The sequence below is a fragment of the Brevibacillus fulvus genome (genome assembly GCF_016908525.1).
GTDB lineage: Bacteria > Bacillota > Bacilli > Brevibacillales > Brevibacillaceae > Brevibacillus_G > Brevibacillus_G fulvus.
In genome coordinates, this window is the sequence record NZ_JAFBEB010000008.1 from 1 (window position 1) to 111,962 (window position 111,962).

Here is a 111,962-nt window from a genome sequence, read left to right on the forward strand (position 1 = left end):
CGGGTAATTGTTCTTTGCGCGGAACGATTCCCAGTTTACAGAAGGTGCTTTTTTCATTCAAACCCCAAATTCATTCATTACAGGAATGGCTCCTTTTTATAGATAGTAAAAAACCTACCACTGGGGTAGGCGTTTATTGATTTATTTTAAAGGTTTTTCTTTATACTCTTCCAACCAATACTGGTAATAAGGATTAGTCCATTTTGTCCCATCATAGTATTCAACTTCTTTAACACAGGCAAGCACAGTTTTGATACCGTGGTTTTCAGCAATTTCCCATCCTGATCCTTTGCCAAATGTCGCTTTCGATACGATGTTCACATTTTCAGCAGTACCAACAAATTCAAAGGAAGAGTCACCATATCGTCGTTCAATTTTTATTGGAAACCCATTCGCGTCAAAGCCCAACATTGAAACAAACATATTTTTCACAACTTTGTTAGAATTATTTCGCACGATTACTTGAATCATATCTGGATAAAGGGCTTTATACTCAGTACTTTGAATGATAATACCAGCCGATTGAACCTCTACTTCCTGTTGTGCTTTTGTTTCCTCTAATTTCTTTTTACGTTCAGCAGCGATTTTTTCTTCATTTTGCTTTTCTAACACTTTCTTTTTTGCTGCAATATCCGAGTCATTTGGAATTATGGTTAGTGCTTCGTTTAATAAAGATATTGCTTCTGGATACTTTTGTTCTGTAGCAAACTTTTCTACATCTTTTAATATTTGTGTCTTATAATCGTCAATGCTATTATCAATTAGTTCTTTTGCCTTTTGATAATTACTATCTTCTTTAATTACTTTCTTCAATTCAGCTAGAGCGTCTTTCACACGATTGTTATTTAGTAATTCCTGCCCCGTTTTAAATGCCGTTCTTGAATCATTGATTTTGTTTATTTCACTTTTTGCTGAATCAACCTCTGATTTCATCAAATTAGTTTTATATATCGTATCAAGTTCAGTAATTGCAGAATCATATTCGATTTTTTCGGAAAGATAATCATTTTTTATTTTGCTAATCTCATCTTTTAGAAGTGTTTCTAATTCTTTTTCTTTTTCGGAATTACCCTTGATTTCTTTTTCGTAAATAGCAATTGCATCGTTATACTCATTATCTTGTACAGCGTTTATGAATGCGTCAACTGGTCTATTTAGTAAAAAAACAAATGCCAATGATGCAACGACGACCAATCCAGTAATGCTGATTATTATTGTCTTTTTTGGAATATTCTTTGTTGCTTGGATACTACCTGCATCCACCTTTGTACCACATTTACTACAAAATGAACTATCGTCTGGTAAACTGTAACCGCATTTTTTGCAATTTATCAATGCAATTCCTCCTCAGAAAACATTTTTCTAGGAGGATTTTACCATATCATGTGGACTATATGAGTGATTTGTCGAAAAATTCTAGTATGTGGTCAACGCTCACCATTTAAGCAAGCGATTATTCTTCCTTAAATTGATCAATTTTTCTTGACGACTCTTCATCTAAAAATCTTTCATTGCAATTGCTGCAAACATAATATTTAATGTTGGGAATGGTATGTGCTTTTCCATCGGCGTTGTATGAGAAATTTTTGTATTCGATTCGGATTTGACCGCTACATAATGGGCATTTTTCCATGTTGGACATATACCATCCCCCTCATCAAAACCAGTATAATCCGTTTTTTTCGCGTGTGTGTAATTGGGTATGCTACAGCACCTTTTATGCCATTAGGGGTATCGAACATTCCGATGAAAACTTGATTTTATCACGTCTATTCCCGAACATTCCCCAGATTAAAACCGTTGATAAGGTAAGTTATCAACGCCTGACCACAAAACAGGCAAAAAATAGACCACTAACTCCATGAGTTAGTGGTCAACATATTAACAAATAAGCTGTCAAACTGGATCAATCAATATAAAGCAGCAGAAGGAACGTAAAATTTTTGAAATCTCACGTTCCCCTGCCCTTTATTATTATTTGTTTCACCTGATGAAACAGTAAGTATAACATGTGTGGGCGAGTGGACATTATCCCTTTCTACTCAATACCTTGAAAATACTACAATTATTTCCCAGAATTATTTCCCAAATCATCAGATTCCATACTCTCCTGACTATCATTATTTCCCGTATTATTTCCCATCTGATTATCCTTCAATCTCATCAACTCTTGACTTACATCTGTTATGTATGGACTATTCTCCAAGATAGTTTCCAAACTAATTGCTTTCATATCATTCAATGTCTTGAGATTATCAATAATGTCCTTTTCATTCTGTGGTCTAGCATACTGGAACACCACATCCAATGAATCAAACTCTTCATCACTAAACGTAATCCCTTTTAACTCCAATAGTTTTCTGATCTTTTCAAACCGTTGTTCCATTCCTGCACGCATGTACTTCTCATTAAGCCCTGCTTTCATATCGCTCAAAGAGAACAATAACTTGATGGAAACTTCGCTTAAATTTGAAATGTCTGTCTTAGACATAGACACAGCAGGAATGTTTGCAATGTCCAGTAAAGCACTTGTTAATGTCTTATAGATACTTTCAAATGCCTGATAATCAAACTTATTGGAAACAAAGTCAAATGTAGCACCATCATCTAATGCAAGACCGCCGCCAACTATATGAGTAGGTAGCCCATCGCCTTTTAACTGCTGGCCTGTAACTACTGGAATACCGATTATATGTTTATAGTAGGCATCTGTTGCTTTGCTGATTAAGTCCTCCATACTATCTAGGATGCTGATAATATCCTTTAAATCAGACCTTCCGAAACAAGGATCAAGTTCATTCTGATTGACATATGCAATCGGCAGCCCTGATAAATTCTCAAATACACCAGATAATCTCAACTGACCGCCTTTATTATTATACTTCTCTACTCTGTCCTCATAATAAACTGTGTAGTAATCAATATTGTCCACGTTGTAAAACTCAATGAATGCAATCATTTTATTCTCATGGTCATAGACAGGGTAAGAATCCTCCGGCATGATGATTTTGCTTTTAATATCCTTGTTTTCGTCCATGTAAACATATTCATAGGCATTGCCGTATTTAGTTAGTTTGTCAAGGATATCAAAGTCAATCCTGTTGTACTTCCCTTTCCTGTATACATTTTTAAACTCTTTTACAACATTCTCGTTCCCTGTAAGCGTAATGTTTTTTTGTAGTAAATATGAGGACTGAAAATTTAGGATGGTTTTAGCATATTGGAGAATAATCCTGCGGCTTTCAAATTCTTTCCCGTTAAACATTTCGTTAGGACGTTGCAGGATAGCGTGAACGCCTGACAGGTAATCTTTTATATCAAGGATTTCATTTACCCTTTGCCTATTGGCAACTGAATCACATTCCTCCACAAACCATTCTAGATTCCCGTCAAATTTTTCTAAAACGTATTGTTGAATACTCATTTACTGACCTCCTTACGCAATATCAACATAATATTTATTTTGTTTCATCGCTTGGCACGCAAGCGCAGCCGCCACGATCAAGTCATCATGATTACCTTCACCTTTTTTATTGTTCATTTTTCCGTCTACTTCTTGGAATATCTGCATCTGAGCCAATGTCTCTTTACAATGAATACTGATTAGTCCACGTTCAAAATTTTCTTTGTAGTCGCTAATCATAATTGACTTGGTTGTGTTAGTCGTTGTCCAGCCAAGTTGTAATTTCTTTTTACCTTTCTGATCGAAAATCTTAGATTTCAGTAAGTTCAAATACTCGTAATCTTTTCGTAGACGTTCAATCAACGGTAAACCAAGATTATTTCGCTCAATGGCAAGGTAAGCATAGTTACACCATTTACCAATGGCATCTACTATTTGAGCAAAAGTATAGACAGCCACTTTGTTGTGATAAAAACTAAGAATTTGCTCACCTTCATTATCAAATATAGAAATCGTGGAATAGTCCCCACCTGATCCGCTGGCGGTATCTACTCCGCCAAACATTCTGATTCCCTTTTTAGGCAACTTGTATATGTATAAACCTCTGTTAATGTATGGTTTTAAAACGTCTGGCAACTGGTTATATACTTCATTCGTTGGTAATGGCTCTGACACATAATTTAAACGTTCTAACACTTTGGATTGGTCGAAAACACTTTGACCAGTTGAGATAAATGATTCCATTGGATTGCTAGGATACTCCTGATAAAACTCCTGCAAAGTCATATCAAGCAATTTATATCTGCGCCACATCAGGAAACGTAAATTAGCCCCTTTTTCATACAGTATCTTCTCATCTGGTTCTAAATCCTTTTCTCTGAGCCGATTCCCTTTATTGTTTGCCTTAAACCATTCTTCCGCTTCGTCATGTTCTGCTCTAAACTGTTCCTTATACAAACTTGCATAAAACGGAACAAAGAACGCTTTATATTTAGAATCGCCTTTCCATGCACTCATAAACAATTTCTGATAAAAATTAAAGCCGTTACTGGTTGTTTCAATGACCAATTTACCTGTTCCTTTTGCAAGGGCTTGTTCAGCACTCAACAATTGCTTCTCTTGGTTCTGATAGAAAGCAAACTCAGACAGGTGAATCATAGAATATGTTGATCCACGCCCAACATCTTTATTTCCTGCTACAACACAAGTGATACGGCTACCATTTTCTAACAACAGTTCATTTCGATTATCCCGTTTAGTAGCAGGAAATACCTTTGTCCCATATTTCTCTCTAAACTGGTCTAAATCCCGATTCATCATTTTCAACTTCTCAAACAATGCCATTGAAGAATCTTGTTTGTAAGAGACAATCAGGATATTGCTATTCTCAAAACGAATGGCTTGCCATAAAGCCCTACCAAGTGCATATGTACTGAATCCACCCTGTCGGCTCTTGGATATAATCATATAGCGATTCTTTTCCAATAAGTCATTAAACTCTTGCTGCTGTGGATTAAGCAGGAAATTAATCTTATCGCCATTGTTGTCTACAATATATATAAAGTTCTTCGCAAACAGTTTAAAATCGTCCATTATCAACTGTAATTTTTCTTGTTTTGTCAATTGCTTTGTTTTAGCCACCGTTTCAACTCCTTTCAAGCAAAACAAAAAAGGCAGCCGAAACATCGACCGCCTTCTACCGCCGGAATAAATCGCCGGTTTAAAATTGACCCATCTTACAACTCCAAATCGTCATCCTCTTCCTCTTGTTCAACAATATTACCAAATGCCTTTAACGCTTGCTGTTTGTGCTGTTCAATCTCTTTTTGAAGAGTAAGCAATAATTTAACTGATTTCTCATCACCTTTAACCGCCTTATCCCTTACGGCTTCGTACATGTCAATTAAATCCTGTGCGGTTTTTGTCGCCAATACCATGCTGGCTATATTTTTAAATTCGTCAGTACGCTCCCATTTATGGAAACTGTTCATCGTCTTTTTGTTTACGGTTTTCAAAAACTCTTCCTCGGTCATGGTCTTGTTTGTGTCATACCAAAGGTTAAACCGATACTTTATGTATTGTTGCTTCGGAAACGGTAACTTGGCAATTACATCATATATGTTCATTGTGTGTCACCACCTTGATACTTTTCCAGCATTCTTTCTAAAGCAGCTCTAACATCATAATTAGGATCGTATTCAATCCCGTATTTCTCCATTAATCGCGTTAATGTTGCATTTACATCAATATTGGGATCATATTTGATTCCGTACTTTTCAGCCATTGCTGTAAGTTTACGGTTCGTTTCCTTTAAGCTATCTAATATCTCGTCCAATTCCTTCAAGTGTTTATTATCCATAGAGAAAATCCTCCTGAGTTTTAGTTTTAAAATAGAAAAGGTGACTACCTTGATAAATAGCCACCATGAATAACTCAATTCCCAGTATTCCTATTGGATATTAAATATGTATGTACGAAATCACTATTAATACATTATTTATTATTTTAGCAATCTTTTTGGGGAGGATTTTTGCTTTCAGGGAATGAGCATACAATTAGTTGAACATGTCATAAATTCCAACTAATAATTTTAACCAACTAAACTTTCATATTGTCGTCTAGGTAATATCTTCTTCAATTCCTTATCAGTGAAATAGAATTTCAGACAATCAGAAAAATCATTTTGCTTATTTGGTATATAATTCTCAAAATCCAAACTTGGATTGTCATTACGTTCGGCAGAATTCTGCCACACGATGTTCATTCGATATAAATTTGGCAACTTTTTCTGTAATCCTTTTCCTTTTTGTTTCCTGTTACGTTCAACTACTTCAATGACTCCAAGTTCAATTAGTTTATTTACTTGTCGCTGTACCGCTTGGTCATACAATCCAGTAACCTTCTCAATATCCTTAAACGTCATATAAAAAACGCCTTGTGCATTAGCAAAGCGTTTAGAGTGTATCAACATAGCGTATGCAATTAGTTTCTGATTCTTCTCTGGACAATGTTCGATTATCCATTTGATTTCAGTGTAGGTTACAGTTAAATCTTTAACATTGGCTGTCAAATTGTAATTTTTCTCATACATATTTTTTACTGTGCGGTCAATTTCTTTGTAACACTCTTCCAGCTTGGTTGTATATGTATCTGGATTCTGCAATTCCATCCATTTATACAATTCTACAATCGTTTGTTCCTGCTCAAGTCCCATGTACTTAAAATACAATCCGACTAGGAATATTGAATTGTTACGGCTTCCTTGTATCTGTAATCCATTGTGTAACAAGTTAATTGCCCGATCAATCGAATAATCTTCATTTGGTTCATAACTTGGTAATGGTTTATGTTGTGCAAGTGCATCCTCTGTCTGGATTATGGTTTTCTTCTTGATTTTTTCGCCACTTTCACCAATGATATCAATGATTGTTTCAGATTTCATTTTTTCAATGGATAATAGGTATTCTTGGCTTTCTTGTGCATCCATTACCCTTAAACCATCTTCAATCAAACAGAATCCGCAAAAGTTACCTGTTCTTTGGTGTATGCCAAGCGGTATTTTAACGCCTAATTTATCCGTTACCCGAAATTCTACTTTATTTGCTTCGTCAAAGTATTGTTCTATATCTGATTGAGATATGGCGTATTGGAAAAACTTCTCGGCGTAATCGACTCGGATTAAATCCTCAAAGAATAAATCAATATGATAACCCTTGTTACCGCTGTAACTTATGTAATAGTGATTGATTCCTAATCCATTTAGTGTATTGGCGACATTGTATGTAATCCATTTTGCCATTTGTTTATCTTGAAAATCTACATCAAACGTCATAAACTTACTGAAAAACTTTGCAAAAGTTCCAATTGTATATTCACCTTCAAGATGTTTTTCAAATTGCCAATCTTGAAGCGGTTTTACCTTTTTACCTTTACTGTTAATGTGTCCTGCTGTATATTGCCGATATCCAATTGGCTCTTTATATTGGATTAGATAATGCTTCCGTTGAATAAAATATAAGTCATTCAGTTTGTTAATGATTATTTTTTGGTCAATTGTCAATGTCTCATCTCCCTTGGTCTTAAAAGAAAAAGCGCAGTCATTTGACTACGCTTGTGCTTGTTTCTCTCGTTCTCGCATCTGTTTATAATCATTCAATGCCTGTGACAGTTCTTCGCTCTGTTCAAAGAGCCAAAATCGGCTTCCATTCTTGGGCTGTACGGCTTCCGTAATAAATGGAATCCCTTTAATATGTTTCAAATAACTCGCAACTGATCCGTTGTAGCAGAAAAAATATCCTTTCATAATATCCTCCTTGATTATAAAGGTGAGTTTCTTTATCGAAACCCACCTTTTTTTGATTAGTTCATTTTTTCCGTATATGAAACATGATTCTGAAAGGTTAACGCAAACGAAAACATTTTGTTCATATCGAATGACTTTCTTCCGTCTATGTCCTCGCCTTTACGCTTGTATCTTCTGACCAGTTGGAATGGCTCATTGGGTAAAGCGATCTGAAAATCAAAAAAACCTTGCAACTTTGCAAGGTTAATGTCTGTCGTCAATATTCCATTGTCGTCTATCTTTATTTTGCCGTATAGGTTGTATTCATCGACAATCTGATACATCTCTTTAATTGAATGTCGGTTAAGTACGTCTATAAGTTCCTCAAAACCAAGTTCTTTGAGATAGCTATTATGTATTGGATTAAATCGGGAATTATAATGACCTTTAAAAGCGATATCCACGGCAAGCAATATTTGCTTCCCACGCTCTGATTGTGGGAGTGGTATATCGTAGTATGACCAGATTTGTAACAAAGTTGAACCGGCATATTTGTTGCCGTAATGCCCTCTATGGTTCTTTTTGATGTTGTTGATGTTGGCCGATTGTGGATTAAAGTAATCATTGGCATGTAGCATGGTTACATGATTGTCCCATGTTTTATGATGCACTAATGCCATGTCTACGCCAATTGGCTCCTTCTTGCTTGTAAGATCAAGGCCAAACATATTGCTGAAGTCGTAAAACCATTTGATGGTGTATCCTTTTATGTGCTTGAGTAATGAGCAACTTATCAAACTGTCGGCATCGTCACCTAAAACGGTATCAAATTTTCCAAAATCATTATCTGAACACCATGCTGGATACTTTTGTTTTAATTCCTGATTCATTAGCGACTGCGAAAGATACGCAACCGCTCAAAGTACCTAACTTAATTTCCTCCCTAAATTACCTTGACTGTATCATTTTCTCTCTCTACCGATACAGGCCAGGTACAGGGAGGGTTACGTTTTAATTTCTTTCAACAGTTTTCACCTCCATAAATTTGATCGAAAGTAAAAGAGGATAGAGCAATTAGCCCCATCCTCGGTTATGTATGAAATTATGCTTTAAGAGTGTAAACTGCTACGGCTTTCTTAGAAGCGACTTTTAGTGTACCTTCTGCCACAACATGACCGCGAACACTATCGCCAATTGCTGCGAGTGGAGCAAATTGTGCTTCACGCAGAAATGCAAGAGAAAGGTAATTTGGATCGAATACGGTCAACTTGTCAGCAGAAGCATGGCGAGAGAGAATCAGATTAAGATTACCGTAGTTTGTGCGGATTGTATCAACAACCAGACCGAATACATTTTGTTGGGCAATGTAAGAATAAGAATCTTTATACAGTGCGTCAATTTGCTCTTTCATATCAGCATTTACCAATCCAAAATATTCACCAGTTGGTAGACCTTGATCCCACAATTTCTTCACAGTGGCTTTTACTTCGGCTTCCGTAATCTTTCCGATAGTAGCACCTGTAATCAGGTTAGCAGGATCAGCCCATCCTTCAAGCCCTTGCATTTTACGGATGAATGGAGTTGCAGAGCCATCATTTTTTACACCTTTTGTAACGGCTTTTTCCATGTTCACTTTTAATTCGATTAGACGGTCAGCCACTTCACTAGAAAAGATATTCCCTTGACCATTTACACTAATAGCGTTTGCAGTACCAGATACGCTAACACCCTTTTGAAAGATTTCCAATACGTTAGATAATTCTGCCCGACCTGATTGATAGAAGGTTACACTTTCGTTGCCCTCTGGTACGCTAATGTCGGCTGTTTGATCAAGTGAACGTTCTCTCCAAGTGTGAACAGTTGAATTTGTCTTTTCAGTTAAACCTTTGGACATAAGCAAGGAAACAAGTGGTGTATCCTGTACACCAATTTTCGTAATTTCCTTTGCCAAAGAAATAGATTCACTTGCAGTTAGATTGTTAGATTTAAACATCAAAAATCATCTCCTTAAAATATTTTTAATAAAATGAAAAGTAGCCATACATTAGTTGACTACTTGAACAAACTCGCCAATTTGGATTCGATCATTCCAACGACATTTCCACTCTTTTCATATTGAGAGTATTTGTCGGTTGATTTATGGTCATTTGGCTTGTATGAGTTATCAATCTTCATACCGTTAATTATTTCTTTTAGCTTCTTAACCTTCGCAGTAAGTTCATCAGTATCTTTGACTTGAAAGAAATCGGCAAATGCTTCAAGGCCTTCTGACTTAAGCGTTAATTGAATTTCCTTTTGCCACAACTCGGCTTGTTTTTGTTCTAATGCCTTTTCAGCATCAGATTTCTCGGCTGGCTTATACTTTGCCAATTCAGTTTGAATCGGATTCAATACTTCTGACTCCCATTTGGATTTTTCTTGTTGTAGTAATTCATTTACTTGCTCTTGTGTAAAAGTTTGATTCTCTTCCATTCAAATAACCTCCTTATGTTTTCGTTAAAGCAGAAACTTGTTTCTCCAATCGTTCAATCGCCTGAACAATTCTGTCCTGTGCCTGATTCTGCTTGTCAATTTGCTCAAGCAATCTTGATTCTCTATCCTTGGACTCTCTACGTGTATCAATAAAGAGCCAGACGAACAGGACTGCAAAGATACCTTGTGAGACAATCATTTCAATAGGTAGACCGCCTACATCCATTTGATCAATCACCTCCTTTTAATGTTAAAAAATTTTAATAAAAAAAGAAAAAGATCGGGGATGACCTTTCTCTTCTTAAAAGGGGAGAGTATTAGATATATTGAAAACTGAAATTGGAAGGGAGTAGCCCTTCATTCATCGTCTACACTTGGTAGGCAATCAATGAAATTTACTCCATAGATATTACCTATTCTGATAAATACCAAGTTTTTCGCTACTATTCTTCCCATAATAGAAAAATCAAGGCAAATCGCTGAAACCCATGTGGCTGTAGGAGAGAAGGCACTACTAAAAACTTCTAGCGTCTATATTTTTGCTTATTTTCATGCCATACGCGTCTTTTTATTTCTTTTTCGTTTTTCTTCCAGCATTCACGGCACATCTTATGGTTTTTTCCAGTATTACCTATTCTGATAAATAAACTTCTATTGGTGGTTATTTTTTCCCTTATAGACGATTAACTCAGTAGCAAAAAGTCCAGTAATATCAAGGCATTAAAAAAATAAGGTATGTTCGTTTTCGCTAGTTCCCTTATAGGCGATTATCTATAATAAATATGACATGTTGTAAACGTTGATATATCAACATTCTTTGTAAATCACTTAAAATCACATATGTTTATTTTCGTTCAACTTTTTATTTTCTCTAAATGGTATAATTAAACGGTATACAATATTAGTATTCATAATTAGTTGCCCATATTTTTTGACAAGATTTAACGACAATATTTTTTGACATACAATATTAGTATTCATAATTAGTGGTTATATTTTATGGTACTATTTTGTGGTACACAATATTAGTATTCATAATTAGCAAGAATTTTTTTACCAGTATTACCTATACTGATAAATACCATTCTAATTGGTAAAGTTTTCACCTCTTCCCTTAAAGACAATTATCTACAATTTGAAATAAGTGCTACAAATGTTGATATATCAATGATTGTTGAAAAATACCGTGTTTTCAGTATGTTCGTTCGGTCGTTATTTTTCTTTTATATCCATAATAGAAAAATCAATATGGAACGCTGAAACCCTTGGGGCTGTAGGGGAGAAGGCGGTTTTAAAAATGATTAGAATTGTTTTTTTTGCTTGTCATACCAGCGCTTGAAATTTTCTCTATTTTGTTCTTTTCTATGTTCCTTCCAACACTCACGACACATTTTATGATTCTTGCCAGTGGGCTTTATTCTTTTAGAGCAAACTTTGAATATTGTTTCTATGCTTCCCTTAGAGACCATCCTGTTTTAAATGGTCTTTTGCACAAGTGTTGATTTATCAACGTTTTTCAGGTATGTTGTATTTTTATTTATTAAACTAGTTGCTCGAAAATCCTTATGTATCAATGGTTTTCAAGATTTTTTCTATTTTCCTAAGATGATAATAATATTTATTTTGCTCGTTTTTAATTTTCTTAGCACAAACATTGCAATACTTATTTTTGTTATTTTTTAATCTTATTCTATCACCGCAACCATCACACTGTATATTCTTTTCACCATATTTTCTTTGAAGATTTCTCTTTAGATTCTCAACTAGAATATCACCAAAACTTGACCATAATGTTGTTTTGTAATTGCTTTTTTTATAGTTATATAAATATTTAACTAGCACATCAACTAATTTATAAATATCAGGTTCGATATTTATGTGTTGGAAGTAATGATACCTGTTGTACCCCATTTCGTACAAACAAAAATAATAAATAATGTATTAATAGTGATTTCGTACAAACGCTCTCAGACCGTCTATATCGCCGTTTAAGGCGTTTTATATTTAGGTTAGATAAAATATACCTACTTTATATAAAAATTGCTGTATCGGGCTTATAGAGCGTCTGGTGACGTGTTTAACATCAATTCTATTTCAAAATTTCACACAGTAATTAATAAATTTTTGACATGTCGTGTTGGGCGGGCATGGTTAGAGTGGGCAAGGGGAAAGGGGAAAAATTTATTATCCTGACAATGAAAAAGAAGCGGATTGACCGCTCCTTTGAATGTGCTATTCTGCTTGTCTATATACTTGATTCATTGCTTTAGCGTACCGTTCAAACTCATCCGTCATCAACCATTCTTCATACATCTGGATTTCTTTTTCTTGATCCATTACGCAGCTACCTCCTGAATCAATTGATAACCAGCCGAATCAATTTCCCCATCTTCATCATAATCAATGACGTACTTGCAAAGCCCTTCTTCAACTTTGATAATCCCGTCAATTGGATTATCACCCAAGCATACTGCATCTTTCAGATCATCAATTGTCGCCAGATAATGTTCATATTGTTTCGCTTCCTCTTCATCTACTGTGACGAACCAATTCTCCATTGTTGGGCAGTAGAAAATGAACGCTTTTTTGATTTCAGTTTTTTGCATGGGTTTAATTCCTCCCTTAGTTTTTGTTAAGAATTTCATTTCGTTTCTGCCGCAATGCTTCAATTTCTTGCATGATTGCTTGGCGGCGTTCAGTTGTCGTGGCTTTCTCGGAAAACTCTTTCGCCAAAGAAATATGACGAAAAGTAATGGACTGTAATTCCTCATGTAAAGCGTCATCTTGCCATAGACGTAATGCAATCGACATTATTTCACCCCCTTTGGCTTTAGGGCTGTGAAATAAAGGATGTGAAGTGTGTTCAGGTCTGGTTTGACTGGTACACGATGATTGGCATATTTAATGTGTAATCCTTGGCTATCTTCATGCAAAACACGTTGATAGAATCTACTAGCCATTAGCACTTTAACTTTTTTCCCGATAAGCGATTGTAAATCGGATTGTTGAAGTGGTGTCATAGCATTGTCCTCTCCTCATATCTCTAAGGAGTTTAAAGGATTAAATTTTTCATTTTGAGAAGCCAAAGCAACACCCCAAATTGCCAAATACCTTTGAGTCATAGCAATATTCGAATGCCTAAGCATTTTTTGCAATGTGAAAACATCACAACCGTTCATCAACATCCGATGGGCAAACGTGTGTCTAAAGGTATGAGCTGATAAGCGGCAATCAGGGAAATTCATGATTTCCTTCAACCGTTTAAAAACACATTTAACTGCATTGTCCGTAAGTTTTTTACCTTCTACATCAGTAAAAACATATTGAGGAACTTCACCAAACGTCTGCTCACAATATACCCTGTACTCACACAGTTCTTTGATTAACTTTTCCGTAATCGGAATGGAACTTTGTTGACGTTTCTTTCCGAAGACGATGATAGTGCCATTCTTCAAATTAATTTCATTCCAAGACAGATTGACCATTTCACCTAGACGAACACCTGTCCCAAGCAAGAACACAATCATTGTATAGTCCCTATAAGCAAAGAATGATTTTTCACGCTGCTTCAATCTTCTGTAATAACCTAGCATTTGTTGAATATGCCGATCCTGAAACACTTCAATCTTAATGTCCTCTCTGCCGTAACCAATTTTCTTGGCTGGATTCTGTTTCTGTGTAATGACCTCGATCTCTTCAAGATAGTTAAAGAATATCTTGAGGACATGCAACTTACTGTTTCTGGTTGTGGCATTGTTGTTTCTTTCCTTTTGGCAGTAGATAAGATAATTCTTAACTGTGTTCGGAGTCACATCACTAACATCGACAATTTCTTGTTTACCGCAAAAATCCTGAAATTCATTGAGGGCAGACATGTACGATTCGATTGTTTTAGGCGACAAGTTTTTAAATTCCCGATCCTCCTTGAAATCTTTAATGGCGAACTTTAATAACACGAAAAAGCACACTCCCTTCCAGTTTTCTGATACTGAAAGAAAGTGTGCTTCCTATTTGAAAGCGTGTTTGTATGCGACCACTTATTTTTCAAAGTGTTAAAAAGTCGCTCAAACCCTTGATATATCAATTATGGTGATCCGGACTGGGTTCGAACCAGCGACCCCCACCCTGTCAATTTGATGTCTGACGTTTCTTTCTATTTCTGACCTTATCAAAAATGGCTTTATTATGCTGATTTCAACAAATTAATTCTAAGTATTATTTCCTTATTAATCCGTTCATTTCTGCATTTGCGTGGTCAAAAATGTGGTCAACTTGCCTACCCCCTGAGCACCTTACTGTCAACAAGAAGTCCTGCATTTCCTTCCTTTTCTGAATGATGCAAAGCGCTTCCTCTTATGCGGTTTCTTATCTTATATATCGCCTTAACACTTCTTTTCATTTCCGCCTTTTGCAAACAGCGCGTTTGCAGTTTTGTTTGCAAAGACATCAGTTATTTCTTCTGATCCTGATAAACCTCCATTAGGAACCTAGCCAGGGTTACCCCAGCATTGACTACCAATCGAGCATGATACGGTTTGAGTCCACTCTCATTCTTTACTTTCCCATGCCCAGTTCCATAAGCATTGCGTAGTTCTGTGATACCTATAACTATTTGTCCTAAATTATTTAGAGTACGTTTAACCGTGTCTGTGGCTTTATTTGCCTGCGCTACATCGTCAGGAATAAGCTTCAGGTGGCTTTGTACTAATTTTATTAATTCTGGCATCTCGAGTTTATCCAAATTTTCAGCCTTACCACTAAGTATTGTTTTCAGTACTGTTTCAATCATCTCTTTTGTTGTACCAAGTGCGAGTTCAGGGTCTTCTTCAAGTGAGTTATATATTCTGCTAATTTGTTTTGTTACATCAAAGGAATCAGTATCCAGTGGATTTTCATCTAAAATATGACTTGGTTCACTATCATCAAAAAGTTCTTTGTAAAGATCTGGTCTTCTTGCTTGAAGCCATCCCTCCAGATTAACTTTTTCAGCAATAAAAACTAATTTCTCAGTATTTCTTCCAATTCGTTTGAGTACTTCAATAACATTTTGCGTATAATCAGGATCTCCCCAATTTAGACTTCGTATCAGTCTATTATGTCCCTCGATTGCATCAACTTCGTCTATCTCATAAGCTAGCTTCGTCCAATCACTCGCATCAAATTTAGCCTCGATAATAAGTGAAAGCGCATAAATTAATCGATTTTTATTTTCTGTTTTTAGCATTTTTTGTTCCCCTTATCACCATAGTCGCTTAAGTTAAACTGCTTTTGTATTTCTGCATTTTGGATAACTGGAGCATCCGTAAAATTCACCTTTCGCACCTTTTCGCAAAATCATTTTTTCTCCACATCTTTCACAGAGCATTTCCTTCTGAGGTAATTGTGCTATTACTTGTTTAGGATTTGGCTTAGTAGTGGGGTTCATTTGCAGAATCATCTCAATGAGCTTATCGCGGTTTATGAGTCTCACGCTATTTGATGATGCAAGATTACGTGCAGCATCAGTATAATCACGATTACTTACAACCCATGCTTCGTGAGCTTTATAGTGAGCAATCGATGCCTGCGCCTGTTGAACAGCTTCGATGCCAACATTCTTACTATATCGTTTCGCCTGAACTACAATTTTCTTGCCGTCTTTTTGAATAATCAGATCGGCCCCATAATCACCTGCCGCTCTGGTTACTTCTACCTTATATCCTTGGTTCCTAAATAATAGTCCTAGATAGTGTTCAAACTGTCTCCCATCCATTTGGTCAATATCTTTTATTCCGGAACGTTTAAGTCTCTCCTGCGCTTTGGCGTCAAGGATGAACCTTATCCCCATTGCTACCCCTAGCAACACTCCAAATGTTACCCCTGCCATTATTAGTGATCCAGTCTCTAAATAAATATAGCCCGAAAGTGCAATTACGAGCAGAGCTGCTAAATTAATCAATGAATCTTCTAAGCTGTTTGCCTTTTTTCTTCTTCGTGCCATTTCTCCTACCTCCTAATTATTCAAATTAAAGGATATAGGACAAATTGCACCCAAACAAGGGTAACCTAATGACACAATTCGACAAAAACCCACCTCCTAAGAAGTGGGGAGTATTCGCTTATAGCTACCCGTACATATTCGGGAGATAATTTTAGAATGGGAAATCAAAATCATCATTCTTTTCTCTTAATTCAGCTGGTTCATAAATAAAGATACTGGGCTTACCTATCTTTTCTAAGCTATTATTATCCCATTCGAATAAAACAACATTGGCGCCATAAGCGCGGGTTGAATTGTAGCAAATACCACTATAACCAGCTAGCCTTGCACAATCGGCAATAAACTTTGTTATAAAGTATTGCGGCTTCCATGTGCTTTTTCGATCTGGAACCTTTTGTTCTAACAATCCTGATGATAATATGGCAGCCAATACTGCACTTGTTGATGAAGGACCTATATAATCAAAATCGCTCCTTAAATCAAGCAAGTTTTCTATCTCCTTCACTTTAAACTTTTGAGTCCAGATTAGCTGAGACTTATTTTCCTCAAGCACAACTTCATTAACTGCAGTTTCCTCACTTTTGGCCAAATAAAGAACACTTTGTCCGGTATGATGATATCTGCCATCTCCCGCTATTCCCGTTCCAGGTGCATCAAGGTCGGAACTGTCAAACACTCTATTATCTTTTACACTTCGTGCTCTATACCATTCGCCATATATTTTTGTTGATGGTACTTTCTTTGATAAAATTTCTTTATGTAATTTCTTTCCCAATGTCTTGGTGAGAGCCAGTGAAGGGTATAATTGGAGGTGTTCTTGCAACTCAGTGATTTGATTTCCATACTTTTTTATCGCTGTTTTAAGGTGATGCTTGGTTTGGATTACGTATCGATCTTCAGTCCCAATTGTGTCATACCGATCAAAACCGGAACATCCGCAGTTGGGACAGGTGATATGTTCAGAAATGGCATCCCTATATCTTTCTGGCACATTTAAATTTTCATAAATTTCCTCAAGAGTGGTTTTTTCGCCTAAAATCCAAACGTAACTTCCTCCATCATAAGGCTGACATGTTGGACAATATTTTACTTTCGCTTGTGTACGAACCCTGTGTCGTTCTGCCGTTTTGTTTAAATCGGGAAGAAAATCATAGTAATCCATCGAAATGCCTCCAAATTTAGTTAATTTTCTCTATTATAAATTAAAAAATCCCCGCTCTAACCAAAGGAAGAGGGGAATTTTATATTATGCCTTAACATCAGTAATTTTATCTATATCAATCCATTCAACACTTTCGTCGTTTGCGATCTTAATCCGGCGTGTATTCTGATCAATCCACTTGATCATACCCCATAAGCTGCAAAAGGTACCGAGGTTCGCCTTGACAGGTTTCCACCATGTGACTGTTACAGCATAATCCTCTCGCGCCGAGTCTTTAATAAGATACTGGAAGTTCGCCAGCTCATCTTCTTCAAGTGTTGGCTGCTCCGAAAGCTTCTGGTCCTCCTTGAGCTGCAGGTACAATTCCCTTTGCTCAGGCAAAACGAATCGACTCGCGGCAAAGATGTTTTCTATTCTGCTTGCCATCTGAATGTATCCTTCCTTTCCCATGCCTCCAGGAGTGTTATGTCATCCGGTCGCATGCGATCCCATTCAATGTATTCTTCTCGGGCGAGTACGTCTAAGACTTCCATAACGCCCCCGCGGGATCGCCCCGTTTTCACACATAGTTCATCTATAGTCGGCAACCGCCGGCGACCAGCTGAAAAATTCGCGATTATACGGAGAACTTTCCTCTCGATATCAGACAGCAACGTCCTCATCCTCCACAACCTTGATGGTTCGTGGAAAAGACGGCTCCCAGGTGATCAAGCCAAGCAGCTTTAGGTTTTCCAGGTGCCGGTGCATCGTACTGGATGATCTGAGGCCGACCATCTCGCACAGCTCACGAATGCTTGGTGCATATTTATTTTTTTCGGTATACTCCATGATCGCGGACAAAATCGATTGTTGTCTTTCAGTGACTCGTGGCATGGCTTATGCCCCCTTCTTTTCAGCTGCAGGATATATAGCAAGAATGTTTTCAATCGCAAAAACACGGGGAGCACTGCGTGACAAGCAAAAGACTTTTACTAGATTTCCATCGATTGCCCGCAAGCGTAGCGTTCGCCTACTCGTCTGTCCGTAGCGATCTAGATAGATGACATCAACGAGCTGACCCGCCTCTAAATACCTCTGTAATTCACGCAGCATGTTGCTCACCCTTTCACAAACAGGAACATTTGTTCTCTTATTATATGCGAACAGCATGCGAACATGCAAATAAAAAACCACTTCCATTTAAGGAAGTGGTGGTAAAAGTCCTATTACTTTTGCGACTGTGACACCAGCTGCAGAAGTTCGAAGCGTTTCTGAGAAGAGTTTAAATATCCCCTTAGCTCGTTCCCAGTTGCTTTTTTTCACTGCTTCTTGAAGGTTCTGAAAATCAGATATCGCATCTGTTTTTTCTTGGCCTTCGGGTAATTTTTTAATTTCTGACAAAAAAGCTGCTAATGCTTCTTCAGAAATACCATTTGTCTCAGTATATTTTTGTTCCACCTGGTCACCTTGTGCGTTTAGGTTCCCACGGAATTCGGAGTTATTAAAGCTATTGGAGATATTTCTCTGATCCAAATTTAATTCTCCTCCAGTTATGATGATTTGTTGCACCAGTATTGTAGCCAGCTTCTCAGGTGTTAACCCAGCCCTTGCAAGATCATCAAGGGTAGTTCCCACCACCCCTTCTATTGCGTTTGGAGCGGAAGATTGGGTTGTCCTTTCAGCTTTTTTTTTAGGTGTTCCACATATGGTGGAAGAAAGTCAAACGCAATCCATACTTTTTCCGGACTGGGTATATAATTAATGCCGCAAATATGGCACTGTCTTTGTTCCTGAACAATGTCCAAAGGGGAATCAACTGCGTAATCACTGTCACCCTCAGGGCATTCAACTTCAAAATATACTCGCAGTTTTCTTCCAACATGTGTAAGCATATGTTCAGTGACGAATTTCAGATCTGCTATTCCTGATCGTGCACATACATAGTGAGGTGAAAAATGCTTCTTGCCTTCTAACGCCATTTCTTCTAATACATCATCAATAAGAAATGTAGACATGCATGATCACCTCACTTCAGAATTCATTATTCACTAGTTTCAACTACAAGTTCTTCTTCGTCAAGCCCCTGATCACTTTCCACGTCTGTCTGTGGAAATTTGATAAGGAGTATTTCATGTAGAACATGCTCGATTACTTCTTCCCCGACTTTGGTTCGGAACCAGAGGCCTTCATCGGTTATCACGTATGAAATGTCCTCTTCAAAACCAAAGGAATACTTAAATCGAAAAACTAATGTTTTCTTTTTCATCGGAGTACCAGTAAATTCCTTCTTATACTCCTCAGTTTGTTCTAAATCTTCAACTTGGGTGTTTGCAGTTACCTCTTTGGTAGCATATACCCCTTCAGTCATTTTATGCTTAGCAGCACGAAGTTTTGCTCCTAATCTTCGGGCCAATTCGTTCGCTTGAAGATCGTTTAACTTTGTAATCTTGTCCCAAATAACCTCGCCTTGAATATCCATTACCTGAAGAACTGCTTGTTTAAACACTTCATTTTGTGATTGGCTCGCTCGGATTTCAAAAGCAAATGGTGAGAAATGAATAACTACGTACTCCAAAATCTGTGGCGAACGGACTACAATTTCAAAGTCCTCAAGAAATCTTCGAGGACTCCCCAACAACGAGAAGGCAAGAACCATTTTGTTACCGAGTTCGTAAGCCCTGATAAGCTGTGGTTTCTCGTTTAGCTGTGGCCGAATTCCTCGAGTAAAAATGGTGCTACCATATTTTTGAATTAGGTGATCCCTGAAGAAATCCTTGTTATGCCATTCAGCTGGGATACCGCTCATCATAACGTGAATATTTACTGCAGTAGCTCCAGCGAATTGGAACTGATCAGCCAAAGCCTGTCCTACGTCAGGAACCTTGTCGGATATTTCTTCGGCCATTTCATCTATTGAATTTTTTCTAGCATCCAGTTCTCGTTCAGAAATTATTTGTTTGAGTGCACCTGATGGCACTTCCATTATAAGGATATCCTTCAAAGCCATCCGCTAATCAACCCCCGTACAAAAGACCTAGAAACAAATTTACCACTGATGTATTTTTTTGACAATCGAAAAAATGTGAATAAAATAAAAAAACTCCCTGATGGAAACCATCCATCAGAGAGAGTATTGTTATTCTTCCGTGTTACCATGCACCTTCTTAATTCTACTGCGTAGATAACGATACAGCCATGTCACCAGCCACGCCCACGCTATCTTCCCACCAAAAACTTTGAATCCATAGTGGATTCGAGCAGGCAGATACTCGTACCGATCGATGAGTTCTTGTTCCTTTGTCAGCACGTACAACTCGAATCCGGGATAGTGGCTCTCGATTTGAGCAATAAAACCGAAGATGCGCGGGAAAAGATCGGCTGCCATAAAGAGCAAAATAAATAGGAGTAAAGCGATCAGCGCGCCCCACTCCTGCACGAATGGAATGACATGATCAAGTATCAATTGCAGACACATCCTTTCGATAATTTCACGGTTTTGGTCGTCCCGTCCCATTCCACCTGCAGACCGAGAGCCTCAGCAAGTTCACGAGCCGGGGCATAGGAGACGCCAGATTCTATCGACTCCGTCAAATCGTGACAGTTGACCGTCACCTGTTTGGTGGCGGCATCGTATACCGGCTCCACCCCCAGCGCCTCTGACACCGCTCTGACCGGGAGCATGGAAACCCCGTCCTTCAGGTAGCCATCAGCTTTTAAGTGGACGCCGTTGATCTCAATGGAAACCTTATCCACAGGTTTTGGGGTTGGTTGTGGATTTGGTGTGAGTAAATTCTGCACATCCGCTTTGAACTTTCCCCAAGCCTGCGCCGCTGTCAGACAGGTAAATCGGCGGGCGAATTCATCAGAAACGAAATAGGCTGGGCAGTTTTTTCCTGTGATGTCAAAATGCCTCCACAGTCGATCCACTCCCCAGCCATACCGCTTCAGGATATCAGCTGCCAGCTCAACCGTTCGCTGATACATCGATTTAAAATCTCCGTCCGAGTTGACGCACATCTCGATCCCGATCGTGCAGTTGTTCGGGTAGGAACTGAGCAGTTTGAGTGCTTCAGGCTTGTACGACTTGGCACCTACGTGGTAGCCCATCTCAGTTTCCGGAAGGCAGCGTACAATTTGCTTGTCATCAACAATATAGTGGGCGCTAGCTTCGGTAGTAGGTTTATTGAAGTAGTTGCGGTTGGCCACGGCGTTGGCTCCTTTTCCTTCATTGGCCGTCCAGTGAATAACAAGGCCCCGGGGAGTGATTCTGGTCCCGGGGCGCGCATTTCTATTGGTCAAAAGCATATCCGTAATTTGCATGTTACTTCCCTTCCTTCTGCTTAATTGCACGATCAGACTTGGCCTTGATCTCGGTAGCCACCATATTGACAATAGCCTTTGGCACCGGCCATCCTGCTCGATGAGCATTTGCCGTCAGGCTGTTCCATGTATGATAAATTAGCCCGAACGTGACACCGTAAAAGAGGAACCCAGGAGTCGCCATCACCCGATCAAGCAAATTGGCGACCGCTGGAAGGACCAAGAGAAACAATGTCCGAGGAATTCGACTCAGCCCATATTCGGATGAATAGGTTTTGTCCTTTTTCTTTGCCGCTTGGATACCTGTGATCCAATCCAATGCGATACATAGCAGAAGCACAACCATGATATCTGTTCGGCCAGTGCCGTAAAAATATTGAAAAATAGGTGCCAGCACCGCCCCCATAGCTGCCGCTATACCGTTCGCTGGGGTCACTACATTCTCTAGGCTCTGGATAAATTTCATATACTCATCTTCCTCCTCACCCCCTCGGGGCAAAAAATAAGCTCCGATCGGTTCGGGGCGGGCTTTCAGTCATGATGAAGAGGGGCGCGCCCCCTATGCAATCTTGGAAAGCTTCTCTGATGAAGCCAGCAGACCAGGCGGCAGGAAATCTTTTGGTCTATCCGGAAGCAACTCGATCCACGCGGTCTGATACATCTTGTAAGCCGACTCGCAGCAGTTCATCTTGTTTGCTGCATCCATGACATGGATTCTGCCTTGCGAAAGAATAAACAAGCCATTGCTGAGCGATTGCCTCAGGTCGTATGGTGTGCGCAAATGCTCGTTGATAAATTGCTGCATCCGATGTTTTTGTAAATCAGATAAGGTCTCCTTGAGACGGAAAACATCGTATTCATCTGGCCGGTATTCCAAATGACGGATCTGAAAGGGATACCGCCAATCGGTTTCCGCGAGGTGGAGCTCGTCCAGGACGATAGCAACATGAGAATAAGGGGAGTCCGTGACCCCCCTGATGATCTTTCCTATCCATGAATCCCCCTTGTAAAAAAGGAGGTCGAAGCGTCTAAGTCCCACACGCCTCGCCTCCTACCAGTTGATGGAGTCCACTTCTTCTTTGGTTGTTGCAGCTTCAACCTGCGCCTTCAGCGTCCAATACTTGCCGATCTGTTGCTGTTTGTGCTGACCAGCTTCAAATACCACTTCGATGAATTGATCGCGGGTCAGGGTAACGATCCCTGCATCCTCCGTTTTCCATTGCGTTTCAGCGAGATCTGGCTTCAAAAGGAACAGGGTGCTTTGCTGATTAAAGTTTGCTTGGTCCTCCTCGTTGAACCGGAAAGTGTGACCGGTGGATGCAGAGATAAACCCTGCATAGATCGCTTTGAAGCATTCGTTATTCAGGAAGTCAATTTTCGCTGTCTTTACCTGTTCCAGAGGTGCGGTTGGAGGTGTCAGGTCCCAGATGATGGTTTGGTTGTCTGGATCGACTCGATACCGATATTGAGCAAACTTGTCCGAGTCTTGTCCATATTCAAGCTGCAAGCATCCTACTGTATCAGGATTGCGTTCATCTAACGCCGTGTATGTTTTGAAATCCTGTTCCTGTGTGGTTTCTACGACAAAACCTGCTCGTTCGCCTGTATCAATAAGTACGTTCCCTGTGAGCTTGTCGAAATATATCTTTCGTCCGATTGTGATCATGTTATCTCCTCCTATTCGTAAGCAAACCAATAAATTGGGTTGGGGAAGCTAATGCTTGAAGCATCTGTTTTAAGAGTAAATCCGTTTGTGTCAAGTAACGTAACCTCAAACGGGCCGCCGATGGCATTTGCGAATGTTGATTCGGTGGCATCTTGGAATAGTGCGCGCACAGAATACCTGTTTCCGTTAGAACTGACCGTACTGGCTATAACCACCCTTGGTTTAAACCCGAGGCCAGTTACGACAGTAGAGTTTGCCTGCCTCATGAGGTTTCCGTTTGCCGATCTCTTTACAGGAATTGCAGCGACTTTACCAGCCAATGAAGAAAGGCTCTCGCTACCGTTTGCTGTGTTCAGACCTTGTGTATTGATATTTGTTGCAAGAGTATTTTTAGCGTTCTGCAATTTCGTAATAATCGTTGCAACGTCATCCGTACTTACTGCCGGACTTCCAACCACTGCTGCAAGATCAGCTTTTTGGTTGACTGCTTCCATAGTTTGAAGCGCTGCAATAATGTCTTTTATTGTTGCTGTGCTTGGTAATTGAGCCATGTCTGCCCCTCCTTTCTACTCAAATGCATACCATCGAGCGTACATGGTATATGAAGATGAGAATGCCTGTGTAACCACAAAGCTGTTACCAGTAGGTTTTGCTGCAGGCAGGGTTTTTGTAGACATCCCTGCTACTGATTGCTTCCATGTCGTTGTTGACCCGCCGTACGTTTTCGCCTGAAGGGCGACATCTATAGTGGCCGTTGGGTCATCAGAGGTAGTAGCATAATGGAGCAAAATCATGGAAGGAACAAAACCTAATCCTGTGACAGTATAGCTAGATGATGTTCCTGGCAAAGAAAAAGTACCCATTGCCCACTTTTTTCCGATGTATATTGATGGGATCGCTGCGATAATATCGGCAAAGGTGGACGCGTTTGAGAGTGGGAGATTGGCGTCTTTTGCTAATAGCGCGTTGATGATGTTCGTTTTTACTGTACTTTGATTCGTATCAGCTGCATTCACTGCATCGATCAACGCTTTTTTGTCCGCACCATTAAGTCCTTTCCCCAAGCCGTGATCCCGAAGAATTTCGCTCATCATGCGCTTGGCACCTCACTTATCACGTCACCGTCAGCATCGTAGGTGATGGTGACGGTGACAGTGTAATCCACTGTGACACCATCCGTTTTGTAATACACCCTAGTGTCGGTCTGGTAGTTACCTTTGGCATCCGGATTCGAAAAGGTCGATTTCATGTAAAGAGTGTTGTCAGCAATTCTTCGATATTCGACTACGGTGAAAATTCCGTTTGCATCCTTGCCACTTTTCGTTTTCTTGTAGTTGGTCAGTTGATCAGCAATGAGTCGACCGACTGCATCCCTCTTTGGGATGTTATTCGCAGCTGTACCAACATGGTAGCCGTCGACCATATCAGCACTAAGGTTTGTGACTGTAGTTGTGCTCGACACGGATAAAGGAGCCGTTCCTGTCGCCACACTAGACTTCAATTGACGAGCTGAGAGATCACCGCTTGCATCACGGAGAGCAACTGTATCGGCTGTGCTGTTTGCGCTTAACGACTTCCCGCCGACTGTCGCAGCATCACCGGTGATACTAAAAGCTCCCTTCCCCTGAGCGTCAAGACGAGGAATCTTATTCACTCCACTGGTGGCAACATCCGTTTGCTTAACAAAAGTATCTTTGGATACGATGTTACGGTTATCGGTTGAAGTAATGACTGAAGTTGCATCAGTAGCGAAGTACCAAAGTTTACATTTGGCATCCGCGGTTGCCTGAGCAGTGGTGTTTTTGACCATTCCGTCTGAGTCCAGGTAGATGAACTGTCCTTGAGTCGCATTCAACTGGATGCTTCCAGCAGCTACATCAAATTTCACTCCGTTCACATACGCGGAACCGGCAGAATAGTTGGCCGTCAGCCCATTCGCTGTGAACGCTAGCCCCGAGATGACGGAGCTGCCCAGAATATTTTGAGCCAACCCTTCAACCAACTGATGGGCTTTTTCAATTCCAGTTTCAATATTATTTGCCCGGGTGGCTGTAAACTTGGTCCCTTGTTGAACGATTTCTCCGGTACCAGGATCTACAATGTGATCAACCCACGTGTTTTTTTGGTAGCTCAAGATGTGCCCACCTCCACTTTCACCTCAAATTCAAAGGCGATCAGCAGGCCGCTATCGCCCTTTGTTATGCTTAATGGCTTTACTGCCAATGCATTGCCGCCGCTGTCAACCAATGATGCAGCCTGAATCTGTCCCTGGGATTGCACGTCGTCCAGATAGATATACTTGGTGACCTTCATGCCGCTGATGCTTGTCTTAAAGATTGGATAAGGCTTCAGTTGACCATCGACATTGATCAGCGCATTCGCAACATGATTGCTAAGGTCGTCTCGTAGAAGCTCCAACAGCCTATTTTGAACAATAGCCAATGCTCTCACCCCCTATTCAGGAACAGAGTAGAACGTATTGGTCAGAGGGTGGTCCACGGAATTGGTCCGGGCTGCTTCTCCCACCATTACGCTCTCTTTATAAATGCGTCCTTCCAGGTCATCCTCGGCATAAAACAACCCACAAATCGGATACTCAACCTCGAAGGAACGAGATGAAACTGACACCGTGATCGCTTCCGGCTTTGTCTTAGCCAAAACTGAGAAACTCAAATGTTTTGGCCGCATTTCGAAAACAGACTCAGCAAGTCGTTCATAATCGAGAAGATCGTCGATATCAACGACCACCTCGAAACGCTTCTCACGTCCATACTCCACAACATTTGCCTGCTTTGATTTCGTGAATTCCCCAGCTATCTTCTCCATTTCCTTTGGGGTGATAAGGGGAGGTATATTCAGCCGAGACAAAACCCTTGCCCGCCTGGTCTCAATGGCAGTTCCCTCTGGCACCGGCGGGAGTTTTAACTGCCTCTCCCATTCCGTCAGCCCCCACGTTGCAAGAATGGGATTTCCTTGCTTGATGACGTCCAGCGCAAAGTCAACACGGCGATCCGATTCACTCTCGATTGCCCCCAAAATGCCATTGGTTATTTTCGACTTCCTGTAATAAGGCGGTATGAGGAAAATAAGCCGCTGACTCATGCCATCACCTCAAGCGTCACGGAACCAAGAACAGGCACCTCATCGGGTCCGAAAGTGCTGTTTCCTGCCACTCCATTGATGGTCAACCCGCCGTAGTCATCGACACCCTTAATTCCCAAGAGGAGAGCGCCTGCTTTTGTCCAAACGACCGGACGAATTGTTTCCTCGGCATCTGTCGATTCCAGAAGGTCCAACAGGTATTCGGCCAGTGTTGCCTCATAAGCCGTTGTCACGGTGGCAAGATCGAAATTCTTTGCCAACTTGGCCTTGGCGTAGAAATTGAATATTTTTGGCGTTGCAGCAACGACAAATATTCCATCATCACCAGGACCAAGCGGACGATTCGCTTGGATATGTGCCCGGGCTGCTTCCACAATCGTTGCGTCCGGCGAGGTACCATTCTGACCGAGCAGCACCACGCGAACGGTGTTTGGTCCATCAAGGTTTTCAAAAACCCTAGCGCCGGCAACCCCCGGGACCTCCAAAGCCCATTCAATGTAGTGAGCCGCATTCCCAGATGTCGCTCGGCGCCGCACTTTTTGCCAGTATCGGCTCCTAAGGTCCGGATCGGACTCGTCATCCGCACCACCTTCCAAATCTGCGAGAAGCTCAATCGTTTGTAATCCGTTAATGTTTTGAACAGGCAATAGCTTCATTCCAGCCTTCAGATTACCTTTCTGGCCTGTTTCCTCTGCCTGCAGCAACCCCATTCCTACACCCGAACCATCCAGATTTATATCCTCTGGGACAACAAAAAATAGAGGAGCAGCCCCCTCTGTCATGAAACGAGACCCGGAAGAAATCTTATCTCCGGGAATGCCCGTCAATTTTAATTGTGGTGTGGGGAGCCTGGCCTTTGTTGCCATCTTCCGTGTAATCCCCTGCGTGCTTACAGCAAGGTCAAGGTTCTCACCCTCTGCATATTCCACCCACAGGGCGTAATAAAGCGCCAAAATATATCGATAACCTTCGGCGTGTTCCATGGCGTCTACTTTGAGGAAGTCATACGGGATGCTTCCTTCCTCCACATTCATTGGCCCAGTGATAGACAGGTACTTTGCCACTAGCCTGTTAAAAATTTCGTCTTCGGTTGGAATCGTCATCATTCAACTATCACCTCCTGCGGGATCGCCCCCTGATCTGTGACAAGCAAATAGCTTATTTTGAGGCCGGCTCCAATCCATGCAAATGAGAAGCCCTCACATCGATCGATACCATACAGAAACTCCACTGCTTCCCGAACAAGGCGCTTTGCTTCTGCCTGTTTCCATTCCCGAGTACCTTCGCCCCTGATCAGCTCCTTTAATTCATGGCCGTAAGCAGAAGTATAAATAGGGTAGGTGTAGCGATCCGTGCTCAACGCCTTCTGTGCATTTTGCTGGAGAGCCTCTACTCCATCGATAATGATCGGTATCCCGTTCGGGTGTAAGAGAAATTCTCCCTGCTCAATGTCAAATGCGTAAGTTCGTAGAGAGGGTTGCTGCTGCTCTTCTGTTGCTTGTGATTGTTCAACCTGATCAATAATTTCAGGGAAAATGCTCATGGCCGCACCACCCTATCGATGATGTAATAACGCGAACCGACTGAAGCAACAAGGACCCTGTCCCCTTTTTTGAGGACATCCTCATACTTCAACTCCACAAAGTTGTAGGAGAATTTTGTGAGCTCAGGTGATGGCGAATCGTCATCCGTATCCAGAAGGTCCTTTTCTGTCTTGTCCCCCAGATTACGCTCTTTCTGCTCTTCATGAGCGATGGTGACGATCCGCGAATGCCTTGTAAGGTGCTCCGCGATCATAAGAAAATCCTTACCGAATGGTTTGTTTATGCCATCGATAAGGATTGATAGGTTGGGGGGCGGGGTCTGCACGGTAGCCAATTCAAGGCGCATTTCTTTCGGGACTGAATTTGCATCTGACTTATTCGGCCCTCCAAGCACATGGGCAAGTTTTTGAAACCCGTTCACGCACCGCTCACCTCCATCTGCAACTGTAACTTCATTTCATGATAGCCAGGACGAATCGTATGACTATCTCCCCAAACTGTATAAATCCCGTTCAGCTCCGTGATTTCCTCAAATACCTCGATCTTTGTACCGGAAATGATATCATCGATACCCAGTGAGCTGACGGAGGCTTCGTCTTTTACCTTGTTCAGGTTGCTCAGTTCCTGCTTTGCAAGAGACGATGCTGTCCCCTTTTTCTCATCTTGGACCTCGATTACTTTGACCATTTTGCCGTATCGTTTGGCGTTGGTCTGATCCAACTGCTCGTGCAGAATCGCGCTGCTTTCGTTGTCGCTACCAATCACCCTGACCGCCGTCCTCATTTCGCTGATCGAGCGTTTGCGGCTCGCATCGAGTAGGCTGGTGCCCTGACTGATCTTCCACTGCTTTGTTTGGCCCCTTTGGGTTCCCACGAACACTTTCCCTTGCTCAAGCCAACACCAGTATCGAATGCCGCTGCTGCGATACACCTGATTTAAGATGTCCACCACCGCATCCCAAAGGCTTTTCCGGATAACCTGTTTCTCAACGTATGGCATCGGGCCGATTTGTCCGATTGGGATGCCCACTTGCTGGAACATCCTTGTCAGCAGCGCATCGGATCTCTCCCCTGTTGTGACCTCCACCACGTCGTTATTAAGAAGGTAAAAGCCGAGATCATACGCGACGGGATTGATATCTCCCTTTGATGTTTTCCCGAGATCAACAATCATGCCGGCAAATAGAGAGCGAGGCGCACCAGTAAAATAGGAGATCATCTCCATCAAGTCGCCTTCTTCAACATCAATCTTCGGCCAAAACTTATCCCGTCCCCTATTTGTTTTCACCGCCAATGTCCGCTTTGCTTCTTGCCGACTGCCCGACCATGTGGCTTCCGTGAAAGGAATTCGTTGAGCCGTTTTACCGGGCTTTTGAATGCGAATCTCGTATCGATAATTGGGCTGCATGGCGGACACCTCACTTCTTCAGCTTTGGTTTCCCGCGGGAAAGGTATTGGTCAACCAAGCTCTCTTTCTCTTTATCCTTTGTGGAAGATACCTTCGCTGAGCGAGTATCGGGGCGTATTTTCCCGCCATTCACTGTCTGGAAGGAAATATTCACGTTGGTGCTTTCCAACGTAATAAAGCGGTATTCCTTCAATGTCAGACTGAATTCTATGTCAAACCCATCCCACTCGTGAGAAAAGTCTCGTATGGTGGCCGGAGTGTTAATGGAGCTGCCGGTGACTGTAAAGCGGATCGGATAGCCTGAGTTCTTCCATCGTTTGATCGTCTCGACAAACTCCTCTGGGGAAGGGAATCCCTCATAGTCACAAATCCCAGGGTCATATGTTTCCGGCCAGATGGTAGAGAAAGAATACTCGTCCAGCTGCGGGTCGCCGATGATAGTCGCTTCCCCTACCGCGACCAGCTCAATGTCGGTATAGGAGTGACCAATCTTCACGGATATCTTTGGCGGCAGGACGGGCAAGCGGAGCCTCTCTGCGTTATTGTTCCAGGTCAACCAGAACTCAAGATGTTTGGATTTCATCTCACCTACCCCCAATAGAAAGAGACGCCCGATCTATTTGAAAGGGCGCCTCTATTACACTTGTTTTATTTCATTTCAAAAATATATTCTTCAATACTTTTGGTTCCGACAGCGGCCATCCCAATTTTTGAGTTGCCAAATCTCGCTGCAGCTTTTAAGATGCCGTACCCAAATCCGTTCGGGTTGTTGTCTGGCTCATGAATATACAACCATACCGCCTCATCGGTTTGATATTTATTTCGGATGTCTAAAACAATTTTTCTCAAATCCTCTTCCGATGATGCACTTGTTGTAACTCTAATATTCTTGTGAGTTTTGTTGCTTTCCTGATCAGCAATTGAATACTTGGGAACGTCTTTCACTTCATAAAGATTTTCCTTTTGCTGTACCGTTTCTTTGGCGGAATTTGCATCTGAAATAACACCGATAAACGCTAATACCATTGAAACCAGTGCAATCAGAAAGTTTCGTTTGGCTTTTCCATTTTTTCTAATTGCACTAATGATTCCAATGATTATAAAAACCAGGAAAGCCAATATACCCAAAATGCCCAATGCCTTCCACATCCAAGAAGCCTCCTTTGTAGTTTGTAGGGGATATTCTCTATTTTTACAAAGAATACCTCTTCACTCAAGGACAAGCGTTCCTTTTCCTGCCAAAACATGTTGTAATTTGTCGGCAAGAGTATCAGCAATCTTTTCGGATAGACTGTCCAGATCCTCTTTGCTGTTTACGCTATTGCTCTGGAGTGTCAGTTGGATAGTTGGTCGGAAATCAACGTATGTTGATCCAGCAGTTTGTTCCCCAACTGCTGCCTGAGCAACCCCTGTATTGGCGAGGGAAGGTGTATAGCTTGGCACCTTGCTAAATGAATCTTCCATAGCCGTCGCAAGAGAATCACCCGAAGCCTCAACACCGATCGCCATTGTCTCAGGAATAGCCATACCGCTGTCTGTGAGTCGGGAGAACGGCCCCAAATCTGCGTCTGAGTGGGGCAAGAATTGATCCGCCCATTCAAAAACGCTCGAAAGTGCGTCAGCAACCTTATCCTTCACAGACAATATACCATCGACAATCGTGGTGATAATTTTCTGTCCGCTCTCAAATAACCCGCTGATCCACCCGCCAAACCAACCATCGATAGTCGTGAATGCGTTCAAGAAGGTATTCTTGATGGTCTCCCATGCACCTGACCAGTCACCAGTGATGAACTGAGTGAAGGCTGTGAAGATGCCCTTCCAAAAAGCAATAACGGTATTGAGATAGGCAGAGATTCCTTCCCACACTGCTATTCCTGCGTTCTTTACCCATTCCCACGCGGCTACCAGATAGGCACTCACCATATCCCAATTCTCGTATAGCCACCAGCCAGCAGCAATAAGTGCGATTACGGCGGCTATCACCAAGAGGATCGGCCATAGAGCTGAAAGTGAAGCTATTCCGAACCCACCCATAGCAGCGGACATGGCTGCAAATCCTGTTGTTACCGGCATCCAAATCCCAGCAAGAAACACAAGTGGAGCGACCAGCAATAAGAGTGCAGCTACGACCATTAAGAAGGCAACTGCAATTTTAGTAATCAGAGGATGATCTTTAGCAAACTCACCAATTCCTTTTGTAATATCTGCGATGAAACCAACGATTGGTTTAACTACATCCAGCACCGCGTCACCAACTGGTTCAAAGGCGAGTTGCATCTCATTGGACATCGCCTGCCAATCACTTGCTACTTGGTCAGCTATTTCTCCGGCCTTTCCCCCGAATTCTTCAAGAGGTTTTGCGTTCATCATGGCCTTTACTGCAGCTCGTCCAGCATCCTCGAACTGGGTGCCGAAAACTTTGGACATAACATCGTCCTGCACGCTAGCATCTTTGATTGATGCAATACCCGTTGTAATTGCCATGATCGCCTGTTCTGCCTCTTTGCCCCCGGCCTTGATTTGATCGAGTATCTTGAACAGTTTATCCTTACCGAATATTCCCTCAAGCGCTCCCAATGCGTTTTCGTCCAGGGCCTTATTCAAGCGGATGCCAAACGATTCCTTGAAAGCATCCCCTAACTTGTCAAAGTTGAAAGCACCGGACTCTGCTCCCGCCACGAACATACCCATCATTTTTTCAGCGCTGATTCCGGCCTCTTTGAATTGCGGAGAGTATTCCCAAATGGTATCAAGCAAATCATCCGCTTTATCTCCGACTCGTTGATACGCAGCGGAAATCATATCAAGTCCTTTGACTGGCTCTGTTCCCCACTGTCCTTGCATCATGTCCAGGGCCTTAGCAATACTGTCCTGATCGAGATCGCCAAGAGAAACCTTCTCCAGAGCAATGGCACCCTCAGCGACTTTCCGAATCTCTTCATCAGTACCCTCAAGGAGATGTCTGAATCTCCCGAATGACTCCGCAGCTTCCTGGGGAGCTTCGACCAGACCGGACGTGAATAATTTTTTTACTGAGTCTGACATTGACACCATTTCCGAATCTGTTGCACCCACACGAGCTTGCAGCAAGTCAAGGGAATGGTCCATGTTGTATGCTGATACTGCCGCGGCAGACAAACCAGCGGTAACCACCGCACCACCTGCAGCAGCAACACCCGCAATTTCTTCCATATGCCCGGCTGCTTTATCAACATACTCGAGTGATTCTGCCGCCTCATCCCCGGCCTTGGAAGCAGCCCGAAGTGCTCTTTCCAATCGTGTGATATGTTTATCATCGACCGAATCCGCTTCGTGATCCACATCGGCAATTTCGCGGGCCAGCTTTGTAGCTTGGCGATGGGCGTCATCCATAGCATTATCCAGTTGGGTTATTCCAGCGTGGTCTATGCTATCCAACGCATTTTCCATTTCGGTTGCGGCATCTTCAACATCATCGAAAATGTCCAGAACATCACCAAGGTGCTTCAGAAGGGAGGAGAGCTGCTTGGACATCTTCTCTTGAAACGCAAGCGTTGTCGTTAAAGCCATTACCTATCTCCCCCTTCCTCTTCGCCTGCGGCTTTTCATTCGCTCCATTTTCTTTGCCTGCTCGGATTTGCGCTCCATCTCCATAACGGTAGAAACCAGGACGAATTGCTTTTCCCGCTCAGGGAGAGTTAGGATTTCCGAAGGCAGGCGGTTTTTTTCTTGCCAGATATAAGAATAGAGAGCCAGTTCCGGGCTCTCCTTGATTAGTTTTTTACCTCTTCCTCTGCCTCCTCATCGTCTGCAAAATCACTTATTTCAGCGATCGCATCATACAGGTCATCCAGCTCTTTCGGCGATGGGAAGATGCAGGGAACAACTTCATAGGCAGCCAGCTTTCCATACTTCGCCAGCGCCTGCTGCGAGTCAATCCGGAAGTTTGTGCGATCGGTATCGATGCCGGCGATGATGATCTCAGCCTTGAAGCGCAGATCATCGAATTCAACTTTCCGCTCTGCCTTGCTCTTTTTACCTGTGACGGATACCTTAAGCGCTGCTTTACGGGCTTTGTAATACACGTCACCAGGTACAGCACGGATAGGGAGCTTCACGCCTTTCCGTTTCCACTCCCATTCCCCTTTTGCATCGACCTGGGTGTTCATCCCCAGAAATTCTTCCATCGTGAGAAATTCACTCATGTAAAACGCCTCCTTGTCTTATTGGAATTAATCGATCGGATCGTAATCGTCCACAGTTCCTTCAAGCGATGTATCTTCGTCCAGCTCGCCGTGACTCCACTTGGCAATAGACAACGAGTCGGGGGAGAATCCGATAACCGCAACGCGGTATTTACCGGCGATCGGGTCATCAAGCTCGCCAATGAAGTTCACTTTCCCCTCAGGGTTTTTGGCGAGCTCCATGATGAGTTTCTGGACATTCGATGTCCGTTCAAATGTGGCCGTCATGCTCACGGATGACGAAACGACACGGTGCCCCTTTCGAAGCTTACCGGCTCGCTTGCTTTCGGCCTTGTCAAACTCCTCGGTCAATTCAAAACCAATGCACTCGGTCAATTCGTTACCGTTCTGGTCGTAGAAATGCCCGTGCGTACCGGAGTAGGTTTGAGCGTCCTTTGACATTATCAGTCACCTCATTTCGCTTTGTTGTAGGTGTAAATCTTCTCGAGTGCATCCTGATGACGGAAGCCAGCGATGAAGTGCCCTGCGTTTCTTGCTGGCGTGTAAATCGGATCTGGTCCGTGGTATTCAGGGTCTTCGATGTATTCATAGTCAGCAGCAATAACCTCCAGCGCTGCAAGTGGACGGAATACTTCCCGCTTGATCATCTGGCAGAACGCGGCGCGGCGCGCCGGACTGTTGCTGTTCGGTTGCTGGCGTACCCACTCCTTGCCCGCCTCTTCTTCCGCATACATGATCGAATGGAAGGTATCTACCACACGGATTTTCCCGAAGTCCTTGGATTGATCGGGTCCCGGAGTTGTGAGCGTATTTACCGGTTCCTGAATGATTACCTTGCCATTGTCCATGTTGAGCATCAGCGTGCCGGATTGTACCAGTTCGATCAGATCGGTTTCGTCCCACTCTTTGGTGAGTGCTTCGAACTTGGTCACGTAGAGGGCCATTGTATAGTTCAGAGGCATGGCAGCCATCAGCGAGCCAATAAACACCGCTGTTTTGGCGCTTGAATAGGTTTTGCCCTTCCACTTGAAGCCGCTACCGACGTTCACCACAACCATGTTGTTTGCATCAGTGGACGACTTTTTGATCGCCGCTTTATCCTGATCACGCGTGGAGTCCCCACCGAAAATAAACTTGATGTAATTCCCGAGGACGTTTTGCTGATCCGCCCAATCCTGAGCGGATGCGTTCAATGCCGCATCAGAAATCCCCAATGTGAAGACGCCAAACTTCCCTTTTTGGGTAGCCAGAGCGTTTTGATAGGCGGTATATTTGGTGGCTTCTACACTCTTCCCGCTGTCTCCGCCGGTTAAATTCGTCCCCGCGGTGGAATCGGGCAGCTGATCTGCCAGTTTAGTCAGAACGATGTAATCGCTGAAAGCATACGCAGCGACCAACTCATCCACTGTACCGCCTGTCTGACTGTCAACCAGTTCCGCATCTTTATAAACCAGCAAATCACGCTTGGTGTTGTCCAAAAGGTTCGGTTGAACAACGACTTTCAGACTGTTACCAAGCACGCCTTTATACTTCGCCTCGATTTTCAGTACGTCAGTCGCACCGCTTTTCAATGTAGCACTCGCAACCTTCGCGCTTTCTCCTGCCACACGATAAAGCAGCACCTCAGTCGGCTGTGGGTCTGCCGCCCATACCAAGTCAAAGTCATCGACCTGGCCGAATTTCTTCTCTGCGGCCGTTTTATTGCGGACCGTGATAAACTCTCCGATCGGGCCCCAATCGGCAACGATCGGCAGCGCGAATTTTCCACGCAGCCCTGCTGTGGTCTGCTCTTCAATAAACGATTTGAGGAAAGAGTAGGCGCCGGAAAGCACCTTCTCTTCCCCCGGTTGGTATTTACCAGACATCTATTCCACCGTCCTTTCCTTGAACTTCGTAACGAACTCTTCCGCCTCCTCGACGGTCATTTCGTCAGGGGCATCAAAAAAGGCAGTGATTGCTTCCGTCCGGTTCAAGCCGAACTTCTGCTCCGCTACCTGCATGATTTGGTGTTTTGCGTACTTCACTGTGCCGACACTGTCGCTGTCATTTCTTTCTTCTTGCGCTAATTGAGCAGCAGCTTCATCCGTCGATGCTTCTGCAGTCGGTTGTTCTGCATTAACTTTTGTAGTTTCTTCGATGTCCGTTTCCGTTTTTTTACGTACCACTTGGTTTCCCTCCTTTCTTCAAGGTAGGATCATATCGGTTATGAATCACTTCTAGCGGGTCGTATTCGATCGGCGTGTACGGGATATAAACCAGATATTTCAGCTCCATCGATTGATCGAGGCCATCCGGTTTACTAAAAGTCAGCCGGCACTCCCTGATGTATCCAACCTGCTGGCGATTCGTATCGTAAAGCGGAAGAATCCAACGTCGATCAGCAAGGTCTTGCCTCACTCGTTGCACAATATCCTTCCGTTGGCCGACATCCTTTGCCAGAAATACCGCATTCAGCGTGACTCTTTCACGGTATGCATCGGGCCTTCTTGGATCCGGAACTCGCATTGGTTCTTCCACAAACCATGTTGGCCGTGTAAAGTCCTTGGGCTTCGGCAGTTCCTCTGCACCGATGTTGGTCAAGGAATACAGCCAGCGCCGAATGGAAAGTACATCATCAGCCATCGGGGAACAACCTCCTTGCCAACTCGTCAAGCTCTTCTTGCACCAGTTCATCCATGATGGATTCAACCTCGGCTTCCGAACGAGCCAAATAGTGAACGCCGGGAATGCGTTTGCCTGTTAAGATCATGCCGTAATCCCAGATGTTCGGGTTCTTGCCTGCCGCCTGATCATAAAGAAACTGCACATAGGCTTTCGGGTCATAGATGAATTTTTCATCATCCCAATGCCCAGGCACGAATTGCCCCTTCCGCTGTGTGAATCCTTCCTCCACATATCGGGCGTATTCAAGATGTGTCCCGACAGTGATTTCCGCTTTCGTCCCCCGAAGAATCAGGTCGAAGATGTTATCTGGATTCCCGATCATGAGCGATTCCTGAAGGACGCCGTCTCGAACCGGAGCACGATCCTGCGCGCCTCTCAGAATTTGAAACCCTGCCTTTCTGGCTACCCGATCCATTGCGGCTTCGACTTCCCGTTTGCTTTGCTTTTTCAGGCGGCGATACTGTCGCTCCAAGTCCTTTTTGTTGACGGTAGCCATTAGATTTCAGGCTCCTCTCCCGTTGCTGCATCGATCAGGCTGATCACAACCTCGTAGTGATGCAGGCCAGCGTCTCCGTAAACGGGATAAGGCAATCCAACTTGATAGACAAGCCCGGAAAACTCAGGCTGTTCAAGTTGAATTCGCATGCCAGCTTTCATCCCGCCATGAAGGGTATGCAGAAGGAAGTCCTGAGACGTTGCCTGCCGCCCTGTAAGCTGCTGAATACGACCGGGGGAACCAGATACCCTGCAAGGCACGTTCTGGGCTACTGTGCGCCATTCTGAGCTGTCTTTACCTCCTGTGAAGGGGTCAGTCTCCCCTCCGACATCCAGAAGGGTAAATGAGTGGCACAGAAGCCGTTTGTAATTGGTCAAATCATCCACAGCTTCTGCCCCCGTTTCTTACTGTATTTCAAGAGAATATCCTGCACCTTCGGATCGTTTGACGAGTAGGATATTGACTCCTGATAGTCCCCTTGCTTCACGCTGGTTACACGCTTTTCCTGCGCCATATCCTTCGCAACCATGGCCGTAGCCAATCGCAATTCTTCAGGCACCGGGTCAGGAAGATTCACCTGACCCAGCACATAGATGTTTGCATTCAGAACGACTGAGCTCAGCTTGTCAGGCGACAAAGAAGCCAGTTCAGGAAAATGAGCCAGCAGCTGCTCGTTACTGAGGATTGTCATCGGTCGTCACAGCCTGACTGCCGCCTTCGTCATCCCCGGATGGGTCTTCCACAACCTTGTATTCATGCTGGGAGTAGATGACCTCATAAGCTTTGCGACTGACTTTCAGTTTTTCTTTACCCTTGCTGATCACAAGGATGTCATTTGGCTTTTTCATTGTGGGGAACTCCTTTCTCACTGAATTGATTAACCTACGAAGCCTGCAGGACGCAGCACGCCAAACGCGGCTTCTTTGACTACCAGGAATGCCACTTGGAACGTAGCTTTCAGCGCAACCATGTCCTGTTCAGCAAGAGAAAGAGGCTTACCATCTGCTGCATTAACGCTTTGCAAGGTAGCCTCTTTCAGGATTTCGTATTCGATTTGTTGCAGAATGCCGACCTTAGACTTTTTGTAGTCGCCAGCAATGAGATCCGCTTTTGTTTTGTCCCATGCTCCATTGCGGCAGTATTCGATCGGGAGAGCGTACAGGGAGTCTTCCGCAACCCCTTCACGAACGGAAGTCAGATAGAGCGGATCACCCTGGCTGTTTTTCAGACCGCGCAGAGAGGACTTCAAGCCAAAGTGGGCAGCGAATGCGCGTGGTTCTTGATCATCAGCTTCAATCAACGCCATAACGCTGTTCACGTCATCCGCGAGATTTTGCCCTGCGACCGATCCGCGGGTAAAGGTGTTGCCGGAGTTTACCGCAGCGGTCAGTATGTTGGTTGCAAACGGCGACTCCGTACCGATGAAGGCAGCTGCATCCAACTTGGTGTAGAATGCTTCCGCGATGTAAGGCTTCAATTCCTCGAAAACGTCAATACGCGGGCGGTTGAGTGCTTCCTTCGACATCGGAATGATGACACCCAATTTTTTCGCCTGCAGCGTTACCTGTGCCCAGGTTGCCTTTGATGTTTTGATTCGCTCTCCCTCACCGACCCAGTAGGCGCCCGGACCATCAAGCAGGACGGGAATCTTCTTTGTGGCCGTGGTCATCGGTTCCAAATCGGCAAGCTTCATGATCGCTGAGCCGCGAACCACGTCCTTGACGATGTCCGTTGCGGTTTCATCTGGAATCAAGCCAGTCAGTTCCGTGCTGAGGGTAGCACCTTCTGCAAATTTTTGAATGTCAAACGAAAAGGTTGCGGCCATAGCCATTACCGGCAATACGCTTATTTGTTTTTTCATCATGGATAAGTTCCTCCTTAGATACGCTGCATTTTTCGCAGGTCAGTAATGTTTGGAATGGTTGATTTTTGTTGCGTTGGCGGTTTGGACTGTGGCGTGGTGCCACGCGGAGTACCATCTGATTTGAGCCAAGGTTTCGATGTGATCAACTCGGACACGTGCTTGTCGATGTTCTTGATCTTCCCGCTGTCGGTGACTTCGACTTTGGTCAGCTCAGCCAACCGAATCGCATCAGCCAGTTTGTCAGGATCAACCCCTTGTTTAATGGCTTCCACGATAAAGGCATTTTCAATGCGGAGGGATTGAATGGTCCCATTAGCAGTCTTCAGATCGGTTTCCCGCTCTGCCAGCTTTTGCTCCGCCGTTTTTTGCGCTTCCTGCTGCTGTTTATGGGCATCGACAATCCCCTTCAGATCGTCAGCTTTCTCAATGCCCAAGCCTTTAAGGAAATCGCTGACTGCTCCTTGCAGCGCGGAGTCATATTCCTCTTTTGAGGAAAAGGCTACCGCAGGTTTACTCCCTTCCCCTCCCTTATCGCCTCCTGCAGCTGCTTGACCGCCTCCTCCATTGGCAGCAGCTGCTGCTCCGGTACCACCACCGCCATTGTTCCCGGCCTGTCCACCCTGACCACCTCCATTCCCGCCGTCACCGCCGCCGGCAGCACCACCTCCTTCGTTGAATCGTTGCACTTTAAAGCTCCATTGCCACTTTTTCATTTTGACTTTCTCCTTCCTCAGATTGAATTTCCATAGAAACGTATTCGGGGTATTGCTGTGCAACAGCTTGGATACCAAGTAGAGCTGTCTGCATAATGGTGGAGATTGCGGCACAAACAATGTCTTTCCCATGCTCTGCATAACCCGCATGCCCCACCGCATGAATCTTCATTTCGCCATTATCCAGGTACGCTTTGATCTTGATCACATCGATGCCCCCTCCCTTCCAGGCAATAAAAAAACACCTTGATAAAAAGGTGAGATTACGTTGCTATGCCTTTTGCTTTTGCCCATTCTTCATAGTTGCGAGCTGACGTATAGCCGCGCTCTTCCTTGCCGATACGATAAGATCGCTCACGCTGCAGCCTGTCAAGCACAGCCGACTTGATAACGGGTCTCCAGTACGACCGGCAGTTTGGATGATTTGGGATGCGCTCGCCCTCACGCCCGGGATTCTCTGGCGTGTCATAATCAAGCGGATACCTTTTCCCGTCAGCCTTTCGACATTGGGAGGAAGTCCGCTTATCCAGCGTGGCACAAAATTCTTTCTCGCCAATGATGTCTGAATTCGCTTGATAGGCGGTGGACTGCCCCTGTGCTGCCGCTCTATTCAACTCGGTACGTGCCAGCCGGAGCGCGTTTGACCAACTCTCTGAAGTCCGTAGCGTGATTTCTTTGGCTGCCCTGGTAACACCCCATCCCTGAACCGCAGCTTGCGTGATGACATCTTCCATCGATGCCGCCAACAAATCAGTGCGCAACCGAATCCGCTTCGAGAAGTGCCTTCCCTCCCACGGCTTTTCGATGGCCGCAAGGATCATTGGGAAGTTCACTTGCGGAAGTGCCACACCGATTTCAAAATCTTGTTCAAGAAAATACAGGTGGTGGTATACGCTTCGCTTGTATTCTTCCCCCCACACGATGCGAAGCTGCTGCTCCTCTTCGTCGCGGAGGCTGTACAGAATGGTGCGGATGCTGTCCATAATTTGATCCAGCCGCGAGGCATTGTAAATCAACGAGACGAGATCCTGTCCGCTTTCGTTATAGCGGGCATACAAGTCTGTAATCTCTTTGACGATACTGGTGTTCGCTTTCCCAAACAGCTTTTTGAGCCGCATGCCATGCTTTGCGATCCGCGCTTCTAGCTCCTCTTGGTAGCGTTCCTCTCTGCTCATGCAGCATCACCCGGCGGGTCATTCCCGCCATCATCATTCTCATTTCCCTCATCACCGTCAGGGTTATCCCCTTCATCTACAGCCATAGGATCAAGCAACGCCATACGACGCTTGGACTCTTCTTCCTGTTCGGCCAGAACTTTGTCACGCGAAGCTTTCGGATCATCAATGAATGGCAGGAGGGCCAAGCGCTCTTCATGCGACACCTGACCGACAAGCTTGGTCACGATATCTACCATCTCTACCAGATTGACAGGCAGGTTTTTGCTGAACCGGATATCGATGTCTTGATAGTCCCATTGCTTTTTGTACTTGGCATTCAGCATGCCCGTCAGGATACGGATACGGTTTCTAAACCCTTTTCCGTACTGACGCATTTTCAAGCCAGCTTTGATGTCCGCATGGTAGAAGATGATCTTCAAGGCAATGCCAGAAGGCGCGGAGCCCACTTGATCAGGCCGCAGATGGGGCGTTCCCGATTGATCGAGAAGGGATTCAATCAGCCGGTTGATGGTGTTTTCCTCGTGGGTATCTTGAAGGTCCCACGTGATTGGCACCGCCTTACCTCCGATGAGGATTTGAGAGGTTGCCCACATTTTCGCAAGATACTGCTTTTTCCTCTCCGTGTCGGTGATCAGATTCCCCTCTTCGTCATAAAGCAGTAACTCGTCCAAATCGAGGTCTTCAAACAGCACCTTCGGATTTTTGAAGTATTCCTGGACGTTCACCTTTCCGGTTACCGCTTTATTAATCGCATCCATGAGGTTTTTCAGATCAGCCAGATCACCCATGCCTTCAATTAATCCATCGTCTCGGTATTGCTGATGTTTACGCCTGCGGTTCACGTAATGTGTCCAGGGCACAACTGGTTTCTGCTGGAGCTTGCCGTCTTGGTCCTTTGTTAATACAGTCACCTGATGTGCGACCGGATTGACCTCTCTACTCGTATCCAGTACGAGCACGGCGCCCTCCTGCCGAAGATAGGTAATTTCGTTTTCGTCGTACACCTCGACGATCAGCGATTTTTCATTCCGCTGCATGTCGGTCAGAGAATAATAGCGGATGACAGCGATCAGCTTGGCCTTCACTGTTGTGTCATATACAGCAATGCACTCATCCGCTTTGAACTCGGTCATGCAAATCTGGCCGTCTTCGTCAAAATAATAGTATTCAAAGACCTCTCCATCGATAGAGCCATCCTCTATCAATTCGTAGGACAAACTTTCTTCATCGTTGTCCACCAGAACCGCCTGCAGCTTTTCCGTATACTCATCGATGCCATCTTCTTCGACGTTGGCCGTATAACGGATCGGGTTGCTGGCGATGTAGGCAGTCCCAAAGTCGATGATCTTGCGGGCGAAGTTTACCACGATTCGGTTATTTGGCTTGCCCTTTTCCTCTTGCTGCTTCAGGATGTCATGATCACCATCCACGTACTTCCGCATCAGGGAGTAGTCTTTTTGCTTGTGTTTGGAAATCAGATCGGATACCCAGCGCCAAGTATTGTTGGCTTTGTTCTCCTCGTAAAACTGCTCAAGCAGCGTTGTTTGCATGCTTTTTCACCCCCTTTACGCCGCATCGTCGGCAACTTTCCACGGAATCACTTTGAACCGGGCTATCAGTAACTGATGGAATGTCTTGCTGTTCCAAACAAGGTACCGCAGCGCGTCCATAGAGTGATCATTTTCCTTGAGCGGAATCTCCGCTTTTTCTCCGGAAGCTCCTTCTGGATACCGGTAGTTTGTCAGCTCCTGAATCACATCTTTCAGGTGATCGCTGATAAAGATGTTTGGCCGCCCGTTGTCCGATTTCACTGTGAACAGCGATGCAACGGCACGAATACTAGGCTTTAGATGCTTCTTGGCCGCTTTTGCCGGCAGGCCGTTTGTCTGATAGGTCTTGATGTTACTCGGGTCTTCCTCGTCACACCAAAACAGTCTGATCTTCCACTTTTTCATCAGCTCTTTATCCTGAGCCACCCAGCAATTCGGATCACCCGGAATGAGGATTTCCATCTGACGCTTATAGATGGCATCGACGATCCACAGTTCCCCATTGGCTGTCATGGCACCAACCAATGTCACACCGGGATTTGTAAAGCCCCAGTCTTTACCGGCTTCAACCAAAACAAAGTCGCCGTTTTCAAACTTCTGACGGCAGAGGGATTGCGGGACAACGTGAACAGAGCGGTCAAATTCTTCATACACCTGCCCAAAAAACACATCAAACCGGGCAAAAATCTCCCGGTCAACATATCGCTTCGGCATGGTCTCGATCATGCGCTGTATATTCCTCTGCAGCTCAGGCAGTGGATTATCCTTGCTGGTCCAGTAGAAGTTTCGCCACTCTGGATCGTTTCGGTATTCTTCCAAATGCCCTCCAGCTGGCGTGTGTTGGCCGTTCAAGACGATTTCATGATAGAACCAGTTCATTCCTTCAGGCGTGGTCGTCCAAACGCTCCAGCCGCCTTTATCAGCGAGAGCATAGGAGAGATAACCACTCCATGTATCGGCCTTCATTTTCGATGCCTCATCCAGCCACACCCCACTCAAACCTTTACCAACGAGCGTTTTCGGCCTGTCAGCGGACTTGAACTGAATGAGAATGTACCCTTTCAGCCAGATACGGTTTTTTGACGCGTCCCAGTTCTCAATCATCTCTTCCGGGATTACCGCTGCCAGCTCTTCCTGCTGAATTTCCGACATGGAGTAGGTCGGCGATACGCACCAGTATTCCAGCCGCGGCTTCGGCTTTTTCATGACCTTCAAGTTTCGCGGGGGCTTATACGGCAGGCCCTTTCCTGCCTCAATGTCGGCCAGGATGTTATCAAAGAATTTTCGGGCCCCTACGTTGGTTTTGCCACCACGACGACCGCAGTTCATGACCACATTTCGAGCGTCGCACTCCATGACCTCAATCTGTTTTGCATGAGGAGTCCAATCCGTGAAAGGATCAAGCATTAGGCTTGTCACGTGACCACCTCCGCACGATGATTTCCTTCTCAGGACCACCGCCGTTGTTGACCAGCTGCGCCTTCAATTGAATGGCCTTCAATTTTTTGTCCTGGACGCGGGTCAGAGCTTCTTCCAAAGCGAGAATATCCTCAATTGCTCGGTACTCAGTCTCCTCTATCTCCGTTGTGACCAGCTCGTCGCGGGAACGGATGAAGGTTTTCGTTTCCCCGGATTTCTCATCATGAATTTGCACCGGCTCTTTGATGGTCAATCTCTCCTGCAGGACACGCCGTTGCTTCTCGGTTAACCCTTCGGTCAGTTTGCGAATGCGCATCATCATTTCCCGTTCGCGCCAAGCCAGCAAACGAATTTCATCATCTGCTTGGCTGACAGGATCAAGGTCGATGCGATCAAGCACTTCCGCCTGCTCAGGAGTCAGAGCGTCCATCCAGATTGATTGATGTTCCCCTGTCCTCACAGCATTGGTGTTTCGTGGCGGTGCCCCGCCGCTGTTCCCGACAGCATTTCTGTTCCCAGGGGGAGCGCCCCCGCCGTTGCCTACGGCGTTCTTGTTACCTTTCGGCGCGCCCCGTTTTTTTGTTGTACAACTTTCATCAGGCGATTGTTGTACAACATTCCATTTGTCGCGCTGCTTCCACACAGCAATGACCTTTTCATTCTCTCCAAGCATTTCCGCGATCTGGCGATTTGTTATGTCTCCATTGTGTTCAAGCCATATCTTGTATGCTTTATCACGATTGGGATTTCTCTCCCTCGGCATTACATCTCACCCCACCTCCGGACTCGGTTTTGTGTTGTGTTGTTTTTCAACGCCAGCATGCCGGAAAAAGTTTCTACCGGATTCACCTCTTTATGAAAGGAGGTGGTTCTTGTGATTCGATTCATCATCAGCTTGCTCGGAATCGTTTTGGTTTGCAGCCATATCGATGATCACCCAGTGGAGACTTTGATTGCATTGGGCGCAATGTTTTATGTCTGGCAAAAGGGCAACTAAAGCTCATCTTTCTGCAACTCGATGTCCAGCTCGATCAGCTTTTTCAGATCATCCACCGTTTTGATTTCGATGTGGCCGGATTGAAAGTCTTTCACCCATTTGCCGATTGCTGCTTTGACGACTTTCCTGTACTGCGCCTTTGACTCCAAGATGCCTTCCAACACTTCAATTTCATGCTGCAGCAAAAGGTCGTCAGGAGCAGAAGGAGAACATTCGTTTGTATTTTTCATTGAGACACCCTCAGCTTTCCTGTAAAATGGAAAACGAGATAGCGAGTTCAGGAATCTGCGGCCGCAGGGTTTCGCTATCTCTGCCGGGGGTGTCCCGGTGGATCTGGGAGGGCGTTGGAGCGTCCTCCCTTTTCATTTATGCTGCGTCGTGTTTTCTGCTGACAAGCACAGGTTCTATACCGGTGCTCTCATAGAAACGTCGCTTAATGACATCGCAGAATTTCGGATCAAGCTCCATCGTTCTGCATTCACGCCCCATCTGTTCACAGGTCATCAGTGTTGCACCGCTACCACCAAAGAAGTCAGCTGCAATATCCCCTTTCTGGCTGCTGTTACCGATCGGGATTGCAAGAAGATCCAGTGGTTTTTGTGTTGGATGGACATACTTACTGACGTCCCCGCGGGATACCTCCCATACTGTCTCTGGTTCCTGCTGTTCATCAGGTAATCCAGCCCGCCAAACAGTGGTTTGCTTTCGATCACCGTACCAAGCTGGTGCCTTGCCCTTCAAATGAGCATAAAACACAGGTTCATGCTTGTATTTGTACTGAGCAAACCCGAAGGTTGCCGCATTTTTCACCCACACACATTGCGTTCTGACCACGATGCCGGCTTTATTCATGGCATTTTCAAATTCACGCTGATACAGTGACGGATGGAAAACATAGATCGCAGCCTTTGGGTCCATGACAGTTGCATAGTTTAGGAAAACCTTGTCCAGAAATTCAACGAACTGCTCCATTGGCATATCATCGTTGAGGATGCTTTCCCGCCCATCTGCTGCAAGCTCAGCTGACTCGCTTTCAAATGCGACGTTGTATGGAGGGTCCGTTACGACCAGGGCAGCCTTCTTACCATTCATCAACTGCAGGACGTCATCCAGATTTGTGGAGTCGCCGCACATCAGAAAATGCCTTCCCAGCTGCCAAACGTCTCCATACATCGTCTCCGGCTCTTTGATATCATCAAGCGCTTTTCCGACGTCGAAATTATCGTCTACCACCGGCTCGTCGACTGCAATGTCCTGGTACTGTACAAGCAGCGAGTTGATCTCCTCTTCTCCGAAACCGGTCAAACTGATATCAATGTCTGTCTGCTGCAGATCCGAGAGAACCTGAGCCAGCTTCTCCTCGTCCCAGCCCCCGCTGATTTTATTCAGGGCCAAATTGAGAGCCTTCTCTCTGCTATCGTCCAGGTCCACAACGGAAACCTCTACCTCGACGGCCCCCTGCTCGTTGACGAGGATTTTATACCGCTGATGCCCCCCAACGAGATTTCCGCTTCGCTCATTCCAAACAAGCGGCTCGACGTAACCGAATTCTTCAATCGATCGTTTCAGCTTTTCGTAATCGGGATCACCAGGCTGCAGATCAATTCTTGGATTGTACGGAGCTGGGTTGATCAAAGAGACAGGTATTTTTCGTATGTCCATGCTTTTCTGCTCCTTCTGGCAATAGTAGTAAGAATAAAGAATATTGCCAGCCCGAAAACGGCTGAATGCCTTGAGAGGCAAGGGCTGACATCGTTTTTTTGAGCGCTACAAAGTAACTACTTTTCGAGCGGAAAAGTATACGTTTTGTATCACTGCCAAAATCTATGGTCGTGCTTAGAGCGACAAGGCTTCTGAGCCTATGTGATTCCGGCGACCCCCTATTCGGAATTCGGGTCTTCCCCGGCCTCCGTGATCTCCTGTCTAAATAGCTGCAGGAGAGATGTTTCCGCTGCCTTCCCGTTAAGCGAGAACAGCGGGTTTATTGCCAGGGCTGTCCTTCCATCGGTTTCGACGCGCCGGAGAATCCGCTGCTCAATAAATGATTTGACGATCTTTCTGGCCTGCGGATAGGAGCAGTCGGCAACTCTGGCAAGGTCCTTGACAGTGAGCGGTATGCCTTTCTGGCCGCGCTCATTGTCTCCTTCAAGAAGATTCGTCCCCTCGCTGGCATACGGAGTGATCTTCAATAAAAAACCAGCCTCAGCGAGTGACAGCTTCCTGAGCCGTCGCTTTGCCTTCTGGCTGGCTTTGATCTTTACGAATTTTGCGCTGCGCCCTGCTGGACGGAAAACCTTGACGATCTCATCCGGGCGCCGGAGGATTTGCTCCTCATAGAAAACCTCTCCGGTCTCTGGGTCAACGAATTGACGCACTACATGATCACCACCACCTGCCATAATTACGCATAAAAAAGGGAGTCACGACTTCTGCCGCACTCCCTTTAGTGTTTTGCCTATACAACTGTAATTCCAGCCTGGCGTAGATATTCATCAAAGCTGTAACCGTGAATAGAATTTACGATTTGACCAAGCTTATACTGTTCCTCTGTGATAGTCATGCCGTCCAACTTAGGATAAGGGATATAGGAACGGTGGCCATCAACAGCAACTGTAAAAAACTGCTCAATAATGCTGTCATTGAACTGCAAAAAGTATATTTTTCTTCTTGCATTCTTATCAGGGAAACTTCTTGCCCAATCCTCGTAAAAACCGTCATCCCCTACTGGTTCAGAACGATCTGATAGAATTGAGATTCTGATGTCCCCTTTGAAAATAAACTTACCTAGTTCGTCGTCGTAAAGCCAATCCTCTTCATCGGAATTGGTAATCAACGACTTAAAATCATCATATCTCACAGACAATTCACCTCCTCTTGTCATTCTTCGACATTTAGGAGGATTTTCCTGTAACATTTTTACTATTCCCCCACTTCCTTCGGCAGGGGGAGCTCCGCCGCGAGCCAATCCTTATGCCTGCTGCGGTCACAGACTGTAGGAGGTGGTGCAGCTGGGCCTGCAAACCCAAACCAGCAAGCATTTGCCCCTTACTTGCTGCAAATGACACGTCCACTGCACTCTTAGGGAGGATCGGCGTATCGAATATGAGAGGTACTGGACAAGGGGCGAGGGGCCGGAGCCGTAGGTCTCGCATGTAATCCCCTGTCCGGTATATCCCAGATGTATACTGTCGCTCTCAGCGTTCACCCAGGCAGATGGGAGTCATGTGAATCGTGATCGCGACGGACACAGACACAAAGATCAAACAGAAATCTTGTTCCTCCGTAGCGCCCGCCGCACCTAACACCCCAATAAGGAATGTGCATGCTCTCATCGTCATGCGCGCAAATAGGACTCCAGCTGCTCTGCCTGTTCGACTGCAACGCTCATCGCCCCTACGTATCGCCCCGAGTACCGCCGTTGATAAGGGAGGATACGGTATCTCCCAAGAGCAAAACTCTTAACTCAAGGGTACCGATCCGGCCAAATAAAAACGTCCAGCATTTTGTCCTCATTTTTTTCCATATTTTTCTCCGGGTTTTGTCCTACTTTTTGTCGGACTTTTTTCGAGAAATTGAAAAACGGCACTCAAATGATCCGGAGTGCCGTCGCGAGCTGGAATATCGCCTCTCGCTTTTTGATGTAGTATTGGTCTTTCGTCAGACCCAGTTCCAGATACACATTGATATCGTTCACTCTGGCCGGGCTGAGATATTTCTCCTCGATGATCTTCCTTTCTATTTCATCCAGTGAGTATTGGAGTGCCCGCTCGATCTGTCTGGCTTTCAGGTCGTTTTTTGTCTCTGACTGATGCAACCTTGGAAAAAGCTGATCAATTCCCTTCTCGGCCTGCTCTTGTTTGTTTTGTACGGCGACACGGAGGGCTTTGTATGCCTTCAGCTCTTTTACAACAGCCTTACGGACCTCTCTTTCGTTCACTGGTTGCAGAAAGGATAATTGCTCTGGAGCGCTCATCTTCCATTCCCCCTTGTCCGGTTCCAATGGTATAATTTTCTTGGCTGAAATACCTTGGGCTCCCGGATAGGGGGCTATTTTTGTTTACTGTTTTTTCAAGAGCAACTCACTGCCCGATGCTTTCACAAGCTTTGTCACCTCGTCCACGTCTCTTTTTATGCGCTCTATAGCTCGTTTCATATCAGGATGGATACCCTGCCCGATCATTTCCACGACATCCCTCGGCCACCATGAGTACCGGACGTTTATTCCTGCTTTTTCGGCAGCTTCTTTGATTAGAGCTAGCTGTTCACCCTTATTTCCGCCGTATCTCAGCTCATCTTCCAGCTCCTTCACCTTTTTCCTCAATGCACTGATCTCATCGAATAACCGTCCCTTAAATTCCTGGCCGATACGCAGACGTGCTTCTTTTTGCGAGAGGTATGATTCGATCATCTCCCGTCGATCACTGAAAAACGGATGGCGGTCAGAGTCAGTCCGAGACAGAAGGATGTAATACAACAGGTCAGCTGGCATCTCGATTAGGCGATATTTTGCTGGGCGCTTTGTCACCAACGCACCAGAATCTGGGTAGTACCAGATCAGCCCTACTTCGGTTGTTAGTTCCTCTGGTGCTATCAATCCTTTTGGGCAAACAAAGCTGAAACAATGGCAATGCTGCAGGTATCCAGGCCACTTTTCGTCTTTGAGGAAGTCACTACGGCTTACCTTTACTTCGTATCCTGTCAGGCGCGGCTTTGCCCAGCTTTTCTTTATCGCAAATGCATCGAACTTCAACAACTCATTGCTTCCCCATGTCGCTCCGGTCTTTACCTCTGTAAGGAAAACATCGTCAGTGTGCCGCTTAGCCAACGCGCGTTTAATCTCGTCCGCCTTGACGTTTGTCTTTTTGGTCACGTTCTTCCCTCCCGACTAGTTTTTTTCTAAAACTGACGATATGCCTTAGCTGCCTCCTCTTCCGTTTTCATATCCATCATGTAAAGCATGGAGCCCTCGATCTCTCTGATCTGCTCCTCGCTGTACCCCTTCCGCTGCATCGCCAGAATCATATAACCAATTGCAGCTTGATTCGTCATAATAAACATCATCCTTTTCTTTTTTTGTCCCAACTGAAAGGGTTATGCTCTACCAAAAGGAGCGTGATTCTATGAACAAGTCTTTCTATTACCTCATCCCCTGGAGCCGACAGAAGGATATCAAGCGCAAACTCATGGGGTTGAGGGTACCCTTCACATTTGAAACTGCTGACGGAGAGTGTGCCGTCGTCTTTCCGGATCTCCCCGTCAGGCAATATGCAGAAGTTAGAAAGCTGTTCAATGGTGACGGTGCGCCTTATCCAAACTAAGTGCCATATTCAAAAAGGCTTTGTTCCATCGGCTTGTAATTCATAAGGAGAAGCTCGGTTGCATCTGGCCGTGTGTAGCCTTCGCCAGAAACAACCGTATTTTTCTTGGCCTTGATCTCCTTTCGATACCATCCTGGATACAATTCGCGGACCAAATCGCAATCGTAATAGGAGAGAATCACCTTTCCCTTGGCTTTATTCAACAGTTTGGCAAGATCCCGATGGTCATTCTCATCAAAATCTCCTGGGTAACGGTGTTCGCTGCCTACATAAGGCGGATCAACGTAATGCAGCGTTCTCGGGGTATCGTACGTCTTGATGTTGTCCCGGAAATCATGACGTTCGATGATCACCAGCCGCATGCGATCTGCAAACTCATGAATTCTTTCACATACCCCCTGGTAAGATTTCGGAGAATTGTGCTTCGGGCTGTGCTTAAATCCTGACTTATGATTCAGTCCGCCGCCGTTAATTCCTAGCCGATTCACATAAAAGAATCGTACAGCACGGTCGAAATTGCTGATGTAACCACCGCGGCGCCGGTAGTGAAACAACTCTTCTTGCCACTGTTCGAACAAGGATCTCGAGTACGGCAGTTTTTTCACCGCCTGATAGAATCTTTCCGGATCCTCGTTGACGACCATCAGAAAGTTAACTGCATCGTCATTGATATCGTTGTACACGTCGACCTTGCCGGGCGGCTTTTCTGCAATGACCCGAGCAGAGCCACCAAACGGCTCATTATAGGTATCGTGGTCAACCTGCTCGATCAGTTCTAAAATGTGCCCGAGAATAGTCGCCTTTCCTCCGAACCAGATGAGTGGTGATTTCGCTCCCATCAGTGGATCACCGCCAGTTCCCCTTTTGATTCCTCTTCTTTGACCCATATCTCTTCCCAGCTGAGCTCAAACCCGATACCGGCTTCCGCTTTAGCTGCGGCCAATAGAATCACATTCCCCATTGCCTCTGCCGCTGCCGGTGGCACTGCATTTCCGATGTACTCCCGCGCCTTGGCATCACTGCATCCCTCAAGTTGGAATGGACGTCCGTCTGGCAAATGAGTATCAAATCCCTGCAGCATCGCCAACTCGTACGTCGTGAGCGGCCTGTGCCATGTCCCATCCTCGGCAATAATGATCCAGATACCTCGATCGGAATCAGTCGGGAATGGTCGTGGATCAGCCACGGCGGACGTACCGGAATGCACATCGCTGCTGCCGGTTACTGTCGGAGCTGGCTGTTCCCAATCAGCCACGCCCATCGTTCCTGATCGAGGGCTGCATGTCATTCGGACATCTGCGACGAGCTGCGCACCGCTCTGTACATCCGTAACGCCAGTAACGGTTGCTGCCGGTTCATTCATTGGCTGCATGCGAAACTTATCAGTGTACCGACCTGGTCGATCGGAGATACGCGGATCGCTGATGCTCGCCGCGGATTGCATGATTCGAGAAGCAGAGCGTACCGTTTTGGATGACCCATGCCACTCCTGTACGCCATAGCTGTCTGGATGCAACTTGGTCAAAACTTTCGGGTCAGCCACGGCGATGGCGCCACTGCCAAACCTTGTTCCTGTTACGCACGGAGATGTTTCGTCGGGCCCCACAATCCGGTACACGCCCGGGTGCCGCCCTTCCCGTTCCGTGAGCTTTGGATCAGAGATGCAAGCCGCCCCATTCGATGGGCCAACTGCTCCCGTTACGCAGTCCGCGGCTTGGTTGTAGGGCTGCACATGATACAGATTTGCTTTGCCGTCGCCGCTGATAGCGAGACGCGGATCGGATAGCGCGGTCGAACTGTTGCTTCTCCCCGGTCCTGCAGCGCTTGTAACTGTCTTCCCTGGCTTGTTCCAATCCTCAACTCCCCATGCCCCACTGCGTGGCTCGTGAATGATTCTGTACTGCTCATATGGGATGTTCTGGAGGTCCCGCCAATCGCCGCCCGCTCGGATCAGTGCGAGGCGTACCCACGTTTTCCACTCCAGACGTGGCAACCGGTGCAACGGTCCTCCTGCTTCGGTATCACCCGGCATGGGCAGAGGACCAATGACATCCCCAATCGTCAGAAGTGGCTTTTTCGGCGGAATGTAAACAAAATTCGGGACCTGAATTTCGTCTCTGGCTAAAATTAGGAACCTGACACGGTTCTGACCCAGCCCACCGATCTCCCCAAGGTTGTGATCAGCTCGCATATTCACCGCGTATCCGAATTTTTTAAGCAATTTCTCGATTTTCTTCAAAAGGGCCTTGCCCCGTGTCTGGATGCGGGGCACGTTCTCCAGTTGAATGAATGCCGGCTGCCCCCCACCATATTCCTGGCATGCACGAAGCGCCAAATCGATTCCCCTCAATGTAAGCTGGTTCAACGCTTGATATTTTTTCGACTCCGCGGATTCTTTAGGGAGAAGAGCACTCAGACCTTTGCATGGGGGCGAAGTAAACAAGAAGTACGGGATCTGATAGCCAAACGCCACCCACATATCCCAAGGCGTAACTTCCCGCCACTCTGGAGGAGGCTCATGCCCATGCCAGTCAATGTATTGCTCACGTGTGAATAAATCCATGACCACCGCTGTGTTTTCGCCTGTTATGGCGTCGTGATTCAGGCATGCTACAGGGTCATAGTCAATCGAGCAGAGAAGCTTCAGTTTGTGGATTCTCCCGCCGTACTCGATCTTGGAGCGCATGTATCCTGCGGAAGCTCCGCCGATGCCGCCAAAAAGGATTGCTGCCGTTCTTTCGATCATCCTTACTTCCTCCCGTTCCAAGGCTGCATGCCGCCACCAATCTTGTAGTTATTCACCCAAGGGTTGGTGCCTGATTGCTTGATAAATTCGTTCACATCCCGCCTGAGAATGCATGACCGTCTCCAGGGATGGTTTGGTTTCGGTTTTACCGCTGGCATACATTTCCCCGCCTTTCAGGAAGGGAGCAGCATTACGCTGCCCCTTGTTCCCCGTCATTGTTGGATTTTGCCATATGCTCAGCAACCAGCTTTTTGTATTTGGACCAGGCGCTCTGCATTTTCGTTGACGACTCACCGATCGAGTTCGCGATCTGCATCCATGTTTCTCCGGCCAACTTTCGTTTTAACAGGCTAGGGAAGTCGAAGGGGATATCTGCAAAAACAGGTGCTTGTCCGCTCAAAATAAACTGCTCAAGTGCCTCTTTATCAACGGTAGCAGCAGTCTCTTCGGAACCTGTGGTTTGTGAATTGTCGTCCTGTTCAGATTCGCCGTCGTTTTCCTGCTTCGCTTCGGGTTCAGGATTGTCACCATCTGCCTTGTCTTTTCCATTTTGAGGATCTGCTTTGTCTTTTCCTTGTCTCCACTCATTCCATTTCATTGCAAGTGGGGCGACACGCTTCCGGTACTCATCGACCAGCTCGACGATCTTCCCGCTGGAGATACCAAGCTCACTTGCCATCTTCATGTAGGTTTCGCCATCGTATTTGCGCTTGATGATGCTTTGGAAGTCATATGGCAGGTCATCATAGCTAGGCGACATACCGCTCGTGATGAACTCATCGATCACTTCCAATTCGGCTTGCTCAGTTTGTTCTTTGGTAGGTACTTTTTCTGGGGGCAGACCTAAGTCTGCTTCAATTTGTTCCCCTTGTGGCTTCACTTCCGAGACCACGCCCTTATCATCCACTTTGTATGTTTTCAGGGGCTCATTTGTCTTCGCATTAATCGTCACGTTGTAGTTAACAATCAGGGATTCCATCGACACGTCAACTTTGCAATCGATCATCTCGGAAAGGCTGTCGAGCTTCCCATCCAAACCGTTATCCGATACCTCCAACACGATTTCTTTCTTGCCACCTGGTTTCAAATTGACTTTCTTCACAACGGATTTGAAATCAATGTACGGCATTCTATTTTCCTCCCTAATTTGGAATGGTGAGGGGGGACAGCTCATCTTCCACACCCTCCCTTGGGTTTATAAATCCAAGGCCATCTGTTTTTTGGTTGAATTTTTATTCCGTTTTGGCTTGTCTTTAATGATCGGACCGCCAATTATCGGCTCAATCTCAATGCGCGGGTTTACCCGGTCAATTTCAAAATCCTGATACTGGATGAGGGCCTGACTATCGTCTTCGTAGATAATTCCTTCCAGAGCATCAGCCCACGCCTTATCAGTGTTGTGGCAGTCCTTGTCCTTCCCGTCGTTCCAGTAAATCCATGTCCGGAGTATGACTTTCCTACCTTCAACCGATACCCAGTCATTATCCATAGCCCATTCGAACGCAGCATCAGCTACTCGCTGTTTGTATAGCTCCCCCCACTTCCCGAGCGTAGGCCTGTTGTTGACGATCACGTAAAGGTGATTCCATGTCGGCACGACCCAAATGTTCTCCATGTTCCTAGTCGTTGGGTTTCTCCGGCGTTTTTCCATCAGCAAGGGGATCACGAGTCGAGGTGGCAACATCAGCCCTTCACCCTAAGCCGTTTGTTTTGGATTGCGCTGCAATTCAAACCGATGCCATTCGTCTTGCAATTCATCGAGTGATGCTTCTTCAACCGGTTTGCCGCAAGCCTCTGTAATGCCGTGTTTGATCAGATTGGCAAGCAGCACTTCACGTAGTAATTTCATGCTTCATCTCCCCTATCTCCATGTTCTATCCTTTTCATCATCATCTGCCGGCTTGTCCGCAGTTGTTTGCCTTTCGTACCGGTGATCGATGCTGACGAACTTGTTATGCTCTTTCAGGAATGCGAGCTCGACTGTGCCAGTCGGGCCGTTCCGTTGCTTGGCAATGATGACCTCGACGACGTTCTTGTTGGCAGATTCCTTGTCGTAATAGTCGTCACGATACAGGAAGGCAACGATGTCCGCGTCCTGCTCAATGGATCCCGATTCACGGATATCGGACATCATTGGGCGTTTGTCTTGACGCTGCTCGACCGAGCGACTGAGCTGTGACAGTGCGATCACGGGCACATCCAATTCCCGGGCAATTGCTTTAAGCATGCGGGAGACCTCGGAGACTTGCTCTTGTCTGTTCCCCTTAGAAACGCAGTGAACTAGCTGCAGGTAATCGATCAAGATCATTCCGAGTCCATGCTGCTGTTTGAGCTTTCTCGCCTTTCTCCGAATCTCCTGAACCGTCAGACCAGGGGAGTCATCGATGAAAATTTTCGCTTTCGCCAAGTTTCCGATTGCTCTGGTCATTCGCTCCCAATCGTCACCCTCAAAGCCGCCATTCCGCATCTTGGAAGCATCGATGTTTCCTTCCGCACATATCATCCGCTTGACCAGCTGCAGTGTGCTCATCTCAAGTGAGAAGATGGCAACCGTTTCCCCGGTCTTGATTCCTACGCTTTGGGCAATATTCAATGCAAAAGCGGTTTTCCCAACCGAAGGCCGCGCAGCAAGGATGATCAAATCTGATCGCTGGAACCCGCCAGTCATCGCGTCCAAATCGGGATATCCGGAAGGTACGCCTGTGATCTCTGTCTTGCGGGTACTGAGGCGGTCGATCTCCTCATAGGCATCCATCATGGCATCCTTGATGGGAACAAAGTCTGAGCTGCTCTTTCGTTGTTCGCCCAGGCTCATGGTAATGCGGTCTTGCTCTGCGATTAATTCCTCAACCGTTTCGCTCTCAAAAGCTAAGGTAATTTCTCTGGTTTTTGCTTCGATCACACGCCGACGGTAAGCTTTTTCCGCCACGATCTCCGCGTAATATCCCACGTTCGCTGCGGTTGGCACCGAGCTGGCCAAATTGGTCAGGTAAGCGATCCCTCCAACTTCATCAAGCAGCTTTTTGTCTTGCAGCTCGGCAGTCACGGTAACCAGGTCGATAGGCTTGTCCGCATCGTAGAGCTCCAGCATGACACTGAATATTCGCTGATGATTGGCCGGATAGAAATCCTCGACAGTCAGCCGTTCAGATGCCGTTTCCATCGCTTGCTTGCTGAGGAAGATGGCGCCCAGGACGGACTGCTCTGCCTCAATGTTCTGAGGTGGTAATCGATCGAACATGGCTCCTATGCCCTCCCTTCCAAGCGATAGTTCAAACCTTCGCCACGCAGGGTCACGTTGTAGTCTCTAGTCATCTCGTAAATCCGGGAGCCAATTGCATCGTCGATATCCGATATCTCGTCAATGTCTCGCTCCGAGGATACGAGCATCGGCAGATTGTTCAAGTACCGGAAATTGACGATTGCGAATAGTTGCTCGAGCTGGAACGCAGTAGGAGTCGTTCGGCCTTTGAAAAGATCATCGATGTAGAGCACATCGACCTGCTGCAGCTTCGTCACCTTCTCATCCAGCCTGTCCAGGTCGTCCTTGATGTTGTTGAACCCTTCCACCCACGGGAAGTACATCACAGGGATTCGCTGCTTGATGAGGTTGTTTGCGATTGCCATCAGCAAATGTGTTTTTCCGCTGCCGACAGCCCCCAGAAGTGCGATGCTGTTTTGTCTTGTCTTCCGGATCTCGTGAAATGCCTTGTAATAATCCGTTGCTGCCACGTAAGCATCCAGTACCACTTGTGGCCGATCCAAATCAAAGTTTTTGAATCCCATATGCTGAAAGCCGGGAGTGATTTGGCTTGCGCGGAACAATCGCTCAATTTTCGCTTGCTCCTGGCACTCGCAAACCCGCCACACCTCATGGCCGTCAGATGACGTCGTCAGGAAGCCACCCTTGTCCATGCACTTGGAGCATGCGCTCGTTGTAGTTGTCCGGCTTGTTGAGGCGTCCTGCTTCGCCTTTTGTGATAGGTTTTGGAACATCTGTATGAGTTCTTCTGCGCTGATTGACTGCACCAGCGTCCCCCCCTCTAATTGGCGTTACCTTTGCCAGTTTGGCTTGTTCATGATCGGCTTTCTTTTGGCGCATTTCCTCCAGGGTCTTAACATTCTCCTGCAGACAGCGACGAAGAACCCGGTCAATGTAAGCCCATGATCTCTTCTCATGGATGGCAGCCTCTTTTATGGCCTCGACGAGAATCGATTTTGGCTCTTCAAAATAGCCACCATCGAGCCAATCAATCATGTTGTCCTTGATTGTCTCCGTGAACTTACCGATTTCTTGCTGATAGATCAGAAATGGGTCATCATCACTTCGCGCATGCGTAGCAGGTAGAAGATTAATTGGTTTAGTATTGTTTTGTTTAAATAATGCGGAAGCATTGCCGGAAACACTGTCGGAAGAACTGTCGGAAAGATTGTAGGAAAAACTGTCGGCATTTATTGCCGACAAACTGATCATTTTGTACATTGCTGATTTGTTGCCTTTACGCGACTGGAAGTCGATAAAACCTTTTTGTTTCAACTCATGCCTTGCGTTGGTGATGGTTCGCTCAGAGAGGCCGGTCTTAATGCTTAACACAGATACAGCTACAGCAAACGTATCTATCCATCCAGCTTTATTGTTTATGTGCATTAACGCATGCCATAAAGCAATTGCAGATGTCGATAGTGGGCTTGTTTCGAGCCGATCGTAGAAGGCATTAAGCTCACGTATGTAGTTCAACCATCATCACCTCCGCTTTTTTCGATTTTGTTTTGATCAAGACACTTTCCGTGTTTTCTCCATCAAGGTGAGGAAAGTCATTGGGACATCCCAAGGCTTTTTCCTCTTGGTAAGGCACTTTAGCCTTGCCCATTGTTCCCCATTGCGCCAGAAGGTTTTTGCAACCTCCCAGCGCATAAAACGAAACTCATAAACGTCTCCAACCATCGCGACCTCCTCATTGTTATGAGGCTCTTAATTCAACGACCTTTACCTTGCCTGATTCTTTATGCTCCAAAAGCCAAGCAGTTGGAAGCTTCTTAATGATCAACCAGTTGTCCGGTTGCAAATTCGGTGCGAGTTGTTTGAGTAGAATCTTTTCTTTCAGCTGCAAGCTCCGCCGTTTCACAGTCCCACCTCCTCCACCGCGGGCATGAGGCCCATTTCCCTGATGAACTGGCTGGGACCAGGCTGGAAGAACTTTTTGCCGTATAAAGCGATCTCACGTGGCCGAGTGAGAATGAGCCTTCTCTTTGCCCGCGTGACTGCGACATACATCAGGCGCCGTTCTTCCTCCATGTCGACTGTCCGTTTGGAAGGAAATGTGCCTTGATTCATCCCGACCAGGATCACCGTGTCGAATTCAAGACCTTTGGAACCGTGAACGGTGAGCAGTTGAACCGCGTCTTCATCTTTGCGAAAGTAGTCCTGTATGTCTCGGATTCGCAGCCATTTCAGAAATGCTTCGATGTTATTCCGCTCGCCGGCAGCCTCTTGCTGAATGCACCAACGCTTCACGTATCGAAGAGCTGCCAGCATATCGTCGATGCGGTTCTGCAGACCCTTCTCTTCGTAATAAGCTTTCAAGCCGATCGCGTACCCAGCTTGTCTCATCGCCTCGTAAGCATCGATGTCAAAGAACTGGATCTCATCAAAGTTTCGTAATGTATCAACGATTCGGGCGAAATCCTGCACCTTTGGGCTTCCTTCCGCCCGCAATACATCCAATGGTCGCTCGCTTGACCAACTTGGTTTCGAGAGCAAAGTCGCCCGTTCAAGGTCCGTCATCCGGTTTGCTGGGAAGTTGATGCAGGACCAGAGCGCCTTTTCATCCTTTGGGTTGACCACCAGGGACATGAAGCTGATTAGTTTTTTGATGTCCGTCCGTTTAAGCGGATCAGCGTCCTTGTTCACGACCAGCGCTGCCATCTTTGCCTCGGCAAGCTTGTCCTTTATGATTTCAAGCTGTCCATTCGTCCGCGCCAGCACTGCGATATCCGAGAGCTTCCCTCCATTCTGGACATGGAAGTAAGATGTTGCCACCACGTAATGCGCCTCTTCCTCAACCGTCAGCGGAGCTTCAACCAGCTCGATCGGAAGGCCGTCCCGTTCGTTCACAAGCTTTTTATCCGTTCGATTCTCGTTATGTCTGATCAAAGTGTTGGCGGCTTCCACAATGGGCGCCGATGATCGATAATTCCGTTCCAGCTTGATCACTTCACAATTGGGATACTGTTTTGGGAAGTCCAGTATGTTCTGCACATTCGCACCGCGAAATCCGTAAATCGCTTGATAATCGTCACCCACAACGAACAGATTCTCTGGAGCCATTGCCCGAATAATGTCCATCTGCACATTGTCGGTGTCCTGAAACTCGTCCACATATACGTACTTGTACTGATTTCGATAGTATGTAGCGATGTCGTCTTGTCTCATCAGTTCCAAGGTTTTGGTAAGCAAATCATCCAAGCTAATGGCATTGCTCTGTTTTAACCGAAAGAGATATTCCCGTGCTGCTTGCTCCGATTCGTAAGAGCGGAAATTCCCTTCTCCGCCACGAGCCAGCAGGGCAATATCGTCCAATACTTGCCGCACCTTCGCATCGTACCTGAACTCATCGAGGATGGCCGCAATGATCGCCTCTTGGTCCTCTTGGTCATAAATTGAGAAGTTGGGTTCCAGTCCAACCCGATGGCCCCATTCACGCAGCACGCTGACGCAGAAGGAATGAAAGGTATTGCAGAATAGTTTCTTGGCCTGTTCTTCACCGATAAGGTGAGCGATCCGTTCCTTCATTTCCAGCCCTGCCAGGCGGGTGAAGGTGAGTGCCAGCATATTGCTGGTCCCCACCCTCTTTTCCTCATGCAGATAGGAAATGCGCGTCGTGAGCGTCTTTGTCTTACCTGTACCGGCACCAGCCAAACATAGAATGACCGGCTCCTTCGATGTGACAGCAGCTGCTTGTTCCTCGTTTAATCCCTGAAGAAGGTTAAGCGACATCTTCTGCTGCCTCCTTCAAGCCGATGGGATGCACCCTCCACCCGACTGGGACAATATCATGCGGGTCAACCACGCCAGCAATCAGGATGTTGTCCAGTTTGTCGGAGAGCTTGTCCAAACCGTGCAGGACGTTTCTCAGGTTCGTTTCATCGAGGTTCTCGATGTTATCCAACGCAAGCACCTTGATCGGAGGTTTCGCCCGATCCAACACAGCCACCAGGAAAGCGATCAGGAAGATCATCTGCTGACCGGTAGAGAGCGCATCGAAATTACGACGCTGGCTGCTGTCCTCCCAGCCAAACTGGAAGATTTCCTGCCCGGTGTCCGATTCCGTTTGGAAGAAAACAGGGTAATTGATCCCCAACACTCGCAGATTGGCCTCAATATCTTCCCTCATTGGCTCCAGCATTGTCTTGACAATCTCTCCCTGAATCCCTTTTGCTCCAAGCGCTTGATCCAGCATTTTGAAAGCCTCTGATTTGAATTCCGCCTCTTTGTTCGCCAGCATGGAGGTGCGGAGAGTAGCCATCTGATTCCGTACCTTTTCCTGCTCCTCAACCTTTGCCTGCAGTTGAGTGATTTGGTCACGCAGACCGTTCCGACGGGTCTCCAACAAATCAAGGGGAGCAATGGCTTCGACTGGCTCATTTTGCAGCTTGTCCCGTTCTTCCTGGGCACTCTTCAGGTCATCAAGTCGTTTTTGCTCCGCGCCCAGTATGGCCGATTTCTGTGCTTGCAGGTTTTTGATGGATTTGGCTCGTTCCGCATTTTCCTGCTGATATCGGTTAGTCTGCTGCATAATGAGTGACAACCGCTGCTCGATCTCCATAATCCGTTCACGCCGTTGCTGAATGGCTTTCTCAGCGGTGTTCAAGTATTCATGATGCCTGTTTATCGCTTCGTCTTTTTGGGCAATCTCCGAAGCAGCGTATTGGATGTATGCTGAAAAATCTTTGTTGCAAGCGATCTGACTCTGAATCACGCAGACCCCTTTTGTTTTGTTGATGGTATCCAATGTTTGCTGTATGGAGGCTTTTTCCGCGGTAAGGCGGGCAATATCCTGATTCAATTGAGTGATTTCGTGTTGCTGAATATTGTTGACTTCTTTTTGCAGGTTGGCTCTTTCTATGGAAAGGGCATCGAATTCGGTAGTGTCGGCAATATGAGTCATCTGAGCTTCCAACGCCTCGATTTGCTGATCAATCCAGTCTGTAGATTCTGGCGTCTGAGAAGATAGGCGTTCAATCAGCGTTGCCAGTTCTTGCAGTCTGGAGAGCCTGCGATCAATTGCCTTTTTCTTCTCCGTATCCCTTGCCAACTGAGCTTCAACTTGCACCAGCTGCTCACGAATCTCGGCCAGCTCCTGCTTGTTTGCCTCAATGTTCCGATCCGTCTCCGCCATCTTATTTTTTTGCTCAGCCAGCTGCTTAATGGCGCCTTCTGCATTCTTGGCCTTCTCTTTCCACGTGGACCATTCCCGGGAAACATACCCGCGCATTGCGAGCAGACCCTCATCAATCGACATGCCGTCCTTGTATTCGGACAAGACTGCGGCGATGGTTTCCGTTAATGCCTGATGAAGATCAGGAGAATTGACCTCAATCTCCATCGTCAGCAGCCGTTCCTCCAGATACTGCGCCACTCGTTCTTTGTTCCATCCACCTTCGATGCCGGCACTCAGGCCATAGATGAAATCACGGCGTTTGGCATCGGAAAGGGTGAGAAATTCGTTGAAATCCAACATCACCGGGAAGTTTCCAACCTCTGCGGAAACTCGAGCCTTTCGGTCAGTTTCAGTCCGTTCCCCGCGTGCTGGCGAGACGGTAATCGATTCGGAAATGGTTACGTTCGGTATGCCCTTTGTAAGCTTCGTGGTTCGTTCAAATGTTCGCGTGAACTTGAATCCCTCGAGCTCCAGCCCTACACTCATCACGTTGTCATCAGAAGAGAATTTGTAATTGTCCAGTGCTCTCTTTCCGTTCCCTGGCACATAACCGAGCATGGACATTTGCAACGCTTGGAGGCGGGTGGTCTTACCCGATCCGTTCCGGCCGATGAAGATGTCTTTTCCGGTCAGCGGCTGCTTGGCCGTGGTTCCTTTGAGATTCTGCATGGTGATCGCTTGGATTTTGCTCATCAGAACTTCACCTCGCCTTCACCAGCGGAAGCAGCGCGGCTGAACAGATCGCCCTGATTCCCAGAGGATACGGAAAACTCATCTTCTTCCTGATCGATGATCATATCTTCGGTAGTGGCTTCGGCAGTAGTTTCGATGATCTCAGCACGTTGGCCGTTCACCTTGATTTCTTCTCCGCGCTCAGCCTGGGCGGATATTTCCAAAAGCTGTTTACGGTCAAACTCGTTCACATAGCCGACCACGGTAACAGCTGCTACACGATTTTTTTCAGGGCCACTTACTTCCACGTATGGATAAGCCAATGCAGGATGCTTGGACATAACCAAGCGCTCGCAAATGGTTTGAGCATTCCGCTCAGCAAATTGCTTTTTATTAATGAAGGTATCTACTGCTTTGAGAATTTCTTTGTGGGTGAAATCCACGTATACACCAAGAGGGCCTTGGATTTTGTAGAATCCGCCACTTCTCTTTTCTTCTTCTGTCAGCATGGCCTCCATGCAAACCCGACCAGCGTCTTTGTTATATTTGACCTTGTTGGTTAGGTCTTGAATGAAATACATGTTTACGTCGTAGAGAAGTGTTGCAGATGTAATCACGAGGTTCCCAATAGGGCTGAAGCCGATCGCAAGTTTTTTGACCCAGACCTTGCTGATCGTTCCACTCTCGGGATCAATGATCGGATACGGATTGACCACCGTGTGCCCTTCAGGAAGCGTTAGTTTTTCGGGGGTTACAATGGAAAGGCCAGCTATTTGATTCAGTTTGTTAAATCCCTTTGCCGTTACCATCCCTTTGTCTTGAATCACTGCGATTTCGCCTTGCTTTTCGGAAAGGGCCATTCTGCCTTTAACAGAGCGAATTTGCCCTCCATCCGTTTTCTTGACAAAAACATTGCCATCACCGAGGCTTGTAATTACCGCCAGCTCATTACTCATTTACGTACCTCCCACTTGTTTTTTGGAGGCGAACACGCTAGGCTAGAAATAACCGGATTCTAACAGCGTTTCACCTGAAGGCTCAGCGTTCCAGCGCTGGGTCTTTTTCGATTGCTATACTTGTGATGACCATCGTCCCTGTACCGACATCGCGTAGATTATCTGATTGGCAATCAGGACAAACAATGTGGCTCTGGTCCGCAGTTGCTTCAACAGCAAAACCGAGGCAGCAATCTTGGCATTCATAAACGTGATACTCCAATTTCCCCCTCCTCTCGTTTAGTCACGAGGTCGCCACCATCCCAACCTCTACGGCGGCCGTTGTAGTTCCTTGCCTACTCCCGTTGTGACCTCGCTATGTATGACCTGTCTCATCAGGCAGGGATGGTCATTCCCCTGCGACTGAGGCGGAAAGCCCCAGTTTCGACTCTTTAACCGGCGAGAAAATCTCGCTGGCTTAATCCGTGGTACCCAAGTGGATTTTTCCGATATGCCACGGAATCCTGATACATTTCACGAACGGTTTCCTCTGCTTCGGTAAACACAGAATGGTCCAGCTTCTCCCGCACGTAATCGCGGATATATTCGCGGCTGTAAACCTGATCGTGATATTCAAAGAGGTCCAGCAATTCCTCTGTCTCCTGGGCAAAGAGGTCATCCTGCTGCAGATCAATTGTTCCATCCTCTTCAACGAACCGCTCAGGATTGCTGCTATACACGTTTTCCAAGCGATCTCTGACCAACTTTGCCAAAATGGTCACCAACTCCAGAATGTTATCGCCGATGGACATGTCCAAATGGTTCACCTTGTTTTGCACATCGATTTGTTTTTTTGCCAGCTGCTCCAACTGCTGCTCCGTATCGTGCAACGCCTGCTTTTCTTCGTTGAGAAGCGCTGTCAGGTTAGTGGTCTCCGTAATCAGTGAGCGAGCTCTAGTGATGTTGCTCAGCGTGCTGCTTTTCATATGGGTTGCCCTCCCTTTAAGGAATGTGGTATTCTTCCGGTATCGAATATTTTCATTAGGCCGTCTGTTGCGAGCAGGCGGTTTTTTCTTTGTCTTGGATTTGTTCGGTCAGTTCCCGTGTGATCTGCTTGTAGACTTCATGAGCAACCAAGTCTCCTGCCGTTTTGGCAATGATCATCATCCGTTGATAAAAGTGGAGCTGCATCCGCAGTGTTTGGATATTCACGCTGTTCCCTCCCTCGCTTCAACTTGTTTCCTAAATTCGGTCAACCGCTCAGCATACAGCTGATTTTGCCTTTCCCCATCTTGAACAAAGAGAGCCATCAACTTTGCGTCATATGGATAGGTCTGCTCCAGAACTTCCAGCACCCGGCGATTCCATTCTTGGGCTTTTGTCATTTCACCCCACCTCCCCCGGTCACCATTTTTAGAAATCCGCGTTTGGCAAGCTTGGCTTTATGGGATGTCCACTGATAGACCCATGAAAGCTTGACCTCCCTGCAAATTACTGCCGTCATGTTGGTGGTTGAGGTGATCACATCGAGGGTTTCCTGAATCAATTGCTCCAGCTGCTGGCGTTCTTGCGTCGTGAGGCTCTTCGGCGGCTTAATTAGAATTGCTTGGGCCTTCTTGATCGCATCCAGGAGCTCTTCTACTTCCTCGACCGTCTTGGCAACTGCCGTGTGCCGGTTGAGTTCTACGTTGTCACCGTCGAGAATGACAGGGCTTGTCCCGGCTGTAGATTCGTGCGCGGCAGCCATTGCCAGGAACGCATTATCTGTAAGAAGAATCGATTTTGATTTCACATCCGGCGGCGCTACGGCTCGTCCATTTTTGTAAGCAGAAACCGCTTCTCTGCTCACATGTGCTTCAAACCCAAATGACATTTGCGTCATATTGGCTTCCATCAGCGCATTTCCCAATTGATGACCGAATTCATTTGCGCTCATTTGTTCGTTCACTCCTTACCGTCGATATGTAGTTGTATGAGGTATAATGAAGTTGCTCATCTTCCAGACTCTCCCTCGGCACCCACCGAGGGTTTTTTGTCAAGTTGCCGCAACAGGTTGAATATCTCCACATCCTGTTTCAGTACGTTGAACATCATCTTTTCGACCTGTTCCGATAGTTCCGGTGCTACCATCTTCACCTCGTGAACACAGTTGACGAGCGCCGCTTTCAATTCGTCTGCTGCGGTGACATAGCGCTTGTGGTTCATGATCATCTGGCTTACTCCTTTCTTGTTAAGCTGAAATTTCGGATGGTTTGTCACCCGGCATCTCGATTCCAGCCCAGCGACAGAAAGCATCGCGCGGTATCCTGATGCTCTTCCCTAAGACGATCTTCGGGAATGTGGGATCTTGGGCCAGTTCGTACGCTCGGCGCAATGCAATGTCCATTACGTTGGCAACATCGCGCATTTTCATCATCAGAGGCAGTTGCTCAACATCAGTGATCCGTTGTTTTGCCATATTATTCACTCCTTCTCATCAAGCTGGCTTCTCTCTGTCACACTCATGAGACACCTGATCCAAAAAAAAGATGTCTTCAAAGGTGTGAGACGAAAAAGCGTTGAGGATTTTAGCAATAAAATCTTGTCCTAATGAAAAGCGTTTATCATGTGGTGGTAACTTAGCTCGCCACAGTTGGCTCCTAGAAACACCAACGAATTCAGCAAATTCTTGATCTGTAAGTTTCATTTCAATCTGCAAATTATCAAGCACACCGGGTATTAGTAGGACTCTCACCTCCACCCCTCCTTTCGTGTCTCACGCTTGTTACAAATATAAAATAACACATCTGTAACACGCATGCAACAAAAAATTTCATGTATGATACAAAATTTGTTTCACGCATGCAACAGATGTCTGTTATGATAATTATGGGTGATGAAATGATGAACCTTAAGGAATTCGGCATTTATTTCGCTGAATTAAGAGAAAAAAGTGGATACCGAAGTCAGCGTGAACTTGCCGATAAATCTGGGGTCAGTCATTCAACTATTAACAGAATTGAGGCAGGAACTCATAAAGCAAAACCGGAAACCTTAAAAGCGGTCGCTCCTTTCCTAAAAGGAGTTGATTATGAGGAGTTGTTGGAGAAGGCTGGTATTCTAAATGAGGATCAGTCAAATGTCTCCACTAAGAAAGACGATCTAGCTGAGTTACATAAAGCCATCAGCAGGGCCTTCCATGACTTTGACTCTTTACCTGAAGATGAAAAGAATTTCTTGTTAGAGGAAATACCCGAGACGGTACAATGGAAGCTAAATGAATTTCGCAAGGCTAAAGCGAAATTTTTAGAGCAAAAAAACAACAAAAATAAATAACCCTGATAACCAGGGTTTTTATTTTAAACACAAAACCGAACATACGTTTGTTGTTTAAGGAGGTTACTATGCTGAATTTTTACGAACCAACAGTCTTGGAAGAATGGGTTGAGAAATTTTACATCAAGCACAACATCAGAACCCCCTCAAATTTAAGCATTGAAAATATGTCTGCTATTTTGGGAATCGGTGTCACATTCGCACCTGGCGTTGATGATGAAGTGTTATTTGATGAAGAATATACCCACGTCTTCATCAATTCACTGCACTCTCGGCAGCGTCAATGGGAAGTGTTCTGCCACGAAATATGTCATCCGCTAAGACATCTCGGGAATCAGATTATGCTTCCTGATGAATTCCGAAAAATGCAGGAGATCGAGGCAAATGCTTTTCAGTATTATGCCGCTATCCCCTTCTTTATGGTACGTGATATGAAATTGCCCGATCATCAAAATGAAATCATTGACTTACTTGCTAGAGAATTTGGAGTAACACATGAATTTGCAAAAAAGCGATGGGATCAAATCCTTCGCAGGATCGCACGTGGCCGATCACATCATGAATTTATTACAGCTCTTGCAAACCAATACAAAAGAGCTGATCCTGCTAACTGGTCACATGAAACAAAAAAGCTGTTTAGTTTAGCAATCCAAAGAAAACTTCAAAAAGGACAAGGAGTTGTTATCCGATGAAAATCACTGTTTATTACGACTATATGGAAGAAAAACTGGCACCCATTTGGTACGTGGTTGGGTTCCGTAAGGGTGAGTTTGACTGGTCAAAAAATACTCTATACATCCCTGTAGATGCACCCTTTCAAAGACAAGGTGCAGAAGATTTTCACTCCGATACATTGGGCCTCTCTGTAACAGTTGGCGACTTAACACTGAACCATGAAAAGCCAGGGAAGTTCGGCATACATCTTCCATCATTGCGGCAAAGAGCTGCCACGGCTAACGTCGACTATTGGGACGTTGAACAATTAATCATACAAGTTTGCGACATTGAAGAATTGCTGCAGATGAATGTATTCAGTGAACGAATAGCGTAAATTTACCAGACGCCCTTTTTGGGCTTTACTTTTGACCTCAAATCAGAACGTACATTCCTATACTGTTTGCCATTGTAATTAATAAGTGCCGTTAACATTGAGTGAATGAGGAAAGTCAATTAGGAGGTTAAGCGGAGTGAAAGGCTATTTTAGGAAGCGAGGAAATTCATGGTCGTATACAGTAGACTTAGGAAAGGATGAAATAACCGGGAAAAGAAAACAAAAAACAAAGAACGGATTCAAAACAAAAAAAGACGCTGAAAAAGCTTGTAATGAACTAATTAATCAACTTAACAAGGGGACGTATATTGAGCCCAGCGAAAAAACAATCAAGGAATACATCATGGAATGGATGGACATCAACGCTAAACAAATTCTCCGTCCCTCTTCATATGACAACCATTTGATTGTTATCGAAAAGCACATTATTCCAGAGTTAGGCAGCCTGAAACTCAGCCAGTTAACCCCAAGCCATATTCAAAAATTCTATAATCAACTATCAACTGAAGGATTGTCACCTGATTATATTCGCTACATGCATTCAATTTTAAGAAAATCGATTGGACAAGCAGTAAAGTGGCAGTTGGTAGCAAGAAATGTTGTTGAATTGGTTGAACCACCAAGATTAGCTGATAAAGATATTGTTACCTGGTCTTTGGAGGAAGCTACAGAGTTTTTAGATTATGTTGAAGCACACGGAAAGAGATTTTTTGTTGCATATGTCCTTGCTATATATACTGGAATGAGGCGAGGAGAGATTTTGGGATTAAGGTGGAAAGACATCAATTGGGAACATGGTAAATTAAGCGTTAGACAGACTGTTTATAGAACTAGGCAAGGGCTGCTCTTTCAAGAACCGAAGACAAAGAATTCAAAACGTCAGATCTCACTACCAGAATATGTTTTGTCCTCGTTAAGACGTCATCGATCCGATCAAAATAAACAGAAACTTCTTCTTGGTGGATTATACAATGACCATGATCTTGTAATATGTACTGATGAAGGGAAACCTATTGAACCCAGGAACCTTGTAAGGCACTTTGATCGAATGATTCAAGAGACAGGGCTCCAAAAGATTCGTTTTCACGATTTACGTCATACTCATGCGACAATTCTCCTCCAGCTTGGGGAACACCCAAAAGTTGTATCCGAACGATTAGGACATAGTCGTGTAGGTGTTACTTTAGATACTTACAGCCATGTATTACCTGATATGCAGAAAGATGCTGCCAATAACTTTGAACAAGCAATGAATGAGAAAAAAGCAAAGAAATCACTTTAGTTAAGTAAAGGTGGTCAAAATGTGGTCAAACGGGCTAATCAGCAACTTTTGTGGTCAACTGGTTAGCTCGTAATAAAATAAAAACCCTTGATTTATCAAGGGTTACAACGTCTTATGTATGGTGATCCGGACTGGGTTCGAACCAGCGACCCCCACCCTGTCAAGATGGTGCTCTCCCAACTGAGCTACCGGATCATATGATCATTACCGCTACTGCTTTTTTAATATAGCATCCTTCTTTATAAAAATCAAGCTTGTTTTGCTTGTTTTTTTATGGTGGGCCCTGTAGGACTCGAACCTACGACCAATCGGTTATGAGCCGACCGCTCTGACCAACTGAGCTAAGGGCCCGATAAATAGCTCAAACATGACAAAAATAACTATAACTCATCTGGCGCTATTTTTCAAGAGTAAATTTTCGCCAATTGCTCCTCAATAAAAGTTCCAGCATTTTGCGAATCCACAGCAAACGACCAAAAATGCGAAAGCTGTCCGAGCTGGAGCGAAACACCCCACTCCCCCATAAGACATAAGACAACTAGCCCGTTCAGCAAATTCGTCTGCTGCACGGGCTGATCTTCTTTTTTGTCGTGAATCATCATTTGGAAACATTCGACTATCATTATATTATATCAACCGGTTTGCTTGTTTTTTTGCTCGTTGAGTTGCAGTTCCACTTTCGCCGCTTCGGCCTCCTGTTCGTCGCGCAGGCGATGGGCCATGCGACTGGAGGCATTGGCCGCGATGCTGGCGACCAGGTCGTCAAGAAACGTATGAATGCGGCCTGAAGTTTTCGTGTCCAATCGTTTGATGATCCCGATTTTGTGCTTATCCAGATGGCCAAAGGTGGTGACGGCGATGCTGCCGTAGCCAAACACGGAACCAAGCGCCAATGTTTCATCACAGCCGAACAGTCCTTCGTCGGAGGCGATCAAGGATTGCAGTGGTTCGGAAAGCTGGCCTTTTTCCGCCAACATATCCAGTTCCACGCCAACCAGGATGGCATGCTGCATTTCCCGCTTTTGCAAAACGGCATGAACGCTTTCTACGCATGGCTCAATCGTCAAGTTGGGGTGATAGGGCGATTGCATCTCATACACAATCTCCGCGATATCTTCCACCGTGACGCCTCGCTCGGCGAGACGCCGTAATGCAGCTTCTTTTACTTCGCTGCTATGCACTTGTTTGCCCATACAGAGGACCCCTTTCACTGCAAAGTGAAGTGATGCTTCTATATAGTATCACAATCGTGGACGAATTGAGACAATTTTTCGAAATTGCCGGAAATAGCAGAATGCGGTACCATAAGAGCAATCATCCTTCTTTTGGGCTGTGTGCCATTCATTTTGGAAAAGTTGGCTTGCCGCCGATCTCGGGGAACGACATGAGGAGGGATTTGCATGTATCAGAAGCAAACGGCAAGAGGTTCGTTGCAGGAAGTTTGTCTGAACAGCCGATATTTGAACAGCGCAGAACGGCTCGTGGTTTATACCCCGCCGAGCTATTCGCCGCTTTATTCGTATCCGGTCATCTATATTCAGGACGGAGAGGACTATTTGTCCATGGGCCGTTGTGCCTCCCAGCTCGATCAGTTTTTCGCCGAGCGAGGTCACGAGGAGGCGATTGCCGTGTTTCTTCCCGTGGAGAAGCGACTGCGGCAAGCGCGCTACTATCCCGAAGGAGCAGCGTACGCAGGCTACAAACGGTTTGTCGCCGATGAAGTCGTGCCTTATATCGACAGCCACTTTGCCACCAACCCGCTGGCCTACGGACGAACGCTGCTGGGGGAATCTTTGGGCGGAGTCGTCTCGCTGTTTCTCGCGTTTACTTATCCGCATACGTTTGGTCAGATCGCGTGCCAATCGGCGGCGGTCGATGAGCGACTGCTCGATCAGCTCGCTGCCTTGCCTGGTCGCTATCCGCTTTCCGTTTATCTGGAAGTGGGCAAGGAGGAGACGGCCGTCGCCACGCAACGCGGTTCCTTGAATCTGCTGAAAGCCAACGACCAACTCGCTGCCGTACTGAGCGGTTTGGGCTGCGATGTCTCGCTGCACCATTTTGCCGGCGGCCATGACTGGGGGGCCTGGCAAGCAAACTTGTCCCGCATTTTCCGCCATTTCTTGGGGTAAACTGTATGCTGGTCATTCTTCCGGTTTTGGATCTTCTTTCTTGGGAGGAACGATCATCTCTTCAAATTCTACCTTGCGGATCATCGTTAGTAAGGTAAAAGAAAGAAAAGAGAGCAACAGCAATACCAGGAACGTAAATGTGATCATCATCGCCAATTTCATCTTTGCACCTCCCGTCTTCCTTTCAGTCTTTCCCAGGCCGATCGGAATATACGGGGGCGACCATAAAATTATACAAATGGCGAATTTTCTGTTAAAATAGGACAAAAGACTGGTGACGCGCCGCGTTTTTACCACGGCAAGGAGGGATTCCAATGAGATATAGTATTGTGGTGTTTCCATCAAGCAAGGTTCAAGAGGCTGCGAATTCGTATCGCAAGCGCTTTGATCCCGCTTACGCATTGATTCCGCCCTATATCCGGATCAAAGAACCGTTTGAATGGGCGGAAGCGGATCTTCCGGAGCTGGTCAACCATTTGGAAGAGGTGGCTCAATCCACCGAGCGCTTCGCCACTCGCTTCCACCGGGTATCCAGCTTTCATCCAACCACCAATGTCCTTTATTTCGCCATCCAAAATAAAGAGCCATTTGAAAAGCTTCATGAAAAAATTGCGCAAAAATGCGTCAACCAAAAAGAGACGTACGCTTACGTGCCGCATCTTACCATCGGGCGCGACTTGTCCGATGACGAGCTTCGCGATTTAACCGGCCAGCTCAGCATGGCAAAAATTGATCTGGAAACAGAAGTCGACCGCTTCTCTCTCGTGTATGAGCTGGAGGACGGCATCTGGAGCGTTTACCAAACGTTTTTGCTGAAGTAAATGGGCAGATCGAGACTCTTCCAGCCGGAAGGGTCTTTTCCATAAGAAAGGAGAAGCAGGCCATGACCGAAAATACCTACACGGTCCAACTCGTCCTGACCGAGCCGCAAAAACGGGATGCGTTGGCTGTCCGCCGCGCTGTTTTCATTGAGGAACAGCAAGTTCCCGAACAGATCGAGATGGACCAGCATGACGAGCCGCAAGCCGACACGTTGCATTTTGTCGCTTACAATGGAGCCAGTCCGATCGGCGCCGGCCGGCTGCGAACCTATGCACAAGGAGTCGGCAAAGTCGAGCGGATCGCCGTGCAAGCGACGGAACGCGGCAGCGGGATCGGGCGGAGGCTGATGCTGCAGATTGAGGAAACGGCTCGCCAGCATGGCTACCACAAGCTGAAATTGAATGCCCAGACACACGCGAGGCGATTTTACGAAAAACTGGGGTATCTCCCGGTTGGCGAACTGTTTTTCGAAGCCGGCATTGAACATATCGCGATGGAAAAGGAACTGTAAAAAGACCCCGCTGCGCATCTTTTACGACGCCAAGCGGGGTCTGCTGTTCAGCGGAGCTGACGGCGCTGTTCCGCGATGTCGCGCAACTGCTGCACCGTCTCGGCCGGCGCGTTGGACGAGCCGAGCTCACCGTGGTACGGTTCGTCTCCCCGCCAACCGTGAAAGTCTGAACCGCCCGTCTTCAGCAAGCCATAACGGTTGGCCAACTCCGCATACCGCTGCCGGTCTTCCTCTGTATGATCGGGATGCCACACTTCTATGCCGTCCAAGCCGAACACGGCCAGTTCTTCGACCAGCTGGTCATCGTGGTAAATTCCCGGATGCGCCAGCACGGCCACGCCTCCTGCCTGTTTGATCAACTGGATTGCCTGTTTCGGGTGAATCCGCGGCGGATTGACATAGGCCTGCGCCCCGGTCGCCAAATACTTTGCAAACGCCTCTTCCATGGTGGCGACTGCTCCCAACTCGATCAACTCCTCGGCGATATGCGGCCGGCCAATGCTTTTCCCTTCCCCTGCCTTCCGCTTGTACACATTTTCCAGGGTGATCGGTATTCCCAACTGCTGCAATCGTTCAATGATCAGCCGGTTGCGTTCATGCCGCGTCTCCCGCAGCTTTTCCAGCTCCGCTTCAAATGCCGGATCTTCATACGGTATAAAATAACCCAGCACGTGAATATCCTGTCCATCGGCCACGGAGCTGATTTCCAGGCCGGGCACTACGTCTACGCCGTATCGCTGCCCGGCTTCCACCGCTTCCGCCACACCGGCTATCGTATCATGATCGCAGATGCCGATTGCCGCCAATCCGGCTTCTTTTGCCAATCTGACATTTTCCGTTGGCGTACATGTCCCGTCGGAAGCTTTGGTGTGAGTATGCAGATCGGCCTGTTGCGCCATGCTGATCCCTCCTTGTTCGTTTTTTATTCTTCATTCTGAAAATGGTTTCATGCTCATACCATAGGAAAAAACGCACACCCACGAAGGAGGATGTCCATGCAACTGAGAAACAAAGCGTTAAGCGGTGTTGTTCAACCTCTCACCTATGTTGATCGGATGATGCGGCAACAAGGCTTTCAGCTCACCTGGGCGGATGGTATTCCGAGTTATGGCATGCGTATTTACGATTCGGCAACCAACACATCGTATTTCCTGCGGATGTGCATTCACTATACCCGTCATGTCAACCGCAACGGGGAACAAATTGTCAAACTGGGCGCTCCCTCTTTGGAAGCCAATGTTTCCGCAAACAAGCGGCAAATCGAACGATCCGCCATTCCTTTGCCGATTCGCCAGGCAGTCGAACATAAACTGGCGGAGGTCGCCGACTATTTACGCTGACTTGGCGCGGCTCAAAGCGCTTTCCACAACAGTTGATTGCGGTCAAACCGGTACGCAATCTGTTCTTCGCGCAACAAACCGGTCAGATAACCCATCAGGGCGGTGCGATACAAGGCGTAGGAACTCATCGTGGCAATGTTCAGCTCCAACTCCTCCGCCAATGCGGCAAGCAGCTCCTCCATATTTTGTTCCCGCCGCAGCAGCGCTTTGATCCGGCTGATAATTTGCTGGTGCAGCTCGATATTTTTGCCGATGACCGCGTCGGGACTGGTCACAAACGAACCATGCCCGGGCAAGTAGCCGGCATAAACGGTTGCTTGCAAAAGCTGCAAACTTTGCAACGTGTCGTGGACATCGACGAGAAACGGCAGTTTATGCTTGCTTAACGTCTCCTCGCCAAAAAAGCTGTCCGCGGCAAAACAGATCTGCTCACAAACTATCCCGACCTGCTGCCAGCTGTGTCCCGGCAAGGGGAGCACGGTAATCGTTACCCCGTCGACTTGCAGCTCTCCTTCTTCCGGCAACAGCCGGTCTACGCGGGAAGCGGGCGCTTCTAAAAATTTATTCCGCAGCTCCTTGACCGGTGTCGCTCCCATGCCAAGATAAATCGGCTCCAGCACCGGATAGCGAATGATCGCTTCTTCCAGCGGCGGCGCGTAGACCAGCGCCTGCGGAAAGACCGTCAGCAAATGCGCATTGCCGCCAAAGTGGTCGGCATGAGCGTGAGTTTGGATAATCGCGACCAAGGGTTGGCCAATTTGCTCCAACCCTCTTTTTAACCGTTTTGCCGTTTGTGTATCCAGTCCCGAGTCGATCAAAATCGCGCCGCTTTCCCCAAGAATCAGTCCGACATTGACGCTTCCCGGAAAATACCCAATCCGTGACGTAATCATTTCAATTGTGACCTGATCAGCCATAGCGTTCCCCGCTTTCTGCTGTTTTTCCATTATTTTCTCCAAAGAGAGGCAGATCCCTTCCCGAGCGGTCCAATAATTTGATATGGGGCGTAATAACTGTTCTGGACGAACCGGCAAACGAGATGGGTGCTGATCGCTACCGCAGCAATCGTCACCAGCGAATATACGAACTTGTATGGCCCGGCAAGTTCAAACGAACAGCCGACGATCACGCCATCGATCAGAAAAATCAGGAGCGCAACCGGTATCTCATATCGTCTTGCCAAAAATTGGGCGAGCAAATCGGTTCCGCCGGTATTCGTCCCATATCCGAGCATCCACCCTACTCCGCTGCCGATCAAGCCTCCGCCCAGAATAGCGGAAGCCGGGACAGCGAGCGGATTGTATTCACGCAAAGGCGACAGAAAGTCAATAAAAAACGAAGAAAGCAACATTCCGTGGAAACTGTGATAAAACAATGGGCGATCAATCAGGAAGATCAGCAAATAGATCGGCAGACTGGCGCACATCACAACCACGCCGGGAGAAAGACCCAAATAATAGTTGGCCAACAAACCAATCCCGATCATGCCGCCTTCGATCAGCTGATGCGGGACGAGAAAAAAATTGACTCCCGTGCCGATCAATATGCTGCCCAACAGGACCGCGATCATTTTGCGGAAGAAGTACATGTTTCTCCCTCCTCTGGAATAGCGGCAAGTCCGTGTCATTTCTCCATTTTCTATCCTATGTGGGACAAAAGGCCGGTATGTCCGCTGCTGAACATTGCGCGGCTGATGGTCATTGGGTATAATCTTGAACACGATTGCCAGTATTTTCAAGAAACTCGCATGTTTTTGACTGTTTGCTGCTCCAACTGTTATACTAGAGGTTACAAAGCGATTGCGAACAGCAATCGTTTTGCAACTGCGGTGAATTTTTTGAAGCGCTTGGCATGGTAAGAAAGAGGTGAATGGCCGATGGTAGATATACCGTCGGAAGCAGGGATGGTCTTGCGTTCCCGTTCCGCACGGTCTACATCATCTTCTGATTGCAAGTGATTTCCGCGGCCCAAACCACGAAATCATCTTTGCATAAACACAATTGACGATTAATAAATAACATAAAAACACGTGGAGGTGAATTCTCCTCCTTTTCGAAGGTCGAAAGGGATGGAGACATATGGATATTCCTATAGGTCCGATAGGGGAGATTTTGTTAAATCTGCTGCTCGTCTTTTTTCTTGTTCTACTAAACGGTTTTTTCGTAGCAGCGGAATTTGCATTGGTAAAGGTCCGCCAAAGCCGTCTGACACAGCTTGCAAGCGAAGGAAACAAAAGAGCCAAGTATGCCCAAGCCGTCACACATAAACTCGATGCTTATCTGTCGGCTTGCCAATTGGGGATCACACTTGCTTCGCTGGGGCTTGGATGGGTAGGTGAACCAGCAATCGCCCACTTTGTCGAACCAGTATTAATTTCCATGCATTTGCCAACCTATTTGGTGCATCCGATTTCGATTGCGATCGCATTCTGCATTATGACATTCTTGCACATCACCTTTGGTGAGTTGGCGCCAAAATCAATGGCTATTCAAAAATCAGAAGCGATTTCGCTTTGGACGGCGGCTCCGTTGATGTTCTTTCACAAAATCGCCTACCCCGCGATTTATATCTTGAACGGAACGGCCAACTTCTTTATTAAACGGTTGGGGATTGAACCGGCCACGGAAGAAGACTCCGCCCATACCGAAGAGGAAATCCGGATTCTGGTAAATGAAAGCCATAAAAGCGGATTTATTGACCAGACCGAGCTGGTTCTCGTCGACAATGTCTTTGAATTCTCTGACCGCTTGGCCCGGGAGATCATGATTCCCCGGATCGACATGGTTTGTTTATATGATGACAGTACCTATGAAGAAAACCTGGAAATTATGCGCAATTCGCGCCACTCGCGCTTCCCGGTCGCGCATGAAGACAAGGACAATTTGATCGGCTTCGTGCATACCACCGATTTTTATTTGGCTGCCTTGTCTGATCGTTCTACCGATTTGAAAGATTTTCTCCGTCCGTTGCTGACTGTTCCCGAATCGATGGAAGTCAGCCAGGTGTTGCGTCTGATGCAAAAGCGCCGCTCGCAGATGGCGATCGTCATTGACGAGTACGGCGGTACGGCCGGACTGATCACCATGGAAGACATTTTGGAAGAAATCGTCGGCGATATTCAAGACGAGTTTGACGAGAACGAACGGCCCGAAGTCGAAAATGTAAATAACGCGTTGTCCGTTTCCGGCAAAACGTTGCTGACAGAAATTAATGATTACATTCCGATTGAAATCCATTCGGACGATGTCGATACGATTGCCGGCTGGATCTACAGCCAACTCAACGAAGATATCGCGGTTGGCAAATCGGTTAAGTATGAAAACTATTTGTTTACCATTACTGAATTGGACAATCACCGAATCACCCGGGTGGGCATAACCCAGATTGAGGATGATGCAAATCCTCCAGATGAATCGGACGTATTGGTGCAAGCTCAGTAAACCAGATGACAGGTGTCCCCGCAGTCAGGGGACACTTATTATTTGCCTTCGATGTTTACATAGCGAAAAAAACCCCCACCCGCTCGACCTGGACAGACGACCCGAGCCGGGAATTTGCATGGAGGTGGAGCATGAAATTCGCATTGCTGGATGACGAGCTGATTTTTTTGCAGGAAAGTACATATTCGCGCATCCCCTCCTGGCGAATGCGTGCGGTGCGCGGTGATCTTCGCTGTCCCGGATGCGGCGCTGCCCTTCGGTTGGTCGCGGGCATCAGCTTCGAACCGTTGTTTTCGCATACGGCCGAACCATGCCCGCTGCAAGGATTGGAGCAACCGCCTGAACATCTCCTGGTACATCGTTCGGGCGAAGAGACTGCGGCGACAGTTGCGGCGTTGCCCGCTTCCGATCAGCGCACATTTGGTTCTTACCGGCTGCCGACGGGAAAACCGATTGGCAACACCGCCGGTTCCGGTGAACGGCCGAAGAGCGAAGCCGCTTTTCGGAAAAAGTTGCGGCCTCGCCACGCCATTCCGCATCTGGCGGAGCGGCCCCCTGATCCGCTTCATCCGGAGCAAAAGCGAGCGGTCTTGAGCACCGAGGGCCCACTGCTGATTCTCGCCGGGGCGGGCAGCGGCAAAACTAGAGTCATGTCAGCGCGGGCAGCCCATCTTGTCCAGGACAAAGGGGTAGATCCCCGCTCGATTATGATTGTCACCTTCACCGCCAAGGCAGCAGAAGAAATGAAACGGCGCCTGTCCAATCAGTTGACGGCACAGCAAACCAGCCGCTTGATCTGCGGGACGTTTCACAGCATCTTTTACCGGATGCTGCTCTTTCATCAGCCGGAGCGCTGGCAGCAAGAACGGCTGCTCAAATTTGATTGGCAAAAGCGCCGGTTGCTGCAGGAAAGCGGACAACTGCACGATGCCGAGCTGGCGGGACGAAAAGATGCCGAAATTGACGGCGCGCTCGGCGTGATCAGCCGTTGGAAAAATGCTTTTATCACGCCGGACGCGCTGGAACAACTCGACTGTGCCAATGAGGAAGAAAAGCTGGCCAAACAGTTGTACCCGGTTTATGAAACGGCGAAGCAAGCGTATCGTTACTTTGATTTTGATGACATGCTGCTCGGCTGTTACCAGCTTTTGCAAAGCGAGCCAGCGATTCTCGCACGCTACCAGGAACGAATCCATTACGTCATGATCGACGAGTTTCAAGACATTAACCGTCTGCAATACGAAACGGTGCGGATGTTGGCCGCACCGCAAAACAATCTCTGTGTGATCGGCGACGATGATCAATCGATCTACGCCTTCCGCGGCAGCGATCCGCGTTTTATTCTCGGCTTTACCAAAGACTATCCGGCGGCGCAAACGATCACGCTGGAGGTCAATTATCGCTCGCACGCCTCCATCGTTGGGCTTGGCTATTCCCTGATCGGCAATAACCGCATTCGCTGGAAAAAAGAGTTTAAAACTTATCATCAGGAAGAAGGAGAAAGCTACCTGTTTTATCCCGAGGATGAAGAGGAACAGGCTGCCCGGATCGTCGACGAGATTCGGCAACAACTGGCGGAAGGGGCTTCCCCCGGCCAATTTGCCGTTCTTTTTCGGACATATGAGTCAACCCGTCCGATTATCGAACAGTTTATCCAGGCGGCGCTTCCGTTTCAATTCACCCATGAACAGGAACTGTTTTATGATAAGCAAGTGGTCAAGTGGGCGCTTGGCTATTTGCGGCTGGCACTCGATCCGGACGACAGCTCCGCCTTGCGCGAAATTTTGTCGACGCTCTACATCTCCCATGAGCAATGGAATGCCATTCGCAGCCAGGCGATCTTAGACGATTGTTCGTTGCTGGAAGTGTTGCCGAAACTGCCCAACTGGAAATCTTACCAGCGCCAGCATTTGCAAAAAGTGGTCGAGATCCTGCGGGCACTGCCGACCTGCTCTCCCCGTCAGGCATTGGAACTCGTGTACGAAGATGGCAAACTGCGGGATTATGTCAGAAAACGGATGAAGGAAAGCCATTCAGCCAGTCAAACCAGTTGGCAGGATGATCTTCAGCAGTTGCTGACTGCCGCCAAACGGCACGATAGTTTGCCGCAATTTCTCGCCCATCTCGCCGACATGAATCACCAGGCCAAAACCTTGCGAAAACAATACGCTGCGGCGAGCGAGGCGATTCAGGTGCTGAGTATCCATCGGGCCAAAGGTCTGGAATTTGACACCGTCTTTTTGCTGGACCTGGTAGAAGGAGCTTTGCCGCATGAATATGCCTTGGACGAGTTGCGCAAACAGCAGTCCCATGCCCTGGAAGAAGAAAGACGACTGCTCTATGTGGCCATTACCCGTGCCAAACGGAAGCTGTGCATCGGAATCCCGCTCGAACGGTTTGGCCGAAAAACCAAAGTTTCCCGCTTCATCGCCGAGATGGAAAAATAAAAAGACCAAAGCCGGAACCCGTTTCCGCTTTGGTCTTTTTTGTCAGTCAGGAGAAGCGCGCCAGCTGTTTCATTTCAATCGCCATTTCCTGCAAACTTTGCAGCGCTGCGTTGATTTGCTGAATACTGGAGGCCATCTCCTGAGTGGCCGCCGATTCCTCTTCCATTTCGCGCATCACCTGTACGACTTTTTCTTTCATGCTGCTCATGCTTTTCAAGATGCTCTCCGAAGATTTCCGTGATTGTTCGGCCAGGTTGCGAATTTCGCTGGCCACCACGCCGAACGTTCGTCCATACTCTCCAGCCTGCGCCGCTTGAATGGCGGCATTCAGTCCCAGCAGATTGCTGCGGTTGGCCATATCCTTCACCACATCGACCACTTTGGCATTTTCCTCCACCGACTGCATCACATCGCGACAGTTGTGCGAAATATCGGTGATCGAGCTGGCCAATTGCGCCGCTCCGCTGGCGACGTGTTCGGCCCACTGATTCATTTGCGTAACAGAACTGGCCAATTCTTCGGAAACGAGCGAGATTTTTTCTTCCTTTTCCCGGGAAAAGATGAGGGTAAGTGCCCCCTCGAGTTTTTTTGCTTCCCCGTAGATGGGAACGCTGATGACATTAAAAGCGATCCCAAAGCGGGATTGTTCCCGGGTCACCGACTGCCTGATCGTTTCTCCGCTTTCCATCGTTTTATATGTGATCGACTGTTTGTTCACCTCGTTGCCAACTACCAGTCCGAGTTTGATGTCGCCTTCTTGATAGTAAAGAATCTTCTCTGTGTCAGATAGCGCAAGAGTAGCAGTGGGGTACATCAAACTTAATGTTGGCATCGTTGCCAATACATGTTCAATCATCAGCCTACCCTCTCTTGTTTTCGTAAATTTTAGGCGCCTACCTTGTTTAATTCAGGAGAAGGACTCACTTTGGCAGCCGCTTTCTCATGCACCAGCAGAATCAGCAAGGCGGCCAGAATCGGCCCGATCGCCAAGGTGAGGAAAGCGTAGAAGTAACTGCCGGTTGCATCAAGCACAGCTCCCACTGCGATCGGAGAGATCAGCGAGCCGAGCTGCCAGATCGTATTGACGAACCCGGTGGCCGTTCCGACCAGACGCTGATCCACCAATTCACCGATAAACGTGTTCATGACCGGACTGTAAATAAAAGCGGCAATCCCCAAGATCGCACCAGCCACATACAGCATGGATACGCTGGTGGTTGTTCCGAACCAGAGCAAAACCGGTCCAAAGATAATCAACACAATAAACAGCAGCGTTTTGCGGCGAACTTTCAACACATCGGCCAAAATTCCGATAATCGGTTTGCAGAGCAAAGCGGTCAAACCGTACACCGACATAATCACGCCTGCTTCTACCAGCGAAATTTTCAAATCATCTTTCATATAGCTGTTCGCCCATGTGGCCACGCCCCAGGTTGCCCACATCGCGCAAAAACCGGAAAAACCGGTGATCATCAAGTTGCGGTTTTTAAACAGACCAGCGACATCCTTCCAGAACCGGGAGGCGTTTTCCGCGTTTTGCGAGCGCTGTACCGTAGATGGCGTCTTTTCTTTTAAAATGAAGAAGCCCAAGACCAGACCAATGATCGGCAGCAAACCCGCTACCAGGAAAGAAGCCTGCCATCCGCTCGCTTCCGCCACAGTTGGCACAAACAAGTTCACCACCGAAACCCCAAGGGAAGAGGCGGTCATGAAGAAGCCCATCGCCGTGCTGCGCCCTTTTCCCGGGAACCAGTCGAAAATGGCCCGAACACACGCGGAGAACACCGCTCCGGAACCCAAACCGGCCAATACCCGCAGCGCAATCCCCATTTCATAGCTATGCACCGTGCTCATCAATGCGGTGAAAACACCCATCACAAAAAATGAGCCAAGCACAACTTTTCTGTAACCGAAGCGGTCGGTCAACAGACCTCCCGGCAACTGTGTAATGACATAGCCGATGTAAAACGCTGTCATAAAGCTTCCTGCCTGTGTCTTCGTCAAGCCCAGATCCTTCATTGCCAGCGGCATGATCGGTGTCCAGGACAAACGATCGACAAAGGAGAAAAGGAACGCCATCCATGCAATGATGACAACGCCAATCGCCAATTTTTTTGAGTTCATCAGTTTCCACTCCTTATTTGATTTGAAAAAATGGATCTCGTTATGAGGTCATGACACGCAGTTGCTGTTCAAAAAACAACATCTCGCTGGTTTTGCCTGTTTTTTTATATAATCGGCATAAAATGCGGATTGCTTTAATTTTTTGCTTCCTGCTTAACTCAACATGGCGTGTGCTTAAACCGTACTGCAAGTAATGAATCGCCCCGTGCCAATCCCGGAGGAGAAGAAACAATCGAATCAGTTCGGGCAAAGCTTTTCCTTCCAGGGACGACCAGGAATGCTGCCGATAGACGTCCAATGCGAGCAGCAAAGCTGACACAGCGGCTTCCCGCTGTCCGAGCCGATCGAGACAACGGGAATACAGATGCCAAACTTGTCCATACAAAATCGGAAACAAGTCGGGCCGAAGCTGTTTGAGGATACGATGAAACAAACCGGCGCTTTCCTCATACCGCCCTTGTTGCAAAGCCTGCCAGGCTGACAACACCTGCTGCAAATAGAAGTCGCCTTCCGCTTCCTTTGGCAAGCTCTCCAGCGAAAACTGTGCTTGACCGTCGATGAGAAAGATCAGGTTTTGGATAATCTGTCGAACCGATTTGTCGTGGTTATGCGTCAACCGATATTGATGATTTCGCCCCATCCCAGAAATTTCCTCCTTCCCTTCTCATCAAAAAGCAAACGTTAAATAATGGCCTCTTGACGGAGCAGTTCCGCCCTGACGGCTTGGGCATCGGCTTGACCGGACGAGGATGTCAACGCCGCCGCCACTCCGGCAGCATGTCCGGTGGCAAAAGCTGTCCCCATGACACGGGCAGAGGCAAAGGCGATCGGATCGCAGTCGATCGTTCTGCCGGCAGCCCAGAGATTGTCCACGCCGTTCACTTTGAGCGATCGCAGCGGGATGTCATAGAAGGACTGATCCTTGATCTGATGCCATACATTCGGGGCGCCTGGTTCCGGATGCAATTCTACCGGCCATCCTCCCCGGGCAATCGCATCGGAGAAGCGCCGCGCTTCCAGGACATCCTCTCCCTTCAGGCAATATTCTCCGACAACATGCCGCGTCTCGCGAATGCCGATTTGCGGTCCTGTCTGTACCAGATAAGCGTTTTCAAAACCGGGTAAGAATCGCTTGAAAGCTTCCAGATAGGCCCATGCCTGATTGCGGGCAGAGATTTCGGCACGCGTCAAACTGGCCGCTTCCAGGCCGTTTACTTCTTCATCGCAAAGGATGGCCAGCACATCGCCGCAGCCAGGCATGCGGACAACCGTGCCCAGTTCCTTGGTCAAGCCGACGATGCCGGCTGCTTTGCCCTTCTGCACCGCCTCCTCCACTTTCAACGGATGGGCGTCTGCTTCCGCCAGCACGCCACCAATCCGGATCATCAGCGTTGCCGATTGCAAATGTCCTTGATCGTCTCCAAACACGACTCCTCCGCCGGCAAGCGAGGTGAGATTCGCTTCGCCGCTGGCATCGACAAATGCGCCCGCTTCAATGACAAACGGCCCGGCATGGTCAATGCATTGAATCGCCCGAATCCGTCCCTGCTGCACTTCGGCGGCGATTACCTGCGCGTGAAGCAGCGGTTCCACCTTCGACTCCATAATGCACCGATCCAGCGCCACTTTTGTCACTTCGGGGTCAAGCGGGACAATGACGGTACGTGTGCGTGCGGTTCGCCGCGGCCCGTTATACATCCCCATCTTGGCCAGCTGGTTCAGTACTTGCTGACCAACACCGCCGACGATTTGCTCGTACGGTTCCCCTTGGGTAAAAAAACCACAATAAGTCAATACGGAACTATGGGTCGCCGCTCCGCCAAAGTATGGATTTTTTTCGACAAGCAGCGTTCTTGCTCCTGTTTGCGCTGCACCAACCGCCGCGCCGATCCCGGCAGCACCACCTCCCACCACAACTACATCGTAACTGTATTTTCTCTCCATGTGCCCTCTCCTTGCAGTTATTGCATTTTTCTAAAATTTACTGTTATTTTGCTATTGGGTGCAATCGCTCTTTCCGATATGATTAATAACTGGAAATGATTAATCTGGAGTGTGGATAAATGGAAATTCATCAACTGGAATATGTCCTGGCCGTTGATAAATATCGACATTTTTCCAAAGCAGCAGAGGAGATTTGTCTGTCGCAGTCAACCCTTTCCCAACAAATTCGCAAACTGGAGGAAGAGCTGGGCATACAAATCTTCGAACGCAACACCAGAAATGTTCAGCCCACCCCTGCTGGCAGCGAATTTATTTTGTATGCCAAACGGATCATGAACGAAATTGAACGGGCGAAGATTGCGATGGAACAGTACAGCTCGCTGGGCCGGGGCAAAATTGTGATTGGGGCGATACCGATTCTCGGCTACTTGGGGATAAGCTCGGTCATTGCCCGTTTTCAGGAAACGTATCCGGGCATCACGCTGGAGATTCGGGAGGCGGGCAGCGATATTTTGCTGAAGTGGATTCAGGAAATGGAAATTGATGCGGCGTTGGTCACGTATCTTGCCAATCCCCAATTCGAGCAAGCGTTTGACATTTATCCGCTGCTGGAAGATGAGATTGTGCTGGTTGCGGAGCAGTCCCATCCTCTGGCCAAACGCAAGAAGATTGACTTGATCGAAGCGCAAAACGAAAAGTTCGTGTCCATCAAATCGAGCACACCGATGCGATCTTTATGCGAACAAGCTTGCATGGCTGCCGGTTTCCAGCCGAAGATCATCTTTGAAAGCACGCAGGTAGAGACGATCTGCAGCATGGTGGAAGCGGGACTGGGGGTTGCTTTATTGACGAGAAGGGTGGCCAAATTTGCCAATCATCCCAAACTGGCGATCATTCGCCTGTCGCAACCGCTGAAACGAACGACAGCGATCGTTTTTCCTCGTCAAGAGTCGCTCAGACCTTCGCTGAACGCTTTTAAAGAGTTTCTTTTGCAGCATTTTCCGCCTGCTTCAAACGAGAAGTCTTCCTGATAAACAACAGCTCCATCCGTGGCTTGTAAAACGGCCGGGATGGAGCTGTTTTTCATCACCTTGATTGGTCACCTTGCTGCATGGCTTGCGTGAGGTGGTCATCGGGAGCAGCTGCCAGATTCTCGTCAAAATGCCAGTCTTCTTCCAGCGGATTTAGGGAAGTGCCCTCTGCCGGGTACTCTGTCTGTGCATGAATCGGTTGCGCCGGATTCTCTTTCTCGCTGTGAGAATACTGGTTCATCCTCCCCCGCTCCTTTCAAAATGAGTTGGAATACGTATAGCGTGGAATAGCAGTTGGTATTTTATGCAGGATGCAGCAAGTTTTTTTGCACAAGCAGAGAAAAAAGCATGTAGCCAAGCATGCCCGCGAAAAAATAAAAGCCCAGCTGCTGTCTTTGCTTTTGCAAGATATGGGGGACGAGATGACTGGCCGCCACAAACAGAAAAACACCGGTTGTGATAGAGATCACGATTTCTGACCAGATCGCCGGCAACCACTGATCAAGCCAATAAACGCTCAATATCCCCAGCAAAGTGGTTCCGCCCAAGGTGACCGCGCCCAAAAATGCAAAACACCGATTTTTGTTCGAGGCGTACAGCAGCGTAGCCACCGTCACACCATCGGGAATTTTGTGCAGGAGCAAGGCGATGATCAAGGAATAGCCCAGATGGGCGTTCACTTGAAAGCTGGCCATCAGCGACACGCCTTCGACGAACGCATGAATCAAAAAACCGAGATAGACTCCGCTGACGCTCCGTTTGTTGGCCGGATGCGTGGCCTCCTTTCCCGCCAGTTCGATGACAAACAGCAGACTGAACCCTACGAGCACAAAGGGAATCAGCCTCGGCTCATGGGCGGCATGGGGAATCATATCGAGGATCGTGAGCGATAACAGGATGCCGCCGCCTGCGCTGACCATCGCTTCCAACGCGTAATCAGACCAAGCTCTGCGCAAAAAAATGATCATTCCGCCCAGCACACTGGCCAGAGCGGAAGCGCAAACAAGCAGAAAGAACGTGGATGGAAGTAGCTGCACCAACTTAAGCCCTCTTTCCCATCATGTTTTTGGACTGCCCTGCACCATTCTACGCCCGGTACTGCTTGTTTATGAATGCTTGGCTGGCGCGCGCTCCTTGCTCTCCCCGCCTGGGCAGCAAATACCGGTTCGCGGCACATCATTGCCGACTGTCTGTGCCGGAGGTAACCTCAAGAAGCAGCTTCGGTCTGCTTTCGAGGTGGTCAAACGTCCGAGATGCAAAAGAGCACCCTCCTTGTGGTGCTCTCTTTGCTTTTCTATTGGGAAGCAGGCGCATTGCGCGGAGTGTCCGCATTGCCGAGACATCAGGCAGCGACTGTTCTTTTCCGTGCTATGATTCCGTGGAGACATGTCCGGCGCGCGTGAACCAGCGCAACGGGTTAAGCGACCAGCGGGATGGCTGGCGCTCAAAGCGCTGCCTGCGCCGGGTCAAGCGCTGATGCATCAAATCCATCTCAAAAGTGACGCGGCGCATCTCCAGACGGATCGACTCTTGCCTTTCCTCGATATCGGCAATTTTTTGCAAAATCGTTGTCTGCATTTGATTGAGGGAAGATAGCTGGTTTAACTCCTGCTGAAACTGAAACAACGTTTCCTGGACGGTTTGTTCCACCTCATGAAAAGCCGATTGCAAATAGACCGTTTCCGGCACGTTTGCGCCGGCGTCAAATTCGGCGTCTTCTGAAGAGAGCATGTCCGCTGACAATTTCCCTTCGTCGATCATTTGCCGCTGAATTTCCCGCAGCGAGTAGTTTCCGGCGTCTTTTCGGGCTTTTACCTCCTTGAGCAGAGCAAAACCGGTTTCACTGATCAAATAATGGCCTTGCGGGTTCTTTTGCCGCTCATGCAGCGGGACAAACATGTCCAGCCAGTTTCGCAGCGTGCGCACATGAACGTTCAGCCGATCGGCCACTTCTTTTGAAGCCATCCAAACTTGCACTTCCATCCCAATCACTCCTTCGCGATTCACGGGAATATCCGGTTATCTTACGGACATTATAGCACCGATTTTTCCCGGCAAAAGAGAATCGACAAAGGTTCTGAAAACTAGTGGTTTTTCGGCTATTTTGGACAGCTCGTCCATTTTCTGTCGCTCTCCCGCATTCTGCTCGCTCGACCGACCGGTCTTGGGGTGCGCTTGGCTCGGAATAACAGCCTTTTTAAGCAGAAACGGGTTTGTTCACAAGCAAAGAGCACCCCGAGGGGTGCTCTTTGTTTTACAGAGCGTCAAACGTTTTAGGAACCGCTTGCCAGTTTGTCCTCGTTCGTAAGACGCGCTCTTTCCTCTTTGCGTTTTTCCGCTTTCTTGCCTTGCCAGTAGCCCGCAGCCAGCACAGCGGCCACGATCAGAACTTTTAACACCGTTTCCAGCCAAACCATCTCGGCAAAGAAACCGGCAATCACTTTTTCCTCAAAGATCATTTTGGCCGCGGCCCAAGCAAGTACCGCTGAACCAATATATAATATCCAAGGGAAGCGCTCCATTGCTTTCAAAATCAGCTGGCTGCCCCAAATCATGATCGGAATGCTGATGACCAGACCGAGGATGATCAATGTCAGATTTCCGCCTGCCGCACCGGCAATGGCCAAAATATTGTCAAGCCCCATCATAATGTCGGCAATGACAATGGTGCGAACAGCTTCCATCAGGCTTTCGCCGGACTGGATTTTCCCTTCGTCATCGTCATCCAACAGCAGTTTATAGCTGATATAGACAAGTACCAAACCGCCCAGCAAGTACAGGAACGGAATTTTAAACAGGTAGGATGCCAAAACAGTTGCTACTACACGCACGATGATCGCAAGAAACGTTCCCCACAATATCGCCTTTTTCCGATTCTTCTGCGAAAGTTTTCGACAAGCAATCGCGATTACCACAGCGTTATCTCCGCTCAGGACGATATTGATCATAATGATCATCAATAAAGCTGAGAAAAAGCCTGCATCAAACAACAACGACGCCCCCTCTTTGTTTTATCCACGCACAAGCCAGAAAAGCATTAATGGATTAATTCCGGAAAACAAAGGACCCCTACCCTTTCAGGCAAAGGTCCTGTCAACAACAAAATGCATGCTGTCAACAATTCTTCCATGTTACCTCTATCGTAAGCCCGTCCAGGGTTGTTGTCAACTGTGCATTCCGTTATCATGTTGTACGAGGAGGGTTGTCTCTAATGTCCAAACAGTTTGTGATAGAAGCTGTCATGCTGGCGATTTACGGTGAATTAACGCAACCCGGTCAACCCGTGGAATACTTGATTCCCGTTTCTTCCCTGTATGAACTGGAAGAACTCGTACATAATCCCGAACCGCTCATGCCTGATCCGGACGATGAACAGCACGTCCGCAAGATGATGGCCCAGCTGGTGCAATTTTTTCACGACCCTTTTAATCGAAAGCGGATGGAGAAGGCATTGGTCGCTCCATGGTCAAGGCTGTCTTTTCCGTTTCCCAACGATGTGACGATCACGGTTGTGCAAACAGAGGACACCGCTTTGTGGGGAGAATTGTTTGACCCGATTGAAACGGTGTTGCTGTTGACCGCGATCCATTTTCAAGTCCCGCTGTTAACCGATCAGATCGAATGGCAGGATCGTATCCTGGAATATGTGATACCCGTGCAATTTTACGATATTGAAGACTATGAGTTCGCTCTCGAGCAAGTTGACCCGTAACCGCCAAGTGTGAATGCGGAGCAGTTTTTCCGCCTTCCGCTTGGCTTTTTTTCATAGCGGAATTGGCTCTTTTAAAATCGAACGATAACCCGTATATTGAGGAGATAGCAAATGTAACAAAAGAGGCGACAATATGGGAAGAAAACCGATATACAACAAAGTATACAACCAGCTGCGCTACCAAATTTTAAGCGGCGAACTCCCAATTGGCTCCTTATTGCCCCCGGAACGAAAACTGGCAGAACAAATGGGAGTCAGCCGCAATACGATCGTTCGCGCTTACAGTGAACTGGAAGCGGAAGGCTTCATTTCCAGCCGCAGAGGCAGCGGGCGCTTTGTCGAGCCTTTGCCGCCTGTCTCGACCTTTTCCCGCTTCAACTGGAACGACACCTATCACAGCAGCATGCTCAACGCCTATCCCTCTCACATGGCAGATTTGCTGTCGGTGGGCATTTCCCAGCCGCAGATGGTCAATTTTGCCCACGGCCACGGCGGAAAGCATACGCTGGCCGAGTCGGGATTTGCCGAATACGTTCGTTCAACCGCCGCGCAACTAAATTCTTACTATCTTACGGCGGTGGAAGGAGATCCGGCCTTGCGGGAACAATTGGTCAGCTGGATGGGCATGGAACAAATCTCTTCCCCGGAACAGGTGCTGATCACCAGCGGTTCTCAAGAAGCGCTCTATATGTTGACGACCTTGCTGGCTCGCCCCGGCGATGCGATTATTACGGAAATGCCCACATATTTTGGCTCCCTGCAGTTATTTCAATCGCTGGGGATGAAAATCTTGCCGGTTCCCGTTGATCAGCAAGGGATGCGCATTGACGTGCTGGAAGGTCTGCTGGCGAGATACCGGGCGCGCTTTCTCTATACCGTTCCGACCTTCCACAATCCGACCGGATATACGCTGTCGCTCGAGCGCCGCCGCAGGTTGCTGGCGTTAAGCGAAAAATATCAGCTTCCGATTATCGAAGATGACGCCTACCGCCATCTCCATTTAGAGCATGAACCGCCGCCTTCGCTGAAATCGCTGGATTTGAGCGGCAACGTCATCTATGTAAACACATTCTCCAAACTGCTGTTTCCCGGGTTGCGGATCGGCTGGATTGCCGGAAGCCGACAAGTGATCCAGTTGCTGAGCAAAATAAAGGAACTGTCGATCTCTACCAATTCCCTTGGCCAACGAGCCGTAGCCGCTTTTATGAGCGACCAGGCGCTGGCCCCTCATTTGCGACATACGCGGCGGTTATACCGGGAACAGGCCGAGACGATGGGTCATTATTTGGAAAAATTGAAACGTTTGGGCTTTTCCTACGAAAAGCCGGCGGGAGGGTTTTATTATTGGATAGCGCTGCCGGAAGAAATTGACGCGCGCCAGCTGATGCTCGTTTGCCGCCGGCATGGCGTCTCGTTTACGTGCGGTGACATGTTTTTGCTGCGGGAAGCGGAACAGCGGTTTATTCGGCTTTGTTACACCCATGAACCGCAAGAGCAGATCGAACGCGGCATGTCCATTCTCGCCGACGTCCTGCAAGCAAGAAAGGAGTTTTCGCTTTGAAATCGTCAGAATCGACCATTCAGTCTTTGCGGAACGGATTTATTGATGCCTTGCCCGTGACCGCCAGTTATATTGTGTTTGCCGCCATCTTCGGCATGTTGTCCCTGCAAACCGGTCTCAGCCCTTGGCAAAGCATCGCGATGTCGATTATCGTTTACGCCGGTTCAGCCCAGTTTACAGCCCTGTCGATGCTGGCGGAGCAAGCCAGCCCTTGGGCGATCATTTTTGCCACCTTTTTGCTCAACTCGCGCCATCTCCTGATGGGACTGTCGCTGTCTCCCTACTACCAGGGCTATTCCCGCCTGCAGCTCAACAGCGTGGCCTTTCTGCTGACGGATGAATCTTATGCGATCAGTCTCAATCGGCTTCGCGAACAACCAAAAATCAATGTGAGCTATGTCGTCGGTGTCTCGCTCTCCCTGTACCTGGCCTGGATCGGCGGTACCTGGCTCGGCACCATGGCCGGGCAATGGATTCCCGATCCGGCCTCGCTTGGTCTGGGCTTCAGCTTTACCGCGATGTTTCTGGCACTGGCCTACTATCAACTGGGCTCGCTCGTCCGCATCCTCACTTTCGTCGCCTGCGGTTTGGTCGCCACCTGGCTGGCGTTGTTTTTGCCAAACGGACTGCACTTGCTCATCGCGGGCCTTCTCGCCTTTGTGGTCGGTTTCTCGCTTCCGCTGAAACAAGCCGCCCAGACATCAGAAGACGCACGACAGGAGGTGGAACCAGCATGAGTGCCAGCACGACTCTGTTGCTTTATTTGGCAATGTCGGCCGTGACCTATTTCAGTCGACGGCTGTTTTTGCGCGTACCCAGCAAATATTTTTCTCCGCGGCTGATCAACGGCCTGACCTTTATTCCCGTTGGCATTTTTGCCGGCCTGATTTTTCCGTCTTTGTTTGTCAGCGGCCAGCAACTGGTCTTTCAGCCGGTCTTTCTGATCGCCAGCGCCATCTGTCTATTGGTGATGGCGCTCAGCCGCAACGTGTTTCTCAGCTTTGGCATCGGACTGGCTTTTGTCATTGTCGCTTCGCTTGAGCTGTTTTAAGCACAGGTCTTGTTCACCGGCCTCCGCTCTTTTTGCAAAAATTTGGCGAAAAGTGGCCAGTTTTTTGTTTGCCCGTGATAGAATACGGGTATTAAGTATCTCATAGCCTTTTCATAGGAGGAACGGACAATGAGCAGCGAACTGCACAACTATCAGCTCCAGGACGGAACCGAAGACGAAAGCATTCAATGCATACTCTTTCGAATGGGAAATGAATATTACGGTCTGCCCATTAGTTCCGTGAAAGAAATCATCAAGCCGCTTCCGATTACACGGTTCCCCAAATCCCCCCCGTTTGTCGAAGGGGTGATCGATCTGCGCGGTCATATCCTGCCAATCGTCAACCTGCCGAAAATGTTTGGACTGGAACCGCTCCCGCTGAATGAAGAGAGCCGTTTTGTCGACATTCAGATGGAAGGATTAAACCTGGGCATTGTCGTCGATGCCGTGTCGGAGGTCATCCAAATCCCGCTCAAGCAAATTGAAGCGGCACCCGCGATTGTCGCCGGCGTCGAAGGAAAATATCTCAACGGGATTGCCCGTCTGGAAGACAGATTGATTTTGCTTTTGGATCTGGAACAAACGTTTGGCCAATGGCGAAAACAGGGACAATAATAAGGCAAAACGCGCAAATCGAGAGCTGTGCTTGCTTTCTCGACTGCGCGTTTTTTTACGCTTCTCGCCCGCCGCTGGCCAAATAGGCAAAGTTGACCCAAACCATCTCTTCGATGCCGAGAATCTCTTTAAACAGATCGACAGAGTCGTACAAAAGCGAGCTGCCCGTTTCTTCGTCATAGTCTGTCAACAGGTTGATGTCAAACAAGGCGCATAACTGCTGCAGCTGTTTCGGCTCAAGCATATGGGCGAAACAGTGCGGACGGAACCGGCTGATTCCCTTTAGCACTTCCCGGCGAAACTGCTCGGAACGGACCACCTTCTCTAACAGTTCTTCATAGAAATTGCGCAGTTCGTCGTCTTCAAATGTTTCCTCGTACAAATCAATGTGTGGATACCGCTGCAGAAACGCTGCTTCTGCCAGTTCAACATCGAGCGAATAACTGATCGTGGCCGCAGACACTTCTTGGCCGCCGTCGAACAACCGATAGCCCCAACCGCTGTCTTCCGCATCATGGAACCAAAGCAACGGAAGTGAATGGGCAGAGAGGTTGAGCAGGAACTGCAGCGTTTCCGTTCGTTCGATCGATTCGTCTTTCAGGAAAAACGCATTCCAATCCTCGTTTACGTGCTTGTGAAAGTAAGGCTGGCGCGATGACGGCAACTCGTGCAACACTTTCTCTTCATATTGGCGCGGATATAAAATCCCGGTAGTAAACTCATTCATCGTTTTCCCACCGCTTTCCGAAGAAATGTTGTGGTAATCTGATTACCCGTATGGTTTGAAAACGAAACATTTCTACCAGTTTATTCAGTTGTTGCTCGTTTTTTGCCGCCAACTTTTGCACCAGGTCCTGTTCAACAGGCGAACAACGCGCTTCACTTGTCTTCCCCTGAAAGAGTTGCGGAATGAAGAATGGTATGCACGGCTCCTTCCGGCCTCAGTTCCGATTGAAACAAATGGACCTGCCGTACTTCCCAGTGCGGCAGCGTCGCCTCGCCCAGCAAACGCTGGTTCCACTCAGCCAGCGGCAGTTTCTCTCCGTCCGTCCGGGGCCCCCGCGCCAAAGTGATATGCGGCTGATACGTCCTTCGATCAAACGAAACCTCTTGATGGAGCTCAAATCGTTTGCCCAGCAGCGTATGCAGCTGTTCCAGCGCGCGCAAGTAACCGCGCAGCCCGATCCACAACACACGCGGCCGCTCCGCGTGCGGAAAAGCTCCGAGGTGGCCAACCTGCAACGAAAACGGCTTGATGATGGCACTGACCAAGTCCAAATCGTGAATCAGTTCGGGCAGCAGCGTTTCGTCGACCTCTCCGAGAAAATGCAAGGTCAGGTGAAGATTATGCAGCGGCTGCCAGCGCTGGGCGCGAATCTCCTGCTTTACCTGTTGCTGGATGCCGGCGATAAAAGCGACGGCGGACTCCGGAATATCCAATGCTACAAAGAGACGCACGTTTCACTCCACCCTTCTGAACGAAATCAAAAGTGATGCCTGATGAAAAAAAGGCCCACCCATACGGGGAGCCAGCCGGTAACTATGCGGCTAATGTCTTTCCTGTTATAATGCACATCATCATTTTGGCGTATTCAAACAACATATCGCGATGCGTCTGATACAAAAAATGGACCGTTCCTTCAAAATGGTCATTCAGTCCGAGCGGCATCACATTCCAGATTAGCTCGGCCTCCTGCCCCATGTATTCTTCGATCCGCATTCTTTTGCTTTCCAGGTCCGTGCCTGGTTCCACCGTCAGGGAAAAACGGATGGTTGCCGGAAAAGCGCTGAGCGGCTCCTCTCCTGCTCCGTTTCCCAGAGGAAGCAGCCCCTTTACGACCACGAGACCTTGCTCGTGCCAAAGCATATACTCCAACTGTGCCCGCATACGCCCCTGCCCTTGCAGCGAGAGATCGGACGTATGGATATTTAGGGAGAACAGCCGGGCGAGTCGCTCCACCTCCTCGTGAAAGCTGGCCACTTCACAGGCAAATTGCTCGGGATCAGCTTGCATCATGAACATGGGATCACCTCTTTTTCATACTCCCTGTCCCTAATTCACGGCCCAGCTTGTCGTTTCCTTTGTTGAACGTTGACTAGTTTTCGCCAAAACAAAAAAACCGTTTGGCAAAAGTTGCGAATTCGCAGCAAACGGTCGAACGAGCGATTTTATTCGGTTTTGCTGTCTGTTTTTTCGTATTTTGTCTATTGCTGGCCCGATCGCCAGTTTTTGATCACAGACCAGTCGTTCACAGTTTCCAGCAGCGCCTTATCGGTAGCATCGATATGAATCGGCGTAACGGTGATGTACCCCTCTTGCAGCAAGCGGTAATCTTCGCGCTCCTGTTGACCGAGATGCTCCGGATATTCCCGCTGCAACCAATAGCCTTCTTCCTCCCGTTTATACACATCCTGATAATGATCCATTGCCAAAACAGCCGGAGCGACCCCTTGAATGTCCTGACTGGAGCGATGCGGAATGTTAATATTCCAAAATACGTCAGTCGGCAATTGCTTCCGGCTTTGTTGCTGCAAAAACTCCGCAAGCAACGGTTGAACAATCGTGACAATTTCCCCGTAATTTTCCTGGTCGTACCAATTGTCATAGGAGAGAGCAACTGCCGGAACACCCAAAATGACAGCCTCCCGTGCCGCACTGCATGTTCCCGAATAGTAAACGTCACGCCCCAGATTGCTGCCGACATTGATCCCGGAAAAAACGAGATCGGGCTTGACCCCTTCCTGGAATAAAAGATGGAATGCCGCTTTTACGCAATCGGCGGGATTGCCATTGACTGCCCAAGCTTTAACCGGGTAACCGTAAAAAGGATGCGCTTCAGGCAACACGGCGGAACGATAAGTTAACCCGTGCCCGACTCCGCTTCGCTCCTCGCTCGGGGCGACCACGTAAATGTCCAGATCGGCTTGTGTCATCAACGCTTCAACCAGTTTGCGGATTCCTTGTGCATTGATCCCGTCATCATTGGTTACCAATACTCTCGTCATCGTTTCTTCCTCCTCGCTTCGATTTTTTTATTGTACCAAAAAATGCAAACCGGTAGAACTCCGCGGAAAAACTGCTGTCCGAGCGAAAACGTAAAAAACAGAGGCGCTTTCCTTTGGGGAAAACGCCTCCGTTTGCGGAAAAACATTTTTTGTGGCCAAAGAGACGTCTCTTCCAAGGCGGCGACCCGGACGATCCACACCTGCGCGCGGCCTGTGGCGCGGCGCAGCTAGCGCTTGGCCGACAGTTGTTTGCGCAAGGATCGCACAGATTGCCGCCTTTTTTGCGAGAGCATCAACGCGTACAAACCGGAAACATGGGCAGCCGCCATGGAAGTTCCATCCAGCACCTTGTATTCATTGTTCAACCAGGTCGATTTGATGCCGACCCCCGGGGCCAGGACATCGAGACCTTTCCCGCGGGAACTGAACTCGGCGAGGCTATTTTTTCGGTCAACGGCGCCAACCGCCACCACTCCTTTGTAAGCAGCGGGATATTCCAATTTTCCGCCGTTGTTGCCTGCCGAGGCGACCAGCACAATCCCCGCCCTATGCGCCTGCTGGATGGCATGGCGCAATGCATAGTTGTCTTCTGTTGTCCCGAAACTCATGTTGACGATATCCATCTTGTTTTCAACCGCCCAGTTGAGCCCCTCCACGATATCGGCTGTCGATGCTGTTCCGTCGGGCGCAAATACGCGGACATCATACAATTCGACTGCCGGGGCAACGCCGACGATGCCCTTTTGGTTGGCGACCGCGGCGATTGTTCCCGCTACATGCGTGCCATGGCCGTCGATTTGTTTGTAGCCGCGACCGTTGTTGGCAAAAATGACGCGGCCTTTTACCTGTCCTTGCAAATCGGGGTGCGTGCGGGAAATGCCCGTATCAATGACCGCCACTTTCACCCCTTGCCCTTTGGTCGTGCTCCAATATTTCGGAGCGCCGATGCTTTCCACTCCCCAAGGGATTTCCTCGGCCATATGCAGCCGGATTCGCACGTTGTCGGACACGACGTGTTTCTGCTTGCCAAACATTTTGCACAGTGTCTCGACGTGCTCCTCCGGCACGACCAAGGTGCGAAGGGAGCCAAAAACCTTGGCCTTCTGTTTCACCGCCGCCTCTTTTTCCAGGCATGACAAACAAAAATGGTACGCTTTTCTTGTCGGTAACGTGATGAGTTTGTGCACGCACATATCCCTCCAGAGAATCTCGATTTCCCTTCATCTTATGTGCATGACAAAAGCGGAGAATAGACTGCCGCCTACTCTCCGCCAATTTTCAGGTAATCCTCTTGCCGATTACTGGACAATTCCTTGTTCGTGCAAATACTGCACGATCCGTTCGGCCGATTCTCTCACCGACAACTCGCCGCTGTCGATAACCAATTCCGGTGACAGCGGTTCCTCATATGGAGCGGAAATTCCGGTAAAGTCCGCAATTTCACCGTTCCGCGCCTTCTGATACAAACCTTTTGGATCGCGCTTCTCGCAAAGTTCCAGCGGACATTTGACATAAATTTCGATAAACTCTCCCTGATCCAACAACCCGCGGGCCAATGCCCGATCTTCGCGATAGGGAGAAATAAACGCAGTCAAGGTGATCACACCGGCATCAACGAATAATTTCGCCACTTCGGCAATCCGGCGAATATTTTCCCTGCGGTCTTCCGGGCCAAACCCCAAACCGCGGTTCAAACCGTGGCGGATATTGTCGCCGTCCAAAACGTAGGTGCGGAATCCTCTTTCATGCAGCAAACTCTCGACGGCATTGGCCAGCGTTGATTTACCCGCTCCGGAAAGCCCGGTAAACCACAGCACACAGCTTTTGTGTCCGCTTTTGTCTTGCCGGTCTTTTTTCGTGACGGTCGTCGGATGCCAGACGATGTGTGGGGCGACTGTCGCTTCCTTCGCCATCTGCACTCGCTCCTCTCTGTTATCCTGGAATTTTTTGCAGGCCGGCGATCAATACCTGCGCCACTTCGGGTCTGCTGAATTCCGGTGGCGGCGCTACTCCTTTGGACAGCATTTCGCGAACTTTCGTCCCCGAGAGAGAGACATGATCTTCAGCCGGATGCGGACAAGTTTTGCTCGAGGCCATATTCCCGCAAGCCCTGCAGAAAAAGCTGTTTTCAAAAAAGAGCGGTGTGATGCCCAGCTCCTCACTGGTGAAGTTTTGGAAGATCCGTTGGGCGTCATACGTTCCGTAGTAATTGCCTACGCCTGCGTGATCTCTTCCGACAATAAAATGGGTACAGCCAAAGTTTTTGCGCACCAGCGCGTGAAAGATCGCTTCACGCGGTCCCGCGTAGCGCATCGCTGCCGGAAAAACGGCCAGTTGCACCCGTTCTTTCGGGTAATATTGGCGAAGCAGCACCTGATAGCTTTCCATGCGCACTTCAGCCGGAATGTCATCCGCTTTGGTCTCCCCGACAAGCGGATTTAAAAACAAGCCATCGACGATTTCCAGCGCGGATTTTTGAATATATTCGTGAGCGCGGTGAACCGGATTGCGGGTCTGAAAGCCGACAACCGTTTTCCAGCCTTTTTCAGCGAACAGCCGGCGAGTTTCGGCAGGGTCAAAAGAAAAGGCGGCAAACTTTCCTTTCTCCCGCCGTCGGACAACGGTTACCGGCCCGCCCAGATAGACATTCGGACGATCGAACATCTTTTTGACACCGGGATGGGCGATATCTTCCGTGCCATAGACGCACCGGGCCTCTTTCCGTTTGTCAGGGCGATACAGATCGGTGATCTTCAGCAAGCCATAGACGACTCCCTGAAAAGTCAATCGGACCGTTTCGCCCACTTGCAGCATCCGGGCGGTCTCCTCTGTCACCGGCAAGGTGATGGGAATGCTCCACACCTGGCCGTCAGCGAGCCGCATCTGTTCGACGACGCTGTGATAATCTGCTTCATTCATAAATCCTTCAAGTGGACTGTATGCGCCATTGGCCAACAAATCCAGGTCGGAAAGAGCAAAGCCATCCAGTTCCACATCATGGATAGCCTGTGCAACATCTGCAGAAGGATCAAAACGATTGATTAATACACCACCATGTGGTTGACTCAGGCTCATATGGGCAACTCCTTTACGAGAAAATCTGCTACATCGACAGGGAATTGGAAGACGGCGGAGGCAGATGCAGTCCGCATTCGGTCTTGCCGCTTTCGGACCACCGCCCCGCCCGCAAATCCTCGCCGGCCGCAACCGCTTTGGTGCACGGCGCACAGCCGATACTGGGGTACTGTCGATCATGCAAAGGATTGTAGGGCAATTCAAACATGCGGATGTATTGCCATATTTCATCCCATTTCCAATGAATCAATGGACAGATTTTGACCGAGCGAAACCGCTCGTCACGGTTGACAAATTGTACATTGGCCCGGGTTGGCGATTGTTCCCGCCGCAAGCCCGACATCCAGGCAGTCGCGCCAGTCAAGACGCGCTCCAGCGGCCGAACTTTTCGCAATTGGCAACACATATCCGGTTGACGTTTCCATAATTCGTCCCCGTAAGCAGCCGCTTGTTCCGCAAGCGACAACTCCGGTTGGACCATGGCAATTTGCAGCGAGGGATAGCGCGAACGCACTCGTTCAATCAATTCGTACGTTTCCGGAAAATGCAGGTCTGTATCAAGGAAGAAGATGCGGGCATCTTTTTTCACCTGGCTGATCAAATCCAGCAAAACGACGCCTTCCGCGCCAAAGCTGCAGGCGTAAACCAGCTCATCGCCATACGTTTTGTACGCCCATTTGATTACATCCAACGTGTCTCCCTTGCCCAATTGTTGATTAACCGCAGCAAGACGTTCGTCTGACAAGGTATCGTATTTCCAGCTCATATGCCTCCTCCTTGATCGTTTATCGAACTCTTTTCACTTCGTACCAACCGCATCAGGACGACTGAACCTAAGGTTGCGACAAAGACGCTCAGCAAGACGATCACCATATAGACGTCCGAGCGTAGCACCAGATAAACCAAACCGTAGGAAATCACAAGGGAGGAGACGGGTGAAACGATCCAAACCATCACAATTTGCTTGATGATGCTTTTTTGCCACAGCATAAAGCCGTTTTCCGCAGTACCTACTCCCAAAATCGCGCATGTGGTGGCCTGAGTCAGCGGGACAGGAATACCGAACAAAGAAGCGGCGATCACCAGGGTGCCCCCGGTAAACGAAACTGCGCTTCCTTGCAACAAGGAAAGTGACGTGATCTTTTTTCCGTTCGTCTCCAAAACACGTCCGCCAAGCAGCAAACATCCGGCGGCGACGGCCAAACCTCCCAGGGAAATTCCGGTTGTCTCACTCATAATTCCGGCGCCAACTAGCGGCCCGACCGCATTGGCAACATTGTTCATCCCAGCGGAGTATGCTTCATACACCCCGCAGACGACCAGCAGCCGGCGCAGCCATTTTTCCCCCGGAGAGCCCGCCTGTTGCAGAGCGGGCCTAGCTCGCTCTACCCGACAGATCAGCTTTCCCAGGATATAGCCCCCGATAAATGCGATCAGGGGAACCGCAATCCAAAACGAAAGGATGACAAGCAGTTGCTTGACATAAACTTCGTGAAAAGCCAATCCGACGCCAACGATGGCACCCACCGTCACCTCGCTGGTGGATAAGGGAATTCCCAACAGATTGGCAAAAAACAGCGTGAACGTGGATGCTGCCAGCACAATGACGACCGTTTCCACAACCATCAGCGAAGACGGAATGATCCCCCCGCCGATGGTTTTGACCACCTCACCTCCACCGATGATGGCCCCCAACAGAGCTCCTACCGCGACCAGTACCATGGCTGCCCGCTTGCTGCGAACAGCACCGCTCCCGTATGCTGCCCCCATGGAGGCAGCCGTTCCGCTCGCCCCGATGTTCATGGCGAAAAACAATGCAATCGTGATCGCGACATAGCTCCAAAACAAGGGTATGACGACCTCCTACCATGCAAATTAAAAACAGTGCTTGTCGTACAGGGGGATAAGCGTTATTCAGGATCGATCGTATTTCAAACCTTCAACTGCTCCGCATTTTGCTTCGACCATCCCATCGTACTGGTGCGCCGATTGGCGCGAGACAAGGATCTCACTCCAACACTCCTACAGTTACGGTATGCCGAGTTAACCCCTTTAGGTGAATGTCTAAGGTAAGAATGTCGAAATCGTTTTTTTGATTATGTTAAAAATGGGCGGTTTCGATCACATAGCCTACGCCGTGCCGCCCCAGCGGTTTCTTCTCCACCAGGCTGAGTTCCTTGATTTGCGGCGGTTTGACCGTATGGCGAAGGATATTGTTTTCCGCTGTCTGAAACGCTTTTTCGTCCGACGTCGCCAAAACGACCACCGTCAACAGGCGCTCTTCCTCCAAGACCGCTTCCAATTTGTACAAGTAAGTTTCCGGCTGTTGTTCTGCCATCGTTTGCTTCGCTCCTCGCCTTTTAAGCCGTTTGTAATATCTCGTTCACCTGCTGCTGAATGTGCTCGACGCCAACCCGTTCGACATAGCGCCAATACGGTTCGTCCGCCCGTTTTTCCGCCTTGTAGAGCGTGATCAATTGGGCGAGAAACGGTCCGAGCCGGTCAGACGTGACCCGGGCGCTCAGCTTTTGATTAAAGCGGGGATCTTCCAAAGTCCCGCCGACATACACATCAAACGCTTCCACCATGCCGGATGCGGTTTTCACCAAAGCTCCCTGCAGACCGATATCGGCAATTTGCCGCTGACCGCAGGAATTGGGGCAACCGACCATATGGATGCGCAGCGGCGTATCAAGCTGAACGGTCTGATCGAGATACTCGGCAAGGGAACGCATCCGTTCTTTTGTTTCCACGATCGCCAGGTTGCAATACTCGATGCCGGTGCAAGATACCGCATAGCCGACAAAAGTGTTCGGCTTCAGTTTGAAGCGGGAGACGACAATCGGCTCGCTGCGGAAAGCATCGACCTTTTCCGCGGGAATGTTGCGGATCAGCACATTTTGGGTGTTGCAGGTTCCGATCGTGCCATCGCCGTATTCGTCGGCCAGGCGCGCCAATTCGCTTAATTCGTCGGCATTCATCCGTCCAACGGGCACAGACAAGCCGGCATAAAAATAACCCGCTTGCCGCTGCTCATGCAGTCCGTAGAAATAACCGGCATTCCAGCCTTGCAGCAGATCTTCGCCGCGTTCCGGCAGTGCTCCGGTCAAATTCAGCAATTCTTCCTTGAATTTTTCCGCTCCCCAGTCCGCTACCAAAAACTTCAGGCGGGCGTGGGTCCGCTTTTGCCGATAGCCAAAGTCGCGGAATAAGGTTGTCACTCCTGCCGCTACCTCGACAACCTGTTCGGGCCGGACAAACACATCGAGTTGTTGAGCCAGATACGGCTTTGCCGACAATCCGCCCCCCACCCAGACATGAAAACCAAGCACTTCTTCGTTACCGATCATCTTCTTGGCCGGAGTAAAGGCCAAATCATTGATTTGCGCGTGTGCCGCGTTATAAATATTGGCCGACACGGAAATTTTGTATTTGCGCGGCAGATTGGAAAATTCGCGATTAAGCAAAAAAAAGTTTTCCAATTGCCGAATAATCGGTCGAGTATCCAAAATCTCATGGGGATCAATTCCGGCCAGCGGATTTCCCACGATCGTCCGCGGGCAGTCCCCGCACGCTTCAAAAGAAGAGAGACCGACCGAAGAAAGGCGATTAAAAATATCGGCCAACGATTCAACGGTAAGCCAGTGAAACTGCACAGCCTGACGTGTTGTCACATCGACCAGATCGCGGCCATAATCTGCGGCGATTCCAGCCAGCACCCGCGCTTGTTCACTGGTCAAAATTCCCCCCGGGATGCGAACGCGCATCATAAAGTGGCCGTCTTTCGGGCGCTGCTGATATACCCCGGCCCATTTGAACCGGTCCATATCCGCCTCATCGATAGATTGGTATCCTTCTTTGGAATAGCGATTGACGATCGTTTCAATCACATCCAGGCCATCTTTCTCCAGCTTGGTCAATTCCATTTTGTTCAATGAAGGATCATCGGCCCATTTCCACTTTTTTTGTTCAGCCATGAATCATCCACTCCTTTTCCGCATAAAGCTCATTTGCATAACAAAACCGTTGATGCTTGTTTCCGCTTAAACCAATATGTTTAGTTGGAATTATAAATCGATCGCCTATTTTCTGTCAATTATTTTTCTTTTCATAAAAAACAGGCTGCCACTCGGGCAACCTGTTTGCGTCACTGCTGTCGCTTATTCGCAATCTGCTAAAATTTCTTCCCAACGAGCCTTCCATTTCAATCCTTCGTATACCCACTCTTCCACTTGGCGCTGCTTCTCTTCAGAGATGCCGAGCAGCTGCGATATTTTGCGGATTTCCTGTTCTTCCGCTTTGTTAAGCTTGCGGTCGATAATTGCCATATTGTAAAGCTTGCGCAACAGCGTCAACTTTTCGGTCAACGTCAGCGTGATCGCCTCGGCCAGGATCGATTCCGGGCTTTTCGGCTCATCGATATCATTCATCAAAATCTGCCGATCGCGCAAGGAAAACGGTTCGTTTCCCACCACTTGATAGATTCTGGAGATCTCTTTTTCTCCGACATATCCATCTGCATGGCCGACACAGATCATCAGACGGATGGATAAAAACAGCAATTGTTGTTCTTTTTCTTTCTCTTGTTTCGATTGCAACCGCTCTTCCTCCTTTGGCTTCCTTTCCCGATCGACGAGACAAAAAGAAAGCGGTTTCATTTTTTAACCCAGCTGGAACCGCCATTTTTGTCAAACATCCTGTCTTTTTCTTTCGCTGTCATTTTAGCGGGCTGTTCGGCGGATAGATTGGCAATCACGCCGATTCCCCCTCATTGTAACAGCATTTTGCCGAAAGTCGAAGTTAATTTTTAATGAAGTAACAACATTGCCATTTTTACGTTTCAACGTCAAAAGGTTAGTTGGTTGGCTCGCCCGGCTGCGTCTGGGGCACTTTTTTGACCAGGACACGCGTAATTCGGAAATGATCCACTTCCCCGACGACAAATTCATAGTCCCCCATGACCACCGTATCGCCCACTTTTGGCGGATGGTCAATCTGCATATAAATCCAGCCAGCCAGCGTATCCACTTCACTGTCATCCAGCGAGAGGTTTAAATAGTCGTTTACTTCTTCCAGCAACAATCGCCCGTCCAGCGACAAAAAGTTATCCTTCTTCTCGATTTCCGGACGTTCATTATCAAACTCGTCCTGTATATCGCCAACGATCTCCTCCATAATATCTTCAACCGTAACCAGTCCGGCCGTTCCGCCGTACTCGTCGATCAGAATTGCGATCTGACTGCGCTGTTTTTGCAGCATGGTCAGCAGGCGGCTGATCGAAATCGTTTCCGGAACGGTCAGGATGGGCCGCATAATTTCTTGCAACGAGCGCTCGCCGTGTTGCAGAAGGTTCGTCAGCAAATCCTTGATGTGCAAACTTCCCACAATATGATCCTTGTCACCGTCAACAACCGGATAACGGGTAAACCGTCCATGTTCAACCAGTCTCACATTGTCCTCAAACGTATCACGCAGGTTTAACACCACCATATCCGTTCGCGGGACCATAATTTCGCGGGCCATCGTTTCCGAAAAGTCGAAAATATTGTCGACCAGCATCAGTTCGGTTTGGTCGATCAGGCCGCTTTTGTGACTTTCGTTGACCAGAATGCGAATTTCTTCTTCTGTATGAGCTTCCTGATGGGGCTCCATACTGATCCCAAACAAGCGCAAAACGGTGGAAGCCGACCAGTTGAGCATGATGATAAACGGATACATCAATTTGTAAAACAATTGAATTGGCTTGGCGACCAACAAGGATATGGACTCCGTCTTCTGGATCGCCAATGATTTGGGCGCCAATTCTCCCAATACGATATGTAAAAAGGAAATCAATAAAAATCCGACAATCACCGAAATGGTTTCAGTAGCGGTTTCCCCTACGCCGGCATATGCCAGTAATGGGTGAATCAACCGGGAGACGGCCGGTTCCCCCAACCAGCCCAACGCCAGGGACGCAAGGGTAATGCCCAATTGCGTGGCAGAGAGATAGGCATCCAGGTTGTTCAACAACACTTCCACATTGCGCGCGCCTTTGTTGCCTTCCGCGACCAGCTGGGCAATGCGCGACTCCCTCATTCTGACGACGGCAAACTCCGTTGCGACAAAAAATCCATTAAGAAAGACAAGAATCCAGACGATCAGCAAATGAAACGCGGCACTCCACATGTCCATCGTGTTTCATTCGAGCCTCCTTTCGTCAACTTCGGTTAGTTTACCCTAACTGCCCAAGAAATATGGTTGGTAGTTCACCTTCGCCTAAACCTTGCCGTTATTTGTCAAACGCCTATGATTTTTTTCCTTCCCTTTCGACTTATGGTAGGATGAAACTACTATAATCGGTTAAGAGGTGACATTGGTTCATGTCTTTCCAACCCGAGAAGCCCCTGATTGTGCAAAGTGACCGCAGCATTTTGCTGGAAGTGGAAAATCCGTTCTTTTCCGAGGCAAGACAAGCACTGAACCTTTTTGGTGAATTGGTGAAAAGTCCCGAGTATATTCATACATACCGGATCACCCCGCTTTCCTTGTGGAACGCAGCGGCCAGCGGTCTGTCCGCCCAACAGGTGATTGATACCCTTCAGGCGTACAGCAAATACGGCGTTCCGCCTACGCTGGTCAAAGAGATTGACGAGTGGATGGGCAGGTACGGCCTGCTTCGCCTGGAACAGGCAGAAAACCAATTGCTTTTGCTTTGTGATGATCCGCTGACACTGGAGGAAATCATTGGCTTTCGCCAAATTCAGCCGCATCTGGACAAGCGGATCACGCCAACGAGCGTGCTGATCAAACCTGACAGCCGCGGTTTGATCAAACAGGAATTGATCAAGCTCGGATTTCCCGTGGACGATCGAGCAGGGTACCTGCAAGGCGAGCATCTTGCCATTTCATTAAAATCTCGAACTGCTAAAGGAGCTTCCTTTGCTTTGCGCGAATATCAAATACAGGCGATCGACAGTTTTCACGCCGGAGGGGCGTCCAGCGGCGGAAGCGGTGTGCTGGTGCTGCCGTGCGGTGCCGGCAAAACGGTCATCGGCATCGGAGCGATTGCCAGACTGCAGACCGCTACGCTGATCCTGACCACCAATGCCACTTCGGTCAAACAGTGGATCAGCGAACTGCTGGACAAAACCGACATCGCTCCCGAATTGATCGGCGAGTACAGCGGGCAGAAAAAAGAGGTAAAACCGATCACGGTCGCTACCTACCAAATTTTGACGCATCGGCGAAAGACAACGGATGAGTATGTGCATATGCCGCTCTTTTCCAAACGCGACTGGGGGCTGATCATTTATGACGAAGTTCACCTGCTCCCTGCTCCGGTTTTTCGCATGACCGCAGGCATACAGGCGAGAAGACGGCTGGGGCTGACCGCTACGCTTGTCCGGGAAGACGGCTGCGAGGAAGAAGTTTTCTCCTTGATCGGCCCCAAACGTTTTGACTTGCCGTGGAAAGTTCTCGAACGGAATGGCTGGATCGCGCAGGCGCACTGTCAGGAAATCCGCCTGCCGTTTGAACCGCGGCTGCGGCAACAATACAGCGGCGCCACTTCCCAGCAGAAATACCGGATTGCCGCGGAAAACCCGCGAAAGTTGGATGTCATCAAACGCTTGCTCAACCGTCATCAAGACGGCCGAATTTTGATCATCGGGCAGTATGTCGAGCAATTGACGCAAATTGCGGCTGAATTGGGCGTCCCCTGCATCACCGGTCGTATGGCGGAACGCGACCGCGAGCGGCTCTTTCAGCAATTCAAAAACGGTGAAATCCATTGCCTGGTCGTCTCCAAAGTAGCCAATTTCGCCGTCGATCTGCCCGATGCCAATGTCGCCATTCAAATTTCCGGGACGTTTGGCTCGCGACAGGAGGAAGCGCAACGGCTTGGCCGGATTTTGCGGCCCAAATCGCAAGAAAATGAAGCCTATTTTTATACGCTGATTACCCGGGATACAAGCGAACAGGAATATGCCCGTCAGCGGCAAATTTTTCTTGTCGAGCAAGGATATCGTTATGAAATCATTGATCTTGAACAGCTGTCATGAAACATTAGAAACAATATATCGTCTTACAAAGGGAAGGGAGGCCGGAGATCAATGCATTCCGACGCCGAAATCATCCAGCGGATTATCCAAGGCGACATCGAGGCATACCGCGAGTTAATCCAACGCTATCAGCATATGATCTTTGTTTTTATCTATAAAATGGTGAACAATCGTACCGATGCGGAAGATTTAACCCAGGAAGTTTTTGTGAAAGCATATGAAAAGCTGTCTACCTACCGTGGTGAGAGCCAATTCAGCACTTGGTTGCATACGCTGGCCCGCAATAAAACCATTGATTTTCTGCGAAGGCGAAAGGTACATGACTCCGACGAACAATTAAAATACGTTCCTGCCCAGACGCGTGAAGAATCACCGCAAGAATCACTGCTGGGCAAAGAACGCCGCAAGGAAATCGAGGCGGCATTTTCCATGTTGTCAGAACCATACCGCGAAGTGATCGTCCTGCGTTGCACACATGAGTATCCCTTCGACAAGATTGCGAATTTGCTGGGAGTTGCTGAATCAACGGCCCGTGTTCGCTATCTTCGTGCCCGTCAAGAATTTGCCAAAATCCTAACTCGTTTGGAAGGAGGGCTCGTACATGAACTGCCATGAATTTCGGGAAAAGTGGATGGAACAAACGGATGAGGAAGCGCTGTCGCTTTTGGCCGAATGCGATGAATGTCTGAGCTGGATTGAAGCAAATTCGATCAGCGACGAGGAGGAACAGTTTATGAAAGAGTATCCTCATCCTTCCGTTCAATTGGAAGATCGCATCATGCAGGCCATATACCAACAACAGGCTTCACCCGATTTCCCTCCGCTTTCAGCAGCAGGACAACCGTTAGGCGAGTCATCCTTGGCAAAAAAAGTCAGACGCCGTTATCCCGCTGCGGCGTGGATCAGCGCTGCCGGCATCCTGCTCGCAGTCGGTCTGATCAGTTTCAAAGGGATGAGCGGTTCCTTCGATTCTGCAAGCAATGTCGAAAAGCAGATGGCAACAAATATGCAGACCAAAGATTCCCCAGGCGAATCGGACGCCAATCCGTCGGGGACAAATCCGGGAAACACATCAACCGAGATCGCCGCTGCTCTCAAGAAACCGGCGGCAGCACCCGTCCCAAGCAGCCAGCCGGCAGAAGTTGAACCAAGTGCCGCCCAACAGACCGTTTCTGCTCCGGCAGCGGTTTCGGACAGCGCGCCGCAAGCGGATGAGGGAACGAAGGAAATCCAGACAGAAACACCGGCAAATCCTTCGCGGGAAATCGCCATCGCCAACACTGCACCGGTGCTTGATCAATCGCTGGTCAGCGAACCGCTGCAGCAACAAGCGGCAGCACAAGCGCAGACGGAAACAGCCGCCTCGTTGCAAGCTCCCGCTCATCCGTCGATACCAGCGCGGAACAAACCGGCAGCGGCAAAAGCACCTGTTTCGGAGCAAGCGGAAGCATCCGCAAACGCAGCCGCAGCAACGCAACAGTCAACATTCGCCGCCTTGTCTGCTCCGCAACCGGAAAGCGGTGCACAGATGTCAATCGCTGCCCTGCCCGCCACTGAAGCGGAAGATGAGGCGGAAGATGCGGCGCAAGCGGGAGCGAAACAAGCGGATGGAGCAAACGCGGCCAGCGAAGCTGCCTTGATCGGCCCGCCTGCTCTAAAGGAACTGCCCGAGCAGCCTTTAACGGTTTCTACTTTTACGGATGTCGCTGCCGCGGCGCAAGTGTCGGATTTGCCAGTTCCTTCAGCAAACGCATTGCCGGAAGGTTTTACCTTGCATTCTGTCGCTTTGCAATATGAATCGGAGACAAGCAAGAACGTCACCGAAATTGTCGCGGAATACAGCCGAAACCAGGATTTGGTGCAAATCGAAGTGACCCGCAATTTGCAAGGAAAAAGAAGTCTCTCCATCCCCGGTACGTTCAGTGAGACTCGGCTGTTTACGGTCGATACCGAACAAGCCATCGGAGTCACCTATACTGACCCGGCCGGACAGGAAGCGCAAATGCAGCATGCCGTTTACTTCAATACTTTAAAATTAAACCAATCGCTCTATGTCGTTATTAAAGGACGAGGCGTTGCCCTGAATGATGTGATCGAATTGGCCGGACATTTGCAATGGAATTGAGCATACGAAAACGCAGCCTTTCTTCATCGGGAAAGGCTGCGTTTTTTAGCGTGAGAGGACCTAATCGGCGGAGGGCCAACCGAGGCAGACAATATCATGTCGTCACATCGCGGCGAATAAAGACAACAAAGGCGATCATCAGCGAAACGATGGCCCAAACCGACAATACCGCCAGCGAAAAGGACAGCGTCATCCCGCGAATCGGCGGCAGCACTCCTGCCAAATAATCAGTTAAGCCGAGATTGACGTTGAACAAGTACTTCGCCGATTCCCAGGTCGAAGCCATTTGGGTCAAAATCGTTCCGCTGATCAGCGCTGCCATCATGATCCCCATACCGGCCGCGGCGCTGCGCACCAACACGGAAACCATGAAGGTGATCGTACCGACGACAACCGACACAAACCAGCCCAGACCGTATTGCATCAGCAAGTATTGCCATTGCGGCAGGACAAACACCCGCGATGTATCCAGTTCGCTGCCGACCACTTGAAAGCCGGTCAACACAGGCAAATCCCAGCCGCTGTAACCAAAGACAATTCCGGAGATCAGGGAGGCAAGCATCAGCGTAGCGATGATGACCAATGAAACAAACAACAACAAAGTCAAGTACTTGCTTGCCAGCACTTGCCAGCGGCGAATCGGCCGGGTCAACAGCAGTTTGATCGTCCCTTCGCTAAATTCCGCTGAAACGAGATCAACCGCCAACACGACGATAATCATCGGCAAGAAAAGGGAGATCGCCTGGTCCATAAATCCCCGGGCAAACGTCGGGGCTCCCGGCGCCATCGGGTTGATATTGTGATCGAGGTAGTATTGCTGCTGCTGGATGCGCACTTTGAGAAACTCTTGCCACTCTGCGGGCATTCTGCTGGAAGCCAACCGATTTTGCGTATCGACGATTTGCTGCTGGAGCAGAGCCCGCCAATCGCTTGTCCCCATCCGCTCTTGTGCGGTCAGAACCGATTTGTATTGAGCATAGGTGAAAATCGGGATCAAGATCGCGAGAATCAGCAGCACGACGAGGAACCGCCGACGACGCAACAATTTTAACGTCTCATTATGTATCAAAGCGATCATGCCGTCGCTTCCCCTCCCGTCGTTAACGAAAGGAACAAGTCCTCCAACGTAACCGTTTTGGTGGCAATGCCAAGGATCGGGATATCTGCCTGGACGAGCGCCTTGTTCGCCTCGGCGATCTTGTCCGTCTCCATGCGGCACTTCACCCGCTGTTCCGCCGTCAGCCAAGCCTCTTTGACAAAAGGAAGCGAGCGCAGCAGCTCCATGCCGGCATCCAGTTTGTCCTGGGCAAACGTCCATTCCACCTGGTCGGCGAATTGCTCCATCAAGGAAGCAACCGAACCAACGGAAATCACTTTCCCCTGGTTAATGATCGCCACCCGGTCGCACATCATTTCAATTTCGCTCAGCATGTGGCTGGACACAAAAACAGCCAGCTGCTCCTCTTCCGCCAGCCTGCGGATAAACAACCTCATTTCCCTGATGCCGGCCGGGTCCAAGCCGTTGGTCGGTTCATCGAGGATCAACAGGCGCGGGCGATGCAGCAAAGCTTGAGCAATGCCCAGCCGTTGGCGCATACCCAACGAATATGTTTTTACCTTGTCATCGAGCGCATGAGCCAAATCAACGAGCCGTACCACCTCGTCGATGCGCTCAGCGGAGATGTTTCCGCTCATTCGCGCAAAATGCTCCAGATTTTCCCGTCCGCTCATAAACTTGTATAATTCCGGGTTTTCAACGATACAGCCAACCTGGCTGATTGCCCGGGTAAAATCATCGCGCAAAGAATAACCGCCAATTTTAATGTCGCCGCCATCGTAAGCGGCCAAGCCGACCAGCATGCGAATCGTCGTTGTTTTGCCGGCCCCGTTTGGCCCGAGAAAACCGAATACTTCGCCGCGGTACACCTCAAACGTAATGTCGCGAATAATTGGTTTGCGTCTGATTGCTTTTTGCAGATGCGTAACCGAAAGAATTACTTCTGCCGACAAATCCACAGTCCCCTCTCCTGCAAACATGCCAAACCGTCTTTTACAAACTGACGAAGGCTGTTCGCTTGTGTTACACTACAAAATAATTAAAAATCATTATACCACGAAAGACAAGCAACCATTTCAACAGGAGGTACGCATATGCGCGTTTCCCGTGAACGTCTCTTATGGCGCTCGACCGGTCTTGCAGCGCTTTTGGCATTCTTGCTTTGCCTGGTCGGGTTTGCTCTCGCCCTCAATCCATTTGTTTTGGCACCCGCCAACTCCGCTCTTCCTGCGCAGAAGCAGCCAGCTACGGCCACGCCCCCTTTGGCCAACAACGGCGGAGCGCTGCAAATTGTCACCTTGGGCGACTCGTTGACCCGCGGAACCGGCGATACGAACGGCCGAGGTTATGTGGGCATATTGCGCGATGCTTTGGCCAAACAGAACGGAACGAAACCGGTCATCAACAATTTGGCCATCAGCGGGCAACAATCGCCGGCCTTGCTGGAGCAGCTGGCCCAACCGCAAGTCAAGAAGCTGATCGCGCAAGCCAACCTGATCGTATTTACGATCGGCGGCAACGACTTGTTCCAACAAAGCGGCGGGCTGTATGAGCTGGATAAAGAAAAATTGGCACAGGCGAACGAACAGCTCGCGGCCAATTTTGAGCAGATTCTGAAACAACTGCGGCAGTTAAATGCAACAGCGACCATTATTTATCCTTCGCTGTACAATCCTTTCGGCGACACGGAAGCGGCCGCCGAGACCGCTCCCCCGGTTCTCGACTGGAACAGTACCGCCTCGGCCATTGCCGCCAAATATCCCAGGGTGATTGTCGTTCCCACCTACGATCTGTTTGTGCAAAAAGAGCAAGCGTATTTGTACAGCGATCATTTTCATCCGAACAGTGCCGGTTACATTCGCATCGCCGAACGCATTTTACAGGCATTGCAGTAACCCGGCCGCCCCATGATCAGGTGCTGCCGACATAGCGCAGCGCCTTTCCTGTTTTCCGCAAATATACTTTTTGCCCAAGCCAATAAAATAGCGTACTGACGACGGAAACAGCGGCGACCAGCAGAAACAGTTCCATCCCCCCAAACCGGGACAGCATGACACCGCCAAGTGTCGGGCCGACAAACTGCCCGAGATTAGTAAAGCTTTTCGCTCCGAAATATGCGCCTCGCATGCCCTCCGGTGCCAGCCGATCGATAAAGACATCAGAGGAAGTATGGGTAAGAATTTCCCCAAACGTGAACACTACCATCGAGATCATAAAGACCAGCCAACTATGGGCGAAGGCATAACCGATATCGCCCAATGCGTAAAACAGATTGCCCACAAAAATGCTTTGGATCGGAGAACGCTTCTCGGCCAGCCGTGTGAGCGGCACCTGCATCGCCACTACGACGATCGCATTGACAGTCATCAGGATCGCAAACAACTCGTAGCCGTTTGGCACAGACATTTCCACATATTTGGAAAGCGTGCTGGACATTTGCGAATACCCGATCGCGCCGAGAATACCGCCGAGAATGTAAAAACGGAAAGCTTTGTCGCGGGTCAAAACGGCAACTGAATTTTTAAACGTAACCGACTCCCGCTTTTGCCCTTCGATTTGTTTGATGCCGAACGCGGCCAGCAAAATTTGCAACAGAATCACATAGATGAGATAGACAATTCCGGTCACGATAAACGGCAGCGCGCCTCCCTGAAAGGCGAGCAACGTCCCGAGCAGCGGTCCACAAGCCACCCCCACGTTAATCGCCGTATAGCGCGTGGCAAACACGCGAAAGCGTTTTTCCGGTGCGGTCAGATCGGCCATTAAAGCCTGGGAAACCGGTTCATAAAACGAACGGCACAACCCGCTTAAAATATTGAGCAACAGAAAAAACCAGGTGCTGTGTCCAAAGGCAAATCCGATAAACACAAACGTCCAGACATATAAGGCCGCCAGCATCACCCGGCGGCGGCCAAACATGTCGGACAAGGTTCCGCCGATAAATCCTCCCACCGTGCCGGCCAATGAACCCGCCCCGATGACAAGACCGATGGTTGCCATGTCCATCTTTGTATGATTGGACAAATAAATAAACAAAAAAGGCATGCTCATTGAACTGGCTGCCCTGACCAAAACAGTGCCCAGCAGCAGCGACTGCACGATCGGATGGTACGCGCCAAACAGCTCTTTTACTTTTCCCATAGTCCGCTCCCTTGAATGGTCCTCTATTCACATACAATTTCTGTAAATATTTTCTCATTGTAGTCAGAGCGCGGTATAACGTCAATAGGCAGACAAAAATATTTTTTAGTACCAGATACTAATATCAAGTGTTATAATTAGATCATAATTTATCACAATGAGGTGAATTCTCCATGTATAAAGCGGTTATCAGCGGAGTCGGTTCTTACCTGCCCGAGCGAATACTGACCAATCAAGATCTGGAACGAATGGTGGAGACGAATGATGAATGGATTACGACACGTACCGGCATTTCCGAACGGCGCATTGCTGCCGAGACAGAAGCGACCTCTGATCTGGCCTACCAGGCGGCGGTAGCGGCTTTGCAGGATGCGGGATTGACAGCCACAGACCTTGACATGTTGATCGTAGCGACTTCGACGCCTGATTATCAGTTGCCTCCTGTGGCCAGCTTGTTGCAACACAGACTCGGCTGCCGTCCCATTTCCGCCTTCGATGTCTCGGTGACGTGCATTGGTTTTATCTCGGCGATGGAGACGGCCAGCCAGTACATTCAGACGGGCAAACACAAACACATATTGGTGGTCGGCGCCGATGCGCTGTCCCGTATTACCGATTATGCCGATCGCACAACATGCATCTTG

136 protein-coding genes and 2 tRNA genes (1 of these 138 running past the window's edge) are annotated in these 111,962 nt (G+C 47.9%); 23 read left to right on the forward strand and 115 right to left on the reverse strand.

The genetic code is table 11. The annotated features are described in order from the left end of the window. Positions 1-141 precede the first annotated feature (141 nt). The 57 genes from JOD01_RS12055 to terS all read right to left on the reverse strand — a co-directional run bounded on the left by JOD01_RS12055 (position 142) and on the right by terS (position 44,151). Complete coding sequence (locus JOD01_RS12055; RefSeq protein ID WP_239565422.1) at positions 142-1,335, reverse strand: DUF5780 domain-containing protein; 1,194 nt, start codon at positions 1,333-1,335, stop codon at positions 142-144. 118 nt (positions 1,336-1,453) lie between these two features. Further along, on the reverse strand, positions 1,454-1,642 hold the full coding sequence (locus JOD01_RS20045; RefSeq protein ID WP_204518591.1) for a YgiT-type zinc finger protein: 189 nt from the start codon (positions 1,640-1,642) through the stop codon (positions 1,454-1,456). Between the two features lie 423 nt (positions 1,643-2,065). Beyond that, positions 2,066-3,424 (reverse strand): phage portal protein, encoded by a 1,359-nt coding sequence (locus tag JOD01_RS12065; RefSeq protein ID WP_204518592.1) that lies wholly within the window; start codon positions 3,422-3,424, stop codon positions 2,066-2,068. Between the two features lie 12 nt (positions 3,425-3,436). Continuing rightward, positions 3,437-4,996, reverse strand: coding sequence for a terminase large subunit domain-containing protein (locus JOD01_RS12070; protein ID WP_239565432.1), 1,560 nt, complete (start codon positions 4,994-4,996; stop codon positions 3,437-3,439). A 143-nt stretch (positions 4,997-5,139) separates the two neighbouring features. Beyond that, positions 5,140-5,529: a hypothetical protein gene (locus JOD01_RS12075; RefSeq protein WP_204518594.1), complete on the reverse strand. Its 390-nt coding sequence runs from the start codon at positions 5,527-5,529 to the stop codon at positions 5,140-5,142. After that, a complete protein-coding gene (locus JOD01_RS12080) occupies positions 5,526-5,762 on the reverse strand; it encodes a hypothetical protein (RefSeq protein ID WP_122953034.1) in 237 nt (78 codons plus the stop codon). Before JOD01_RS12080 ends, JOD01_RS12075 begins: the two co-directional genes overlap by 4 nt. A 231-nt stretch (positions 5,763-5,993) precedes the next feature. Continuing rightward, positions 5,994-7,463 (reverse strand): TOTE conflict system archaeo-eukaryotic primase domain-containing protein, encoded by a 1,470-nt coding sequence (locus JOD01_RS12085; protein ID WP_204518595.1) that lies wholly within the window; start codon positions 7,461-7,463, stop codon positions 5,994-5,996. 45 nt (positions 7,464-7,508) lie between these two features. Further along, positions 7,509-7,706, reverse strand: a complete 198-nt coding sequence (locus JOD01_RS12090; protein ID WP_204518596.1) for a DUF5659 domain-containing protein — start codon at positions 7,704-7,706, stop codon at positions 7,509-7,511. A 56-nt stretch (positions 7,707-7,762) separates the two neighbouring features. Further along, positions 7,763-8,575, reverse strand: coding sequence for a hypothetical protein (locus JOD01_RS12095; RefSeq protein ID WP_204518597.1), 813 nt, complete (start codon positions 8,573-8,575; stop codon positions 7,763-7,765). Positions 8,576-8,787: 212 nt separating this feature from the next. Continuing rightward, the gene (locus JOD01_RS12100) at positions 8,788-9,678 is read right to left on the reverse strand and encodes an SU10 major capsid protein (protein WP_204518598.1); all 891 of its coding nucleotides are present in this window, start codon (positions 9,676-9,678) and stop codon (positions 8,788-8,790) included. Between the two features lie 59 nt (positions 9,679-9,737). Beyond that, positions 9,738-10,157 carry a hypothetical protein gene (locus JOD01_RS12105; protein WP_204518599.1) on the reverse strand — a complete coding sequence of 140 codons (420 nt, stop codon included), beginning with the start codon at positions 10,155-10,157 and terminating at the stop codon, positions 9,738-9,740. Between the two features lie 13 nt (positions 10,158-10,170). Next, a complete protein-coding gene (locus JOD01_RS12110; protein WP_204518600.1) occupies positions 10,171-10,383 on the reverse strand; it encodes a BhlA/UviB family holin-like peptide in 213 nt (70 codons plus the stop codon). A gap of 2,110 nt (positions 10,384-12,493) precedes the next feature. Then, positions 12,494-12,763, reverse strand: coding sequence for a hypothetical protein (locus JOD01_RS12115; RefSeq protein ID WP_204518601.1), 270 nt, complete (start codon positions 12,761-12,763; stop codon positions 12,494-12,496). 16 nt (positions 12,764-12,779) lie between these two features. Beyond that, positions 12,780-12,968, reverse strand: a complete 189-nt coding sequence (locus JOD01_RS12120; RefSeq protein WP_204518602.1) for a hypothetical protein — start codon at positions 12,966-12,968, stop codon at positions 12,780-12,782. Continuing rightward, positions 12,968-13,177 carry a hypothetical protein gene (locus tag JOD01_RS12125; protein WP_204518603.1) on the reverse strand — a complete coding sequence of 70 codons (210 nt, stop codon included), beginning with the start codon at positions 13,175-13,177 and terminating at the stop codon, positions 12,968-12,970. Before JOD01_RS12125 ends, JOD01_RS12120 begins: the two co-directional genes overlap by 1 nt. Positions 13,178-13,192: 15 nt before the next feature. Further along, a complete protein-coding gene (locus JOD01_RS12130) occupies positions 13,193-14,113 on the reverse strand; it encodes a tyrosine-type recombinase/integrase (RefSeq protein ID WP_204518604.1) in 921 nt (306 codons plus the stop codon). 494 nt (positions 14,114-14,607) lie between these two features. Then, the gene (locus tag JOD01_RS12135) at positions 14,608-15,381 is read right to left on the reverse strand and encodes an abortive infection family protein (RefSeq protein WP_204518605.1); all 774 of its coding nucleotides are present in this window, start codon (positions 15,379-15,381) and stop codon (positions 14,608-14,610) included. Between the two features lie 33 nt (positions 15,382-15,414). Further along, positions 15,415-16,137, reverse strand: a complete 723-nt coding sequence (locus JOD01_RS12140; protein ID WP_204518606.1) for a restriction endonuclease — start codon at positions 16,135-16,137, stop codon at positions 15,415-15,417. A 151-nt stretch (positions 16,138-16,288) separates the two neighbouring features. Further along, on the reverse strand, positions 16,289-17,299 hold the full coding sequence (locus tag JOD01_RS12145) for an RES family NAD+ phosphorylase (RefSeq protein ID WP_204518607.1): 1,011 nt from the start codon (positions 17,297-17,299) through the stop codon (positions 16,289-16,291). Between the two features lie 84 nt (positions 17,300-17,383). Continuing rightward, positions 17,384-17,725 (reverse strand): YolD-like family protein, encoded by a 342-nt coding sequence (locus tag JOD01_RS12150; RefSeq protein ID WP_204518608.1) that lies wholly within the window; start codon positions 17,723-17,725, stop codon positions 17,384-17,386. A 216-nt stretch (positions 17,726-17,941) separates the two neighbouring features. Further along, positions 17,942-18,172, reverse strand: a complete 231-nt coding sequence (locus tag JOD01_RS12155) for a LexA family protein (protein WP_204518609.1) — start codon at positions 18,170-18,172, stop codon at positions 17,942-17,944. 306 nt (positions 18,173-18,478) lie between these two features. Beyond that, positions 18,479-18,913, reverse strand: a complete 435-nt coding sequence (locus JOD01_RS12160; protein ID WP_204518610.1) for a hypothetical protein — start codon at positions 18,911-18,913, stop codon at positions 18,479-18,481. Between the two features lie 8 nt (positions 18,914-18,921). Continuing rightward, positions 18,922-19,293, reverse strand: a complete 372-nt coding sequence (locus JOD01_RS12165; RefSeq protein WP_204518611.1) for a hypothetical protein — start codon at positions 19,291-19,293, stop codon at positions 18,922-18,924. A 26-nt stretch (positions 19,294-19,319) separates the two neighbouring features. Next, complete coding sequence (locus JOD01_RS12170) at positions 19,320-20,285, reverse strand: hypothetical protein (protein ID WP_204518612.1); 966 nt, start codon at positions 20,283-20,285, stop codon at positions 19,320-19,322. Between the two features lie 129 nt (positions 20,286-20,414). Further along, a complete protein-coding gene (locus tag JOD01_RS12175; RefSeq protein WP_239565423.1) occupies positions 20,415-20,741 on the reverse strand; it encodes a hypothetical protein in 327 nt (108 codons plus the stop codon). Next, on the reverse strand, positions 20,738-21,598 hold the full coding sequence (locus JOD01_RS12180; RefSeq protein ID WP_204518613.1) for an N-acetylmuramoyl-L-alanine amidase: 861 nt from the start codon (positions 21,596-21,598) through the stop codon (positions 20,738-20,740). Before JOD01_RS12180 ends, JOD01_RS12175 begins: the two co-directional genes overlap by 4 nt. Before the next feature lies 1 nt (position 21,599). Further along, complete coding sequence (locus JOD01_RS12185) at positions 21,600-22,064, reverse strand: phage holin family protein (RefSeq protein ID WP_204518614.1); 465 nt, start codon at positions 22,062-22,064, stop codon at positions 21,600-21,602. Between the two features lie 93 nt (positions 22,065-22,157). Then, on the reverse strand, positions 22,158-22,637 hold the full coding sequence (locus JOD01_RS12190; RefSeq protein ID WP_204518615.1) for a C40 family peptidase: 480 nt from the start codon (positions 22,635-22,637) through the stop codon (positions 22,158-22,160). Between the two features lie 12 nt (positions 22,638-22,649). Further along, positions 22,650-23,264 (reverse strand): DUF4376 domain-containing protein, encoded by a 615-nt coding sequence (locus JOD01_RS12195; protein WP_204518616.1) that lies wholly within the window; start codon positions 23,262-23,264, stop codon positions 22,650-22,652. Between the two features lie 11 nt (positions 23,265-23,275). Then, a complete protein-coding gene (locus JOD01_RS12200; protein WP_204518617.1) occupies positions 23,276-23,815 on the reverse strand; it encodes a hypothetical protein in 540 nt (179 codons plus the stop codon). A 15-nt stretch (positions 23,816-23,830) separates the two neighbouring features. Then, complete coding sequence (locus JOD01_RS12205; protein WP_204518618.1) at positions 23,831-24,358, reverse strand: hypothetical protein; 528 nt, start codon at positions 24,356-24,358, stop codon at positions 23,831-23,833. Further along, on the reverse strand, positions 24,355-25,398 hold the full coding sequence (locus JOD01_RS12210; protein WP_204518619.1) for a hypothetical protein: 1,044 nt from the start codon (positions 25,396-25,398) through the stop codon (positions 24,355-24,357). The genes JOD01_RS12205 and JOD01_RS12210 overlap by 4 nt, the downstream gene beginning before the upstream one ends. Beyond that, positions 25,395-25,706 carry a hypothetical protein gene (locus JOD01_RS12215; protein ID WP_204518620.1) on the reverse strand — a complete coding sequence of 104 codons (312 nt, stop codon included), beginning with the start codon at positions 25,704-25,706 and terminating at the stop codon, positions 25,395-25,397. Before JOD01_RS12215 ends, JOD01_RS12210 begins: the two co-directional genes overlap by 4 nt. Positions 25,707-25,718: 12 nt before the next feature. Further along, positions 25,719-26,366 carry a putative phage tail protein gene (locus JOD01_RS12220; RefSeq protein ID WP_204518621.1) on the reverse strand — a complete coding sequence of 216 codons (648 nt, stop codon included), beginning with the start codon at positions 26,364-26,366 and terminating at the stop codon, positions 25,719-25,721. Beyond that, on the reverse strand, positions 26,363-27,472 hold the full coding sequence (locus tag JOD01_RS12225) for a baseplate J/gp47 family protein (protein ID WP_204518622.1): 1,110 nt from the start codon (positions 27,470-27,472) through the stop codon (positions 26,363-26,365). Before JOD01_RS12225 ends, JOD01_RS12220 begins: the two co-directional genes overlap by 4 nt. Further along, positions 27,469-27,909 (reverse strand): DUF2634 domain-containing protein, encoded by a 441-nt coding sequence (locus JOD01_RS12230; protein WP_204518623.1) that lies wholly within the window; start codon positions 27,907-27,909, stop codon positions 27,469-27,471. The genes JOD01_RS12225 and JOD01_RS12230 overlap by 4 nt, the downstream gene beginning before the upstream one ends. Further along, positions 27,906-28,331, reverse strand: coding sequence for a DUF2577 family protein (locus JOD01_RS12235; protein WP_204518624.1), 426 nt, complete (start codon positions 28,329-28,331; stop codon positions 27,906-27,908). The genes JOD01_RS12230 and JOD01_RS12235 overlap by 4 nt, the downstream gene beginning before the upstream one ends. Beyond that, a complete protein-coding gene (locus JOD01_RS12240; RefSeq protein WP_204518625.1) occupies positions 28,328-29,317 on the reverse strand; it encodes an XkdQ/YqbQ family protein in 990 nt (329 codons plus the stop codon). Before JOD01_RS12240 ends, JOD01_RS12235 begins: the two co-directional genes overlap by 4 nt. A 10-nt stretch (positions 29,318-29,327) precedes the next feature. Further along, positions 29,328-29,900, reverse strand: coding sequence for a cupin domain-containing protein (locus JOD01_RS12245; RefSeq protein WP_204518626.1), 573 nt, complete (start codon positions 29,898-29,900; stop codon positions 29,328-29,330). Between the two features lie 65 nt (positions 29,901-29,965). After that, the gene (locus JOD01_RS12250; protein ID WP_204518627.1) at positions 29,966-30,466 is read right to left on the reverse strand and encodes a hypothetical protein; all 501 of its coding nucleotides are present in this window, start codon (positions 30,464-30,466) and stop codon (positions 29,966-29,968) included. A gap of 60 nt (positions 30,467-30,526) precedes the next feature. Further along, the gene (locus tag JOD01_RS12255) at positions 30,527-32,869 is read right to left on the reverse strand and encodes a phage tail tape measure protein (RefSeq protein WP_204518628.1); all 2,343 of its coding nucleotides are present in this window, start codon (positions 32,867-32,869) and stop codon (positions 30,527-30,529) included. Between the two features lie 203 nt (positions 32,870-33,072). Beyond that, positions 33,073-33,504: a phage tail assembly chaperone gene (locus JOD01_RS12260; RefSeq protein ID WP_204518629.1), complete on the reverse strand. Its 432-nt coding sequence runs from the start codon at positions 33,502-33,504 to the stop codon at positions 33,073-33,075. Positions 33,505-33,531: 27 nt separating this feature from the next. Further along, a complete protein-coding gene (locus JOD01_RS12265; RefSeq protein ID WP_005836779.1) occupies positions 33,532-33,945 on the reverse strand; it encodes a phage tail tube protein in 414 nt (137 codons plus the stop codon). An 11-nt stretch (positions 33,946-33,956) separates the two neighbouring features. Then, entirely contained in the window at positions 33,957-35,369 is a 1,413-nt protein-coding gene (locus JOD01_RS12270) for a phage tail sheath N-terminal beta-sandwich domain-containing protein (protein ID WP_204518630.1), read from the reverse strand. Further along, on the reverse strand, positions 35,370-35,669 hold the full coding sequence (locus tag JOD01_RS12275; RefSeq protein ID WP_204518756.1) for a YqzN/YkzM domain-containing protein: 300 nt from the start codon (positions 35,667-35,669) through the stop codon (positions 35,370-35,372). After that, complete coding sequence (locus JOD01_RS12280; protein WP_204518631.1) at positions 35,659-36,126, reverse strand: hypothetical protein; 468 nt, start codon at positions 36,124-36,126, stop codon at positions 35,659-35,661. Before JOD01_RS12280 ends, JOD01_RS12275 begins: the two co-directional genes overlap by 11 nt. Beyond that, positions 36,119-36,664 (reverse strand): HK97 gp10 family phage protein, encoded by a 546-nt coding sequence (locus JOD01_RS12285; protein ID WP_204518632.1) that lies wholly within the window; start codon positions 36,662-36,664, stop codon positions 36,119-36,121. Before JOD01_RS12285 ends, JOD01_RS12280 begins: the two co-directional genes overlap by 8 nt. Beyond that, complete coding sequence (locus JOD01_RS19710) at positions 36,664-36,813, reverse strand: hypothetical protein (RefSeq protein WP_239565425.1); 150 nt, start codon at positions 36,811-36,813, stop codon at positions 36,664-36,666. The genes JOD01_RS12285 and JOD01_RS19710 overlap by 1 nt, the downstream gene beginning before the upstream one ends. 224 nt (positions 36,814-37,037) lie before the next feature. Further along, the gene (locus JOD01_RS12295) at positions 37,038-37,355 is read right to left on the reverse strand and encodes a head-tail connector protein (protein ID WP_204518634.1); all 318 of its coding nucleotides are present in this window, start codon (positions 37,353-37,355) and stop codon (positions 37,038-37,040) included. Further along, positions 37,339-37,512, reverse strand: a complete 174-nt coding sequence (locus JOD01_RS12300; RefSeq protein ID WP_204518635.1) for a hypothetical protein — start codon at positions 37,510-37,512, stop codon at positions 37,339-37,341. The genes JOD01_RS12295 and JOD01_RS12300 overlap by 17 nt, the downstream gene beginning before the upstream one ends. Before the next feature lie 29 nt (positions 37,513-37,541). After that, positions 37,542-38,528 (reverse strand): phage major capsid protein, encoded by a 987-nt coding sequence (locus JOD01_RS12305; protein ID WP_204518636.1) that lies wholly within the window; start codon positions 38,526-38,528, stop codon positions 37,542-37,544. Between the two features lie 14 nt (positions 38,529-38,542). After that, the gene (locus JOD01_RS12310) at positions 38,543-39,241 is read right to left on the reverse strand and encodes a hypothetical protein (RefSeq protein WP_204518637.1); all 699 of its coding nucleotides are present in this window, start codon (positions 39,239-39,241) and stop codon (positions 38,543-38,545) included. Beyond that, positions 39,216-39,449: a ribosomal-processing cysteine protease Prp gene (locus JOD01_RS12315; RefSeq protein ID WP_204518638.1), complete on the reverse strand. Its 234-nt coding sequence runs from the start codon at positions 39,447-39,449 to the stop codon at positions 39,216-39,218. Before JOD01_RS12315 ends, JOD01_RS12310 begins: the two co-directional genes overlap by 26 nt. Before the next feature lie 55 nt (positions 39,450-39,504). Continuing rightward, entirely contained in the window at positions 39,505-40,416 is a 912-nt protein-coding gene (locus JOD01_RS12320; protein ID WP_204518639.1) for a minor capsid protein, read from the reverse strand. Then, entirely contained in the window at positions 40,413-41,969 is a 1,557-nt protein-coding gene (locus tag JOD01_RS12325) for a phage portal protein (RefSeq protein ID WP_204518640.1), read from the reverse strand. The genes JOD01_RS12320 and JOD01_RS12325 overlap by 4 nt, the downstream gene beginning before the upstream one ends. 15 nt (positions 41,970-41,984) lie before the next feature. Further along, the gene (locus tag JOD01_RS12330; RefSeq protein WP_338028554.1) at positions 41,985-43,388 is read right to left on the reverse strand and encodes a terminase large subunit domain-containing protein; all 1,404 of its coding nucleotides are present in this window, start codon (positions 43,386-43,388) and stop codon (positions 41,985-41,987) included. Beyond that, a complete protein-coding gene (terS, locus tag JOD01_RS12335) occupies positions 43,369-44,151 on the reverse strand; it encodes a phage terminase small subunit (RefSeq protein WP_204518641.1) in 783 nt (260 codons plus the stop codon). Before terS ends, JOD01_RS12330 begins: the two co-directional genes overlap by 20 nt. A gap of 111 nt (positions 44,152-44,262) precedes the next feature. On the opposite strand from terS, the gene JOD01_RS19875 reads away from it, so the two are divergent. After that, positions 44,263-44,385 (forward strand): hypothetical protein, encoded by a 123-nt coding sequence (locus JOD01_RS19875; RefSeq protein ID WP_275581953.1) that lies wholly within the window; start codon positions 44,263-44,265, stop codon positions 44,383-44,385. On the opposite strand, the gene JOD01_RS12340 is transcribed toward JOD01_RS19875, so the two are convergent. The 7 genes from JOD01_RS12340 to JOD01_RS12370 form a co-directional block, all read right to left on the reverse strand. Next, entirely contained in the window at positions 44,382-44,615 is a 234-nt protein-coding gene (locus tag JOD01_RS12340; RefSeq protein WP_204518642.1) for a hypothetical protein, read from the reverse strand. The two genes, JOD01_RS19875 and JOD01_RS12340, sit on opposite strands and share 4 nt — an antisense overlap. A gap of 136 nt (positions 44,616-44,751) precedes the next feature. Next, on the reverse strand, positions 44,752-46,047 hold the full coding sequence (locus tag JOD01_RS12345; protein WP_204518643.1) for a site-specific DNA-methyltransferase: 1,296 nt from the start codon (positions 46,045-46,047) through the stop codon (positions 44,752-44,754). Positions 46,048-46,265: 218 nt separating this feature from the next. Further along, on the reverse strand, positions 46,266-46,760 hold the full coding sequence (locus JOD01_RS12350) for a hypothetical protein (RefSeq protein ID WP_204518644.1): 495 nt from the start codon (positions 46,758-46,760) through the stop codon (positions 46,266-46,268). Between the two features lie 80 nt (positions 46,761-46,840). Then, entirely contained in the window at positions 46,841-47,242 is a 402-nt protein-coding gene (locus tag JOD01_RS12355) for a hypothetical protein (RefSeq protein WP_204518645.1), read from the reverse strand. 729 nt (positions 47,243-47,971) lie between these two features. Then, positions 47,972-48,358: an ArpU family phage packaging/lysis transcriptional regulator gene (locus tag JOD01_RS12360; RefSeq protein WP_204518646.1), complete on the reverse strand. Its 387-nt coding sequence runs from the start codon at positions 48,356-48,358 to the stop codon at positions 47,972-47,974. An 84-nt stretch (positions 48,359-48,442) separates the two neighbouring features. After that, positions 48,443-49,255, reverse strand: a complete 813-nt coding sequence (locus JOD01_RS12365) for an MmcB family DNA repair protein (RefSeq protein WP_204518647.1) — start codon at positions 49,253-49,255, stop codon at positions 48,443-48,445. Between the two features lie 26 nt (positions 49,256-49,281). Beyond that, positions 49,282-49,434: a hypothetical protein gene (locus JOD01_RS12370; protein WP_204518757.1), complete on the reverse strand. Its 153-nt coding sequence runs from the start codon at positions 49,432-49,434 to the stop codon at positions 49,282-49,284. 71 nt (positions 49,435-49,505) lie between these two features. On the opposite strand from JOD01_RS12370, the gene JOD01_RS12375 reads away from it, so the two are divergent. Further along, entirely contained in the window at positions 49,506-49,703 is a 198-nt protein-coding gene (locus JOD01_RS12375) for a hypothetical protein (RefSeq protein WP_204518648.1), read from the forward strand. On the opposite strand, the gene JOD01_RS12380 is transcribed toward JOD01_RS12375, so the two are convergent. The 20 genes from JOD01_RS12380 to JOD01_RS12470 all read right to left on the reverse strand — a co-directional run bounded on the left by JOD01_RS12380 (position 49,700) and on the right by JOD01_RS12470 (position 65,231). Next, positions 49,700-50,542 (reverse strand): DNA adenine methylase, encoded by an 843-nt coding sequence (locus JOD01_RS12380; RefSeq protein ID WP_204518649.1) that lies wholly within the window; start codon positions 50,540-50,542, stop codon positions 49,700-49,702. The genes JOD01_RS12375 and JOD01_RS12380 overlap by 4 nt on opposite strands. Beyond that, entirely contained in the window at positions 50,542-52,449 is a 1,908-nt protein-coding gene (locus JOD01_RS12385) for a DNA cytosine methyltransferase (protein ID WP_204518650.1), read from the reverse strand. Before JOD01_RS12385 ends, JOD01_RS12380 begins: the two co-directional genes overlap by 1 nt. Positions 52,450-52,639: 190 nt before the next feature. Further along, positions 52,640-53,578: a hypothetical protein gene (locus JOD01_RS20050; protein WP_420829086.1), complete on the reverse strand. Its 939-nt coding sequence runs from the start codon at positions 53,576-53,578 to the stop codon at positions 52,640-52,642. Between the two features lie 66 nt (positions 53,579-53,644). Continuing rightward, the gene (locus tag JOD01_RS12395; protein ID WP_204518651.1) at positions 53,645-54,133 is read right to left on the reverse strand and encodes a RusA family crossover junction endodeoxyribonuclease; all 489 of its coding nucleotides are present in this window, start codon (positions 54,131-54,133) and stop codon (positions 53,645-53,647) included. 12 nt (positions 54,134-54,145) lie between these two features. Further along, a complete protein-coding gene (locus JOD01_RS12400) occupies positions 54,146-54,298 on the reverse strand; it encodes a hypothetical protein (RefSeq protein ID WP_204518652.1) in 153 nt (50 codons plus the stop codon). 12 nt (positions 54,299-54,310) lie between these two features. Beyond that, positions 54,311-55,690, reverse strand: coding sequence for a replicative DNA helicase (gene dnaB, locus JOD01_RS12405; protein ID WP_239565426.1), 1,380 nt, complete (start codon positions 55,688-55,690; stop codon positions 54,311-54,313). Positions 55,691-55,695: 5 nt separating this feature from the next. After that, on the reverse strand, positions 55,696-56,445 hold the full coding sequence (locus JOD01_RS12410; RefSeq protein WP_204518653.1) for a DnaA ATPase domain-containing protein: 750 nt from the start codon (positions 56,443-56,445) through the stop codon (positions 55,696-55,698). Further along, a complete protein-coding gene (locus JOD01_RS12415) occupies positions 56,330-57,187 on the reverse strand; it encodes a DnaD domain protein (RefSeq protein ID WP_204518654.1) in 858 nt (285 codons plus the stop codon). The genes JOD01_RS12410 and JOD01_RS12415 overlap by 116 nt, the downstream gene beginning before the upstream one ends. A 223-nt stretch (positions 57,188-57,410) precedes the next feature. Further along, on the reverse strand, positions 57,411-57,575 hold the full coding sequence (locus JOD01_RS12420; RefSeq protein WP_204518655.1) for a DUF6906 family protein: 165 nt from the start codon (positions 57,573-57,575) through the stop codon (positions 57,411-57,413). Continuing rightward, positions 57,572-59,446 carry an ATP-dependent helicase gene (locus tag JOD01_RS12425; RefSeq protein ID WP_204518656.1) on the reverse strand — a complete coding sequence of 625 codons (1,875 nt, stop codon included), beginning with the start codon at positions 59,444-59,446 and terminating at the stop codon, positions 57,572-57,574. Before JOD01_RS12425 ends, JOD01_RS12420 begins: the two co-directional genes overlap by 4 nt. Beyond that, positions 59,436-61,583: an AAA family ATPase gene (locus JOD01_RS12430; protein WP_204518657.1), complete on the reverse strand. Its 2,148-nt coding sequence runs from the start codon at positions 61,581-61,583 to the stop codon at positions 59,436-59,438. Before JOD01_RS12430 ends, JOD01_RS12425 begins: the two co-directional genes overlap by 11 nt. Next, positions 61,583-62,518 carry a hypothetical protein gene (locus JOD01_RS12435; protein WP_204518658.1) on the reverse strand — a complete coding sequence of 312 codons (936 nt, stop codon included), beginning with the start codon at positions 62,516-62,518 and terminating at the stop codon, positions 61,583-61,585. Before JOD01_RS12435 ends, JOD01_RS12430 begins: the two co-directional genes overlap by 1 nt. A gap of 114 nt (positions 62,519-62,632) precedes the next feature. After that, positions 62,633-62,764, reverse strand: coding sequence for a hypothetical protein (locus tag JOD01_RS19880; RefSeq protein WP_275581954.1), 132 nt, complete (start codon positions 62,762-62,764; stop codon positions 62,633-62,635). Between the two features lie 185 nt (positions 62,765-62,949). Continuing rightward, the gene (locus JOD01_RS12440; RefSeq protein ID WP_204518659.1) at positions 62,950-63,483 is read right to left on the reverse strand and encodes a hypothetical protein; all 534 of its coding nucleotides are present in this window, start codon (positions 63,481-63,483) and stop codon (positions 62,950-62,952) included. Between the two features lie 55 nt (positions 63,484-63,538). Further along, on the reverse strand, positions 63,539-63,709 hold the full coding sequence (locus tag JOD01_RS12445) for a hypothetical protein (RefSeq protein ID WP_173597757.1): 171 nt from the start codon (positions 63,707-63,709) through the stop codon (positions 63,539-63,541). After that, positions 63,706-63,882: a hypothetical protein gene (locus JOD01_RS12450; protein ID WP_204518660.1), complete on the reverse strand. Its 177-nt coding sequence runs from the start codon at positions 63,880-63,882 to the stop codon at positions 63,706-63,708. The genes JOD01_RS12445 and JOD01_RS12450 overlap by 4 nt, the downstream gene beginning before the upstream one ends. Beyond that, positions 63,879-64,433 carry an XRE family transcriptional regulator gene (locus JOD01_RS12455; RefSeq protein WP_204518661.1) on the reverse strand — a complete coding sequence of 185 codons (555 nt, stop codon included), beginning with the start codon at positions 64,431-64,433 and terminating at the stop codon, positions 63,879-63,881. Before JOD01_RS12455 ends, JOD01_RS12450 begins: the two co-directional genes overlap by 4 nt. A 56-nt stretch (positions 64,434-64,489) precedes the next feature. Further along, a complete protein-coding gene (locus tag JOD01_RS12460) occupies positions 64,490-64,708 on the reverse strand; it encodes a hypothetical protein (protein WP_204518662.1) in 219 nt (72 codons plus the stop codon). 19 nt (positions 64,709-64,727) lie between these two features. Continuing rightward, on the reverse strand, positions 64,728-64,955 hold the full coding sequence (locus JOD01_RS12465; RefSeq protein WP_204518663.1) for a hypothetical protein: 228 nt from the start codon (positions 64,953-64,955) through the stop codon (positions 64,728-64,730). Positions 64,956-64,973: 18 nt separating this feature from the next. Next, positions 64,974-65,231 (reverse strand): hypothetical protein, encoded by a 258-nt coding sequence (locus JOD01_RS12470; RefSeq protein ID WP_204518664.1) that lies wholly within the window; start codon positions 65,229-65,231, stop codon positions 64,974-64,976. A 149-nt stretch (positions 65,232-65,380) separates the two neighbouring features. On the opposite strand from JOD01_RS12470, the gene JOD01_RS12475 reads away from it, so the two are divergent. From JOD01_RS12475 to JOD01_RS12490, 4 genes are all read left to right on the forward strand, one after another. Then, positions 65,381-65,812 (forward strand): helix-turn-helix domain-containing protein, encoded by a 432-nt coding sequence (locus tag JOD01_RS12475; protein ID WP_204518665.1) that lies wholly within the window; start codon positions 65,381-65,383, stop codon positions 65,810-65,812. 68 nt (positions 65,813-65,880) lie between these two features. After that, positions 65,881-66,504, forward strand: coding sequence for an ImmA/IrrE family metallo-endopeptidase (locus JOD01_RS12480; RefSeq protein WP_204518666.1), 624 nt, complete (start codon positions 65,881-65,883; stop codon positions 66,502-66,504). Further along, complete coding sequence (locus JOD01_RS12485; protein WP_204518667.1) at positions 66,501-66,863, forward strand: hypothetical protein; 363 nt, start codon at positions 66,501-66,503, stop codon at positions 66,861-66,863. Before JOD01_RS12480 ends, JOD01_RS12485 begins: the two co-directional genes overlap by 4 nt. 136 nt (positions 66,864-66,999) lie before the next feature. Further along, positions 67,000-68,145, forward strand: a complete 1,146-nt coding sequence (locus tag JOD01_RS12490; protein WP_204518668.1) for a tyrosine-type recombinase/integrase — start codon at positions 67,000-67,002, stop codon at positions 68,143-68,145. A 119-nt stretch (positions 68,146-68,264) separates the two neighbouring features. Here the strand turns inward: JOD01_RS12490 and JOD01_RS12495 are convergent. From JOD01_RS12495 to JOD01_RS12505, 3 genes are all read right to left on the reverse strand, one after another. Beyond that, positions 68,265-68,340, reverse strand: a tRNA-Val gene (locus JOD01_RS12495). A gap of 79 nt (positions 68,341-68,419) precedes the next feature. Further along, positions 68,420-68,496: transfer RNA gene (locus tag JOD01_RS12500), tRNA-Ile, on the reverse strand. Between the two features lie 281 nt (positions 68,497-68,777). Further along, the gene (locus JOD01_RS12505; RefSeq protein WP_204518669.1) at positions 68,778-69,338 is read right to left on the reverse strand and encodes a phosphatidylglycerophosphatase A family protein; all 561 of its coding nucleotides are present in this window, start codon (positions 69,336-69,338) and stop codon (positions 68,778-68,780) included. Between the two features lie 207 nt (positions 69,339-69,545). Here JOD01_RS12505 and JOD01_RS12510 point away from each other — a divergent pair, with 207 nt between their 5' ends. After that, positions 69,546-70,274 carry an alpha/beta hydrolase gene (locus JOD01_RS12510; protein WP_204518670.1) on the forward strand — a complete coding sequence of 243 codons (729 nt, stop codon included), beginning with the start codon at positions 69,546-69,548 and terminating at the stop codon, positions 70,272-70,274. 12 nt (positions 70,275-70,286) lie between these two features. On the opposite strand, the gene JOD01_RS12515 is transcribed toward JOD01_RS12510, so the two are convergent. Beyond that, positions 70,287-70,436: a hypothetical protein gene (locus tag JOD01_RS12515; RefSeq protein WP_204518671.1), complete on the reverse strand. Its 150-nt coding sequence runs from the start codon at positions 70,434-70,436 to the stop codon at positions 70,287-70,289. A 152-nt stretch (positions 70,437-70,588) separates the two neighbouring features. On the opposite strand from JOD01_RS12515, the gene JOD01_RS12520 reads away from it, so the two are divergent. Beyond that, positions 70,589-71,095, forward strand: coding sequence for a 2'-5' RNA ligase family protein (locus tag JOD01_RS12520; protein WP_204518672.1), 507 nt, complete (start codon positions 70,589-70,591; stop codon positions 71,093-71,095). A 62-nt stretch (positions 71,096-71,157) separates the two neighbouring features. Continuing rightward, a complete protein-coding gene (locus JOD01_RS12525) occupies positions 71,158-71,607 on the forward strand; it encodes a GNAT family N-acetyltransferase (protein ID WP_204518673.1) in 450 nt (149 codons plus the stop codon). Positions 71,608-71,654: 47 nt separating this feature from the next. Here JOD01_RS12525 and JOD01_RS12530 read toward each other — a convergent pair whose 3' ends face one another. Further along, a complete protein-coding gene (locus JOD01_RS12530; protein WP_204518674.1) occupies positions 71,655-72,506 on the reverse strand; it encodes a PHP domain-containing protein in 852 nt (283 codons plus the stop codon). 96 nt (positions 72,507-72,602) lie between these two features. Here JOD01_RS12530 and JOD01_RS12535 point away from each other — a divergent pair, with 96 nt between their 5' ends. Further along, entirely contained in the window at positions 72,603-72,947 is a 345-nt protein-coding gene (locus tag JOD01_RS12535; RefSeq protein WP_204518675.1) for a hypothetical protein, read from the forward strand. An 11-nt stretch (positions 72,948-72,958) separates the two neighbouring features. Here the strand turns inward: JOD01_RS12535 and JOD01_RS12540 are convergent, their stop codons facing one another. Further along, complete coding sequence (locus JOD01_RS12540; protein ID WP_239565427.1) at positions 72,959-73,894, reverse strand: MBL fold metallo-hydrolase; 936 nt, start codon at positions 73,892-73,894, stop codon at positions 72,959-72,961. Then, the gene (locus tag JOD01_RS12545; protein ID WP_204518676.1) at positions 73,894-74,535 is read right to left on the reverse strand and encodes a YitT family protein; all 642 of its coding nucleotides are present in this window, start codon (positions 74,533-74,535) and stop codon (positions 73,894-73,896) included. Before JOD01_RS12545 ends, JOD01_RS12540 begins: the two co-directional genes overlap by 1 nt. A 490-nt stretch (positions 74,536-75,025) precedes the next feature. Here JOD01_RS12545 and JOD01_RS12550 point away from each other — a divergent pair, with 490 nt between their 5' ends. Both JOD01_RS12550 and JOD01_RS12555 read left to right on the forward strand, forming a co-directional pair. Further along, the gene (locus tag JOD01_RS12550) at positions 75,026-76,387 is read left to right on the forward strand and encodes a hemolysin family protein (protein WP_204518677.1); all 1,362 of its coding nucleotides are present in this window, start codon (positions 75,026-75,028) and stop codon (positions 76,385-76,387) included. Between the two features lie 131 nt (positions 76,388-76,518). Continuing rightward, the gene (locus JOD01_RS12555) at positions 76,519-78,834 is read left to right on the forward strand and encodes a UvrD-helicase domain-containing protein (RefSeq protein ID WP_204518678.1); all 2,316 of its coding nucleotides are present in this window, start codon (positions 76,519-76,521) and stop codon (positions 78,832-78,834) included. Between the two features lie 46 nt (positions 78,835-78,880). On the opposite strand, the gene JOD01_RS12560 is transcribed toward JOD01_RS12555, so the two are convergent. The 4 genes from JOD01_RS12560 to JOD01_RS12575 are packed head-to-tail and all read right to left on the reverse strand — an operon-like array spanning position 78,881 to position 82,902. Beyond that, positions 78,881-79,690, reverse strand: a complete 810-nt coding sequence (locus tag JOD01_RS12560) for a methyl-accepting chemotaxis protein (protein ID WP_204518679.1) — start codon at positions 79,688-79,690, stop codon at positions 78,881-78,883. 29 nt (positions 79,691-79,719) lie between these two features. Further along, the gene (locus tag JOD01_RS12565) at positions 79,720-80,958 is read right to left on the reverse strand and encodes an MFS transporter (RefSeq protein ID WP_204518680.1); all 1,239 of its coding nucleotides are present in this window, start codon (positions 80,956-80,958) and stop codon (positions 79,720-79,722) included. A gap of 40 nt (positions 80,959-80,998) precedes the next feature. Next, entirely contained in the window at positions 80,999-81,598 is a 600-nt protein-coding gene (locus tag JOD01_RS12570) for a hypothetical protein (RefSeq protein ID WP_204518681.1), read from the reverse strand. A gap of 41 nt (positions 81,599-81,639) precedes the next feature. After that, positions 81,640-82,902 (reverse strand): FAD-dependent oxidoreductase, encoded by a 1,263-nt coding sequence (locus tag JOD01_RS12575; RefSeq protein WP_204518682.1) that lies wholly within the window; start codon positions 82,900-82,902, stop codon positions 81,640-81,642. Positions 82,903-83,021: 119 nt separating this feature from the next. Here JOD01_RS12575 and JOD01_RS12580 point away from each other — a divergent pair, with 119 nt between their 5' ends. Then, the gene (locus JOD01_RS12580; protein WP_204518683.1) at positions 83,022-83,933 is read left to right on the forward strand and encodes a LysR family transcriptional regulator; all 912 of its coding nucleotides are present in this window, start codon (positions 83,022-83,024) and stop codon (positions 83,931-83,933) included. Between the two features lie 55 nt (positions 83,934-83,988). Here the strand turns inward: JOD01_RS12580 and JOD01_RS12585 are convergent, their stop codons facing one another. From JOD01_RS12585 to JOD01_RS12600, 4 genes are all read right to left on the reverse strand, one after another. Then, the gene (locus tag JOD01_RS12585) at positions 83,989-84,174 is read right to left on the reverse strand and encodes a hypothetical protein (protein ID WP_204518684.1); all 186 of its coding nucleotides are present in this window, start codon (positions 84,172-84,174) and stop codon (positions 83,989-83,991) included. 61 nt (positions 84,175-84,235) lie between these two features. Next, positions 84,236-84,970 (reverse strand): ZIP family metal transporter, encoded by a 735-nt coding sequence (locus JOD01_RS12590; protein WP_338028557.1) that lies wholly within the window; start codon positions 84,968-84,970, stop codon positions 84,236-84,238. A 331-nt stretch (positions 84,971-85,301) separates the two neighbouring features. Continuing rightward, positions 85,302-85,916, reverse strand: coding sequence for a MerR family transcriptional regulator (locus JOD01_RS12595; protein WP_204518686.1), 615 nt, complete (start codon positions 85,914-85,916; stop codon positions 85,302-85,304). Positions 85,917-86,206: 290 nt separating this feature from the next. Next, positions 86,207-86,923 carry a TerC family protein gene (locus JOD01_RS12600; RefSeq protein WP_239565428.1) on the reverse strand — a complete coding sequence of 239 codons (717 nt, stop codon included), beginning with the start codon at positions 86,921-86,923 and terminating at the stop codon, positions 86,207-86,209. 221 nt (positions 86,924-87,144) lie between these two features. On the opposite strand from JOD01_RS12600, the gene JOD01_RS12605 reads away from it, so the two are divergent. The 5 genes from JOD01_RS12605 to JOD01_RS12625 all read left to right on the forward strand — a co-directional run bounded on the left by JOD01_RS12605 (position 87,145) and on the right by JOD01_RS12625 (position 90,872). Continuing rightward, the gene (locus tag JOD01_RS12605; protein ID WP_204518687.1) at positions 87,145-87,645 is read left to right on the forward strand and encodes an ADP-heptose synthase; all 501 of its coding nucleotides are present in this window, start codon (positions 87,145-87,147) and stop codon (positions 87,643-87,645) included. A 133-nt stretch (positions 87,646-87,778) separates the two neighbouring features. Beyond that, complete coding sequence (gene pdxR / locus JOD01_RS12610) at positions 87,779-89,206, forward strand: MocR-like pyridoxine biosynthesis transcription factor PdxR (RefSeq protein ID WP_204518688.1); 1,428 nt, start codon at positions 87,779-87,781, stop codon at positions 89,204-89,206. Beyond that, positions 89,203-89,943: an AzlC family ABC transporter permease gene (locus JOD01_RS12615; protein WP_204518689.1), complete on the forward strand. Its 741-nt coding sequence runs from the start codon at positions 89,203-89,205 to the stop codon at positions 89,941-89,943. The genes pdxR and JOD01_RS12615 overlap by 4 nt, the downstream gene beginning before the upstream one ends. After that, a complete protein-coding gene (locus JOD01_RS12620; protein WP_204518690.1) occupies positions 89,940-90,257 on the forward strand; it encodes an AzlD domain-containing protein in 318 nt (105 codons plus the stop codon). The genes JOD01_RS12615 and JOD01_RS12620 overlap by 4 nt, the downstream gene beginning before the upstream one ends. Positions 90,258-90,386: 129 nt before the next feature. Beyond that, a complete protein-coding gene (locus JOD01_RS12625; protein ID WP_204518691.1) occupies positions 90,387-90,872 on the forward strand; it encodes a chemotaxis protein CheW in 486 nt (161 codons plus the stop codon). A gap of 55 nt (positions 90,873-90,927) precedes the next feature. Here JOD01_RS12625 and JOD01_RS12630 read toward each other — a convergent pair whose 3' ends face one another. The 13 genes from JOD01_RS12630 to JOD01_RS12690 all read right to left on the reverse strand — a co-directional run bounded on the left by JOD01_RS12630 (position 90,928) and on the right by JOD01_RS12690 (position 103,127). Further along, entirely contained in the window at positions 90,928-91,599 is a 672-nt protein-coding gene (locus JOD01_RS12630) for a hypothetical protein (protein WP_204518692.1), read from the reverse strand. A gap of 152 nt (positions 91,600-91,751) precedes the next feature. Next, positions 91,752-92,330 carry an RNA 2',3'-cyclic phosphodiesterase gene (gene thpR / locus JOD01_RS12635; protein ID WP_204518693.1) on the reverse strand — a complete coding sequence of 193 codons (579 nt, stop codon included), beginning with the start codon at positions 92,328-92,330 and terminating at the stop codon, positions 91,752-91,754. Positions 92,331-92,412: 82 nt separating this feature from the next. Further along, entirely contained in the window at positions 92,413-92,895 is a 483-nt protein-coding gene (locus JOD01_RS12640) for a hypothetical protein (RefSeq protein WP_204518694.1), read from the reverse strand. Between the two features lie 182 nt (positions 92,896-93,077). After that, positions 93,078-93,878: a 5'/3'-nucleotidase SurE gene (surE, locus tag JOD01_RS12645; protein ID WP_204518695.1), complete on the reverse strand. Its 801-nt coding sequence runs from the start codon at positions 93,876-93,878 to the stop codon at positions 93,078-93,080. Between the two features lie 227 nt (positions 93,879-94,105). After that, complete coding sequence (locus tag JOD01_RS12650; RefSeq protein ID WP_338028555.1) at positions 94,106-95,065, reverse strand: S8 family peptidase; 960 nt, start codon at positions 95,063-95,065, stop codon at positions 94,106-94,108. Positions 95,066-95,176: 111 nt separating this feature from the next. Continuing rightward, complete coding sequence (gene cysC / locus JOD01_RS12655) at positions 95,177-95,791, reverse strand: adenylyl-sulfate kinase (protein ID WP_204518697.1); 615 nt, start codon at positions 95,789-95,791, stop codon at positions 95,177-95,179. Between the two features lie 19 nt (positions 95,792-95,810). Beyond that, positions 95,811-96,953: a sulfate adenylyltransferase gene (sat, locus tag JOD01_RS12660; protein WP_204518698.1), complete on the reverse strand. Its 1,143-nt coding sequence runs from the start codon at positions 96,951-96,953 to the stop codon at positions 95,811-95,813. 28 nt (positions 96,954-96,981) lie between these two features. Next, positions 96,982-97,719 (reverse strand): phosphoadenylyl-sulfate reductase, encoded by a 738-nt coding sequence (locus tag JOD01_RS12665; RefSeq protein WP_204518699.1) that lies wholly within the window; start codon positions 97,717-97,719, stop codon positions 96,982-96,984. Next, the gene (locus tag JOD01_RS12670) at positions 97,716-98,801 is read right to left on the reverse strand and encodes an inorganic phosphate transporter (RefSeq protein ID WP_275581955.1); all 1,086 of its coding nucleotides are present in this window, start codon (positions 98,799-98,801) and stop codon (positions 97,716-97,718) included. Before JOD01_RS12670 ends, JOD01_RS12665 begins: the two co-directional genes overlap by 4 nt. A 253-nt stretch (positions 98,802-99,054) precedes the next feature. Continuing rightward, a complete protein-coding gene (locus tag JOD01_RS12675; protein ID WP_204518700.1) occupies positions 99,055-99,291 on the reverse strand; it encodes a DUF3906 family protein in 237 nt (78 codons plus the stop codon). A 22-nt stretch (positions 99,292-99,313) separates the two neighbouring features. After that, positions 99,314-100,930: a nitrite/sulfite reductase gene (locus JOD01_RS12680; protein WP_204518701.1), complete on the reverse strand. Its 1,617-nt coding sequence runs from the start codon at positions 100,928-100,930 to the stop codon at positions 99,314-99,316. Positions 100,931-101,113: 183 nt separating this feature from the next. Continuing rightward, a complete protein-coding gene (locus JOD01_RS12685; protein ID WP_239565429.1) occupies positions 101,114-101,551 on the reverse strand; it encodes a tellurite resistance TerB family protein in 438 nt (145 codons plus the stop codon). 256 nt (positions 101,552-101,807) lie between these two features. Beyond that, positions 101,808-103,127, reverse strand: a complete 1,320-nt coding sequence (locus JOD01_RS12690; RefSeq protein WP_204518703.1) for a hemolysin family protein — start codon at positions 103,125-103,127, stop codon at positions 101,808-101,810. Between the two features lie 188 nt (positions 103,128-103,315). Between JOD01_RS12690 and JOD01_RS12695 the strand changes: the two genes are divergently transcribed. From JOD01_RS12695 to JOD01_RS12705, 3 genes are read left to right on the forward strand one after another with little or no spacing between them, the layout of a single operon-like run. Next, on the forward strand, positions 103,316-104,995 hold the full coding sequence (locus tag JOD01_RS12695; protein WP_204518704.1) for a DNA repair helicase XPB: 1,680 nt from the start codon (positions 103,316-103,318) through the stop codon (positions 104,993-104,995). A 51-nt stretch (positions 104,996-105,046) separates the two neighbouring features. Continuing rightward, positions 105,047-105,610, forward strand: coding sequence for an RNA polymerase sigma factor (locus JOD01_RS12700; RefSeq protein ID WP_204518705.1), 564 nt, complete (start codon positions 105,047-105,049; stop codon positions 105,608-105,610). Beyond that, entirely contained in the window at positions 105,597-107,120 is a 1,524-nt protein-coding gene (locus JOD01_RS12705; protein WP_204518706.1) for a hypothetical protein, read from the forward strand. Before JOD01_RS12700 ends, JOD01_RS12705 begins: the two co-directional genes overlap by 14 nt. Before the next feature lie 94 nt (positions 107,121-107,214). Here JOD01_RS12705 and JOD01_RS12710 read toward each other — a convergent pair whose 3' ends face one another. Beyond that, complete coding sequence (locus tag JOD01_RS12710; RefSeq protein ID WP_204518707.1) at positions 107,215-108,198, reverse strand: ABC transporter permease; 984 nt, start codon at positions 108,196-108,198, stop codon at positions 107,215-107,217. Then, the gene (locus tag JOD01_RS12715) at positions 108,195-109,136 is read right to left on the reverse strand and encodes an ABC transporter ATP-binding protein (RefSeq protein ID WP_338028556.1); all 942 of its coding nucleotides are present in this window, start codon (positions 109,134-109,136) and stop codon (positions 108,195-108,197) included. Before JOD01_RS12715 ends, JOD01_RS12710 begins: the two co-directional genes overlap by 4 nt. Positions 109,137-109,271: 135 nt before the next feature. Here JOD01_RS12715 and JOD01_RS12720 point away from each other — a divergent pair, with 135 nt between their 5' ends. After that, positions 109,272-110,072: a GDSL-type esterase/lipase family protein gene (locus JOD01_RS12720; protein WP_204518709.1), complete on the forward strand. Its 801-nt coding sequence runs from the start codon at positions 109,272-109,274 to the stop codon at positions 110,070-110,072. 16 nt (positions 110,073-110,088) lie between these two features. Here the strand turns inward: JOD01_RS12720 and JOD01_RS12725 are convergent, their stop codons facing one another. Continuing rightward, positions 110,089-111,318 carry an MDR family MFS transporter gene (locus JOD01_RS12725; protein ID WP_204518710.1) on the reverse strand — a complete coding sequence of 410 codons (1,230 nt, stop codon included), beginning with the start codon at positions 111,316-111,318 and terminating at the stop codon, positions 110,089-110,091. Between the two features lie 173 nt (positions 111,319-111,491). Between JOD01_RS12725 and JOD01_RS12730 the strand changes: the two genes are divergently transcribed. Continuing rightward, positions 111,492-111,962, forward strand: partial view of a beta-ketoacyl-ACP synthase III gene (locus JOD01_RS12730; RefSeq protein ID WP_204518711.1) — the 5' portion only. It continues 510 nt past the right edge of the window; 471 of the gene's 981 nt are visible here — the first part of the coding sequence; its start codon is at positions 111,492-111,494; the stop codon falls past the right edge of the window.

Bases quoted from the DNA above. Each gene is read 5' to 3' on its own strand.
- JOD01_RS12250 (WP_204518627.1), bottom strand. From the start codon at position 30,466: ATGTGGAAGGCATTGGGCATTTTGGGTATATTGGCTTTCCTGGTTTTT.
- JOD01_RS12070 (WP_239565432.1), bottom strand. From the start codon at position 4,996: ATGGACGATTTTAAACTGTTTGCGAAGAACTTTATATATATTGTAGAC.
- JOD01_RS12220 (WP_204518621.1), bottom strand. From the start codon at position 26,366: ATGAGTCAGCGGCTTATTTTCCTCATACCGCCTTATTACAGGAAGTCG.
- JOD01_RS12200 (WP_204518617.1), bottom strand. From the start codon at position 23,815: ATGGCTCAATTACCAAGCACAGCAACAATAAAAGACATTATTGCAGCG.
- JOD01_RS12340 (WP_204518642.1), bottom strand. From the start codon at position 44,615: ATGAAAAATACAAACGAATGTTCTCCTTCTGCTCCTGACGACCTTTTG.
- JOD01_RS12230 (WP_204518623.1), bottom strand. From the start codon at position 27,909: ATGAGCATTTTCCCTGAAATTATTGATCAGGTTGAACAATCACAAGCA.
- JOD01_RS12665 (WP_204518699.1), bottom strand. From the start codon at position 97,719: ATGAGCTGGAAATACGATACCTTGTCAGACGAACGTCTTGCTGCGGTT.
- JOD01_RS12485 (WP_204518667.1), top strand. From the start codon at position 66,501: ATGAAAATCACTGTTTATTACGACTATATGGAAGAAAAACTGGCACCC.
- JOD01_RS12345 (WP_204518643.1), bottom strand. From the start codon at position 46,047: ATGGACATACGAAAAATACCTGTCTCTTTGATCAACCCAGCTCCGTAC.
- JOD01_RS12720 (WP_204518709.1), top strand. From the start codon at position 109,272: ATGCGCGTTTCCCGTGAACGTCTCTTATGGCGCTCGACCGGTCTTGCA.
- JOD01_RS12280 (WP_204518631.1), bottom strand. From the start codon at position 36,126: ATGGCTGATGATGTACTTTCCATTCGGCGCTGGCTGTATTCCTTGACC.
- JOD01_RS12520 (WP_204518672.1), top strand. From the start codon at position 70,589: ATGAGATATAGTATTGTGGTGTTTCCATCAAGCAAGGTTCAAGAGGCT.
- JOD01_RS12595 (WP_204518686.1), bottom strand. From the start codon at position 85,916: ATGGAAGTGCAAGTTTGGATGGCTTCAAAAGAAGTGGCCGATCGGCTG.
- JOD01_RS12410 (WP_204518653.1), bottom strand. From the start codon at position 56,445: ATGTTCCAAAACCTATCACAAAAGGCGAAGCAGGACGCCTCAACAAGC.
- JOD01_RS12450 (WP_204518660.1), bottom strand. From the start codon at position 63,882: ATGACAAAAGCCCAAGAATGGAATCGCCGGGTGCTGGAAGTTCTGGAG.
- JOD01_RS12725 (WP_204518710.1), bottom strand. From the start codon at position 111,318: ATGGGAAAAGTAAAAGAGCTGTTTGGCGCGTACCATCCGATCGTGCAG.
- JOD01_RS12115 (WP_204518601.1), bottom strand. From the start codon at position 12,763: ATGCAAAAAACTGAAATCAAAAAAGCGTTCATTTTCTACTGCCCAACA.
- JOD01_RS12620 (WP_204518690.1), top strand. From the start codon at position 89,940: ATGAGTGCCAGCACGACTCTGTTGCTTTATTTGGCAATGTCGGCCGTG.
- JOD01_RS12295 (WP_204518634.1), bottom strand. From the start codon at position 37,355: ATGACAATCCTCAGTAACGAGCAGCTGCTGGCTCATTTTCCTGAACTG.
- JOD01_RS12515 (WP_204518671.1), bottom strand. From the start codon at position 70,436: ATGAAATTGGCGATGATGATCACATTTACGTTCCTGGTATTGCTGTTG.
- JOD01_RS20050 (WP_420829086.1), bottom strand. From the start codon at position 53,578: ATGCCGTACATTGATTTCAAATCCGTTGTGAAGAAAGTCAATTTGAAA.
- JOD01_RS12505 (WP_204518669.1), bottom strand. From the start codon at position 69,338: ATGGGCAAACAAGTGCATAGCAGCGAAGTAAAAGAAGCTGCATTACGG.
- sat (WP_204518698.1), bottom strand. From the start codon at position 96,953: ATGAGCCTGAGTCAACCACATGGTGGTGTATTAATCAATCGTTTTGAT.
- JOD01_RS12465 (WP_204518663.1), bottom strand. From the start codon at position 64,955: ATGGCAAAACAACGGATCACTGATGTTGAGCAACTGCCTCTGATGATG.
- JOD01_RS12605 (WP_204518687.1), top strand. From the start codon at position 87,145: ATGTCCAAACAGTTTGTGATAGAAGCTGTCATGCTGGCGATTTACGGT.
- JOD01_RS12540 (WP_239565427.1), bottom strand. From the start codon at position 73,894: ATGGAAAAACAGCAGAAAGCGGGGAACGCTATGGCTGATCAGGTCACA.
- JOD01_RS12575 (WP_204518682.1), bottom strand. From the start codon at position 82,902: ATGGAGAGAAAATACAGTTACGATGTAGTTGTGGTGGGAGGTGGTGCT.
- JOD01_RS12225 (WP_204518622.1), bottom strand. From the start codon at position 27,472: ATGATGACGATTCCAACCGAAGACGAAATTTTTAACAGGCTAGTGGCA.
- JOD01_RS12140 (WP_204518606.1), bottom strand. From the start codon at position 16,137: ATGGCACGAAGAAGAAAAAAGGCAAACAGCTTAGAAGATTCATTGATT.
- JOD01_RS12700 (WP_204518705.1), top strand. From the start codon at position 105,047: ATGCATTCCGACGCCGAAATCATCCAGCGGATTATCCAAGGCGACATC.
- JOD01_RS12440 (WP_204518659.1), bottom strand. From the start codon at position 63,483: ATGAAAAGCAGCACGCTGAGCAACATCACTAGAGCTCGCTCACTGATT.
- JOD01_RS19880 (WP_275581954.1), bottom strand. From the start codon at position 62,764: ATGAATGCCAAGATTGCTGCCTCGGTTTTGCTGTTGAAGCAACTGCGG.
- JOD01_RS12300 (WP_204518635.1), bottom strand. From the start codon at position 37,512: ATGAAAAAGCCAAATGACATCCTTGTGATCAGCAAGGGTAAAGAAAAA.
- JOD01_RS12305 (WP_204518636.1), bottom strand. From the start codon at position 38,528: ATGATGAAAAAACAAATAAGCGTATTGCCGGTAATGGCTATGGCCGCA.
- JOD01_RS12565 (WP_204518680.1), bottom strand. From the start codon at position 80,958: ATGAACTCAAAAAAATTGGCGATTGGCGTTGTCATCATTGCATGGATG.
- JOD01_RS12680 (WP_204518701.1), bottom strand. From the start codon at position 100,930: ATGGCTGAACAAAAAAAGTGGAAATGGGCCGATGATCCTTCATTGAAC.
- JOD01_RS12100 (WP_204518598.1), bottom strand. From the start codon at position 9,678: ATGTTTAAATCTAACAATCTAACTGCAAGTGAATCTATTTCTTTGGCA.
- JOD01_RS12395 (WP_204518651.1), bottom strand. From the start codon at position 54,133: ATGTTGCCACCTCGACTCGTGATCCCCTTGCTGATGGAAAAACGCCGG.
- JOD01_RS12065 (WP_204518592.1), bottom strand. From the start codon at position 3,424: ATGAGTATTCAACAATACGTTTTAGAAAAATTTGACGGGAATCTAGAA.
- JOD01_RS12265 (WP_005836779.1), bottom strand. From the start codon at position 33,945: ATGTCAAAGGACGCTCAAACCTACTCCGGTACGCACGGGCATTTCTAC.
- JOD01_RS12095 (WP_204518597.1), bottom strand. From the start codon at position 8,575: ATGAATCAGGAATTAAAACAAAAGTATCCAGCATGGTGTTCAGATAAT.
- JOD01_RS12510 (WP_204518670.1), top strand. From the start codon at position 69,546: ATGTATCAGAAGCAAACGGCAAGAGGTTCGTTGCAGGAAGTTTGTCTG.
- JOD01_RS12695 (WP_204518704.1), top strand. From the start codon at position 103,316: ATGTCTTTCCAACCCGAGAAGCCCCTGATTGTGCAAAGTGACCGCAGC.
- JOD01_RS12370 (WP_204518757.1), bottom strand. From the start codon at position 49,434: ATGACGAATCAAGCTGCAATTGGTTATATGATTCTGGCGATGCAGCGG.
- JOD01_RS20045 (WP_204518591.1), bottom strand. From the start codon at position 1,642: ATGTCCAACATGGAAAAATGCCCATTATGTAGCGGTCAAATCCGAATC.
- JOD01_RS12165 (WP_204518611.1), bottom strand. From the start codon at position 19,293: ATGTCTACATTTCTTATTGATGATGTATTAGAAGAAATGGCGTTAGAA.
- JOD01_RS12570 (WP_204518681.1), bottom strand. From the start codon at position 81,598: ATGGGGCGAAATCATCAATATCGGTTGACGCATAACCACGACAAATCG.
- JOD01_RS12125 (WP_204518603.1), bottom strand. From the start codon at position 13,177: ATGACACCACTTCAACAATCCGATTTACAATCGCTTATCGGGAAAAAA.
- JOD01_RS12320 (WP_204518639.1), bottom strand. From the start codon at position 40,416: ATGAGCAGAGAGGAACGCTACCAAGAGGAGCTAGAAGCGCGGATCGCA.
- JOD01_RS12425 (WP_204518656.1), bottom strand. From the start codon at position 59,446: ATGTCGCTTAACCTTCTTCAGGGATTAAACGAGGAACAAGCAGCTGCT.
- JOD01_RS12325 (WP_204518640.1), bottom strand. From the start codon at position 41,969: ATGCAAACAACGCTGCTTGAGCAGTTTTACGAGGAGAACAAAGCCAAC.
- JOD01_RS12185 (WP_204518614.1), bottom strand. From the start codon at position 22,064: ATGAAATTTATCCAGAGCCTAGAGAATGTAGTGACCCCAGCGAACGGT.
- JOD01_RS12400 (WP_204518652.1), bottom strand. From the start codon at position 54,298: ATGAAATTACTACGTGAAGTGCTGCTTGCCAATCTGATCAAACACGGC.
- JOD01_RS12285 (WP_204518632.1), bottom strand. From the start codon at position 36,664: ATGGCTACCGTCAACAAAAAGGACTTGGAGCGACAGTATCGCCGCCTG.
- JOD01_RS12580 (WP_204518683.1), top strand. From the start codon at position 83,022: ATGGAAATTCATCAACTGGAATATGTCCTGGCCGTTGATAAATATCGA.
- JOD01_RS12145 (WP_204518607.1), bottom strand. From the start codon at position 17,299: ATGGATTACTATGATTTTCTTCCCGATTTAAACAAAACGGCAGAACGA.
- JOD01_RS12105 (WP_204518599.1), bottom strand. From the start codon at position 10,157: ATGGAAGAGAATCAAACTTTTACACAAGAGCAAGTAAATGAATTACTA.
- surE (WP_204518695.1), bottom strand. From the start codon at position 93,878: ATGACGAGAGTATTGGTAACCAATGATGACGGGATCAATGCACAAGGA.
- JOD01_RS12080 (WP_122953034.1), bottom strand. From the start codon at position 5,762: ATGGATAATAAACACTTGAAGGAATTGGACGAGATATTAGATAGCTTA.
- JOD01_RS12455 (WP_204518661.1), bottom strand. From the start codon at position 64,433: ATGAGCGCAAATGAATTCGGTCATCAATTGGGAAATGCGCTGATGGAA.
- JOD01_RS12630 (WP_204518692.1), bottom strand. From the start codon at position 91,599: ATGAATGAGTTTACTACCGGGATTTTATATCCGCGCCAATATGAAGAG.
- JOD01_RS12675 (WP_204518700.1), bottom strand. From the start codon at position 99,291: ATGGCAGAACAACAGCCGGAAACTTACTTGTACAAATTGGAAGCGGTC.
- JOD01_RS12535 (WP_204518675.1), top strand. From the start codon at position 72,603: ATGCAACTGAGAAACAAAGCGTTAAGCGGTGTTGTTCAACCTCTCACC.
- JOD01_RS12360 (WP_204518646.1), bottom strand. From the start codon at position 48,358: ATGAGCGCTCCAGAGCAATTATCCTTTCTGCAACCAGTGAACGAAAGA.
- JOD01_RS12155 (WP_204518609.1), bottom strand. From the start codon at position 18,172: ATGCCACGAGTCACTGAAAGACAACAATCGATTTTGTCCGCGATCATG.
- JOD01_RS12270 (WP_204518630.1), bottom strand. From the start codon at position 35,369: ATGTCTGGTAAATACCAACCGGGGGAAGAGAAGGTGCTTTCCGGCGCC.
- JOD01_RS12195 (WP_204518616.1), bottom strand. From the start codon at position 23,264: ATGATCACAATCGGACGAAAGATATATTTCGACAAGCTCACAGGGAAC.
- dnaB (WP_239565426.1), bottom strand. From the start codon at position 55,690: ATGTTCGATCGATTACCACCTCAGAACATTGAGGCAGAGCAGTCCGTC.
- JOD01_RS12110 (WP_204518600.1), bottom strand. From the start codon at position 10,383: ATGGATGTAGGCGGTCTACCTATTGAAATGATTGTCTCACAAGGTATC.
- JOD01_RS19710 (WP_239565425.1), bottom strand. From the start codon at position 36,813: ATGCGAATTCAACTTGAACAGCCTGAGTTTTCCGGGCTTGTCTATCAA.
- JOD01_RS12260 (WP_204518629.1), bottom strand. From the start codon at position 33,504: ATGAGTGAATTTCTCACGATGGAAGAATTTCTGGGGATGAACACCCAG.
- pdxR (WP_204518688.1), top strand. From the start codon at position 87,779: ATGGGAAGAAAACCGATATACAACAAAGTATACAACCAGCTGCGCTAC.
- JOD01_RS12625 (WP_204518691.1), top strand. From the start codon at position 90,387: ATGAGCAGCGAACTGCACAACTATCAGCTCCAGGACGGAACCGAAGAC.
- JOD01_RS12690 (WP_204518703.1), bottom strand. From the start codon at position 103,127: ATGGACATGTGGAGTGCCGCGTTTCATTTGCTGATCGTCTGGATTCTT.
- JOD01_RS12435 (WP_204518658.1), bottom strand. From the start codon at position 62,518: ATGAGTAATGAGCTGGCGGTAATTACAAGCCTCGGTGATGGCAATGTT.
- JOD01_RS12375 (WP_204518648.1), top strand. From the start codon at position 49,506: ATGAACAAGTCTTTCTATTACCTCATCCCCTGGAGCCGACAGAAGGAT.
- JOD01_RS12480 (WP_204518666.1), top strand. From the start codon at position 65,881: ATGCTGAATTTTTACGAACCAACAGTCTTGGAAGAATGGGTTGAGAAA.
- JOD01_RS12525 (WP_204518673.1), top strand. From the start codon at position 71,158: ATGACCGAAAATACCTACACGGTCCAACTCGTCCTGACCGAGCCGCAA.
- JOD01_RS12170 (WP_204518612.1), bottom strand. From the start codon at position 20,285: ATGGCTTTGAAGGATATCCTTATAATGGAAGTGCCATCAGGTGCACTC.
- JOD01_RS12475 (WP_204518665.1), top strand. From the start codon at position 65,381: ATGAACCTTAAGGAATTCGGCATTTATTTCGCTGAATTAAGAGAAAAA.
- JOD01_RS12585 (WP_204518684.1), bottom strand. From the start codon at position 84,174: ATGAACCAGTATTCTCACAGCGAGAAAGAGAATCCGGCGCAACCGATT.
- JOD01_RS12705 (WP_204518706.1), top strand. From the start codon at position 105,597: ATGAACTGCCATGAATTTCGGGAAAAGTGGATGGAACAAACGGATGAG.
- JOD01_RS12150 (WP_204518608.1), bottom strand. From the start codon at position 17,725: ATGGCAAGCAGAATAGAAAACATCTTTGCCGCGAGTCGATTCGTTTTG.
- JOD01_RS12240 (WP_204518625.1), bottom strand. From the start codon at position 29,317: ATGCAGCCCAATTATCGATACGAGATTCGCATTCAAAAGCCCGGTAAA.
- JOD01_RS12090 (WP_204518596.1), bottom strand. From the start codon at position 7,706: ATGAAAGGATATTTTTTCTGCTACAACGGATCAGTTGCGAGTTATTTG.
- JOD01_RS12245 (WP_204518626.1), bottom strand. From the start codon at position 29,900: ATGAAATCCAAACATCTTGAGTTCTGGTTGACCTGGAACAATAACGCA.
- JOD01_RS12180 (WP_204518613.1), bottom strand. From the start codon at position 21,598: ATGCAAATTACGGATATGCTTTTGACCAATAGAAATGCGCGCCCCGGG.
- JOD01_RS12135 (WP_204518605.1), bottom strand. From the start codon at position 15,381: ATGCTAAAAACAGAAAATAAAAATCGATTAATTTATGCGCTTTCACTT.
- cysC (WP_204518697.1), bottom strand. From the start codon at position 95,791: ATGGCGAAGGAAGCGACAGTCGCCCCACACATCGTCTGGCATCCGACG.
- JOD01_RS12550 (WP_204518677.1), top strand. From the start codon at position 75,026: ATGGATATTCCTATAGGTCCGATAGGGGAGATTTTGTTAAATCTGCTG.
- terS (WP_204518641.1), bottom strand. From the start codon at position 44,151: ATGCCGAGGGAGAGAAATCCCAATCGTGATAAAGCATACAAGATATGG.
- JOD01_RS12640 (WP_204518694.1), bottom strand. From the start codon at position 92,895: ATGTTCATGATGCAAGCTGATCCCGAGCAATTTGCCTGTGAAGTGGCC.
- JOD01_RS12555 (WP_204518678.1), top strand. From the start codon at position 76,519: ATGAAATTCGCATTGCTGGATGACGAGCTGATTTTTTTGCAGGAAAGT.
- JOD01_RS12560 (WP_204518679.1), bottom strand. From the start codon at position 79,690: ATGATTGAACATGTATTGGCAACGATGCCAACATTAAGTTTGATGTAC.
- JOD01_RS12460 (WP_204518662.1), bottom strand. From the start codon at position 64,708: ATGATCATGAACCACAAGCGCTATGTCACCGCAGCAGACGAATTGAAA.
- JOD01_RS12075 (WP_204518594.1), bottom strand. From the start codon at position 5,529: ATGAACATATATGATGTAATTGCCAAGTTACCGTTTCCGAAGCAACAA.
- JOD01_RS12120 (WP_204518602.1), bottom strand. From the start codon at position 12,968: ATGTCGATTGCATTACGTCTATGGCAAGATGACGCTTTACATGAGGAA.
- JOD01_RS12430 (WP_204518657.1), bottom strand. From the start codon at position 61,583: ATGAGCAAAATCCAAGCGATCACCATGCAGAATCTCAAAGGAACCACG.
- JOD01_RS12380 (WP_204518649.1), bottom strand. From the start codon at position 50,542: ATGGGAGCGAAATCACCACTCATCTGGTTCGGAGGAAAGGCGACTATT.
- JOD01_RS12385 (WP_204518650.1), bottom strand. From the start codon at position 52,449: ATGATCGAAAGAACGGCAGCAATCCTTTTTGGCGGCATCGGCGGAGCT.
- JOD01_RS12710 (WP_204518707.1), bottom strand. From the start codon at position 108,198: ATGATCGCTTTGATACATAATGAGACGTTAAAATTGTTGCGTCGTCGG.
- JOD01_RS12255 (WP_204518628.1), bottom strand. From the start codon at position 32,869: ATGGCTTTAACGACAACGCTTGCGTTTCAAGAGAAGATGTCCAAGCAG.
- JOD01_RS12205 (WP_204518618.1), bottom strand. From the start codon at position 24,358: ATGATGAGCGAAATTCTTCGGGATCACGGCTTGGGGAAAGGACTTAAT.
- JOD01_RS12530 (WP_204518674.1), bottom strand. From the start codon at position 72,506: ATGGCGCAACAGGCCGATCTGCATACTCACACCAAAGCTTCCGACGGG.
- JOD01_RS12545 (WP_204518676.1), bottom strand. From the start codon at position 74,535: ATGTACTTCTTCCGCAAAATGATCGCGGTCCTGTTGGGCAGCATATTG.
- JOD01_RS12310 (WP_204518637.1), bottom strand. From the start codon at position 39,241: ATGAAAAAGTGGCAATGGAGCTTTAAAGTGCAACGATTCAACGAAGGA.